The organism is Pseudoalteromonas sp. JB197 (assembly GCF_002332205.1).
Classification (GTDB): domain Bacteria; phylum Pseudomonadota; class Gammaproteobacteria; order Enterobacterales; family Alteromonadaceae; genus Pseudoalteromonas; species Pseudoalteromonas nigrifaciens.
Map to the genome: position 1 here is coordinate 346,029 of NZ_NRGZ01000002.1, position 115,343 is coordinate 461,371.

Annotated in this window: 92 protein-coding genes and 3 pseudogenes (2 of these 95 cut by a window edge); 56 read left to right on the forward strand and 39 right to left on the reverse strand. The window is 37.9% G+C overall.

The features are described 5' to 3' along the window. Positions 1 to 498, reverse strand: partial view of a heavy metal response regulator transcription factor gene (locus CIK86_RS16710; RefSeq protein WP_086998455.1) — the 5' portion only. Its footprint begins 189 nt before the window's first position; the window shows 498 of its 687 coding nt (coding positions 1-498); its start codon is at positions 496 to 498; its stop codon lies off the left edge, out of view. A 174-nt stretch (positions 499 to 672) separates the two neighbouring features. Here CIK86_RS16710 and CIK86_RS16715 point away from each other — a divergent pair, with 174 nt between their 5' ends. Genes CIK86_RS16715 through CIK86_RS16740 form a run of 6 tightly spaced genes read left to right on the forward strand, consistent with a single transcriptional unit; the run spans position 673 to position 5,773 of the window. After that, entirely contained in the window at positions 673 to 2,511 is a 1,839-nt protein-coding gene (locus CIK86_RS16715) for a copper resistance system multicopper oxidase (protein WP_086998452.1), read from the forward strand. Continuing rightward, complete coding sequence (locus CIK86_RS16720) at positions 2,508 to 3,383, forward strand: copper resistance protein B (protein WP_086998449.1); 876 nt, start codon at positions 2,508 to 2,510, stop codon at positions 3,381 to 3,383. The genes CIK86_RS16715 and CIK86_RS16720 overlap by 4 nt, the downstream gene beginning before the upstream one ends. 22 nt (positions 3,384 to 3,405) lie before the next feature. After that, complete coding sequence (locus CIK86_RS16725) at positions 3,406 to 3,810, forward strand: copper resistance CopC family protein (protein ID WP_011329652.1); 405 nt, start codon at positions 3,406 to 3,408, stop codon at positions 3,808 to 3,810. Between the two features lie 11 nt (positions 3,811 to 3,821). Then, entirely contained in the window at positions 3,822 to 4,724 is a 903-nt protein-coding gene (locus CIK86_RS16730; RefSeq protein ID WP_086998447.1) for a CopD family protein, read from the forward strand. A gap of 22 nt (positions 4,725 to 4,746) precedes the next feature. Then, entirely contained in the window at positions 4,747 to 5,235 is a 489-nt protein-coding gene (locus CIK86_RS16735; RefSeq protein ID WP_086998444.1) for a nuclear transport factor 2 family protein, read from the forward strand. Between the two features lie 10 nt (positions 5,236 to 5,245). Next, positions 5,246 to 5,773, forward strand: coding sequence for a DUF411 domain-containing protein (locus tag CIK86_RS16740; RefSeq protein ID WP_086998441.1), 528 nt, complete (start codon positions 5,246 to 5,248; stop codon positions 5,771 to 5,773). 126 nt (positions 5,774 to 5,899) lie between these two features. Here CIK86_RS16740 and CIK86_RS16745 read toward each other — a convergent pair whose 3' ends face one another. The 5 genes from CIK86_RS16745 to CIK86_RS16765 all read right to left on the reverse strand — a co-directional run bounded on the left by CIK86_RS16745 (position 5,900) and on the right by CIK86_RS16765 (position 16,331). After that, positions 5,900 to 8,233, reverse strand: coding sequence for a S9 family peptidase (locus CIK86_RS16745; protein WP_086998438.1), 2,334 nt, complete (start codon positions 8,231 to 8,233; stop codon positions 5,900 to 5,902). A gap of 199 nt (positions 8,234 to 8,432) precedes the next feature. Beyond that, positions 8,433 to 9,899 (reverse strand): DNA recombination protein RmuC, encoded by a 1,467-nt coding sequence (rmuC, locus tag CIK86_RS16750; protein WP_086998435.1) that lies wholly within the window; start codon positions 9,897 to 9,899, stop codon positions 8,433 to 8,435. A gap of 643 nt (positions 9,900 to 10,542) precedes the next feature. Continuing rightward, positions 10,543 to 13,689: a DEAD/DEAH box helicase gene (locus tag CIK86_RS16755; protein WP_086998460.1), complete on the reverse strand. Its 3,147-nt coding sequence runs from the start codon at positions 13,687 to 13,689 to the stop codon at positions 10,543 to 10,545. Positions 13,690 to 14,114: 425 nt separating this feature from the next. Then, a complete protein-coding gene (locus tag CIK86_RS16760; RefSeq protein WP_086998432.1) occupies positions 14,115 to 15,077 on the reverse strand; it encodes a transcriptional regulator in 963 nt (320 codons plus the stop codon). 15 nt (positions 15,078 to 15,092) lie between these two features. Then, a complete protein-coding gene (locus CIK86_RS16765; protein ID WP_011329644.1) occupies positions 15,093 to 16,331 on the reverse strand; it encodes an AAA family ATPase in 1,239 nt (412 codons plus the stop codon). A gap of 772 nt (positions 16,332 to 17,103) precedes the next feature. Here CIK86_RS16765 and CIK86_RS16770 point away from each other — a divergent pair. Next, positions 17,104 to 18,318, forward strand: coding sequence for a hypothetical protein (locus CIK86_RS16770; RefSeq protein WP_011330184.1), 1,215 nt, complete (start codon positions 17,104 to 17,106; stop codon positions 18,316 to 18,318). Between the two features lie 59 nt (positions 18,319 to 18,377). Here CIK86_RS16770 and CIK86_RS16775 read toward each other — a convergent pair whose 3' ends face one another. Beyond that, a complete protein-coding gene (locus CIK86_RS16775) occupies positions 18,378 to 19,253 on the reverse strand; it encodes a DNA replication terminus site-binding protein (RefSeq protein WP_086998430.1) in 876 nt (291 codons plus the stop codon). Positions 19,254 to 20,361: 1,108 nt separating this feature from the next. Here CIK86_RS16775 and CIK86_RS16780 point away from each other — a divergent pair. Beyond that, a complete protein-coding gene (locus CIK86_RS16780) occupies positions 20,362 to 21,711 on the forward strand; it encodes a 3-deoxy-7-phosphoheptulonate synthase class II (RefSeq protein ID WP_172459254.1) in 1,350 nt (449 codons plus the stop codon). 83 nt (positions 21,712 to 21,794) lie between these two features. Here CIK86_RS16780 and CIK86_RS16785 read toward each other — a convergent pair whose 3' ends face one another. Next, the gene (locus CIK86_RS16785) at positions 21,795 to 22,604 is read right to left on the reverse strand and encodes a pyruvate, water dikinase regulatory protein (RefSeq protein ID WP_011330181.1); all 810 of its coding nucleotides are present in this window, start codon (positions 22,602 to 22,604) and stop codon (positions 21,795 to 21,797) included. Between the two features lie 313 nt (positions 22,605 to 22,917). Here CIK86_RS16785 and ppsA point away from each other — a divergent pair, with 313 nt between their 5' ends. Then, the gene (gene ppsA, locus CIK86_RS16790) at positions 22,918 to 25,293 is read left to right on the forward strand and encodes a phosphoenolpyruvate synthase (RefSeq protein WP_041454953.1); all 2,376 of its coding nucleotides are present in this window, start codon (positions 22,918 to 22,920) and stop codon (positions 25,291 to 25,293) included. 66 nt (positions 25,294 to 25,359) lie between these two features. On the opposite strand, the pseudogene CIK86_RS16795 reads toward ppsA, so the two are convergent. Beyond that, positions 25,360 to 25,568, reverse strand: a pseudogene (locus tag CIK86_RS16795) (PGPGW domain-containing protein). A 147-nt stretch (positions 25,569 to 25,715) separates the two neighbouring features. Between CIK86_RS16795 and CIK86_RS16800 the strand changes: the two are divergent. After that, the gene (locus CIK86_RS16800; protein ID WP_086998426.1) at positions 25,716 to 28,766 is read left to right on the forward strand and encodes an FAD-binding and (Fe-S)-binding domain-containing protein; all 3,051 of its coding nucleotides are present in this window, start codon (positions 25,716 to 25,718) and stop codon (positions 28,764 to 28,766) included. Between the two features lie 54 nt (positions 28,767 to 28,820). Here CIK86_RS16800 and CIK86_RS16805 read toward each other — a convergent pair whose 3' ends face one another. Both CIK86_RS16805 and CIK86_RS16810 read right to left on the reverse strand, forming a co-directional pair. Continuing rightward, complete coding sequence (locus CIK86_RS16805; RefSeq protein WP_086998423.1) at positions 28,821 to 30,014, reverse strand: cation:proton antiporter; 1,194 nt, start codon at positions 30,012 to 30,014, stop codon at positions 28,821 to 28,823. Beyond that, positions 30,014 to 31,225 (reverse strand): tyrosine-type recombinase/integrase, encoded by a 1,212-nt coding sequence (locus CIK86_RS16810; RefSeq protein ID WP_011330177.1) that lies wholly within the window; start codon positions 31,223 to 31,225, stop codon positions 30,014 to 30,016. Before CIK86_RS16810 ends, CIK86_RS16805 begins: the two co-directional genes overlap by 1 nt. A 174-nt stretch (positions 31,226 to 31,399) precedes the next feature. Between CIK86_RS16810 and gmtY the strand changes: the two genes are divergently transcribed. Genes gmtY through gmtX form a run of 3 tightly spaced genes read left to right on the forward strand, consistent with a single transcriptional unit; the run spans position 31,400 to position 36,097 of the window. Continuing rightward, entirely contained in the window at positions 31,400 to 32,842 is a 1,443-nt protein-coding gene (gmtY, locus tag CIK86_RS16815) for a gamma-mobile-trio recombinase GmtY (protein WP_086998420.1), read from the forward strand. A 1-nt stretch (position 32,843) separates the two neighbouring features. Continuing rightward, positions 32,844 to 35,438, forward strand: a complete 2,595-nt coding sequence (locus CIK86_RS16820; protein ID WP_086998417.1) for a VPA1269 family protein — start codon at positions 32,844 to 32,846, stop codon at positions 35,436 to 35,438. An 8-nt stretch (positions 35,439 to 35,446) separates the two neighbouring features. Next, positions 35,447 to 36,097 (forward strand): gamma-mobile-trio protein GmtX, encoded by a 651-nt coding sequence (gmtX, locus tag CIK86_RS16825; protein ID WP_086998414.1) that lies wholly within the window; start codon positions 35,447 to 35,449, stop codon positions 36,095 to 36,097. A 306-nt stretch (positions 36,098 to 36,403) separates the two neighbouring features. Here the strand turns inward: gmtX and CIK86_RS16830 are convergent, their stop codons facing one another. The 4 genes from CIK86_RS16830 to CIK86_RS16845 form a co-directional block, all read right to left on the reverse strand. Continuing rightward, positions 36,404 to 39,604: a CusA/CzcA family heavy metal efflux RND transporter gene (locus tag CIK86_RS16830; protein WP_086998411.1), complete on the reverse strand. Its 3,201-nt coding sequence runs from the start codon at positions 39,602 to 39,604 to the stop codon at positions 36,404 to 36,406. Positions 39,605 to 39,615: 11 nt separating this feature from the next. Then, positions 39,616 to 40,872, reverse strand: a complete 1,257-nt coding sequence (locus CIK86_RS16835; protein WP_076920337.1) for an efflux RND transporter periplasmic adaptor subunit — start codon at positions 40,870 to 40,872, stop codon at positions 39,616 to 39,618. A gap of 64 nt (positions 40,873 to 40,936) precedes the next feature. Beyond that, a complete protein-coding gene (locus tag CIK86_RS16840; RefSeq protein WP_024032672.1) occupies positions 40,937 to 42,154 on the reverse strand; it encodes a TolC family protein in 1,218 nt (405 codons plus the stop codon). Positions 42,155 to 42,235: 81 nt separating this feature from the next. Then, entirely contained in the window at positions 42,236 to 42,586 is a 351-nt protein-coding gene (locus CIK86_RS16845) for a hypothetical protein (protein WP_010557528.1), read from the reverse strand. 166 nt (positions 42,587 to 42,752) lie between these two features. Here CIK86_RS16845 and CIK86_RS16850 point away from each other — a divergent pair, with 166 nt between their 5' ends. The 5 genes from CIK86_RS16850 (at position 42,753) to CIK86_RS16870 (ending at position 49,504) form a co-directional block, all read left to right on the forward strand. Continuing rightward, positions 42,753 to 43,652 (forward strand): cation diffusion facilitator family transporter, encoded by a 900-nt coding sequence (locus CIK86_RS16850; protein WP_086998407.1) that lies wholly within the window; start codon positions 42,753 to 42,755, stop codon positions 43,650 to 43,652. 59 nt (positions 43,653 to 43,711) lie between these two features. Beyond that, positions 43,712 to 44,032, forward strand: a complete 321-nt coding sequence (locus tag CIK86_RS16855; protein ID WP_036972911.1) for a hypothetical protein — start codon at positions 43,712 to 43,714, stop codon at positions 44,030 to 44,032. Between the two features lie 73 nt (positions 44,033 to 44,105). Beyond that, positions 44,106 to 45,398 (forward strand): TolC family protein, encoded by a 1,293-nt coding sequence (locus tag CIK86_RS16860; protein WP_002962255.1) that lies wholly within the window; start codon positions 44,106 to 44,108, stop codon positions 45,396 to 45,398. A 70-nt stretch (positions 45,399 to 45,468) separates the two neighbouring features. Next, complete coding sequence (locus CIK86_RS16865; protein ID WP_036972173.1) at positions 45,469 to 46,365, forward strand: efflux RND transporter periplasmic adaptor subunit; 897 nt, start codon at positions 45,469 to 45,471, stop codon at positions 46,363 to 46,365. A 10-nt stretch (positions 46,366 to 46,375) separates the two neighbouring features. Further along, positions 46,376 to 49,504 (forward strand): CusA/CzcA family heavy metal efflux RND transporter, encoded by a 3,129-nt coding sequence (locus CIK86_RS16870; protein WP_010557527.1) that lies wholly within the window; start codon positions 46,376 to 46,378, stop codon positions 49,502 to 49,504. Positions 49,505 to 49,587: 83 nt separating this feature from the next. Here the strand turns inward: CIK86_RS16870 and CIK86_RS16875 are convergent, their stop codons facing one another. Both CIK86_RS16875 and CIK86_RS16880 read right to left on the reverse strand, forming a co-directional pair. After that, complete coding sequence (locus CIK86_RS16875; RefSeq protein WP_086998403.1) at positions 49,588 to 50,475, reverse strand: cation diffusion facilitator family transporter; 888 nt, start codon at positions 50,473 to 50,475, stop codon at positions 49,588 to 49,590. Further along, positions 50,462 to 51,193 carry a transglutaminase family protein gene (locus CIK86_RS16880; RefSeq protein ID WP_076920342.1) on the reverse strand — a complete coding sequence of 244 codons (732 nt, stop codon included), beginning with the start codon at positions 51,191 to 51,193 and terminating at the stop codon, positions 50,462 to 50,464. Before CIK86_RS16880 ends, CIK86_RS16875 begins: the two co-directional genes overlap by 14 nt. Before the next feature lie 78 nt (positions 51,194 to 51,271). On the opposite strand from CIK86_RS16880, the gene cadR reads away from it, so the two are divergent. From cadR to CIK86_RS19420, 3 genes are all read left to right on the forward strand, one after another. Further along, positions 51,272 to 51,661 carry a Cd(II)/Pb(II)-responsive transcriptional regulator gene (gene cadR / locus CIK86_RS16885; RefSeq protein ID WP_002962247.1) on the forward strand — a complete coding sequence of 130 codons (390 nt, stop codon included), beginning with the start codon at positions 51,272 to 51,274 and terminating at the stop codon, positions 51,659 to 51,661. Positions 51,662 to 51,703: 42 nt separating this feature from the next. After that, complete coding sequence (locus CIK86_RS16890; RefSeq protein ID WP_055018870.1) at positions 51,704 to 52,081, forward strand: MerR family transcriptional regulator; 378 nt, start codon at positions 51,704 to 51,706, stop codon at positions 52,079 to 52,081. 102 nt (positions 52,082 to 52,183) lie between these two features. Beyond that, a complete protein-coding gene (locus CIK86_RS19420; RefSeq protein ID WP_254910762.1) occupies positions 52,184 to 52,510 on the forward strand; it encodes a MerC family mercury resistance protein in 327 nt (108 codons plus the stop codon). Here CIK86_RS19420 and CIK86_RS16900 read toward each other — a convergent pair. Next, a complete protein-coding gene (locus tag CIK86_RS16900; RefSeq protein WP_008110837.1) occupies positions 52,494 to 53,117 on the reverse strand; it encodes a recombinase family protein in 624 nt (207 codons plus the stop codon). The genes CIK86_RS19420 and CIK86_RS16900 overlap by 17 nt on opposite strands. Before the next feature lie 269 nt (positions 53,118 to 53,386). Here CIK86_RS16900 and merR point away from each other — a divergent pair, with 269 nt between their 5' ends. The 6 genes from merR (at position 53,387) to CIK86_RS16930 (ending at position 57,138) form a co-directional block, all read left to right on the forward strand. Beyond that, positions 53,387 to 53,839 (forward strand): Hg(II)-responsive transcriptional regulator, encoded by a 453-nt coding sequence (gene merR, locus CIK86_RS16905; protein ID WP_008110844.1) that lies wholly within the window; start codon positions 53,387 to 53,389, stop codon positions 53,837 to 53,839. 190 nt (positions 53,840 to 54,029) lie between these two features. Continuing rightward, positions 54,030 to 54,377, forward strand: a complete 348-nt coding sequence (locus CIK86_RS16910) for a mercuric transporter MerT family protein (RefSeq protein ID WP_008467333.1) — start codon at positions 54,030 to 54,032, stop codon at positions 54,375 to 54,377. A 46-nt stretch (positions 54,378 to 54,423) separates the two neighbouring features. Then, positions 54,424 to 54,708, forward strand: a complete 285-nt coding sequence (merP, locus tag CIK86_RS16915) for a mercury resistance system periplasmic binding protein MerP (protein ID WP_008110847.1) — start codon at positions 54,424 to 54,426, stop codon at positions 54,706 to 54,708. Then, positions 54,708 to 55,127 carry an organomercurial transporter MerC gene (gene merC, locus CIK86_RS16920; RefSeq protein WP_008467331.1) on the forward strand — a complete coding sequence of 140 codons (420 nt, stop codon included), beginning with the start codon at positions 54,708 to 54,710 and terminating at the stop codon, positions 55,125 to 55,127. Before merP ends, merC begins: the two co-directional genes overlap by 1 nt. 20 nt (positions 55,128 to 55,147) lie before the next feature. Then, positions 55,148 to 56,587: a mercury(II) reductase gene (gene merA / locus CIK86_RS16925; RefSeq protein WP_086998400.1), complete on the forward strand. Its 1,440-nt coding sequence runs from the start codon at positions 55,148 to 55,150 to the stop codon at positions 56,585 to 56,587. A gap of 113 nt (positions 56,588 to 56,700) precedes the next feature. Next, on the forward strand, positions 56,701 to 57,138 hold the full coding sequence (locus CIK86_RS16930) for a MerR family transcriptional regulator (RefSeq protein ID WP_008110853.1): 438 nt from the start codon (positions 56,701 to 56,703) through the stop codon (positions 57,136 to 57,138). A 169-nt stretch (positions 57,139 to 57,307) separates the two neighbouring features. Here CIK86_RS16930 and CIK86_RS16935 read toward each other — a convergent pair whose 3' ends face one another. The 4 genes from CIK86_RS16935 to CIK86_RS16950 form a co-directional block, all read right to left on the reverse strand. Continuing rightward, entirely contained in the window at positions 57,308 to 60,307 is a 3,000-nt protein-coding gene (locus tag CIK86_RS16935; RefSeq protein ID WP_076915769.1) for a Tn3 family transposase, read from the reverse strand. Between the two features lie 949 nt (positions 60,308 to 61,256). Next, complete coding sequence (locus CIK86_RS16940) at positions 61,257 to 64,889, reverse strand: hypothetical protein (RefSeq protein ID WP_086998396.1); 3,633 nt, start codon at positions 64,887 to 64,889, stop codon at positions 61,257 to 61,259. Between the two features lie 439 nt (positions 64,890 to 65,328). Further along, positions 65,329 to 65,538: a hypothetical protein gene (locus CIK86_RS16945; protein WP_086998392.1), complete on the reverse strand. Its 210-nt coding sequence runs from the start codon at positions 65,536 to 65,538 to the stop codon at positions 65,329 to 65,331. A gap of 81 nt (positions 65,539 to 65,619) precedes the next feature. Continuing rightward, entirely contained in the window at positions 65,620 to 66,978 is a 1,359-nt protein-coding gene (locus CIK86_RS16950) for a hypothetical protein (RefSeq protein ID WP_140391200.1), read from the reverse strand. Between the two features lie 49 nt (positions 66,979 to 67,027). On the opposite strand from CIK86_RS16950, the gene istA reads away from it, so the two are divergent. Further along, positions 67,028 to 68,062 (forward strand): IS21 family transposase, encoded by a 1,035-nt coding sequence (istA, locus tag CIK86_RS16955; protein ID WP_096317110.1) that lies wholly within the window; start codon positions 67,028 to 67,030, stop codon positions 68,060 to 68,062. Next, positions 68,059 to 68,832, forward strand: a complete 774-nt coding sequence (gene istB, locus CIK86_RS16960; protein WP_089367648.1) for an IS21-like element helper ATPase IstB — start codon at positions 68,059 to 68,061, stop codon at positions 68,830 to 68,832. Before istA ends, istB begins: the two co-directional genes overlap by 4 nt. A gap of 11 nt (positions 68,833 to 68,843) precedes the next feature. Here the strand turns inward: istB and CIK86_RS16965 are convergent, their stop codons facing one another. Continuing rightward, the gene (locus CIK86_RS16965) at positions 68,844 to 69,248 is read right to left on the reverse strand and encodes a P-loop NTPase fold protein (protein WP_096317111.1); all 405 of its coding nucleotides are present in this window, start codon (positions 69,246 to 69,248) and stop codon (positions 68,844 to 68,846) included. A 491-nt stretch (positions 69,249 to 69,739) separates the two neighbouring features. Continuing rightward, complete coding sequence (locus tag CIK86_RS16970) at positions 69,740 to 70,414, reverse strand: hypothetical protein (RefSeq protein ID WP_013463096.1); 675 nt, start codon at positions 70,412 to 70,414, stop codon at positions 69,740 to 69,742. 69 nt (positions 70,415 to 70,483) lie between these two features. Between CIK86_RS16970 and CIK86_RS16975 the strand changes: the two genes are divergently transcribed. Further along, on the forward strand, positions 70,484 to 70,648 hold the full coding sequence (locus tag CIK86_RS16975; RefSeq protein WP_086993882.1) for a DUF4879 domain-containing protein: 165 nt from the start codon (positions 70,484 to 70,486) through the stop codon (positions 70,646 to 70,648). A 34-nt stretch (positions 70,649 to 70,682) separates the two neighbouring features. Here CIK86_RS16975 and CIK86_RS16980 read toward each other — a convergent pair whose 3' ends face one another. Next, positions 70,683 to 71,084 (reverse strand): hypothetical protein, encoded by a 402-nt coding sequence (locus CIK86_RS16980; RefSeq protein WP_086993870.1) that lies wholly within the window; start codon positions 71,082 to 71,084, stop codon positions 70,683 to 70,685. Positions 71,085 to 71,533: 449 nt separating this feature from the next. Between CIK86_RS16980 and CIK86_RS16985 the strand changes: the two genes are divergently transcribed. The 3 genes from CIK86_RS16985 to CIK86_RS16995 all read left to right on the forward strand — a co-directional run bounded on the left by CIK86_RS16985 (position 71,534) and on the right by CIK86_RS16995 (position 72,648). Continuing rightward, positions 71,534 to 71,731, forward strand: coding sequence for a hypothetical protein (locus CIK86_RS16985; protein ID WP_086993873.1), 198 nt, complete (start codon positions 71,534 to 71,536; stop codon positions 71,729 to 71,731). Positions 71,732 to 71,815: 84 nt separating this feature from the next. Then, positions 71,816 to 72,184 (forward strand): hypothetical protein, encoded by a 369-nt coding sequence (locus tag CIK86_RS16990; protein ID WP_086993876.1) that lies wholly within the window; start codon positions 71,816 to 71,818, stop codon positions 72,182 to 72,184. Between the two features lie 11 nt (positions 72,185 to 72,195). Further along, positions 72,196 to 72,648 carry a hypothetical protein gene (locus CIK86_RS16995; protein ID WP_086993879.1) on the forward strand — a complete coding sequence of 151 codons (453 nt, stop codon included), beginning with the start codon at positions 72,196 to 72,198 and terminating at the stop codon, positions 72,646 to 72,648. A gap of 9 nt (positions 72,649 to 72,657) precedes the next feature. Here CIK86_RS16995 and CIK86_RS17000 read toward each other — a convergent pair whose 3' ends face one another. The 4 genes from CIK86_RS17000 to CIK86_RS17015 form a co-directional block, all read right to left on the reverse strand. After that, the gene (locus tag CIK86_RS17000) at positions 72,658 to 73,113 is read right to left on the reverse strand and encodes a replication initiation protein (RefSeq protein ID WP_096317112.1); all 456 of its coding nucleotides are present in this window, start codon (positions 73,111 to 73,113) and stop codon (positions 72,658 to 72,660) included. A 32-nt stretch (positions 73,114 to 73,145) separates the two neighbouring features. Then, positions 73,146 to 74,627 (reverse strand): IS66 family transposase, encoded by a 1,482-nt coding sequence (locus tag CIK86_RS17005; protein WP_008467384.1) that lies wholly within the window; start codon positions 74,625 to 74,627, stop codon positions 73,146 to 73,148. Positions 74,628 to 74,707: 80 nt separating this feature from the next. Beyond that, on the reverse strand, positions 74,708 to 75,058 hold the full coding sequence (gene tnpB, locus CIK86_RS17010) for an IS66 family insertion sequence element accessory protein TnpB (RefSeq protein ID WP_086996409.1): 351 nt from the start codon (positions 75,056 to 75,058) through the stop codon (positions 74,708 to 74,710). Further along, positions 75,055 to 75,396 (reverse strand): hypothetical protein, encoded by a 342-nt coding sequence (locus CIK86_RS17015; protein WP_024591408.1) that lies wholly within the window; start codon positions 75,394 to 75,396, stop codon positions 75,055 to 75,057. The genes tnpB (CIK86_RS17010) and CIK86_RS17015 overlap by 4 nt, the downstream gene beginning before the upstream one ends. A gap of 193 nt (positions 75,397 to 75,589) precedes the next feature. On the opposite strand from CIK86_RS17015, the gene CIK86_RS17025 reads away from it, so the two are divergent. The 5 genes from CIK86_RS17025 (at position 75,590) to CIK86_RS17040 (ending at position 78,760) form a co-directional block, all read left to right on the forward strand. After that, positions 75,590 to 75,955, forward strand: a complete 366-nt coding sequence (locus CIK86_RS17025; protein ID WP_257010474.1) for a hypothetical protein — start codon at positions 75,590 to 75,592, stop codon at positions 75,953 to 75,955. 472 nt (positions 75,956 to 76,427) lie between these two features. Then, the gene (locus tag CIK86_RS17030) at positions 76,428 to 77,261 is read left to right on the forward strand and encodes a tyrosine-type recombinase/integrase (RefSeq protein WP_063528612.1); all 834 of its coding nucleotides are present in this window, start codon (positions 76,428 to 76,430) and stop codon (positions 77,259 to 77,261) included. After that, on the forward strand, positions 77,258 to 77,473 hold the full coding sequence (locus CIK86_RS19425) for a transposase zinc-binding domain-containing protein (protein ID WP_254910717.1): 216 nt from the start codon (positions 77,258 to 77,260) through the stop codon (positions 77,471 to 77,473). Before CIK86_RS17030 ends, CIK86_RS19425 begins: the two co-directional genes overlap by 4 nt. Positions 77,474 to 77,493: 20 nt before the next feature. After that, on the forward strand, positions 77,494 to 77,943 hold the full coding sequence (locus CIK86_RS17035) for a transposase (RefSeq protein WP_254910716.1): 450 nt from the start codon (positions 77,494 to 77,496) through the stop codon (positions 77,941 to 77,943). Between the two features lie 406 nt (positions 77,944 to 78,349). Beyond that, positions 78,350 to 78,760, forward strand: coding sequence for a hypothetical protein (locus tag CIK86_RS17040; RefSeq protein ID WP_086994520.1), 411 nt, complete (start codon positions 78,350 to 78,352; stop codon positions 78,758 to 78,760). 82 nt (positions 78,761 to 78,842) lie between these two features. Here the strand turns inward: CIK86_RS17040 and ltrA are convergent. The 3 genes and pseudogenes from ltrA to CIK86_RS17055 form a co-directional block, all read right to left on the reverse strand. After that, a pseudogene (ltrA, locus tag CIK86_RS17045) lies at positions 78,843 to 79,907 on the reverse strand (group II intron reverse transcriptase/maturase); the annotation flags it as partial. A gap of 292 nt (positions 79,908 to 80,199) precedes the next feature. Continuing rightward, positions 80,200 to 81,588, reverse strand: coding sequence for a DEAD/DEAH box helicase family protein (locus tag CIK86_RS17050; RefSeq protein ID WP_086996283.1), 1,389 nt, complete (start codon positions 81,586 to 81,588; stop codon positions 80,200 to 80,202). Continuing rightward, positions 81,582 to 82,166 (reverse strand): hypothetical protein, encoded by a 585-nt coding sequence (locus CIK86_RS17055; protein WP_086996280.1) that lies wholly within the window; start codon positions 82,164 to 82,166, stop codon positions 81,582 to 81,584. The genes CIK86_RS17050 and CIK86_RS17055 overlap by 7 nt, the downstream gene beginning before the upstream one ends. A 105-nt stretch (positions 82,167 to 82,271) precedes the next feature. Here CIK86_RS17055 and CIK86_RS17060 point away from each other — a divergent pair, with 105 nt between their 5' ends. The 6 genes and pseudogenes from CIK86_RS17060 (at position 82,272) to CIK86_RS17085 (ending at position 89,097) form a co-directional block, all read left to right on the forward strand. After that, entirely contained in the window at positions 82,272 to 82,583 is a 312-nt protein-coding gene (locus tag CIK86_RS17060) for a helix-turn-helix transcriptional regulator (protein ID WP_254910737.1), read from the forward strand. A gap of 77 nt (positions 82,584 to 82,660) precedes the next feature. After that, the gene (locus CIK86_RS17065) at positions 82,661 to 84,172 is read left to right on the forward strand and encodes a hypothetical protein (RefSeq protein ID WP_086996274.1); all 1,512 of its coding nucleotides are present in this window, start codon (positions 82,661 to 82,663) and stop codon (positions 84,170 to 84,172) included. Positions 84,173 to 84,441: 269 nt separating this feature from the next. After that, a pseudogene (locus tag CIK86_RS17070) lies at positions 84,442 to 85,335 on the forward strand (DUF3387 domain-containing protein); the annotation flags it as partial. Positions 85,336 to 85,381: 46 nt separating this feature from the next. Further along, a complete protein-coding gene (locus CIK86_RS17075) occupies positions 85,382 to 87,337 on the forward strand; it encodes an AAA family ATPase (protein WP_086998553.1) in 1,956 nt (651 codons plus the stop codon). Further along, complete coding sequence (locus CIK86_RS17080; protein ID WP_086998550.1) at positions 87,324 to 88,166, forward strand: hypothetical protein; 843 nt, start codon at positions 87,324 to 87,326, stop codon at positions 88,164 to 88,166. The genes CIK86_RS17075 and CIK86_RS17080 overlap by 14 nt, the downstream gene beginning before the upstream one ends. 367 nt (positions 88,167 to 88,533) lie before the next feature. Then, positions 88,534 to 89,097 (forward strand): YSC84-related protein, encoded by a 564-nt coding sequence (locus CIK86_RS17085; protein ID WP_011330176.1) that lies wholly within the window; start codon positions 88,534 to 88,536, stop codon positions 89,095 to 89,097. A 293-nt stretch (positions 89,098 to 89,390) separates the two neighbouring features. Here the strand turns inward: CIK86_RS17085 and CIK86_RS17090 are convergent, their stop codons facing one another. From CIK86_RS17090 to CIK86_RS17100, 3 genes are all read right to left on the reverse strand, one after another. Further along, the gene (locus CIK86_RS17090) at positions 89,391 to 89,939 is read right to left on the reverse strand and encodes a hypothetical protein (RefSeq protein WP_086998547.1); all 549 of its coding nucleotides are present in this window, start codon (positions 89,937 to 89,939) and stop codon (positions 89,391 to 89,393) included. Between the two features lie 211 nt (positions 89,940 to 90,150). Beyond that, the gene (locus CIK86_RS17095; protein WP_086998544.1) at positions 90,151 to 91,194 is read right to left on the reverse strand and encodes a patatin-like phospholipase family protein; all 1,044 of its coding nucleotides are present in this window, start codon (positions 91,192 to 91,194) and stop codon (positions 90,151 to 90,153) included. Positions 91,195 to 91,377: 183 nt separating this feature from the next. After that, the gene (locus CIK86_RS17100) at positions 91,378 to 92,784 is read right to left on the reverse strand and encodes an alanine/glycine:cation symporter family protein (protein WP_086998541.1); all 1,407 of its coding nucleotides are present in this window, start codon (positions 92,782 to 92,784) and stop codon (positions 91,378 to 91,380) included. 210 nt (positions 92,785 to 92,994) lie between these two features. Here CIK86_RS17100 and CIK86_RS17105 point away from each other — a divergent pair, with 210 nt between their 5' ends. Next, complete coding sequence (locus CIK86_RS17105; protein ID WP_086998538.1) at positions 92,995 to 93,855, forward strand: EamA family transporter; 861 nt, start codon at positions 92,995 to 92,997, stop codon at positions 93,853 to 93,855. Positions 93,856 to 93,874: 19 nt separating this feature from the next. Here the strand turns inward: CIK86_RS17105 and CIK86_RS17110 are convergent, their stop codons facing one another. The 3 genes from CIK86_RS17110 to CIK86_RS17120 all read right to left on the reverse strand — a co-directional run bounded on the left by CIK86_RS17110 (position 93,875) and on the right by CIK86_RS17120 (position 97,113). Next, on the reverse strand, positions 93,875 to 94,858 hold the full coding sequence (locus CIK86_RS17110) for a patatin family protein (RefSeq protein WP_086998536.1): 984 nt from the start codon (positions 94,856 to 94,858) through the stop codon (positions 93,875 to 93,877). Between the two features lie 277 nt (positions 94,859 to 95,135). Continuing rightward, on the reverse strand, positions 95,136 to 96,128 hold the full coding sequence (locus CIK86_RS17115; protein ID WP_086998534.1) for an LLM class flavin-dependent oxidoreductase: 993 nt from the start codon (positions 96,126 to 96,128) through the stop codon (positions 95,136 to 95,138). 226 nt (positions 96,129 to 96,354) lie between these two features. Next, complete coding sequence (locus CIK86_RS17120) at positions 96,355 to 97,113, reverse strand: rhamnogalacturonan acetylesterase (protein WP_086998531.1); 759 nt, start codon at positions 97,111 to 97,113, stop codon at positions 96,355 to 96,357. Positions 97,114 to 97,789: 676 nt separating this feature from the next. Between CIK86_RS17120 and CIK86_RS17125 the strand changes: the two genes are divergently transcribed. Continuing rightward, positions 97,790 to 100,504 (forward strand): TonB-dependent receptor, encoded by a 2,715-nt coding sequence (locus CIK86_RS17125; RefSeq protein WP_086998528.1) that lies wholly within the window; start codon positions 97,790 to 97,792, stop codon positions 100,502 to 100,504. A gap of 101 nt (positions 100,505 to 100,605) precedes the next feature. Here the strand turns inward: CIK86_RS17125 and CIK86_RS17130 are convergent, their stop codons facing one another. Continuing rightward, the gene (locus tag CIK86_RS17130) at positions 100,606 to 102,045 is read right to left on the reverse strand and encodes an IS66 family transposase (RefSeq protein WP_086993120.1); all 1,440 of its coding nucleotides are present in this window, start codon (positions 102,043 to 102,045) and stop codon (positions 100,606 to 100,608) included. A gap of 456 nt (positions 102,046 to 102,501) precedes the next feature. Between CIK86_RS17130 and CIK86_RS17135 the strand changes: the two genes are divergently transcribed. From CIK86_RS17135 to CIK86_RS17180, 10 genes are all read left to right on the forward strand, one after another. Further along, positions 102,502 to 105,528, forward strand: coding sequence for a TonB-dependent receptor (locus CIK86_RS17135; protein WP_086995252.1), 3,027 nt, complete (start codon positions 102,502 to 102,504; stop codon positions 105,526 to 105,528). Between the two features lie 194 nt (positions 105,529 to 105,722). Continuing rightward, a complete protein-coding gene (locus CIK86_RS17140; protein ID WP_086995255.1) occupies positions 105,723 to 107,195 on the forward strand; it encodes a glycoside hydrolase family 28 protein in 1,473 nt (490 codons plus the stop codon). Positions 107,196 to 107,208: 13 nt separating this feature from the next. After that, positions 107,209 to 107,832, forward strand: a complete 624-nt coding sequence (gene eda, locus CIK86_RS17145) for a bifunctional 4-hydroxy-2-oxoglutarate aldolase/2-dehydro-3-deoxy-phosphogluconate aldolase (RefSeq protein ID WP_086995258.1) — start codon at positions 107,209 to 107,211, stop codon at positions 107,830 to 107,832. 91 nt (positions 107,833 to 107,923) lie between these two features. Beyond that, positions 107,924 to 109,372, forward strand: a complete 1,449-nt coding sequence (gene uxaC / locus CIK86_RS17150; RefSeq protein ID WP_086995261.1) for a glucuronate isomerase — start codon at positions 107,924 to 107,926, stop codon at positions 109,370 to 109,372. A 49-nt stretch (positions 109,373 to 109,421) separates the two neighbouring features. Continuing rightward, a complete protein-coding gene (locus CIK86_RS17155) occupies positions 109,422 to 111,971 on the forward strand; it encodes a glycoside hydrolase family 88 protein (protein ID WP_086995264.1) in 2,550 nt (849 codons plus the stop codon). Between the two features lie 106 nt (positions 111,972 to 112,077). Continuing rightward, the gene (locus tag CIK86_RS17160) at positions 112,078 to 113,292 is read left to right on the forward strand and encodes a glycoside hydrolase family 88 protein (RefSeq protein ID WP_254910723.1); all 1,215 of its coding nucleotides are present in this window, start codon (positions 112,078 to 112,080) and stop codon (positions 113,290 to 113,292) included. 3 nt (positions 113,293 to 113,295) lie between these two features. After that, the gene (locus CIK86_RS17165; protein ID WP_254910724.1) at positions 113,296 to 114,060 is read left to right on the forward strand and encodes a family 43 glycosylhydrolase; all 765 of its coding nucleotides are present in this window, start codon (positions 113,296 to 113,298) and stop codon (positions 114,058 to 114,060) included. A 29-nt stretch (positions 114,061 to 114,089) separates the two neighbouring features. Then, on the forward strand, positions 114,090 to 114,395 hold the full coding sequence (locus CIK86_RS17170; protein ID WP_013465796.1) for a hypothetical protein: 306 nt from the start codon (positions 114,090 to 114,092) through the stop codon (positions 114,393 to 114,395). Then, positions 114,392 to 114,745: an IS66 family insertion sequence element accessory protein TnpB gene (gene tnpB / locus CIK86_RS17175; protein WP_254910727.1), complete on the forward strand. Its 354-nt coding sequence runs from the start codon at positions 114,392 to 114,394 to the stop codon at positions 114,743 to 114,745. Before CIK86_RS17170 ends, tnpB (CIK86_RS17175) begins: the two co-directional genes overlap by 4 nt. A gap of 39 nt (positions 114,746 to 114,784) precedes the next feature. Next, positions 114,785 to 115,343: the start of an IS66 family transposase gene (locus tag CIK86_RS17180; protein WP_086960352.1), read on the forward strand. Its footprint extends 986 nt past the window's final position; the window shows 559 of its 1,545 coding nt (coding positions 1-559); its start codon is at positions 114,785 to 114,787; its stop codon lies off the right edge, out of view.

Below are 115,343 nucleotides of genomic sequence, written 5' to 3' on the forward strand. Positions count from 1 at the left end.
TTCTCGGCGCAGTAGTAGCTCTAATAAGCTAAACTCTTTATTACTGAGCAAAATACGCTTGCCTGCTCGCTGTATTTTACGCTTTGGTATATCCATTTCTAAGTCTGCAATCGTGAGTATGTCGGCCACTTTTTGCACGCCACCACGGCGAATAAGCGTACGTACGCGGGCAAGTACTTCTGAAAAAGCAAACGGTTTTATTAAGTAATCATCTGCGCCAAGTTCAAGCCCTTTTACTCTGTCATCAACACTATCGCGAGCCGATAAAAATAATACTGGCGTGTCGTTTTTGGCTTCTCGTACCGACTCTAAAATTCGCCAGCCAGATACATCGGGCAACATTATATCTAATATAATCACATCAAATAATTCGGTCATTGCTAAATGGTGACCGTCAAGGCCATTGCGCGCCAAACAAACCTGAAAGCCGGCTTCGGTTAAGCCCTGTTTTAAGTAATCACCGGTTTTAATCTCGTCTTCAACGATTAGTAAGCGCATATAATTCCTTTGTTACTTTTATTATAATTTTAGTTATCACTTAAACAGCACTATGCCATATGCGCTACAACAGCAACATGACATTAAGATTACAACTTTGTAATGTTCGCGTCATGTCGATGTCAGGTTTAAATATTATACTCAATGCATATTTTGCTATTCAGGTGTAATAAAATGGGTTTTAAAGAGTCATTACAGCACATTTCAAAGCCACGTAGGCGTTTTGTTCAAGGATTAATTGCAGGCGGTGTGCTGGCAGCTTTTCCAACTGTTTTACATGCAGCATCATCTTTAGCGGCTTCAACATTAACAGGTACTGTGCCTGAGTTGAGCGGTAAAGTTATTGACCTGGTTATTGATGAGTCCCCAGTAAACTTTACCGGTGTAGTGCGTATGGCAACCACCATTAATGGCTCTATTCCCGCGCCAACATTACGCCTTAAAGAAGGTGACGATGTGACCATTCGCGTTACCAACAATTTAGCGGTACCTAGCTCTATTCACTGGCACGGAATTATTTTACCGTATCAAATGGATGGTGTACCGGGCATTAGCTTTAAAGGCATTATGCCTGGCGAAACGTTTGTTTATAAATTTAAGTTACAACAAAGCGGTACTTATTGGTATCACTCACACAGTGGCTTTCAAGAAATGACCGGTATGTATGGGGCGTTAATTATTGAGCCTCGTGAGCAAGATGTTATCAGCGCAGATAATGAACATATTATTCAACTCTCTGATTGGACTGATGATGATCCCATGGAGTTATTCCGTAAATTAAAAATTCAGGGGGATGTGTTTAACTTTAATCAGCCCACTGTACCTGAGTTTTTTGATGACATAGCAACAAGCGGCGTTGCTAATGCACTTCAACGACGTGAAATGTGGAACCAGATGCGAATGAGTCCAACCGATTTAGCTGATTTATCGGCTTCGGCAATGACCTATTTAATGAATGGTACTGCGCCAATGGCTAATTGGCGTGGGCTGTTTAAAGCGGGCGAAAAAGTACGTTTAAGATTTATTAATGGCTCAAGTAACACCTTTTTTGATGTACGTATCCCAGAGTTAAAATTAACTGTGGTACAAGCAGATGGACAAAATGTTGAACCCGTTACCGTAGATGAGTTTCGCTTTGGTCCAGGTGAAACCTACGATGTGGTTGTTGAACCTAAGAATGACGCATACACAATTTTTGCACAAAGCATGGACCGCTCAGGTTATGCCAAAGGGACTTTGTCTGTCGCTGCTAATATTGATGCGCCAGTGCCTGCACTTGACCCCGTTGAGTGGTTAGCAATGCGAGATATGATGGGCAATATGGATCACTCTGCTATGCCTGGAATGGATCACAGCGCTATGGGCCACGCTAGCATGGACAAAACCAGTATGGATCAGGGGGCAATGGATCATAGCACAATGGACCACGGTGCAATGGCAATGGACCATAGTAAGCATAATATGGGTAAAAACCCACTGGCTGTTCCAAGTCAGAAAGTTCGCCACGCTGAAACAGAATATGGCGCCTCAGTTGATATGCGCGTTGATACGCCACGCACAAACTTAGACGATCCTGGTATTGGGCTGCGCAATAACGGCCGTCGTGTTTTAACACTTGCAGATTTACGCTCTCTTGATGGCATAGTTGACCACCAAGCACCCGAAGCCGAAATTGAGCTGCATTTAACCGGCAACATGGAACGCTACAGCTGGTCTTTTGATGGCTTAGAGTTTGGTAAAAGTACCCCTGTGCATATGAAGCATAATCAGCGGGTACGAGTTATTTTACAAAACGATACCATGATGACACACCCTATGCATTTACATGGTATGTGGAGCGACTTGGAGAACGATCAAGGTGATGTGTTAGTTCGCCGCCATACCATAATGGTACAGCCCGCCCAAAGAATTAGCTTTTTAACTACGCCACATGATGTTGGTCGTTGGGCTTGGCATTGTCATTTACTGTTTCATATGGATGCAGGTATGTTTAGAGAGGTGGTTGTATCATGAGAAATTTAACCTTATCAACAGTACTTACTAGTGCACTATTAATTAGCGCACCGTTATTGAGCCTGCATGTGTTTGCTCAAACTGAAATGGGCGACATGTCTGGCGATATGGCGGGCGATAAAATGCAGCCGCAAGGCGGCGATGCCCCTAAAAATGCTCGCGATCCACACGCTTATGCTAATGGCACAACCTTAACGCAAGGGCCATATGCTTTAGCAGATGGCGAGCGCTTAACCCTTGCGGATGAGCATAAGTTTTACGCTATTTTAGGTGATCGCCTTGAGTATAACGAACAAGCCGATGCTGCTGTTTTCGATTTACAAGCTTGGTACGGCACCACCTTTAATCGATTAGTGATAAAAACCGAGGGTGATGTTAGTGATGGCAAGCTTGAAGAAAATCAAACTGATATTTTATGGGGTCATGCAATTTCGGCTTACTGGGATACGCAAGTCGGTATTCGCTACGATTATTATAAAGAAGGCAAAAACCGTCAATGGTTAGCGTTTGGTATTCAAGGCTTAGCACCTTATTGGTTTGAGCTTGATATGACAGCGTATGTAGGTGAGAGCGGCAACACAGCATTTACAGCAGAAGCTGAATATGAGCTGCTTTTAACACAAAGGCTCATTATACAGCCTCGTGCTGAAATAACATTTTATGGTAAAGACGATGAACAAAATGAGCTAGGCAGTGGGCTATCTAGTACTGCTATTGGCGTTAGGGTTCGTTATGAATTTACTCGCCAATTTGCACCTTATGTAGGTGTAGAGTGGACTAATAAATTTGGTAGCACAGCAGATTACGCCAAGCTAAACGAGCAGAGCAGCAACGATACTGAGTTTGTTGCCGGTATAAGATTTTGGTTTTAATATTTAAAAATAAGAGGTAATTATGAAATTTATAACTATTGCGGCAATTTTAGGCTTAGCTTTAAGCTTTTCGGCATCAGCTCATATTTCGCTAAAGCAATCAACACCACAAAATAGTGCGATGCTAATGCAAAGTCCAGAGCAACTTACGTTAACGTTTAGCGGCGAAGTACAACTTGCCAAAGTACTCTTAAGTGATGCTGCAAACAAGCAAGTAGATTTTAACTTTAAACCCAGTGCAAAAGCTAATAGCAACTTTAGCTGGCCGTTACCCAAGCTTGAACAAGGTAATTACACAGTTAAATGGATAGCGCTTGGTGGCGATGGCCATAAAATGTCAGGCAATTTTGACTTTATGCTGCACGCCAGCGACACACATTCTAAAATGAAAAACATGGCGGCTAGCCATAAACAACATAATCATTAGGTAGTCATATAATGCAATTAAGTGATTGGTCAGTGCTGTTACTATTATTAAAAATAGTAAGCTATTTAGCTATTGCAGCCCTTGCGGGCTGCTTGCTAATGCGCTTACTTAATAATGAGAGTACAACGCCAGATACACAATTAAGCTGTTTTAATCGGTATTTAAAGCGCTGGCAAATCACCCTTGTTATGGTGGGCTTTATTGGTGCAATATTACAAATACCAATTGAAGCGGGGGCCATGGCTGAATCTGGTTTTGCTGGCATGATAGACCCCTTCATGCTGGATATAATTTGGCAATCAGTAATTGGTGAGCAGGTAAGTATTAGAGTGCCTGCATTTATAATTGCCTTGTTTGCGGTGTGCACTTGGCGCACCCATTCAAACTCAGCTAACGTGGCTAATTTTGTTATTACACTATTAGCACTTATTATCCTTACCTATAGCTTTACCTTAACCGGCCACAGCGCCGAAAAAGGCCTATTAATTAAAAGTATATTAACACTGCATTTAATTGCCATTGCTAGTTGGATTGGCTCACTATGGCCTCTTTATAAAAGTTGCCAACTGCTATCGTTAAATACGATAAAGCATTTAATGGAACGCTTTGGACAGCTAGCAATTATTATCATAGCGGTACTGCTCATATCTGGTATAACCTTATTATGGCAATACTTAAATTCATTTTCTGTATTATTTACTTCAAATTATGGCCAGCTAATAATGTTAAAACTGTTGTTAGTGAGTGCTATGTTACTACTGGGTGCTTGGCATAAACTACGTTTAGTTCCGCAAATTACACAGCAACATCATGTTGTTACTTTAAAGCGTTCTATTTCTGTTGAAATGGTTATTGCCGTGTGTGTATTGCTAACCACCAGTGTATTTACCACGCTCGTTGGGCCGCCCGTATAATTTATCTTATAAAGAGAAAAACATGTTAATAAAACACCCTAAATTTGGATTGATCTCAGCGCTGTTACTTACTGCAACAAGCTCTTTTACTGTAAACGCGCATGGTGATGAAGAGCACGCAAAAAAATCAGCTTTATTTGTTAATGTAAGCAGTGCTGCAGCAAAAGTTGTTAGCTCGTTTCATACTGCGCTTAAGCAAGGCGATAAAGTAACTGCTCGACAATTACTAGCCGATGATGTAATTATTTTTGAAGGTGGCGGCGTTGAGCGCTCAGCCGATGAATACGCTAACCACCACATGTTAGCTGACATGAAATACCTAAGTGCAATTAACAGCGACCTAATAGAGCACCAAGTGTTTATTAATGGTGATATGGCTTACTCGGTATCAAGAAGCAAAAACCATGGCAACTATAAAGGTAAAGAAATAAGCGCCACAGGTATGGAGTCAATCACCTTAAAAAATACCGATTCAGGCTGGAAAATAACTCATATTCATTGGTCAAATTAAGGCGTTAATTATGCGTATAATTAAAATCAACTCAAGCGTGCTTTTAGCACTAGCACTGCCTCTTATGGGGGCGTGCTCTGAGCAATCACCGCAAGTACATAAAGCAACTAGCTCAGCCGATAGTCCCAAAAAACAGGAGTTAAAGCTTACTGTTTATAAAGATAAAAACTGTGGCTGTTGCAAAGGCTGGATTGAGCATATACATCAAAGCGACATTAATACAAAAGCCATTGATGCAGACGATATGGGATTAATAAAATCGCAATATCAAATAAAGCCTAACCAGCGCTCATGCCATACAGCTGTGTCGGCCAACGGTTTTGTGTTTGAAGGCCACGTACCGGCTAAGTTTATTAAACAATTTTTATCGGAAAAACACCCAGCGCATATTATCGGTTTAACCGTACCCGCAATGCCACTAGGCACACCAGGTATGGAAATGGGCGATGCATTTCATAAATACAACATTGAATTTATTACCACAAACACCACCACAGGTGTGTACAAGCACATTAGTCAATACGACGAGCAGTTTTAACTATTGTGGCATAGTTTGTGAGACTGTTTAGTACCTATAAAGAACTGTAACCCCCCATTACAGTTTGCACAAAAAAGCCACAATTAAAAATTGTGGCTTTTTTAGTTTTTAATAATTAATTAGACATTATTTTAGTAAGTTTTTCTCAAAAAATTCGGCCATCATAGTGTGGTAATGCAAAGCCGTTCCTTTGCCTTCTTTTAGGCTGTGTGAACGATTAGGATAAGCAAAAAACTCAAATTGTTTATTATGCTTAACAAGCTCGTCAATTAAACGCTCAGACCCCTGATAGTGTACGTTATCGTCGCCAGTACCGTGGATCAGTAATAATTTACCGCTAAGGTTTTTAGCAAAACTAATTGGCGAGGTATTATCATAGCTTTGTGGGTCGGTGTTTGGGTTACCCGAATAACGCTCTTGATAAATAGTGTCATATAAACGTATATCGGGCACAGGTGCTGAAGCAATACCTACTTTAAATTTATCTCCGTGACGAAATAATAAATTAAGTGTAGAGCTGCCGCCGCCAGAGTGTCCCCATACGCCAACCCGCTCTGTGTCTATTACATCCCAGCGTTTAGCCATCGCGTCGAGCGCGTCAACTTGGTCTTGCACTGTAATTGAGCCTATTTTTTTATAAATAGATTTGCGCCAATCTCGGCCTTTTGGTGCGCGTGTACCGCGGTTATCAACTGATGCAACAATAAAGCCTTTTTGAGTTAATAACGATTTGTATAAATAGCTATTACCTTCAAAGCGATCTTGTACGGTTGATCCCCAAGGTTCGCCATAAACATAAAATACGATTGGGTACTTTTTATTTAGATCCATATCCGCAGGAAACATAATATAACCATCAAGCTCGGTGCCATCACGCGCGGCTACTTTAAAAAACTCATGGTTTGGTAAACTTTGCTCTGCTAATTTTTGTTTCAGCTCGCTGTTTTCGACCAAGGTTTTTACATTACTGTGATCGCTCACCTTAATAATTTGCTTAACGGCCGGCTGATTAAATTTAGAATAGGTGTGCATGGCCCAAGAAGCATCCTTTGACACGTAGTAACTGTTGGAGCCGTTAAACTGTTCAGGTGTTACTCGTACTGGTTTACTGCTGCCATCTATTGCTGTGCGATACAAATAGCGCTGAGCTGCATCATCTGGCGATGCACTAAAATACAATACGTTTTTGTCTTCGTTGATTGCAAGCATATCAACAATGTCGTAATCGCCAGGGGTTAGGTCGATAATTTTTTTGCCATCGCGCGATATGCGATATAAATGACGCCAGCCGTCGCGTTCGCTGTGCCAAATAAAAAACTCACCACTTTTTGACCAATTAGCACTATAAAACCATTCAATAAACGCATCGTCTTTTTCTGCCAGTATTTTAGTTAGCTGCTGCTTTTGCCAATTAAATAACCATAAATTATTATGGTTTTGTGGGCGGTTTAAGTCTTGGATAAGTAACGACTCACCATCGCCTGCCCAGCTAATGCGTGGTATGTAACGATCGCGGTTATCGCCCTCAAGTTTAGCCCACCGGGTTTGCTTGTCACTCAGGCTCACTACGCCTACGCGTACAGCTGAGTTAGTTTCGCCCGCTTTAGGGTATGGAAATTCAGTAAGGCTAGGGTAGAGCGCTTTGGTGTTGTTGATCATGGTAAAGTATTTAACGCCGCTAGTATCGAGCTGCCAATACGCGATTGATTTATTATCTGGGCTCCAACTAAAGCCATCACGAATAGAAAACTCTTCTTCGTATACCCAATCGAAATTACCATTAACTGTGGTAGCGCTGCCATCGGTTGTTAATGCGCTAACGGTATTGCTGCCAACTGCTTGCATATAAATATTATTATCGCGCACATACGCTACTTTTGAGCTGTCGGGGGAGAACTTAGCAAACATAAGCTTTTTGGGCTCAGGGTTTTCGCCGCCCAACTGCGAGAGTTTATTCGTATTTAAGTTAAGTAACCAAAAATCCCCTCGGCTGCGCGAACGCCATACTTGCTCACTGTTGGTAAATACCATGAGCCACTGGCCATCTTTAGAAAATTGATAACTCTCAATTGCAAACGCTTCATCTGCGCCCTCTGGCAGTAACTTTTCAAAAGCAACCAGTACTTTTCGCCCTGTGCCATCGGCGTTGTAAAATACAATGTCGTTGCCTTTTACACCGTGCTCTTTTTCGTCGTCAGCTTTAACGCCTACTTTTTTATCGGCTTCACGTTGCTCAAGTACTGTGTAGCCAGTGCCATCGTCTAACCATTTAAAGTAAGTACTACGCTGTGCTTTAAAGTATTTATCTTTATAAATTTGCTCAAGAGTAAGCGGGTTACTAATAGGTGTAACTGCATTACCTGTTGTTAATGGTGATGTATTTGATGTCATAGAACACCCTTGTATGGTTATACCCGCCAGAATGGCAACTAACAGTGCTGAGGTTTTAATTATTTTCATCGTGTTTCCTAGGGGGGGTTATTAAATAAATACTGACCCCGCTACTTTAGCAAATAAGCAAAATAGGATCTGAGCGTTTATCGCATTATTAAGGGATTAAGCTTAAAAACGGAATTAATACGCCATGTTAATTAAAAGTAGGCATTAGCTGTGTAATGAAGGTTACCGTTTTTAAATACCTAACCCTTTTGCTACGCAGTTAATCTAATTCTAAATTTGCACGTTCAACACTCTCTGCTGGCAGCTCTTTTTGTACCGATACGCCCAGCTCTTTAAACTCGCTTGCCTGTTTAATTAGGTTACCTTTACCTCGGTAAAGCTGCGAAAACGCTTTGTCGTAGCTTTCTTTAGCACGATCGAGCTGTTTGCCAACCCCTTCCATGCTGGTTAAAAAGCCGTTGAGCTTGTTATAAAAACGCTCGGCTCGAGCTGCCAATTCTTTTGAGTATTTAGTTTGCTCTTCAAAGCGCCATAGCTGTTTAACTATATTTAAACTAGTGAGTAAGGTAGTGGGGGTTGCCACTAGAATATTTTTTTCGATTGCTTGCTGGTAAATATCACTTTGGTATTTAAGCGCTTCAACAAAGGCTGACTCTATTGGTACAAACATCACCACTACTTCAGGCGAGTTAAGCCCAGGTAGACGGTCGTACGATTTACTCGCAAGCTCGTTTATACGCGCTTTAACAGCCTCAACGTGCTCTTTAATAGCTTGCTGTGCTTCTAGCTCGTTATCGGCGTTAACATAGCGTGTGTAGGCGTTTAACGAAGTTTTAGCGTCAATAACTAAATGGCGACCTTGGGGTAAATACACAACTACATCGGGGCGTAAGCGGCCGTCTTCGGTGTTAAACGACACCTCGCGTTTATAGTCTACGCCTGCGCGTAAGCCTGCGCTGTCGAGCACGTTTTCTAGCATTAACTCGCCCCAATTGCCTTGGGTTTTCTTTTGCCCTTGTAGAGCGTTACTGAGCCTGTCGGCTTGCTCGGTTATGGCTTGGCTTTTTGCTTGTAAATGTAATAACTCGGTTTTAAGCGCGGCGCGTTGTTTTAAGTCTTCAACATGGATTGACTCCATTTTGTCGCGAAAGCCTTTTAGCTCGCCTTGCACTGGTTTTAATAGTTGCTCAATGCTTTCTTGATTGAGCACTTTAAACGTTTGAGACTTTTCTTCTAAAATTTGATTCGCTAAGTTTTCGAACTCTTTTTTAAGCATCTCTTTGCTTTGCTCTATTTGCGCAAGTTGTTCGCTAAAGTGTTGTTGTTTTTGCTCAAGCGTAGTGCGTATATTATTTAGCTCTACATCGCGTTGGCTATATTGTTTGCGCAGTGCACTTAGCTCGGCTTCGGCTTTTTGCCAAAACTGATTATATTGCTGGCTTTGTTTTTCTTGTTCGGTAAAGCGGGTTTTAAAGTGCTGCGCTTGGTCGCGTTGCTCTTGATGGGTATGCTCTAAAAGTTCGTGGTCATCCGCTAACTGGGTGTATTGCAGGGTTTTGCTCTCAAACTGACTTTGCAATAACGACAACTGCTGTTGCTGCTCACTAAGTTGTTGTTTTAATTTTTTACTAAGCGATGCAGATACTAGGCTACAAATTACGCCACCTGCGGTAACGCCTACGCCTACACTTAGCCAATCAATGCTAGTTAATAACTGAGAAAACATAAAATAAACTTATTAAATTTAGAGACATGCCATCATAACGAATAACTATCGATAGCAGTAGGGGCGGGATATAAATTAAAGGCATAAAAAAAGCCAACCTATAAAAGGTTGGCCTAACATTACTAAAACTAGTAACCAAATAGGGAAATCAGCATGAAACTTGCGTTAACAACAATTCATCACAAGCATAATAGTAGACGGCAAATTGAATATTTAGTTCAACAATAATTTAAATTTATTTATATGTTGTTTAAGAAGGCTACTAAGTAAATTTTTTGCAAAAAAAAGCCAACTCAAACGAGCTGGCTCAATCATTACTAAACTTAGTAACTAAATAGGGGAATCAACATGAAACTTGGTTGAACTGCAATTCAACCGCTAGCAAAATAGTAGACGCTGCATATTTAATTAAGTTCAAAAAAAGTATAAAAAAATTAAACTTAAGTTTTGTGTAAAGCAGCCGTGTAAAAAAGGCATAAAAAAAGCCAGCCCTAAAGTGGGCTGGCTAAATCATTACTTATTTAAGTAACTAAATGGGAAATCAACATAATGCTTGGTTAAACTGCAATTTAACCGCTAGCATAATAGTAGACGCTGCATATTTAATTAAGTTCAAAAAAGATCTGAATATTTACAAACATTTTTAATCTTTAATTAAAGAGAGCATTTGTTGCTCGTCAAACTGGGTAAAACTCATTGATTTTTCGGTAAATAATGCATCTACAAGAGCTTGTTTATCTTGTTGCATTTTAAATACTTTTTCTTCAATTGAATTTGCCATAATAAGTTTATACACAAACACAGGATTAGTTTGGCCAATACGATAAGCACGATCTGTCGCTTGTTTTTCTACTGCTGGGTTCCACCAAGGATCGTAATGAATTACTGTGTCGGCTTGCGTTAAATTAAGCCCCGTACCACCGGCTTTTAAACTAATTAAAAACACCGATGTTGCACCACTGGTAAACTCATCAATCACTTTATCGCGCTGGCGCGTTTGTCCGGTAAGTAAACTAAAGTTTATATTTATTTCTTTTAGGCGTTCAGCAATAAGATCGAGCGCAGAAGTAAACTGACTAAATATAATTACTTTTCTACCTAGGCTTAGCATTAGCGGTAAGCGATTACTTAGCCATTCTAGTTTTGCACTGCCAGCCTGAGTTGTTGGCTCTATTAATTTAGGGTGACAACAAATTTGCCTTAATTTTAACAGCGCTTCTAAAAAGGCGAGTTTACTTTTTTGCATACCTTGTTCAGAAAACAGATCAGTTAGTTTTTCTTCTAATGCCTGAGTAATACTGTGGTACATTTCTTTTTGTTTTGGCTCAAATTCAAACTCTTTAATTAACTCTGTTTTTAGCGGTAACTCTTGTGCAACTTGCGCTTTAGTACGGCGTAATATAAACGGCATAATTAAGTCTTTAAGTTGCTGTGCTCGCTCTGCATTGCTCTCACGCTCAATTGGCGTTTGGAAGTGAGTTTTAAAATGCGTTTGCGAGCCAAGTAATGACGGCATAGCAAAATCAAGTAATGATTTAAGCTCGAATAAGTTGTTCTCTATTGGCGTACCACTTAAGCAAAGCTTAAAGTCGGCATTAAGGCGCTTCACTAAACGCGATACCTGCGCGGTATCGTTTTTAATATATTGCGCTTCGTCGAGTATAATATTTTCAAAATAAAGTGGTGAATAATACGCAATATCGCGTTTAAGTAGCGGATAAGTAGTTAATATACATTGTGCTTGCGCTACATTTTGTAATAACTCATTACGCTGGGCACCAAAAATAGTGGTTACTTTTAAGTTTTTAGCAAACTTGGTTATTTCTTTTTCCCAATTGCTTACTAGGCTTGTAGGGCACACAATGAGTGTAGGGCCTGCTTGCGCATTATTATAACTACTTGTTAGATAGGCAATAACTTGCAGAGTTTTACCTAATCCCATGTCGTCTGCTAAAATTCCGCCAAGCTGATGGCGTTTTAAAAAGTTTAACCACGCAACGCCTTGCTGTTGATACTCGCGCAATACAACTGAGTCATTTAACCCTTGTATAAGCGTAGTGGGGCGCGACTGGTCATTGCTATTTAGCTCTTCTAAATAACGTGACAATGACTCGTCGTGTAGTTCAACATTTATAGCAGTATGACTTACCAGTTCAGGCAAGTATGAAAGCGGAATATTAAATTCATCTCTGGTTTTTATAAATTCAAATCGTTGTTTAAACTCATTTAACAAATGCAACGCTGCTTTATTTATAGCGCCAAACTCACGACCTATTGGGTAGTAATAAAACAACTCACTTTGACGATTTAACGATTCATAATGAGCATCTGTTTGATTAAATAATAATGTAGCTTTAGCATCGTTTAATATAATTTTGCACTGCATTTGATGCCCCGCAGTACGGTGTACATACAAAGCTACTTGGCTTTGTGGGTTAACAGCATTTACTTTACTAACCGATACTTTCCAGCCTCGTTGAACAAAGCTAGGAAACACCTCATACACTAACCAGTGTAAGTGAATTGGCGATTGTTTATTAAAAATAAACTCACTTTGTAAACCCCCTTTACAAAAATCGAAACCTAAGTTTATTAGCTCGTTTTTTACGGTGTTTTCAAAAGCACTATTTACTAGGGTTTCTGGCGCTGTGCCTGCCAAATAATTTTTATTTTTATATTTAAACAATAACGAAAGCGTTAATCCTTCCGCCGACATTGTTACTTTTAAAACCGCATTACTAGAGAGTTTTGAGGTATTGTTTTTTTCATTAGTGGGATGCGGAATAACACCCGAGCCAAAGTTATCGGCGAGTTGTTTATAAATACGGTCAAAATTAGTGTCGTGTAATGCTGGAATTGTTTGTAAATGAGCAATTTCGTCTGCACTTAAAGGGGTGCGAATGCGTCCTACTTTATAAGTATCAAGATCTAAATAAGTAGGTGGCGTAGTTTTAATTAGTGTCCAATTTTTGCTGTTTTCTAAATTAACTTTTAATTGAGTAAGATCTTTTACTTGCTGCCAACTAAAGCTTAACGCTTGCCCTGTTTGCGCTTTAATTGATACGCGTGATCGTTGTAAAAACAACCTATCGGTTGCTATAAGCTGTTGCAGTGCGTTAAAACCCCATTGCCCTTTAAGCTCAATATTACCTACTGCATTTTGTGAACGTATCCAGCTAAATAATCTAAAGTCACTTTCTAATAAATCGCTAGGAGTTACAAAGCTGTTTAGCTGTTGCTCGGTAAGGTTACGGCCTAAGGCATAACTTTGATTTTCATCGTAATTAGCTATTTTAGGCGTTAAAAACACTTTATTGTTTTCTACATCTAATACAAATAAAAGCACTTGTGAAGGCGGTTGTTCGATACTGTTTTTAAGTGCTCCGAGTTCAGTAAACCAATCATTAATAAAGTAGTCTTCGCCGTACTCACCCGAGTGTTCTATTTTAAGTTTGAGCAAAATAGCAGCTAAGTGGCGGCATTTCGTTTTAACGTTACAGGTACAGTGAGTATCTACCGAATAACCAGTAGGTACTTTACTGATCTCAATACGTTGATTAAACGAAATACCTTTGTCGCCACGTACTGTTGAATCCACAACTGAAAAATCGCTATTATGCTCTAACCAGCTAATTTGGCCGTTTTTATAATACGCTTTACCTTTAGCCAATACGGCGGGCTTGAACAATTTTTTAATGAAGCGTTCAGAAAGAGGAAACTGGGTAGCCTGCTCATTTTTAATTTCTTCAAAAATAGCCATTAGATCAGTTTTAGATAAGTTAGCAGACATGTCACTCAAAGTATTAAATTTTAAAAACAATTTTTTTAGTATATGCCTTATATGCTCTGAGCTAAAGCAATATTAACGCTAAATAAACTGGTTGGAGCTGAGCGCTTAGTAAAAAATTGCTTTATAGCTAAATAATGCGCTAATTATTATTTATTTAAAATAAAACACACAGCTAACTCACAAGTTAAAAACAACTTACTAACACAAGGAGGGGGTTTACAGATCAGCTTTATACTAACAAAGCGCAAAACAGGTAGGATCTAAGATAAAAAGGTAATTTAGTTAGTAAAAAGCTGATCTAAAATAGGTAAGTAACTCTTTTATGCTTAAATTTTGCTATATGGGATCAGTTTTTTACTAACTTAAAGGGTGTGCAGATCAATATTTAACTAAGCTAACACCCTTCTAGATCATTATTTTACTAACTAGTTAAATGCAGATAATAGCTTAGTAAGTTGTTCTAAGCGCTTGTCTGTCATCACTTTATTGTTTATTTTTACTGAAACATCACCATTTTTTAAACTGCGCTGTACTGAAACAAAGTTACTCTCAAGCACAACTTCACGTTTAACGGCTATTTGTGGCTCGGTAGTTAAATACTTAGTAATGGCCATTGCACGCTTGTCATCGCTTGCTGCTGCGTTTATGTCTTCATGGTTAGCAATGTCAGCAACTAGCAAGTTAAAGGCTGCTTGGTCGCGCTCCTTTGCGCTAATCAGCTTTTTAGCCACTTCACGGCCAACATGATTAGCTGTAGGGTAAAGTGCAACAACATCTGCAGGGATTTGCTCGAATGCTTTTATTGCATCGGCAACCGCGGTATGCGATACGCCTTCAATAACTGCAATTTCACGGTAAGAGCCTTTTTTACCTTGCTCAATTAATTCATTTTTAGTGTTTTGATAAGCTTGTCCAAGTTCCCACAAGCTTGGTGCTATGTATTGATCAGACGAAACAGCTAAAATTTTTGCATCTTGATCTGTAAAGTCGCTAGAGCTCAACACTAAATAATCAGCATTACCCAAAATGCAGGCTTTACGGCGGCGTGATCCCGCAAGTACTAAGCTTGTATCGCCTTGATCCCAAAGAAGTGCCGGGTGTTGATTACGGCCATCTTCTTTTATTGCCGGTAGAATATCGGATACCGACTTTTCATTTAACAGCGACTGTACACGGCGGTTTTTGCCATATACCTGGGTTGTTGACTCAATGTCACTATGGGAAATTACTTTACAAACTAGGGTAATTTCTCTGCTAGGATCACTTGGCGCTGGCATACGAATTACATCGCCTGCATTTGCTTGCTCTAATAAAGCATCAAGACTACTACTACCAACCGCTGTTGCAAAAGGGTCTAAGCGGGTGTCATTTTTACGTTTTTTAGCCATTTTTGTTTAACATCCTTACTTAGGGGTATTTAGTTTTGATTGTGTAGATTGCCAATTAGAGCGGATCAGCATTTCGAGCTCATCAACTACATCTTTTATATTTTCTTGGGCACGCATTAACGATTCGCGACTCGCTAAACTATCTGATGCTTTTTGATCAAAAATAGTGTTAAACGAAGACGAACTCGCTGTAATTGCTGAGCTATGATTAATTGGGTAACTCATTACTTGGCGACCAAAGGCACTACGAACATCTTTAACGATATCGCGTTGCGAGTGGTTACCTTTTACATAGTTAGTTACTAAAAACTGCATAAAGTCCCATCCTTCATGGCCTAGGGCTGCAACTGTATGATAAATCTCACCTAAACGTTTTAAATATTTATTATTTGCATCAAAGTCCACTGCTTCTGGATGAACTGGTATTAGCATTGCTGTAGATGCCATTAACGCATTATAAAACATAAAGTTAAGTGTTGGAGCTGTGTCGATTAATAACACATCAAACTCGTCTTTTACTGGGTCAATTACTTTTTCAAGTAACTTATGATAATGACGGGTTTGTTCATAATTTGAGGTGTCTTTGAGTAAAGTAGCTGTTTCATGTTCAAAATAAAAATCATCCATACCAGATGGTAAAACACGAATATTTGGAATATGCGTAGGTAAAAATGAGTTTGATACAAATTCAGGCCAGGTTTCCCCTTCGTCTAAATCAATACAATCACGCATTAAATCGCCAACGGTAATTGGATCGGGCTCTGCCGATGGAAAAAAGCTAGATGATGAACCTTGAGGATCTAAATCAATAATACCAATACGATAGCGTTTAATATTTGTAGTTGCCAATGCTGCTGCAATATTAACCATACTAGTTGTTTTACCACAACCGCCTTTTAGGGAGTTAATTACAATAACTTGCAGTTTGTCATCACCAGTACGGTGATCTGGCTGAATATCCATAATATCGGCCATAGCAAAAATATTTACCAAAGTGTAAGCGTAATGACCATTTGCACCACGTTTGATATTTAAATTATCAAAATCACCATTGTCGTGGCGTCTTTTTAAGGTACGATTGTTACAACCAAGCAGATCGGCAGCTGCTTTTTGCGTATAAGTTCTTAATTCTTTTTCTTCAGATTTAAGATGAGCGCGATAATGTTGTATACGTCCTTCTAGTGACTTTTCGGCAACTTCAGCTGTTGCTTTCAAAAGCCGGTAGGTACTTAGCGCATTATTATTGATAGACATACTTAATTCCTCAAAGTTAGGCTGTTAGTATAATGTCCATTCAATTTGCTGTAAACAACTATTTATAGTGACATGTGTTTTATAAACAAGACATCTAATAATATTTTTACATGCTTAATATCTCTTAGTATAAATAGAGAGGTTAAGTATGGTTAAGTATATAAGGTATTAAAGGATAGAGGCTTAAATAAAGGTCATAAACACATGATTTATATGAATAATAATAAAATAAGCAGATCAGCTTTATACTTGGTTAAGATCAGATCTTTATCTACTAGCAGATCAGCTTTTTACTAAGCTGAAAATTAAAACAATAGTTACGCACAGGTTAATCATTAAGTTGTGCACAAAAAAGGTCTGATAGATCAGTTTTATACTAAGTAAATTATAAAGTTATACACCGACTCTGTAGTAAAAGAAGGCTTTTAATTAGTATAGATCTGATCTGTAGTAGGTACAGATCAGATCTATGCTAACTCAATATGTGCTTATCCACAGGGCTTTTAGTTTTTTAGTTGATTTGTCGTGTTAAATATTAAAAATTTAGCTTTGTAATGGACAAAAATCTCACTGAGTTAGTAAAAATGAGATTTGTAACTGCCTAGTTAGTAAAATAATGATCTGAAATTGAGTTAATTAGCATCCGCTTAGTATAATAGTGATCCGAAGGTTTTATTTTAGCTCAGATCACTTTTATACTAACTTAAACATTTAACTTTTTTGTCTTTATGTGTTGTTATTAGCTGTCGCAATAAAAATGGAAATAACAACAATGAGCCGAAAGGTCAACATCTCGGTAGATAACTTGCCCGATACACTAAGGGGCCAAATTCACGGGGTGGAAAGTGCAATTGATAATGAAAGCTTAGCACTGTTTACAGATAATAAAGATGTGCGGATTTCGATAGAAAATGCAGCTCATGGATTACGTGCTTATTCGAATACTTTTAACCATTATGATTTATGGGGACGCTTTGTCCGTTCAGGGCATAAAAAATTACCATTAGAAGAAGCACCTAAAAAAACAATAATTACACGCAAAATATCTGAAAAAATAGATGGTATTTTGTACGATGGTGAATTAAAAATAACGCCGGCGGTTGTTAGCACACGCAAAGATGGTGAAGACGTAGAATATTTGGTTTGGCCATCAGATCGAGAAGAAAAAGTAGAACGTGCGCTGATCCGTTTAGCTTCTAAAGGTAAAATAGTAAAAATAAATTTTAAGTCCGGTATTCAATATGCTGTTGTTTTTTCAATGAACGAATTAGCACAAGAGCTGAAAACCGTTGGCCAATCTATGCCATATCCACAAATTAAAGAATCACTTGAAGCATTACAAGGCTCGAAACTTTCGTTTAAATATTCAGCAACAGATACAAAAAATACAAATATTGATGATTCATTTTACGAATCGAACATGAACTTTTTATCGTCACTGCATTTTAGTGGAAAAAAAGGGCAAGGCGGTAATGTTAAATGTGTTGCGTGTTTAAATGCATTTGTGCATAACATGATTGATAACCTTGAATACAAAGGATATTACTTTAACAGCGCCCAAGAATTAAAACGCGGATTGTCGCGTTGGATGATGCTGCGCTTGTATCATCTTTGGCGTTATGCAGCGCCGGGTAAAACATACCATTTTAGATTACTGTCTATTATGGAAAAGTACGGCTCAATTTATTCAACGGATAATATTACCGAAAATAAATTAAAAGCGCTGCGTCGTGATATGACCACAACAATGAAAGATTTGATCGAGAAAGGAGCTATCTCTGAGTACAGTATTACCAATGTTAAAGACGATAAAACCGGTAATATTATTGACTACACTTACGAAATGCATCCATCAGACCAATTTTGTGATGAGATACTTACTCTGAATAAACACAATAAACGTATTGAAATACAAGGCGGTAAGCGTATTGTAGAAAATGCTGTGCTTATTGATGAAGACAAACTTGTTGAAATAGTAGATAAGTAATTTTTATTACAGAGTCCAAATAATAACAAAGGTCACCTAGCGTGACCTTTTTAACATAATCACTTTTCTACTTGTTCTAAATAAAGTCGATCTACTAAAAAATCATGGTCACGTTTTCGTGGATGACTTAATGGTTTTTCGTAATTTGGTAATATCCCAAGCTTTACGTCTGGTTCTGGGTTTATTAAAATAAAAGGTAGCGCCGCACTGACGTGATAACGGTTTTGCGCGGTATAACGCACATTTACCTGAGGGCTAACTCGAGTAGGGCGCCTAATTCTAAGTTTTTCTTTTTCACCTAAACTTGCTACCCGTAATTGCTCTTGTGCTACTAGCGCCTGCCATTTTTGCTGGTCGATCATTCTGGGGTTTCTATAACTAGCTGACTTTTGTAACATTTCGAGGGCCATTTTTTTGGTCAGTGTTTTAGTTGCATGTTTGTGCATCCAGGTAAATCGTACTGAAAAAGGCGATTCATGTTCACTATGAATTTTTCGATAAGCAGCCAAAGTAATTAAGTTGGGTACTGCATTATGCACCGCTTCAAAACGAGCATCGTTGTTATCAATAGCTAAAATGCACTCTTTAAACGCTGCTTTTGCCTTATTTACTTGAGCAATTCGATTAATTAGTGCTTGTTTGTCAGCATTTTTTATAACTAATAGGCCAGGATGACGCTTTAAAACTCGGCTACTTAGCCCTTGTTTTTTATAAATGTCAGTAAAGGAATTTAATATAGCTTTATGTGCTAGTTCGCCTGATATTTTAGTAACTTTAATCGATTCGGCCACTTTATCTTCATCAACAGTGCTTATATCAGGAAGTTGATAATATTCGGCTTTTGTATATTCACATAGATTAAGCTCTTCTATTAGCCTTAATGTTAGTTCGCTCATTAAATCAAACTGACTTCTTATTTGTACTTTAGTTACCATGCAACCTCCAAAGAACACATCTTACTAAACTAATTATCGCACATAACCTTATCTTTGTTTAATTAATCATTTATTTTTACTCAGAGCTAAGTTTGAATCTATATTTGAATTAAGTATGATGTGTTCTTCTGGTTGGTTAAACTTAATAACTTGTGTTTATGCATTTGAGTAAGTTAGGTATTATTAGTTACCAAATACTCACATTTGTATACCGTTGTAAGTAATAGCAATAAATGGCCTACAAGTTTCTGAGTGCAATTTAACTTTAGCTATAATTTGTAGCAAGGCTTTAAAATAAGATTAATATAATTAACCTGCTCATACTTTAAGATACTTAAAGCGTTTAGCTCGTGAGAACTAAATATACATTTATTAGGGTTTGAGTTGCCAGTAGCTTAACTAATTAAGAAGCAAGTGGTGTTAATTAGCGCCGCTCTCAACATTCATACAAAGAGCAATTTAATACATTGCTGATATAAGCTTTACGACTTGTATTATGTATGGGGGGAAATGCAATACGTTGTCATGTCTATTTATACTGCCGCATAAGATCTGCAAAGCGTAAAGATTATACATATTACAATAAGTTTTAACCTAAGTAGTAACTACCACTATCCACATTTTTATAAAAACTTAGTACAGAACCAAAAGAAGTCTTTGTACTTTAACCTTAGCCTAATAAACCTACTGTTTATAGATCTCTAGTATGTGTTGCAGTGGCAAATAAAATGCGTCATAGCATGTATTTTTAAAAGCGCATAGTTATTGCTCAACTTTTATTAAAGTAACTGTAAAGCTAAGAATACACATGATGCAATTTAAGTATGATGTGTTCCTAGTTTGACCTGTTATAATAATTAACTCGGATTGAATGTAAGTCAACAACTCAAAAGTAACCATATAGAAGCTTAACTATATGTTTTAAATAGGTTATATGTTTTCTATTTGTCATTTTGTATTTGCGCTAAGGGCCCAACATATACGGCTAAATATATTAATTACCTAACCCATAACTAAATAATTAGTAAATAGTGAATTTAGTCCTTGAACAAACAGCCCTGCATACGTTAATTTCGTTGTATCAGGTAAATAGGAATGAGGAATGAATATGCAAACGTGGAACCCAAATAGCTGGAGAGAACTGCCAATATTGCAGCAGCCAAACTACCCAGATCAAGAATCACTTAAATCAGTAGAAGCGCAATTAAAGAGTGCTCCGCCTTTAGTATTCGCTGAAGAGACCAGAAGTTTATTTAAGCAGCTAGAAGATGTATGCGAAGGGCGCGCTTTTTTATTACAAGGTGGTGATTGTGCTGAGTCGTTTAGTGACTTTAATGCCGCTAACATTCGCGATACTTTTAAAACAATTTTACAAATGGCCGTGGTATTAACTTACGGCGGTAAATGCCCAGTAGTTAAAATAGCGCGTATGGCAGGGCAGTATGCAAAACCACGTTCAGCAGATTTAGAAACGATTGATGGCGTATCACTACCTTCATACCGTGGCGACATTGTTAACAATTTTGAGTTTACCGAACAAGCGCGTATTCCAGATCCACAACGCCTAATGACAGCGTATCATCACAGTGCCGCTACGTTAAACTTACTGCGTGCATTTGCACAAGGTGGCCTTGCTGACTTACACCAAGTAAACCGTTGGAATATGGGCTTTGTTGCGGCCAATCCACAAAAAGAAAAGTATCAACAGCTAGCTGATAAAATTCAAGATGCGCTTGAGTTTATGGAAGTGTGTGGTATTAATTCTACTATTGCACCAAGCTTAAAAGAAACCGATTTATACACCTCTCACGAGGCGCTATTACTAGGCTACGAAGAAGCACTAACTCGCCGTGACCATTTATCTGGCGATTGGTACGATTGTTCTGCGCACTTTGTGTGGATTGGCGAGCGTACGCGTCAGCTAGACCACGCGCATATTGAATTTTTTAAAGGAATTAAAAATCCAATCGGGGTTAAAGTTGGCCCAGGCATGGACCCAGATGATTTAATACGCTTAATTGATGCATTAAACCCAGATAACATTCCAGGTCGATTAACATTAATTACCCGTATGGGCGCAGATATACTCCCTGAAAAACTACCGGCACTGGTACGCAAAGTACAACAAGAAGGCCGTAAAGTAATTTGGAGTTCTGATCCAATGCACGGTAACACCGAAAAGGCGAGTTCAGGATACAAAACACGTAGCTTTGATAACATCATGCGTGAGATCAGCCAGTTTTTTGCAGTGCATAAAGCCGAGGGCAGCTATGCAGGCGGCGTGCATTTAGAAATGACAGGTCAACACGTTACTGAGTGTACTGGCGGTGCGTACGGACTGTCTGACGACGATTTAGCACAGCGCTATAAAACCCAGTGCGACCCACGTTTAAATGCCGATCAAGTATTAGAACTAGGCTTTTTAGTTGCCGATTTATTAAAAGACGCACGCAAATAAGTAAAATGAATCCCCTAAATACAAACGCCGCTAATTAAGCGGCGTTTTTTTATACTTTCTAGTTAAGCTAACCACACTGTAAGTTAGTACTTACGGCGCTCTAAATCAGTATCAGATATAATCTTCGCCGATATTTCTTCAACTGAGTGATGAGTAGAGTTTAAAAATGGAATTCTATTACGCTTATACAGCATTTCTACTTCGCGCACTTCTATACGACATTGACGAATAGAAGCGTATTTAGAATTAGCCATACGCCTGTCTCTAATGGCAGCAAGGCGCTCAGGATCAATAGTTAAGCCAAAGAGTTTATGTTTAAAAGGTATTAAGCATTTAGGCAAGCCTTCAGTTTCAAGGTCGTCTTCGGTAATCGGGTAGTTAGCGGCTTTAATACCATATTGTAGTGCTAAATATAAACTCGTTGGGGTTTTACCACTGCGGCTCACACCGATTAAAATAATATCGGCCTCTCCATAGTTTTTAATATTACCGCCATCATCATTCATCAGCGCGTAGTTAACCGCATCAATTCTAAAATCATAGCTTTTTTCATGAATAGAGTGAGTTCGATGAATTTTTGGTACTGGCGCCACATTTAGTTCTTTTTCTATTTTTTCGCTATAGGTTGTCAAAAAGTCATAACACACTGCATTAGCAGAGCTAATAATTTCAGTTAAGTTGTAATTTACAAAGGTAAAAAATATTAAAGGCTTTTCACCGTCTCTTTTAGCCGTTGCATTAATTAACTCTTTAATTTGATGCGCTTTCTCTTCTGTTTCTACAAAGGGAATGGTTTTATGATTAAATTCAACAGGGAACAGTGACAAAGTAGCATGGCCAAAAACCTCAGAAGTAATTGCTGTGCCATCTGAAATATAAAAAGCAGTTCTCATAAATCCTCTTTTTTATTACTTTTAATTTTAAAATTAAGTTTCTCACGGTTTACGTGAGGACTGTTGCCAGTGTAGAATGGGTGTGACCTTTATAAAAGGTTTTCTTTCTTAACTCTCACAGTTATATCGATTGTATTAAGTAAATAGTCAATTATAGCGATAGGAAGCGCTTTATTAGCAACATAAAAATTAACAGGTAGTTGTTCTACATGAAAATTTTTAACTTGTTAATACAATGTCTAACTCGCTAAAATGATTAAATGTTAATTAGTTGGTATTTAGTACTACAATTTGTTTTTTTGGAGAAAGATCCGTGCAAGAATACGTTCTCTGGTATCAAGAGCTTGGTATGCAAGATGTTCCTCGTGTTGGCGGTAAAAACGCTTCACTTGGCGAAATGATTTCAAACCTAGCAAACGCAGGTGTACAAGTGCCGGGTGGTTTTGCAACTACCGCTGATGCTTTTAATGAGTTTTTAGATCAATCAGGACTCACCGCAAAAATTCACGATATTCTAGATACACTTGATGTTGAAGATGTGAATACACTCGCTAAAGTCGGTGCCGATATCCGCCAATGGATAATCGATACACCATTCCAACCTAATCTAGATAAAGCCATTCGCGAAGCATACAGCCAACTCCACGGCGACACAGCAGCCGATGTTTCATTTGCAGTACGTTCATCAGCTACTGCTGAAGACATGCCAGACGCATCATTCGCAGGCCAGCAAGAAACTTTCCTAAACGTTGTTGGTATCGACTCAGTAATGGTCGCTATTAAACACGTATTTGCTTCATTATTTAACGACCGCGCTATCTCTTACCGTGTTCATCAAGGGTACGATCACCGTGGTGTTGCACTGTCTGCTGGTATACAACGTATGGTTCGTTCAGATAAGTCAGCATCTGGCGTTATGTTTAGTATTGATACCGAGTCTGGTTTTGAAGATGTTGTATTTATCACATCAAGCTACGGGCTAGGAGAAATGGTTGTACAGGGCGCAGTAAACCCTGATGAATTTTATGTTCATAAACCAACATTACTTAAAAACAAACCTTCAGTAGTACGTCGTAACATTGGCTCTAAAGCCATTCAAATGATTTACTCAGAAGACAAAGCACATGGGAAGCAAGTAGACATCGTTGATGTTGCCCCTGAGCTTTCAAATAAATTTTCGATTACAGATGAAGAAGTGCAAGAACTTGCCAAGCAAGCTGTAATCATCGAAAAACATTACGGTCGTCCAATGGACATCGAATGGGCAAAAGACGGTAACGACGGCAAACTATATATAGTTCAAGCTCGTCCAGAAACGGTTCGCTCAAACGAAGATGCCAACGTAATGGAACGTTTTCAATTAAATGGCACCAGCAAGGTTGTTGTTGAAGGCCGTGCAATTGGTCATAAAATTGGTAGCGGTGTTGTTCGTGTTCTTAACTCAATCAAAGAGATGGATCAGGTTCAAGTAGGCGACATTTTAGTTACCGACATGACCGACCCAGATTGGGAACCAATCATGAAACGTGCAGCAGCGATTGTTACAAATCGTGGTGGCCGTACTTGTCATGCTGCAATTATTGCACGTGAACTTGGTATTCCAGCCGTTGTTGGTTGTGGTAACGCAACTGATTTAATTACAGCTGGTCAAGAAGTTACCGTATCATGTGCCGAAGGCGATACAGGTTTCATCTACGAAGGTATTTTAGACTTTGAAGTACTTACTTCACGTGTTGACGAAATGCCTGAGCTACCAATTAAAGTAATGATGAACGTAGGTAATCCAGATCGTGCATTCGATTTTGCTCGTTTACCACATTCAGGTGTTGGCCTAGCCCGTGTTGAATTTATTATCAACCGTATGATTGGCGTTCACCCTAAAGCACTACTTAATTTTGATGCACAAACTGATGCATTAAAAGCAGAGATAACCGACATGATGGCCGGTTATGAATCTCCAGTAGAGTTTTATATCTCTAAATTGGTTGAAGGTATTTCTACTCTGGCGTGTGCATTTGCACCAGAGCGTGTAATTGTTCGCATGTCTGATTTTAAATCAAACGAGTACGCAAACTTAGTTGGCGGCCAACAATACGAACCGGAAGAAGAAAACCCTATGATAGGTTTTCGTGGCGCCGCTCGTTATGTGTCAGAAGCTTTCCGCGACTGTTTTGCTCTAGAGTGTGAAGCAATTAAACGCGTAAGAAACGGCATGGACATGACCAATATCGAAATCATGATCCCATTCGTACGTACCGTTGAAGAAGGTAAACGTGTTATTGAACTACTTGAAGAGCATGGCCTTAAACGTGGCGATAATGGTCTGAAAGTAATTATGATGTGTGAACTGCCTTCAAACGCACTATTAGCTGAAGAGTTTTTAGAGCATTTTGATGGTTTTTCTATCGGTTCAAACGACTTAACTCAGCTAACGCTTGGTTTAGATCGTGACTCTGGTTTAATCGCACATCTATTTGATGAACGCGACCCTGCAATCAAAAAGCTACTTTCTATGGCAATTAAAACAGCTAAAGAAAAAGGCAAGTATGTAGGTATTTGTGGTCAAGGTCCTTCTGATCATGAAGACTTTGCAGCATGGTTAGTAGAGCAGGGTATCGACTCTGTTTCATTAAATCCAGATACAGTACTAGAAACATGGTTATACTTAGCTGAAAAACTAGCTAAATAATTACTTTGTTTAATAAAAATGCCAGCTTTTGCTGGCATTTTTGTTTGTGTAATTTAAAACAAAGTTTTAACGAGCTAATTTTTTATCTAAATATCTCACGATTTAGTTAACGCTTTTTGACAAAGCCCCAAATAATGCCTTGCTTTTGGGTAGTCAAAAGAAAAACACAATAACCCTGCCATAAAAAATATTAACGATGGTCCAGGTACAATCGCAAAAAATAAACCCAGTAACATGCACAATACACCGGCTAAAAGTAATAGTATTTTTTTCATAGTTAAAGCCCCCTAGTAACTGTTAACTTGAGTATAATTGCAGTGCGAATAAAATCGATTAAAAGAGTGTTACAAACTGTAAAATCTTCAATTTCTATTACCCCGCAGCATGATATAATTAATCAAATGCCTTAAAATATCGCCGTCATGATAGCAACTATTACACAGCAAGATGCCGCGACAGAAGTTGTCGCAAATTACTTAAGTACCATTAAAAATCAAGGGTTTACTGGAGACACTGATGCAAGTTATGCAACCCGCATAACAGCTTCAACCGATAACAGTATTTACCAAGAGCTACCGCAAGGTGTTATCTTTCCTAAAACCGAAAAAGATATTCAACTTGCGTTGCAAACAGCATCTCGCGACCCCTTTTTATCGTTAACATTTGGTCCGCGCGGCGGCGGCACTGGGACTAACGGGCAATCATTAACCCCTGGTATTATTGTCGATTTATCACGATACATGCGTGAAATACTCGAAATAAACACACAAGAAGGCTGGGTGCGTGTACAAACTGGGGTAATAAAAGATCAGCTTAATGACTTTTTAAAACCTTATGGGTTTTTCTTTTCACCCGACTTATCTACCAGTAATAGAGCAACCATTGGCGGTATGATCAGCACTGATGCATCGGGCCAAGGCTCGCTAGTTTACGGTAAAACGAGTGACCATGTTTTAGGGCTAACAACTTATTTGGTCGATGGTACACCTATGTGTACTGCAGCTATTGATACAGAAAAAGCAAAGGTAATCGCAGAGCAAGACACATTAGTTGGTCATTTATACAAAACCGTTTTAGCTATCGCACTAAATGAGCGCGAAGCTGTATTAGCTAAATTCCCTAGATTAAACCGCTTTTTAACCGGATACGACCTAGAGCATGTGCTAAGTGATGACTTACAAACTTTTGATATGAGCCGCTTAATTACCGGCTCTGAAGGATCATTAGGTATAGTTACCGAGGCTAAATTAAAGCTAACCCCCATTGCTGAATTTAAAACTTTAATTAATATTAAGTATGATAGTTTTGATTCGGCACTACGTCATTCACCATTTTTGGTAGCTGCGAGAGCAACCTCAGTTGAAACTGTCGATAGCAAAGTTTTAAACTTAGCCCGCCAAGATATTATTTGGCATTCAGTATCGGACTTAATAACCAACATTCCTAATAAAGATATGCAAGGGCTCAACATGGTTGAGTTTAATGCAGTATCGCCAGAGGATATAAAAGACAAAGTAGACACTTTGTGCAAACTATTAGATCAGTGCGTGGCACAGCAAACTAATGGTGTTATTGGTTATCAGCTAACCAGTAATAAAAGTGATATTTTAAAAATTTATGCCATGCGTAAAAAGTCAGTTGGGCTTTTAGGTAATGTAAAAGGCAGCCAAAAACCACTCGCCTTTGCAGAAGACACTGCGGTACCACCAGAAAACTTAGCTGATTATATAGTAGAGTTTAGAGCATTACTCGACAGCCATAATTTACAATATGGAATGTTTGGCCATGTTGACGCTGGAGTTTTACATGTTAGACCCGCGCTCGATATGTGTGACCCAGAACAAGAAAAACTGTTGCGTGTTATTTCAGATGAAGTGGTAAAACTCACCGCTAAATACGGTGGTTTAATGTGGGGCGAACACGGTAAAGGGTATCGTAGCGAATATGGCCCAGCGTTTTTTGGCGACCATTTATTTACTCAGTTACGTAAAATAAAAACTGCATTTGATCCAAACAACCGAATAAACCCAGGTAAAATATGCACACCTATCGATAGTGAAGATTCACTAGTAAGTGTTGATGGACAAAAACGTTCATGGTTCGATAAACAAATATCTATTGATGTAAAAACAAGTTTTAATAATGCCATGACTTGTAACGGTAACGGAATATGCTTTAACTACGATGAAAACTCACCAATGTGTCCGTCGTATAAAGTAACCGGCGATCGCCGACATTCACCTAAAGGCCGCGCAAGTTTAATGCGCGAATGGTTGCGCCTGCAAGAAGCAAAAAATATAGATTTACTTGAGGTCGAAAAGCAACTTAATAAAGGCGAAGTAATTACCTGGTGGGAACGTTTTGTTCACAGCCGTGAAAATAACAAAGGCATTTACGACTTTTCTCACGAAGTTAAAGCTTCGATGGACGAGTGCTTAGCCTGTAAAGCATGTACTACTGCTTGCCCAATTAAAGTAGATGTACCTACTTTTCGTTCGCGTTTTTTAAATTATTATCATAGTTACTACGCACGTCCACTCAAAGATTACCTAGTGGGTAATATAGAAGTTAGTGCGCCATTAATGGCTAAATTTGCACGTATTATTAATCCTATAGTAAGTACAGACCTAGTTAGTAACATAATTAAAAAAACCGTGGGTTATGTAAATACACCACAATTAAGTATTCCCGCACTAACTAGTCGAGTAAACAAAGCTCATACTTTTAATTTTGAATTACTAAATAAATTAAGTGCTGAGCAACAAAACGAATATGTATTAATAGTACAAGACCCATTCACTAGTTTTTATGAAGCAGAATTAGTAGAGAGTTTTATTACGCTTATTACTCAGCTCGGCAAAAAGCCAATGTTATTACCTTTTAAACCCAATGGAAAACCACAACATGTAAAAGGGTTTTTGCATGAGTTTAAAGTAACAGCAAAAAACGCCGCGGAGTTTTTAAATAAACTTAACGATATTAATGCGCCACTGGTTGGTTTAGATGCTTCATTAGTTATGTGTTACCGCGATGAGTACAATACAATTTTAGAAAATAATCGTGGTGATTTCCATGTGCAACTTGCTCACGAGTGGTTACAAACTCAATCGTTTACACAATTAAAAGCAAAACAAAATACTAATACTGAATTTACTTTATTAAGCCACTGTACCGAAACTACCGCCTTACCAAAAGCTGCGAGTGTTTGGCAAAATATTTTTAGCGATATTGGCTTAACATTAAAAACAACCAGTACTGGTTGTTGCGGCATGGCGGGTACTTATGGTCATGAAGCACAAAACCAAAACAACTCGCGCGCACTATACGAAATGAGTTGGAAACCTATTGTAGATAAAAATAAACCCGAGCAACTGTTATCAACAGGATTTTCTTGTCGTAGCCAAGTTAAACGATATGAAAAATTTAAACCTAAACATCCAATTGAGTTACTTGCACACCTACTTAGCAATTAAACTTTATTAGGCTGATTAAAAAATGCGTAACTTTATAAATAAAATTACGCATTTTTACTTTTTAGCAAAGCTATCTGCAATTGGCTTAGTAGTTATACCATGAATAAATACACTAAATAAAATAGTGGTCATAGCAATAGTTGCAATCTGATATTTATTTTCTATTTGAGTATCAATTACCATTAACGTAAATACTATCGATGCGAGTCCTCTTGGTCCAAACCAAGCAAAAGTAAATCGCTCTTTTATATTCAGTGCAGTAAATTGCAGTGACAACATAACCGGAATTATTCTGATCAAAGTTGCACTAAGTAAAGCATAAATTATTATTTCAAAACTGAGTTTTGGTAAAACCAAATAGGCACTTACAAAACCAAATAAACACCAAATTAATAATGCTGCAAAATCGGCTATGTGCTCTGAGTCTTCAACAATTTCACAACGTATCGACTCTGGAGAATATCGGTCAAATAATAAACCTGCTACAAACACTGCAATAAAACCACTACTATGAAAATACTGTGTAATAGAAAATATCGCCATTGCAAAACCTACCAGCAAAAAAGGACTGGTTTTTTGTGCAAAATAATGGCGTTGCATAGCAAAGTTTAAAGTTGGAATAAATATCGCAACACTCGCAATCGCAATCAATAGCGCTATACCAAGTTCCCGAGTAAAAATAATCATAGTTTGTGAAGCGGTGATCCCAAGCTCTGGGTTATTAGCTAATAACAAAAAAATTAAAAATACAGGTACACATAAACCATCATTTAAACCACTTTCAGTATTTATTCCTTCACGGATATTTTCGGGCACTTGTGTACTTTCTAATAGTCCTTTACTGAGTGCTGCATCGGTTGGTGTTAAAATAATTGCTAATAATGCAGCTTGAATAAGTGTTAACTCTGCAAATAAAAATAATGCAGTGCCAATACCTAACAACAAGGTAAGGGGTAGGGCAACAAATAATAATAAACTTGGATACTGATAACTGTGTTTTAAAACGCTTAGTTTTGTTTTTGTAGCGTCGGTAAATAAAAACAAACTTAAAGTTAATTCAATTAAAGGTAATATATAAGCTCCACCATTTTTTAATTGTTCAACTTCCTCAGGTATAAACCAAGCCAGTGCTATTCCTCCAATCACAAAAAACATTGGGCCAGTGATTTCGGTTCTTTCTAATTGCCGGATTGTTAATGAATAAATCAAAAACAAACTGCCAATAAAAGTAATGACTAAATATTCCATTATATTTTCCTTTTTAAACCAGATTTTGCACGTTCTTTTATATTTGTTTGAATATAAATTTGATCTGTAGTTGCTATTTTTGCGTGTCCTAAATCTTCAGATAAATGTTTGAGTGGTCGTGTTTGTGCATCGTGTGTTGCACCTGTATGTCTAAGCCAATGTGCGGTTGCAGCTTCAAGTTGTTCAGAGTCATCTTTAAAACCATCATCAAGTAAAGATTGCTGAGCTAAATCAAAACTTTGTTGTACCAAACGTCGTATTTGCCTAACTGTCATGCCACCTTGGCCACGAATTTTATGCACCAAAGGTTCAGATTCATCAACGCGTGGTAGGGCAGGTAAACCACGATAAAGTCGGTAGCGTTTTAAATATTCAACAAAATCATCGCTTAGAGTTACATCTCGTAATTTATTACCTTTACCCATAATACGTAAAAACCAAAAGCCATCGTTGTCTTGCCAAAAATGCGACATAACGGGCGACCATTGTGGCCGCTCTGACAATTCGGATATTCGTAAATATAATCCTTTTAAACATGCCAGAGTGAATAAATTTCTTTCTAGATCAGGTTGTTGCTCACATAAGTCGCGCGTTACCCCAAACACATATTCCCATTGTATATCGCTTAGCGTATCGGGGATCTGTATTTGCGATTGAACCACTAAATAGGGACTATTCTTTTTTACTACAGGCACAAAATTGGCAAAGGTTTTTTCTTCTAAAATAGCAAATTTATAAAATACGTTAAGTGCAGTAAACATTGCCGATAATGTTTGTTGGCTAGCAATTGATTCTTTTTGGATGAAAGGGCGCCAATTTGTATTTAAACGACGAATACCTTGCTCGTCTTTATAACGCCATTGTACTGATGTTGTAGCCCAAGCTTTATCTGGTTCAACAACAAAATCTACATAACCTTCAATATCTTCGCGCTTTAAATCAAATACTGATTTTTCAGCCACTAACCATGCCCATAAATAAAAACGTTCAAGCTCACTTCTAAACCGACTATAGGTTGCTTCCGATTTGCGACCATAAACATATAAAAACTGGTATAAGAAGGTAAGATCTTGTTTTGATTCAGTTACAGTCAAGCCAACTTGCTGTATAAAGGTAGCCAGTTCTGGATATTCTGAATTTAAAGTATTATCTTCAAGATGAGCAATTTGATATCTCAATTGTTTTAACGTATCAACCAAAGCAACTAGCATAGTAATAAAATATTCAATAAAATAATAGACTTATAGATTAACCATAAAGTCCGATACTGTCTATTGTATATAGTGATATTTATGTGTACTTTTCTTTTCAGTTAATAAACATTACCTTTATATTTACTACAAAATAGATTAACTTGTTGATATCAAGAATAATTAAAACTTAAGATGTCAACAGTTACCGTCATTGCAAAAATCATTACAGATAACACAGGCTCGTGGGTACATGTTCCTGTAATTCTTACCGTTAAAGGTGACATACCATTAATTACAGACTATTTCCTAATATTAACCGCACAAGGGAAAAGTCGCTCCACTCTTTTATCTTATGCAAGAGCTTTAAAACTATTTCTTGATTACATGGAAGCTAATAAAAATATATTTAGTGACCCAGAATTATTGCTTACTTCATTCATTTTAAGGTTGAGATCCGGTACTTTAGATGAACAGGGATTCGATCCTTCAGGCCTTTATTGGGAACCAAAGTCTTTTTTTAATACTAAAAACATTACTCGTTATTTGGTATCATTTCTAAATTGGTTAGAGCCAAATTGCGCAAAAATTCAGAAGCTTATCCCTAATGATTTTCACAGTGTATTACTATATTCAGCATGGTATAGAAAAAATATAAATGACTTTCTTGGGCATATAAAAAAATTCAGAAACAAACAGTTAAGCTTCAGAGAAGTAAATTACACCTCAACGAAACCACATTTATTAGTCGAAGGTGATGCAGTGGCTTTTCCTGAAGATAAATTTAAAGTTTTTTTCGTCGATGGTTTTTCAATTCAACGTGATTTAAGAATTTCAATAAGAGACAAACTAATTTTACTACTTATGCATGGAGGAGGGTTAAGAGAAAGTGAAGCTATGGCTTTGTGGGTTTCAGATGTTGAATTAGCCCCCCTAAATAATAACTCTGCGCTTGTTAAGATATATAATGAAGAACAAGGTATTGCACCGTATGGCTGGAAATCAAACAGAGGTGGAAATACTAGAAAATTATACCTAAAAGAAAAATATGGTAGAATACCTCGTGTTTCTATGTTCAATACTGAACATTTAGGCTGGAAAGGTGGGACTATAGACCACAGAGATGGTTATATAATTGTTAATTGGTTCCCATCATACTATGGCGAAATTTTTCTTAGTCTCTGGAAAGTTTATCAAAAATATCGAGCTTCGATATTATGCAATCATCCCTATGCCTTTATTTCATTTCATCAAAAATATTTCGGCTCTCCTTACACATTAAATGCATTTCATCAAAATTATAAAAATGCATTAAAGAGAATTAATTTACTTCCCTCAAAGCATGAAGGTTATGACCCACATGGTCATAGACATAGCTATGGTAGGCGTTTACGAAGAGCCAACGTAAACCCATTAATAATCAGAAGATGTATGCATCACAAATCTCTTGATTCTCAAACTCCATATACAGAGCCAAATTTCAACGAAATATCAAATACTTTAACTACTGCTACAGAAGCATTAGTTAAAGGTGAAACACCATTAGATTTAAGTTGGGAAAACCTTACGAAATATGGTTTCAATGACATAGATCCTCATCAATACTTTTCGGGCAAAAATAAAAAATTTAAGGAATAAAATGATAAAACCAATTAAAAAAAATGACAATCGGAGTGTTGATTTAACATTTAGCTGGTTATCTAAAGCTATTGGCACTAAATGGCTTTCGTGGGAGAAGTTGGCTGCCGAATGGATGAAGATGCAAACAACTTCTATTGACGTCAAAAGAGTAGCTCTTACTTTTTTATTAGAAAAATATTTTTTAATACATGCTCCCTATGCATCTAATATCGATACTTTTTTTAGTGGTTCAAATGGTCATATAAGTAATTCAGATGAATTTATTGAAGTAATGAAAATATCAGGTGTCAACGACCTTAACGAGCAGGCAAGGAGACCAAATTATATAGTTGATTTCATTGACTTTGTCATCGAGAAGCATTTTACAGTTCGTGATCAAAATAATGTCTCCATAAAAACGGTTGTTAACCCATTTACAAAGGTTAAATTTAAAAGTGTTCCTCTTGAGACTGTTCGCCAACCACTCCCTTATAAATATATACTCTCGCTAAGAGATATAATTTCACCGAGTAACGATAAAACAACTAAGCATGATAATACATCCCACTGTCCATCATTCAAAGATTGGCTTTGGGCACAAGCTCAAACAGGGGTACGTTCAGGAACAAGGGGTGGTGATTGGTTCGAGGTACCTGAAAGTTTAATTAACAAAGATGATCCTGACTGCGTTTGGCGCCAAAGAAAAATCAAATCAAAAGGCGCTACTGATAGAGTAATTATTCAAATGTGGTCCCCAGTCAGGGCATTGGCACTCCTGATAAAACTGCATTTACCACTGAGAACCTATCAAATAAGAATGTTAGACTCCGGAGAGGATGATACTTGGAAATATGACAATAAATCTTGGATACAAAATGAAAGTAAATTAACAAAAACCTCAAGTCCTAAATTGGTTGAAAAAGGTGTTTTTAGGAGAATATATGATCAATATACTTCAACTTATACAACAGGACTATTCATAAACACTAATAAAACCTCTGATGCTGAAGTTGACGCTGGGTATGTAATACCGTGGAACCACCAAGAAGTTTTATATTGGCTTGAAAAACTTAGAAACTGGCAGAAAAAATATAACCCGATACAAAGACCTATACATTGTAAAGAACTTTCAAAAAGGCATTTAGGCACTACTAAATCTAAACTTCAACTCAATGCAATGGGAAATATGTGTTTTTTATTTCGAGACCCAACAGCTCAAGGAGATGATAAGTTTAAACCTATTGATGCTGATTCCTTAAAGCGTTTTTGGCACTCTTTATTATTAGAGCTCGAAAATAATCTATTTAGTGCGGGTGATACTCTTGATAATGGAGAAAAACTCAGCCTAGTTGTAAATTATGAAAATGAAAAATTAAAAGGGTCAACAACACATTTCCCTCCACATAGCTTGAGAGTAAGCTTAATTACAGCTTATTCAATGGATTCTAACGTACCGATTCCAGTAATTTCTAAACTTCTTGCCGGTCACGCGAGACTTATTTCAACAATATATTATAACAAAATATCACCATCTGTTATGGCAGATAAAATGCGATATGCAGAGGGAGAGTTGCTCGAAAATTCGGATAGCTCACTTCGCTCATTTTTAAAAGATGCATCAATTAATCAAATTAAATGTAACGTTGTTTATAACAGTGAAGATAGTATCGTTGCATCGCTAGCAAATAGAAACCCTATAGGATGGGAAGAAAGAGCTTATGGTATGTGCTTAGTAGGTGGAAATAATGTTCGCTCCGATGAAATGAGTACACTTGGTGGATGCTGGAATGGTGGTGAACTTCTAGTTAATAAAGCTAGAGCAATAGACCGAGTATATGGAAAAGTACCAAATGGTCCAGAGAATTGCATTAGGTGTAGGTGGTTCATCACCGAAGCTGTTTATTTACCAAAACTAAATGCTTTATTTAATCAGTTAAGCTACAAAGCTCATGAAGCGTCAAGCTTAGCATTAGATTTAGAAAAAAAGTTAGATAAACTCAAAGACACAAAGTTTATCGCAGAGCAGAACAGCAAACCATTTTTAAAATTTGAAGAGCTTCGATCACTACAACGTAGGTATGAAAAACAAAAAGTTGAATCTGATGAATACACTAAAGACTGGATATCATGTTTTGGCCTGATATCTAAAATTATACAGCTAGAAGAAAACCGAGAAACTGACAATAATAAAAATAAATTAATTGCCTTAGGAAATACAACTGATGTAAATATGGCTTTGAAGTTCGTTGAAACTAAATCTGAACTATTACATCTATCATGCTTATGTGAGGATGCGGAAATATACCCAGATTTTATGGATACATTACAAAAAACTCCAGCATTAAAGCAACGTACAATTCAATTAAGTCGGATCTTACTCAAGCAAGGTAAGAAACCTATTTTCTTAGAAATGGGTGATAAAGAACAATTAATTGCTGGAAATGCAATGATAAGACAAATGGCTAAAATTGCCGCCCCGAATGATAAGTTTGAAGGATTTAGAGTTGTTGCTGATTATCTTGAAGCCGAAACATACCTCACTGACTCAAAATTACTAGATGCCGGGTACACTGAGACACATAACAATTATATCAACTTACCTTCTCATAAATGAGGCACCCAATGCAATCAAACTTAGAAAAAAAGCACCAAGATGAGAAGCTAGAAGCTCTAAAAGAAGGGAAAACACAAAAGACTAAAGATACACTTGATAAATTGAACTTAATTTTATCTAATTATTTTGAGCAAGGAAATGTTGATTTTTCAATAACAAATATCGGAATGATAAGTTATAAAAATAGCGGTCCCAGTTACGAAACGCTTCGTGCAACAAAAAATGTGCACTATAGAAAGCTAATTAGTTATTGGGCTGAATTAATCAAAAGTCAATCGGTTGACAATAAAGTGGTATTACCAGCTACGGATAATGAGCTTTTAAATACGATACCCGATATTGCGGCTCGCGCATACTTTGCAAGAATTTTAGCTGAAAGAAAGAAATTTAAAACCGAGCTGAATATCTTAAAAAGTCAATCGGAAATAGTAATCGATAAGCGTAATCAATATACCCAAACTACAGACTTTATTCCTAACTTAAAACTAACTAATAATGAGTTATCAGCGCTTACTTATGCTGTATCGGATGAGTGTATTAAGCTCAATGGTTGGCTAAAAACTGAATTAGGCCAAATAAAAGGAAGTGAATATCAAAATGAAATATTCCCAAGAGGCTTTATACAAGCTTTGAATAAAGTAATTAAGTCTAATGAGTAATATAAACACAATGTACTACCTATGAGGTTTGTTATTAAAATTAGATGTATATTGGTCTGTCAAGTGGGTTTAATTTATGAATCTGACAGGCTGTTATGTGCCATAAGCCGACCTTGAGACACATAGAGATTAAGACTGCAAAGATACGAAAGCGGAAGTTAGCTTTGGCCTGTTTAACGACAAATATTCCGACAAAGCAGTCATGACTATTAGTTTATTGTTAAATCTAATCTTTCTTTTCGTTCATCTACTCAATAACCCCACGCTAAACGTGACTTTAGCGTGGGGTTAGAGTTCACAGTAATTTTATCTGGATAGCTCTTTTATTTTTTTCTCTGAAAACCAGCGATATAAAACAGGTAAAACAAATAATGTTAACAGTGTTGCAGTTACCAAGCCGCCAACAATAACACTCGCTAATGGGCGCTGTATTTCTGCACCAACACCATTAGACATTAACATCGGTATCAAACCTAAAGCTGATGTTATAGCAGTCATAAGTACAGGTCTTAATCTTGAAGTAGCGCCTTCAAAAACGGCTTTAGATGCTTCTAGACCGTCTTTAATACGTTGGTTGATACTTTCTACCATAACGACCCCATTCAATACCGCTACACCAAATAAGGTAATAAAGCCAACGGAGCTTGGTACAGACAAGTATTGTCCAGATAAATATAAGGAGAAAACTCCGCCAATTACAGCAAGCGGCACGTTGACCAATATCAGCATAGCTTGACCAACAGAACCAAAGGCAAAGTAAAGTAGTAGTGCGATTAGTGCTAACGATAAAGGTACAACTATAGCTAACCTATTTTGAGCACGTTTTTGACTTTCGAACTGGCCGCCAATCGAAACAGAATAACCTGAAGGTAAGTCAACCTTTTCAGCAATTACCGTTCTGATATCGGCAACCACGCTTCCCATATCTCGATTTTGTACATTTGCTTGGATAACGACTCTTCGTTGTACATCATCGCGTCTAACTTGTGGTGGGCCTGACTCAAATGAGACTGAGGCTACGTCACCCAGTCGCACCCAAGCACCAGTAGGTGATTGAAGCCGAATATCAGCAATAGCTTCTTTGTTACTTCGGTACTCTTCCTCTATGCGAACGTAAATATCATAACGTTCATTACCATTGATTATTTGTCCGGCTGCAACACCACCAATACCATCACGCACAACCTCCATTATGTCACTCACAGACAATCCAAAGCGTGATAGTTCTTGCCTGTTAGGACTTATCACCAATTGCGCTTCACCAGCAATTTGCTCCAATGCAACATCCCTTGCACCTTCAATGTTTTTAATTGCTGTTTCTATTTCTTGACCTTTAGCCGCCAGTACCTCAAGTTCAGGCCCAAACAACTTTATCGCCAACTGAGCATTAACACCAGATAGTAGCTCATCGACACGAGTCGCAATAGGTTGAGAAAAGTTGAGTAGCAACCCAGGGAATTCTTCTAGAGATCTCTCCATTTTTCCTTGAAGTTCATATCGATTAGATGCACTGGTCCACTCAGAAACAGGCTTCAACCCTATGTAAATTTCGATGTTATTCACTGGCTCTGGGTCTCCACCTATTTCTGCTCGACCAATTCGGCTTAATGCATAGGTTACTTCAGGAAAAGCCATTAGTTTTTCTTCTAGAATTGGTGCCACAGTGAGCGCGGTATCTAAACTGGAAGAAGGTGCAAGCGTTGCTCTTAAGTTTATCGTCCCTTCTTCTAACTCAGGTACAAATTCAGTACCAATTAATGGAACTAATGCAAAGGCAGAGAAAACTAATATAAGTGCGGCTGAAATGACTAATTTGGTGCGTTTTAGTGCGAATGTAAGCCCTTTTCTGTAGAGTTTGTCTAATGGCCTAAGAACAAAGCTTTCCCTCTCTTTTACACCTGACTTAAATAAATAAGTAGCTAAAGCGGGTACAAAAAACAACGCAACCACAATAGCAGATATAACAGCTAAAATGATGCTTATTGCCATAGGTTGAAATAACTTTGCCTCAACACCTTCAAAGCTAAATAAAGGCGTAAATACAACTAAAATAATAGAAGCTGCAAAAAATACGGGACGAGCCACTTCTTTACCCGCATTTTGAAGACGTAACTTAATACCATGCTCATCTTGTTCTACATCATGTGGATCAGTATCAGCACTAGGCACTCTTTCTTTTACAGTTTTTAAATGGGTAGAGTCTGGTCTATTTAAATGCTTAAACATGTTTTCAACCATCACGACTGAACCATCAACTAGCATACCAATGGCTACGGCAATGCCACCCAATGACATAAGGTTTGCAGAAATGCCCCACCAAGCCATGATCATTAACGCGATACCAATTGAAATTGGAATAGATATTAGGACAAGGAAGGTTGCACGTATATTCATTAAAAATAGTGCTAATACAATACAGATGAAAATAAATGCTAGTAATAGTGCATCAACTACTGTATCAACGGCTTTTTCAATCAAATCAGCCTGATCATAAAATGGTTCAAAGCGAACACCTTTAGGCAATGCTTGATTAATCAATGGGATTCTTGCATTGATACCATCAATGGTGGCTTTAGTATTAGACCCCATGCGTTTTAAGACAATGCCAGAGACAACTTCACCTAAATTTTCGACTTTACCGTCTTCGGTTTTGCGCGTCATTGTGACAGCACCTTGACGAATTTCACTGCCCATTTCAACTTTAGCAATATCCGAAACCGTCACAACTGTCCCATCAACTGTTTTGACGGGAACTTGTTTGATATTACTAATACCAGCGTCACCACTTTCAAACCAACCTGCACCTCTAATAACAAGCTGCTCTTGCCCACGGTTCATATACCATCCGCCAACATTGGCATTGTTGTTATCTAGGGCACCAACAACGTCTTCTTGCGTTAGGTTATAAGAAAGAAGCTTAGATGGATCTACATTTACTTGGTACTGCCTAACAATACCTCCAAAGGAGAGTACATCAGTAACACCATCGACAGGCATAACGAGTAATTTTACTACCCAATCATTGAGACTCCTGAGTGCCATAGCATCATAGCCTGCATCTTTATCTGAAATAAGAAGGTACTGAAATACTTGGCCTAGCCCTGAGGTGTTTGGCCCCATTTCGGGTGTGCCGACACCTTCTGGTATCAGTTCTTTTGCGGCTTGAAGACGCTCAAATACGAGTTGTCTTGCAAAGTAAATGTCGGTGCCTTCTTTGAAAACAACCGTGACGCCAGACAAGCCTGTTTTAGAAATTGAGCGCACTTGTTCTACATCAGGTAAGGCATACATGACCGCTTCAATGGGGTACGTAATGAGTTGTTCAACTTCTTCAGCAGCTAGTCCTGGCGCTTCAGTATTTACAGCAACTTGAACATTAGTAACATCAGGAAAGGCATCTAAATTTAGTTTTGGTATAACCATAATTGCGCCGACAATTATGGCAAACAGCGCAATCAAAATCAGGAGTCTATTATTAACAGACCAATCTATTATTTTATTAAACATAGTCTTACTCCTTAGTGGTTATGCGGATCAAATCCGCCTTTAGCGATTTCAGAAGCAACAAAAAATGCGCCTTTGGTTACAATTCGCGTCCCACTATCAAGGCCAATGATTTCCCTAAAATCACCTAAGGCTCGGCCTAGTTCTACTTCTACAGCTTTAAATTCTCCAGGGTGGTCTTCGACAAATACGGTCCAATCACCATCTGCGCTGCGGATCAATGCTTCTTCTGGCACAGCCATCACTTTCTGCTTTGTGGCAAACTGAAAGTAAACTTTTACAAACATACCTGAATGAAGGTTATCATCAGCATTCTGTACCCCCAATCTAATAATTCTTGTACGAGTTACGGGATCAATTGTATGGGCTTCTTGGATAACTTTGGCATTGTAACTCTGGCCTTCTAATTTAAGTACCGCAGGAGAATCAATTGATAAATTTAGCTTTTTATTTGGAGAAACTTTTGCTTCAACCCATAGTTGTTTTTCATCAGCTAACAACATGACTGAATCCCCAGCATCAACACGTTGCCCTTGGATAAAGTCGTCTTGAAGCACGACACCTTCACGGTGCGCCGTTAATGCATATTGTCCAAATGCTTTAATGTCTTTGTTAGAAATACCATTTATTGCTTTTTCAGTTAACCCTAAAGCAATGAGCTTGCCATAGCTCGCATTGTATGTTGTTTCAGCTTGTAATAATCGACTTTCACTCACCGTCTTATTACCCAGCTTTTTTACACGTTGCCATTCGGTTGAAGCGATTAAATAGTCAGCTTGTGCTTGTGCCATTGCTTCACTAAATAATGTAACTAACTTCTGACCTATTTCTACATACTCGCCAAGCGCTGCATGGCGACTGATAATGACTGACTCTGTACGTGGTGATACCACATAACTTTTATAGCCATTAGCTTTTATTTCGCCAGGTGCATATACGGAGCTAAATTGATATTCAGGCTTAACACTTTCCACTTTAATGTTAGCAAGCGACATCTTCTTTGGATCAATAGTGATACCTTCTTCATGTTCTTCTTCTCCCTCTCTATTACCACCTTCATGGCCGTGCTCGTCATGGTCACCTTTATCTTCTTCATGTCCCTTTTCGTGTTCATGCTCATCTTGATGTTCTTTTTCTTCTTGTTTCGAAACGTTTTTGACAGAACCAGTTCCATCTGACGACTGTGCAAAAGCATCATGATTTGTAGTAAACCCAACTAACAGGCTGCTAATTACTACGGCTAAAAATTTTTTACTAATTACTGTATTCATTTTTGTAACCTATATTTTTAATAAATTTAAGATTTCGTTTTTCGCTACTGAAAAAACAAAGCGCTCAAATCTCAAATTTGGATAACTGACCCATACTTAAAATGAAGGATATTTCTGCAAGCTTGAATTGATTTTCCAAACGTATTCCTGCATGAAGCCCTTCCGCACGTTGATTTAATGCGAGTAAATAATCAGAAGTGTTTATGTCACCAGCTTGCCAGCGCTTATTTAATAAATTTGCGCTGCTAGCCAACCTACCTTGGGTGAGCTTTTGCCATTGCTCGTAGTATTTTCTACTGACATTAAGCGATTCATAATTAGCTTTTGCTTCAAAAGACTGCTTTCGATATACCGACTGAAAATTCGCCTCGGCTGCAATGGCTTCTGAATAAGCGGCTTTAACATTATCTGTATAGTTATTTCTGATGTTTAAAGGCATTGAAAAAGTCACACCAACCAAGTCTTCATCTCCACTTTTCCCTGCGCTAACGCCAATGGTTGGATTAGCTTTAGATTCCATAGTGGTTAGTTGAGCTTTAGATTGTTGTCCCTTCCATTTCGCTCTAGCAAGTTTAACTTTTGGATGTTCCTCAACCCACTGGGAGTTAAATGAGTAGCTTGTTGCTCCAAAAGTAAATGAAAACAAATTGGTAGTATTAGGCGTCCAATCAGGCAATAACTCCTGAACCTTTACCTCTGCATTTTTCAAAGCAATTTGAGACTCAGATATTTCACTAAAAATTTGCGACAAGTTTAAATAGACTAGCTCAGCGTCAAGTGGCTCTAAAAGTCCAGCTTTTCGTTTGTCTTCAACAATTCCAACGAGCGTTTGCAATTGCTCTTCTCTTTCTGAAAGTAACTGAGCAGCTTTTTTTGCTGCTTGCCAATTAACTAATGCAGTTAAGGCATTAGCCTTTTTAGAATCGAGTAGAGATAACAATTGTTGCTGGTTTGCATAAACATCAATTTCACCAATGGTTTTATTTGTTGATTGCTTATCCCAAAAATCTATCGTTTGACTGATACCAATAGAGTAATTATCAAAATCACCTTCTTTTTCATAGCTTGCTTCAAGCTCTGGGTTATATACGGCTTGAGTTAAGCTTTTGGCTCTATGATTACTTGCATTAAGTAACTCTTTAGCCGCAACAACTTCGGGATCTTTATTTATTTGACTATCTAGCCATGAAATACTTTTCTGTTTGCCATAAGTGGCAACTGAAAAACTCACAGCCATGCATAAAGACAGGGTTAAACCTGCATTTTTTAAAAATATATACATAAAACTTCTTAATTTTTTAATTTATAAACACGAACCCTTTATCCTTCTCATGGACAAATAGGTCATTAAAAATCAATCTAATTAAGAAATGGGTGGGCGAAGTATCGCTTCAAGGTAAGTATTTGTTTGATCAATTTGATAAGGCGTTTTATTGATAATGTTTAGTTTGCCCGTGGTATTTGAATTACTGACTAAAATCCAAGATAAGTGGCTGCCACTGCAATGACCGCAGTGATGACAATCTTTTTCATTATGCTGCTCATCACCTACATTATCATTTGAGACATTTCGATCATCTGCATGATCATGTTGAGTTTGAAGGTGCTCTATATCTATTTGGTGATTCTCAGATGTTGAGGATGCTACAGCAGTTAACGATTGTAAAACAATCGAAATAACCAAGAGCATTTTTAGTACAACATTAAGGTTCAAAGTTATCACCAGTTAAATATAGTATTTAAAATACTAGCAGAAACTATTTTCTTAAACTAGCTTTTCAATTCAGTTTCCACGCTTTTACATTAAATAATTTTTTTATTTGACTCTATAGCCACTATAGATTTTATACTTATTTTAATATTATTACGGAATGTTAAATATGTCAGAAAAATGTAGTGGTCAGTGTCAATCATCTTCTACCAATGAAGATGTAAAAATTGATACACAATTAGATAACTATAGTGGCGCGTTTGTCAGTACATTTAAAGTACCTCAAATGGACTGTCCTTCAGAAGAGAGATTGATTAGGTTAGCACTTGACTCAATTGAGCCTTCAGTTGGGTTGCAATTTGATATTCCTAGCAGTTTAGTCAAGGTTTTTCATGATGAAAATTTAGATGAGATAACAAAAAAATTACAACAACTCAATCTCGGTGCAGAGTTGGCATCAACTAAAGAAAGTTGCAGCACCGAAGCTGCAAAAGCAAAAGATCTAGCCCAAAAAAATGAGATGAAAGAAGCATCAACGCTAAAATGGTTGTTAGCCATTAATGGAGTCATGTTTTTTATAGAAGTAATTGCTGGGATTATTGCGCAATCTGCTGGCCTTATTGCCGACTCATTAGATATGTTTGCTGATGCTGCTGTTTATGGTTTAGCTATATATGCTGTCGGTAAAAGCATAAGCATGAAACTTAGAGCGGCACATATATCTGGTGTACTTCAAATTATTCTAGCGCTAGGTGCTTTGAGTGAAGTCGTAAGACGCTTTATTTACGGTAGTGAACCTATCTCTTCTTTAATGATGATATTTGGTGGAATAGCACTAATCGCTAACATTGCTTGTCTGTTTTTAATATTTGGTAACAAAGAAGACGGCGCTCATATGAAAGCGAGTTGGATTTTTTCCGCAAATGACGTAATCGCAAACGTAGGTGTAATCTTAGCTGGCTTATTAGTTACAGTAACTAGCAGCCGTTATCCAGATTTAGTGATTGGTTTGATAATTGCTCTTGTCGTTTTAAACGGTACTCGCCGCATCTTACAGCTAAAGTATTAAGCAGAGAAATGAAAATAATGCACTCATCGTATATCAAATCAAATATATCATACGTGATAATGATTTTAATCGCGGTGCAGTCTGTGTTTTTTTCGCTAGAAGAGCTTGAAATAAACTTAAGTGAAAGTTCTTTTAGTTCATCACTAACTAAGTCTATTACCCCGCTAAAAGCTCCAGAAGACTCCAATATGCTTGAGGTGAATAATAGCAACTCTTCAATTGATAATTGTAATTTTTGTTGCTGTTGTCACTTATTTTTAAATGCTGATTCTTCCTGTAACATTTTCCAAGCAACAGATCACTTCCTTACCTACGCCTTAGTTTCTCCTGAGCTAAAAGGCTATATCTCGGTGCCACTCCGCCCACCTAAATACGCCTAAATTTTATAGAAAATTAAGAAAGGTCAAATGTTAATGACCTAAATATCACATATAAATTTATAGGAAAGTATACATGGCACTTAATACCTGTGTGCATCGCAAGATAGCAATTTTAAGGTGTGTAACACCTCGGCTTAAATATATCGCGTTTCTCGCTTTGTCACTTTTTACATTTAATGTTTATGCCTTTGAGAAGCAGTTAAACCTTCAAGAGGCAATTCAGTGGACGCTTAAACAAAATCCAGAACTTAAAATATTTGATTTCAAGCAAACGGCATTAATTGGACGAGAACAAATCGCAAGTTTAAATCCTGCTTATGAACTAGAGCTTGAAGCTGAGAACTTTGCAGGCTCAGGTGAATTTAATACATTCGACAGTGCTGAATTAACAGTCGCTCTATCTTCGGTTATCGAAATGGGAGATAAACGCTCAGCGCGGATTGGAATTGTTTCAAAATCAAGAACACTACTCACTGCTGAAAAAGAAGTCTCTGCGCTTAATTTAATGGCTCAAGTCACTGAGAAGTACGTGGAAGTACTTGCAGCCCAACAAAGAGTTATATTGGCAGAAAATGCTTTGAGCTTAGCACAAGAAACCTTAGAGATTGTATCTCAGCGTAACCGCGCAGGTGCTACTCCTGAGGCTGAAGTGAAACGCTCAAAAGCAGTTATTGCTCAGGCTAACCTCACCCTTCAATCTGAACAAAAGCGCTTGGAATATCTAAAGCTTTCTTTATCAGCTTACTGGGGAGAAACATCAGTGTCATTCTCTAGAGTAACTGGAGATCTGTTTCAGTTTGGCAATGATAGTGATTTTAGTAGTCTCTTTGCGAAATTAGAGAAAAACCCTGCTATTCAAGTTTATGCAAGTGAGCAGCGACTAAAAGAGGCCGAGTTACAGTTGGCTAAAACAGAGTCAACGGCCAATATCAAATGGTCTGTTGGTGTTAGGCGCTCTCAAGAAGCCAATGATACGGCACTGGTCGCTGGCTTTAGCTTACCTTTGTTTGCTGAAAAGCGAAATTCTGGCGCAATCGCTAGTGCGCTAGCAGAGCGTGACCAAGTTGCCATAGAGAAAGAGGCGACTAAGTTAAGATTTAGAAATCACTTACTACGAGCATACTCCAATAGAAAACAAGCCATATTAACAGCTAATTCATTAAAGCAGTCGGTTATCCCAATGCTTGAAGATGCACTGGAAGATACTCAAGACGCCTATCAAAAAGGTCGATATGGATATCTTGATTATGTATCGGCTAGACAAGAGCTGTTAAATGCTCGGCGAACCCTTATTGACGCGGCATCTGCTGCCCTAATTTATGGCGCAGAGATAGAAAAACTAACAAACGAAGCGCTGTCACTCTAAATAAACATCACTTTAAGTTTAATAACAATTTATTGATTCAGTGATTAACTGAATCGTTTAGGAATTCAAAATGAAAAACTATTTACTCGCACTATTGATTTTTATTGGGTATCTATCACCCATTCAAAGTGTTTTCGCTAGTGAAGATGAACATGAAGGCGAAGAAGGCATAAGCAAAATCGACAATAACATGGCAAAAAAGGTTGGTGTTGAAACAGCCTATTTAGCTTCAAAAACGTTGAACCAAACTATCCCTGTATACGGCTCTACGACGATAGGCGCTGAACAATTATTTCAAGTTGGCGCTAGATATAACGGCGTTATAAAGACAATAAACTTCACTGTTGGTGATACGGTAAAAAAAGGCGATCTATTAGCCGTTATTGAATCTAATGAGAGCTTAAATACTTATAAAATAACATCGCCTGTTTCTGGGACTGTTTTACAGCGAAATGGAAATATTGGCGGTATCACGCAAAACACTAGCTTGTTTGAAATCGTCAAATTTGACACCTTGTGGGCTGAATTTAAGGTGTTTACCAGCCAATATAATCAAATCAAAGTCGGTCAGCATGTTGATATTGAGCAAGGTGAACACGCATTCAGTTCAGTCATCACTAATATTATTCCAGCTAAAGATCAGCCTTATGTTTTAGCACGGGTACGATTAAACAACACTGAGTTAAAGCTAACGTCAGGTCAATTATTAAAAGGCAACGTAAAGATAAACCAATTTGAGGTGGATTTAGCGGTCGAGAAAGTTGCCATACAAGAGCTAGGTGGACAATTAGGTGTCTTTGTAAAAGAAGATGAAGAGTACGAGTTTGCACCACTTGTCCTTGGTCGTTCAGACAAAAACTATATCGAGGTCATTGATGGCCTCAGTAAAGACGCTGAATATGTAAACAAAAACAGTTATCTGATTAAAGCAGATATCTTGAAATCTGAAGTAGAAGACGACGATTAGGAGACGCAATATGATTGAATCAATTTTGCGTCTTGCAATAAATAGGCGCTATTTAGTATTAAGCTTGCTGATGGTAATCATCGGCGTTGGTATGTGGAGTTATCAAAAACTTCCCATTGATGCTGTTCCAGATATAACAAACGTACAGGTACAAATAAATACCTCTGCCCCCGGTTATTCACCTTTAGAAGCGGAGCAAAGGGTAACTTTTCCAGTAGAAAACGCATTAGCTGGACTACCAAAGCTGTCTCACACCCGCTCTCTTTCAAGATATGGTTTATCCCAGGTGACCGTTATCTTTGAAGAGGGAACCGATATTTATTTCGCACGCAACTTAATCAATGCAAGATTAGCTGCGATAAAAGGCGTTATTCCCTCTGGCTTAGAGCCAGAGATGGGTCCTATTTCCACAGGGCTTGGTGAAATATTTATGTATACCGTACAAGCTTCTCCTGACGCTAAAATGCCTAATGGAGAGCCTTATACCGCTATTGCCTTAAGAGAAATACAAGACTGGATCATTAAACCGCAATTGGCTCAAGTTAAAGGCGTCATTGAGGTCAACAGCATCGGCGGCTATAACAAGCAGTATCATATAACGCCGAAACCCGAAAAATTACTTTTTCATCAGGTAAGCTTTGAAGACGTTTCTGATGCATTACGTAAAAATAATGATAACCGTGGCGCGGGTTATATTGAGCAAAACGGACAACAAGTGTTAGTGCGCTCCATTGGGCAACTTGCGACAATGGATGAAATCCTCAATGTCATCATCAAAAAGAACGATGGTATTCCTGTAAAAATAAGTGATGTTGCCAATGTTGCTATAGGCAAAGAACTTAGAACAGGGGCTGCTACTCGTAATGGCATTGAGACAGTGCTTGGTACAACCATGATGCTGATTGGTGAGAATTCTCGCACCGTTGCTTTAGAAGTGGAACATAAGCTCAGCGAAATACAAAAATCTCTGCCAAAGGGCATTACCGCAGAGCCTGTTTACGACAGAACAACGTTAGTAGATAAAGCGATTGCAACCGTTACCAAAAACCTCGTTGAAGGTGCGCTTTTAGTTATTGTTGTGTTATTTATTCTACTTGGAAATTTACGTGCAGCTCTCATTACCGCTGCTGTTATCCCTATTTCCATGTTAATGACAATCACAGGTATGGTGCAAGCAGGAGTATCTGCCAATTTAATGAGTCTCGGCGCATTGGACTTTGGCTTGATAGTGGACGGGGCTGTAATCATCGTTGAAAACTCTGTCCGTAGGTTAGCACAGGCCCAACACAACGGTCATAGGCAAGACTTAAGAGAACGCCTAAATACCGTTTTTGAAGCCACTTCAGAAGTGATACGTCCAAGCTTGTTTGGTGTGGCAATTATCACTGTTGTTTACATCCCCATTTTCACGCTAACTGGCGTTGAAGGGAAAATGTTCCACCCTATGGCGGCAACTGTCGTTATGGCGTTAATTTCCGCAATGATCCTTTCAGTTACACTGGTTCCTGCTGCTGTAGCTGTGTTTATGAAAGGTAAAATCAGCGAAAAAGAAAGTGTAGTTATTCGTTCAACCAAGTCTATTTATGAACCATTGTTAAAAATGGCGATGAAATTTCGTTGGATTATTGTTTCATTCTCAACGCTGTTAATGGGGTATAGCCTTTGGTTAGCAACTACGCTTGGGACAGAATTTGTTCCTCAATTAAATGAAGGTGATATTGCACTACAGGCATTAAGAATTCCATCGACTGGCCTAGAGCAATCAGTAGAAATGCAAGAAGTACTTGAGCAACGTATTAAAGCGTTTCCTGAAGTTGATAAAGTATTCTCGCGCATTGGCACACCAGAAGTAGCAACCGACCCAATGCCACCGAGTATTGCTGATATCTTTGTTATTTTAAAACCACGTAAAGAATGGGCCGAACCTTCAAAACCAAAAAGTGAATTAGTTGAAGAAATGGAAAAAGTACTGAAAAACATTCCAGGCAACAACTATGAATTCACTCAGCCTATTCAAATGCGTTTCAATGAATTGATTTCTGGCGTTAGAGCTGATGTCGGCATCAAAATATTTGGTGATGATTTGGATCGGTTATTACTTACCGCAAAAGATATTCTAAATATTGTGAAAACCGTGGATGGTGCCGCTGATGCTCGAATGGAACAGGTCACAGGTGTTCCATCTTTATCAGTAATTCCTAAACGAGAAGCGCTTGGTAGGTATGGATTGAACGTTACCGAATTGCAAGACTGGGTTGCCACTGCGATTGGCGGTGAATCTGCGGGGATCATTTATGAAGGTGACAGACGGTTTGAGTTAGTTGTTCGCCTACCAGAGCAAATAAGAACGGATATCGATAGCTTGAAGCATCTGCCGCTTCCACTTGAGAATGGTAACTATGTGCCAATTGAAGAAGTTGCAGAGCTTAAATCAGAGTCTTTACCCGCGCAGATTAGCCGAGAGAACGGAAAAAGAAGAGTTGTGGTTACCGTCAATGTTCGTGGTAGAGATTTAGGCGGTTTTGTAAAAGAAGTTAAAGCTAAAATTAATCAGGAAGGAGAAATTCCAGCAGGATACTGGCTTGATTATGGTGGAACGTTTGAACAACTAGAATCAGCAAGTAAGCGATTAAGCCTAGTTGTACCGATAACATTGGTTGTTATCCTAGGTATTTTGATTATAGCATTTGGTTCATTAAAAGATGCATTAATCATTTTCAGTGGCGTGCCTTTAGCATTAACAGGGGGCGTATTTTCACTTTATTTAAGAGACATGCCCTTATCAATTTCGGCAGGTGTCGGCTTCATTGCATTGTCAGGTGTCGCAGTATTAAATGGCTTGGTTATGTTGGCTTTTATTCGAGATCTTTGGCATGAAAAAGGCGACCTATACGTAGCGATCATTGAAGGTGCCATCATTCGTTTAAGACCTATTTTAATGACGGCACTGGTCGCAAGTTTAGGTTTTATTCCAATGGCGTTAAACACTGGAATTGGTGCAGAAGTACAACGACCACTAGCAACAGTTGTTATCGGCGGTATTGTATCTTCTACCATTTTAACTTTGTTTGTATTGCCTATTTTATATCAATGGGCGCATGGCGCTGAGAGTAACAAACAGCAATCCGACGAAATCTAAAAGCAAAAAAGCAGCTTAATTACTAAGTTATGCCTAATTAAGCTGCTTTTTATATTGTATGCCCAACATTTTATTGATAAAGCTTACTGCGCTTCATCCCGACAATTTTCATTTAAAAACTCAAACTCTATCGTTGTATGCGATAAATGATAGGAAGATAATTTAGCTGCAACTTCTTGTTTAAGCCTAATTAATTCTTTAACGTCAAAGTTGTCACTCAGCTCAAGGTGCGCTGTTAAAACGTGACTTTCACCATCTAGTGACCAAAAGTGCATGTGGTGGATACCATTAACTTCAGGAAATTCCATTAGTGATAGTTTAATACGCTTTTGAGTCTCTTTATCGGGTGCAGCTTGAAGAAATAAAACGAGTGTTGATTTCAGGTTTTTGAAAACATTAAACAAGATGAACAGCGTGAACCCTATTGATAAAAGGGGATCTAATATCGGCAGTTCAGCGAACAACAGTACGATAGAGACTATAAGAACGGTAACCCATCCAAGTACATCTTCAAGAAGGTGCCATGTCAGCACTTTCTCATTTAATGTTTCACCCGCTTTTAATTTTAATACAGCATATCCGTTAACGGCAACGCCGAGTATCGCTAGCCCTAACATCCCCTCGACTACAGGCATTTCAGGATTGGACAGCCTTGGAATTGCTTCAAATAAAATCCAAATTGAGCCAATGATTAAAACAATACTGTTTATCAATGCGCCAAAGAGAGTAAGTCTACGATAACCATAACTAAACTTATCTGATGCTTCTTTATCTGAAAAACGACTTAAAATCCACGCAAAACCTATTGAAAGACTATCACCAAGATCGTGAACTGCATCTGCCATTATCGCCGTACTGTTAGTGAGCCAACCACCTATAAATTCGATAATAGTGAATGTCACATTAAGGAAAAATGCCCAACCAATACGGTCATCTTTACCATGTTGATGACTATGATTATGGTTGTGCATTTTGTACCTCTAGTACTTTTCTATTTCTTAGTTTTGATACATTCATATTAATCAAGTGACGTATCAAGCGTTGATATATCCAGCGTTTGAACCCCGACAAGTTAGTCCCTTTTTCGAGATAGAACTCATCAGGGGAATCATAAAGCCCAAAGTCATCATGAATACCTTCTTTTTGAATATAGGTATTTTCTCCACGCCAATCTGTATCTGGTGATGAAAAGCACTTTGTTGCAACACCATAACCACAAAAATCATCTTTTACTTGGTCAAATTTCTCCTGTAGAGAGCTTAAGTATTGCTCATCCAATATAAAGCCCTCTAAGTTTATCCAACGCCCTTCAAAGTAAACTTCTACCCAACTATGAATGATGTATTTAGGTGCTAACCAAAATACATAGCTTGGGATAGCACCTTTTTGTAGTTGCTGGTCTATGGTAAACCCATGAAATCGGCATTGAATGCCTAGTCCACGCAATAGTGCCATTAACAGATTACCCTTAGTATTACATTGTCCATAACCATCTGCTAGCACATCGCTTGCTGAAATATCATCACTCTTGTTATAGCCAAACATTATTTCATCTTTTACAAACTGATAAGCGGCACCAATTTTGTTGAAATTATCCAAATTTTTCCACCCTCGTTGATCGATCAGGGATTGGATATCTTTGTGTTCAAAATTAACGATATTCGTATTGTTTAAATATTTCTCAGTCATTTTTATATATCCCTTTCGTTGCATACCTATACTATAGATCCTATAGTAACTATAGAGTCAAATGTCTGGGGGAAATTGATGAAAATAGGCGAATTGTCAAAAAAATCGGGCTGTTCAATACAAACGATTAGATATTATGAAAGAGAAGGATTACTGTTAAATCCAAACCGTTCAGAAGGTAATTTCAGGCTGTATGATAGTAAAGCACTTAAACAATTGGAATTCGTAAAGCATTGTCGCAGCCTAGATATATCACTCAATGATATTAAACGTCTTATCGAATTAAAAAATAAGCCAGAAGAAAGCTGCTCTAGCGTTAATGCATTAATTGATCAGCAACTTGCACTAGTGAATAAACGTATGAAAGAATTAAGGGCGCTTAAAGCTGAATTACAACAGATGGCAAGTGCTTGTGGTTCAGACAATACAATTGAAGCGTGCGGCATCATCAAATCATTGGATAGCTAAACTAAATATAACTTTAGATTAGTAGTATTCACAAAGGCAATAATGAAAACCATTGGCAAATTAGCACAATCATTAAATTTAAATGTAGAAACCATTCGTTTTTATGAACGAGAAGGGCTGATTACACAACCTGAAAAACCAATATCTGGTTATAGACAATATGACGAAACAATAGCAGGACAACTTAGGTTTATCACAAAAGCCAAAGCGCTCGGCTTTACGTTAAGAGAAATAAAATCGCTAATGTCTATGGACAGCAACTGCACTCAAGTTGAGCTATTAAGCCGACAAAAGTTAGCAATCATTCGAGACAAAATTAATGACCTTCAACGTTTAGAGAAAGTAATTGTGGATATGACAAATACCTGTATGCAAAACGAAGATCCAACACATTGCCCCATAATTGATTCATTAAAATGATTGACTCCGTACTTATATACGGAGTTTAGAATGATGGTAATATCAACCAATAGACTTTAAAATGATAAATAAAATATTAGACAGAGTAGGCTCTAGTGGCGTTTGGCTAGCGGCACGGCCTGCTTCCCTGCATTAAGGTCACTTGCATCGGCATTAGGACTAGGCTTCTTCTCTCACTTCGAAGGAATAGCTGTAAATACGCTTTTACCTATTTTTGCATCTTTGGAACTATTGGTAAACTTATACAACTCGCACAAAAATAAAAACCATACCAGAGCTGTCTTCAGCATTCTAGGGCCTGTAGCAGTGCTATTAACGCTTTATCCTCTTTGGCTATATGATTGGAGCACATACCTATTTTACTTTGGTATTTGCTTAATGGGGTTTTGCGCCCATCCCCTCGAAATTAACCTTAGTCTAAATTTTTAAGCTTTTTTCTAACTCTAATTACCGTACTTCGACTAACTCCAACTGCTTCAGCCGTTTTATTAATACTAAATCCAGCTTCAGTAAACGAGGCAATCCTATCATGAGCCTCTAAATCAGGCTGACGACCGTGATAAAGTCCCTTTTGCTGTGCTTTTACAATACCTTCTTTTTGCTTACGTTCACGTTCTCGATATTCTTTATATGCACTGGCCGCTAATATTTCTAACAGCATATTATTAATAGCACTAAGTATTGATCTCATAAAATCATCACTTGGAAAACTGCCAAATGTTAAATGACTGGTTGGTAGATCTAAACTAACAACACTAATTCCTTTTTCATTTATTGAGGCTACAAGAGTTTTCCAATCATCAGGGCTTAGCCTTGTTAAACGATCGATTGATTCAACTAACAAAACATCACCGGACTCTGATTCATCCAATAAACGAATTAGCTCTGGTCTATCTAAAGAATTACCAGATTTATTTTCTATATAAAAAGAAGCAATTCGTTTGCTGAAGCAAGAAACGAATTTTTTTAATGAGCTTTTTGCTCTATTTGCATCTTGCTCAGAAGTTGATGCTCGTAAATATGCTCTTATGAACATTTTTGCCTAATTAGGTCTATTTAGATGGTGTCATATCATATAGGTTTATTTAAGTGGTGTCATTACGTAATTGCCTGTGATATATTAACAGTATCTTTAGGGTGTACTCATGTAGAACTGCATGTAATAACACTAATTTGGACTTTGATAATGAAAAAGGATAAACCATACATTGTTGTGGTTTAATATTGTTGTAACAACGGTAACTTTACTTATTTAATAGAAGAAAAAACAAAATCAATTAGCGATGTTTAAACTGGTATTCATTGATGGTCACTTTAATTAGATATAAAGTAAGTAAACAAAAAGTCAGTAAGGTAATTGATAACGTGTCTAAACGAACCATAAGTATGTTGGCTAAAGAACTGAGTGTAAATGTCGAAACAATTCGCTTTTATGAACGCAAAGGCTTAATTAAACAACCACCAAAGCCTATGCAGGGCTATAGACATTACCCGAAAGAAACGGTAAATAGAATACATTTTATCAAGCGTTCTCAAGAATTAGGTTTTACGCTAAATGAGATTGAAGGGTTACTTGCGTTAAACGATAGTCCATGTAGTAAAGTACAAGAATTAGCTAATAAAAAACTGATCGCAGTACAAAAAAAGATGGCTGACTTGTTGTTGTTAGAACACGCTTTGGAAGAACATTTAGGACAATGCCAAAATAATGATGACGATAGCCACTGCCCAATAATTGATTCGTTGCAACCGAAGTAAATGATTCACTTAACTACCATTTCCCACTAAAACAGCATATCCAATTTTACTTCTGCGCCTTAATTCAAGTTAGCTTATTCCCCGTATCTGTCGTAGCAGATTATCAAAGATAAATTTTTTATAAATCACCCTTGACTCCGTACTTAGGTACATGCAATACACTTGCATTATCACTTAATGAGGTATCTATATGAATCAAAAAGAATCAAACCTTCCAATGATAGGAGGCATCATAGCAGCATTAGGCGCAGGCGTATGCTGTGTAGGTCCTTTGCTCCTGTTATTACTTGGGGTAAGTGGCTCATGGATTGGTAATTTAACTGCATTTGAACCCTATAGGCCATTATTTATCGCATTTGTAGTGTTGTTGTTTGGTTACTCAGGTTGGAAAATTTACCGTCCTGTAGAAGAGTGTGAGCCGGGAACGGCCTGTGCAATTCCTAAGAAACAGCAACAACGAAAAGTAATTTTCTGGCTGAGCGTTATAGTTGCGACAATTTTAGTGACCAGTAATTATTGGATACTTTTGTTTGCTTAATATACAGATCAAGAAATTTATAACATTTTAAAATTTGGAGCTAATTATGAAAAAATTATTATTAACCGCACTGCTTTCACTTTCTAGTTTTGGTGCTTTTGCTGAAGTAAAAACAGTTACACTGGAAGTGCCAACGATGAACTGTGCGACATGTCCAATCACAGTTAAAAAGTCATTAGAAAATGTTGATGGCGTTGAAAATGCGAAAGTTACCTACAAGCCTAAGCTAGCTGTTGTTTCTTTTGATGACACTAAAACCAACATCAATGCATTAATTGCAGCGACTACCAACGCTGGCTACCCTTCAAATTTAAAAAGTGAAAATAAGTAATGTTTAGCCCCTTAGAACTAGTTACGCGTATCGGAGATAAAGCAGGCTCTATAGGTGCACTTGTTTCGGCAATGGGATGCGCCATGTGTTTTCCCGCGATAGCTAGTCTTGGTGCGGCAATTGGGATGGGATTTCTTAGTCAGTGGGAAGGGGTATTTATCAATACGTTGTTACCACTGTTTGCAGTATTAGCGCTGGCAATGAATATCTTAGGCTGGTTTAGCCATCGTCAATGGCACCGTAGTTTTATCGGTTCAATTGGCCCCATTTTGGTTTTACTCTCTTTATACCCTTGGTTCCAGTACGGGTGGAGTTCATACGTTACTTATACGGGGCTAGGACTAATGGTTGCTGTATCAATTTGGGACATGGTTTCTCCTGCGAATAAACGCTGTGATGATGAAACTTGTACCGCTTAACTTTTTAAGAGGAATAAAATATGTCAACGAATAGTTGTTGCTCGTCAAATGACATCCAGCCAGAACAATTACATGTAGCCATTATTGGTAGTGGTTCAGGGGCCTTTGCCAGTGCGATTAAAGCAGCAGAAGGCGGAGCAAGAGTTACTATCATTGAAGGAGCCGATGTAATCGGAGGTTGCTGTGTAAATGTCGGCTGTGTTCCTTCAAAAATATTGATCCGTGCTGCGCAATTAGCGCATCAGCAACGTACTAACCCGTTTGATGGTTTAGAAAATATTCAGCCACAACTTAGCCGCTCCTTATTAGCACATCAGCAAAACGCTCGCGTCGAAGAACTACGCGATGCTAAATATCAACGTATTTTAGAGAGTAATCCCGCGCTATCTTTACTTAAAGGTTATGCACGTTTTAAAAATCAAAATACCTTGCTAGTTCACAAGTCTGATGGTAGTGAAGAAGAGCTGGTTGCAGATCGCATTTTAATTGCAACAGGCTCTACACCAAGCATTCCGCCAATTAAGGGTTTAGTTGATACACCTTATTGGACATCAACAGAAGCCTTATTTGCAGAAGAGTTACCGAGTAGTCTAGTTGTCATCGGCTCCTCCGTTGTTGCTCTGGAAATTGCGCAAGCTTATGCCCGTTTAGGTAGCCGTGTGACAATTCTAGCCAGACATACCCTTTTATATGCTGAAGATCCGTTATTAGGTGAAAAACTGGCAGAGTGCTTTGAAAAAGAAGGTATTAGGGTACTTAATAATACGCAAGCAAGTCATGTTTCTTATGATAGCAATGGTTTTTCATTGGAAACTAACGAAGGAACATTAATCGCTGAAAAATTGCTTATCTCTACGGGTCGCCATGCAAATACTGGAAAGCTTGGTTTAGAAAATGTTGGTGTTGAAACAGATAAAAGTGGTGCCATTGTTGTTAATAGTATGATGGAAACATCAACAGCTAACATTTATGCCGCTGGAGATTGCTCCAATATGCCACAATTTGTTTATGTTGCTGCTGCTGCCGGAAGTAGGGCTGGAATTAATATGACAGGTGGAAATGCGCAACTCGACTTATCTACCATGCCTGCTGTTATATTCACCGACCCACAAGTTGCTACGGTAGGTCTAACCGAAGTACAAGCTTCAGCGGTAGGAATAAATACGATAAGTCGTGTACTTGATATGGAAAACGTACCAAGAGCTTTAGCAAATTTTGAAACGGATGGTTTTATCAAGTTGGTAGCTGAAGAATCCACGGGAAAACTGATAGGCGCACAAATTTTAGCCCATGAAGGCGGAGAACTGATTCAAAGTGCGGCTCTTGCTATTCATAATAAAATGACAGTCGAAGAATTGGTAGGTCAACTATTTCCGTATTTGACGATGGTTGAAGGATTGAAGTTATGCGCTCAAACCTTTAGCAAAGACGTTAAAGAGCTATCTTGCTGCGCAGGGTAATCATTTAACGGTAATGTACTTACAGAAATGTTAATGGAGTGCCAATTGATTGAATGTAATCAAGATATCTTAAGGCATTCCATTAACAACACAAATTGGAAGCATGCTAAATCATGATTAAATCTAAGGTTGAAAACATTCCTGTTGGTGAAGTCAGTTTTTTGACAGAGATACCTGACATCAATAAGTTCATTAGTAGTGATGATGATGCGTTGGATTTTCCTTTGAGTATTTCTCAACTGGCACTAGCTGCACAAACATCTGTCCATACGGTAAGAAATTATGTTCTTGAGAACTTAGTACACTGCGAAGAAAAAACTAAGTCAGGCCATTCACTTTACGGCTTATGTGCATTAAAGAGATTAAAGTTCATTCGAGCAGCAAGGGCGGCAGGTCTTCTTGTAGTTGATATCAAGCCATTACTAATGGCAATAGATGCAGGAGAAAGAAAAGTTCCTGAAGACATCCAAAAGCTGCTACTTACTAAAATCGAGCATAGAAAAGTATTTTTAAATCTAGTAACAAACCAAATTGAAGAGTTTTGCAATTAGAACAATTATAGAACAGTTCATGGCTCGACTAAAAACTTGTTAGCTTATCTGTTTTCTATCAATGTTAGCTTGTATATATCAAGCATATAGAATATCAACACCTCCAATTTTTAATGGCACTTTGATGCGCAGTACCTTTTGAATTAGAAATACAAACAGATGGCATTCTTTAACTTATTGATTCTACATCACTAAGTAAACCAGCTAAGTCGATTTCTTTGCGGTCTTTATTAAAGGCATATTCCCCATTTAGATTAATGTGTTGCCAAGCAACAGGTGAAAGCCGAGAAATAACATCAACCACATCTTGCCTACCGTTCCTCTCTTGGATTTGTAAAAATGCCGATAGTAACGCGGAATTATAATAAATAATGCAATTTGAAATGAGTCGAGCACAATCGTTCCATTGTGATACTTGGTAATCATTCCCCCCACGAAATTTATTGCCATTAACTGAAGTAATAGCACGTTTTAACTGATGGTATGCTTCACCTCTGTTCAAGGCTTGCTGGACGTAATGACGCAACGTTGAATTATCAACATACTCCAAAACATAAATAGATTTAATTAAACGGTCGTACTCATGCAATGCTGACAATCTTCGGCTCTTGCCGTTACTCAACTTTCTAATGATTGTGCTTTGAGTGGTGGTTTTACGACTCAATGAACAAACAATATGCTGAATATTGTCCCATTCTTCAGCAATTAGCTTATGATTAATATCTTTCTTTAATTGAATACGGCCTCCGTTCTCTTCAGTCACTTCAAATAGCTCAAAAAACACCTTTTTCATTTTCGCGTATCGAGGGGCGAATGTGTAACCAAAGAAATCTAATATAGCGAAGTTAACATTATTAGTACCATGCGTATCGGTCGATAAGGTATTAGGCTGTATATCTGAAGAGTTGTTATAGAGTAAGTCAAAAGCAAAGTGACCTTCATATTCGTTAGCGCCAATGACTTGCGTACTCACCGGAACATGATTAGAAACCAATGTTAATGCTGAAACACCTTTACCTTTGGAGAAGTACTTAGACGAATACCGAGCCTTAAACGTATTTATGCGACACTCAAATTTTTGACCATCAATGCTTGAAAACAACTGATTATCGTCCACATGGTAATAGGCAAATATTGGCAACGTGGCTATAGCATTAGAAACCTGATCATTAGACGTTTTGAGTGTTTCATATCTGACATAACTATCATCTACACTGCGTAATTTACCCATTGAACGGTCAGAGATATTCGCCATTTTATATAGGCCGTAATTGGTGCCGTTTGCCAATATACAGGCGATCAGATCTTCTTTATTTACTGGTGATTTTTCTTTAGTTGCTGATATGTGTGTAAATGAATTTAAGTAACCTGTCTTTTGATCAACAAACAACATGAGTTCAACGATACCCATGTGTTGAATTTGATTGTAGAGCGGGTTTTCAATTGTTTGTTGCCAACGGCTGTTAGGAATTGACCACTTGAGTTCGGCTTTGCCAGGAATAAACTCAACATACTTATTATCACCACTAAAGATATGCTCGCTTGCTTCCTTCAGCTTAACTTCTAATTGTTGGCTCTTATCTGCGAGTGTTTGGTTAATCGGTGTTGCCAGCTTATCAAGGCCAGTGTTTTCAATGATTGTCTCTTTTTGCTGCCATTCTTTAGGTTGTATAAGATCTGACGTTAAACTACGGTTATTAACGCTTTCTTTCACCGTTAAGCTATTACTGTGAAATAATTGTTCGGCTTTACGATAAAGGAAATACTCAAATCGATTAGCAATTAATTTGGTATTTTCTCCCTCTAAATACTCTCGGTCATGTTTAGGTACCACATCGATGTTAATGGTTTGGATAGCCTTTAATTCACTAAGTTCAGAATGTGCCATAACATACTGCTCATGGAGTTCATCCTTTAAATGAATGAACTCAATATCGATAGACATAAATAATGAGCGGATAAGTTTTTTAATTTTACTGGATTGTTTATCAATAAATTGCCATTCGTACTGACGGCCATCAAAGTCGTTATTATCTAAGTGATCACTTAACAGTTTAATACTGTCAGCAGGGATCAATTCAAAGGCTTTTTTACGTACATCACCAAAGCTTAAATCATCGTCCATATCGGTATCGATGAAGTACTTTAATAAACTACCAGCGGATTTTAATTTGGTTCTTACAATGGTTACATCTTCAACAATACGCTGCTTTGCATAGCCTTTAGCTGATTCGGTTAACTTCCTTACCAAGTAAATAAATGCAGCAACAAGATTGTCGTTAGTCTCTCGGTACCTGAAGAACAAGTAACAAACGAGATATAAAATAGTTTGGCTATCTGCGTGTTTTCTAAGCTTATAAACGGACTTGTGCTTTACCAGTGAAGCATAGTATTCAAGATTTTTAGGTGATAGCTCCAGTTCAGCAATCAGTGACTTAATTTCTGGATAAAGCGAGCGTATAATTTTATGCGTCTTCAGCTCTTGGGTGATTTGGCTCGTTGAAAAGTCCTTAGCCATTTTCTTTAACTTGGCTAAGTCAGTAAAGGTATTATTTGACTCAAGTAATTTAAGTAATGTTTTTCTGGTACCTGAAGACAAACTATCAAGCAGCACCATTTCAATTCGGTTACGCTCATTTGATAATACCGTAGAAATAGTGTCTTGCAGCGTTGTATAACCAGCTAGCGCTATTCTGTTTTGACCAAAATAAGCAATACATTCATCAAAAACATACCTTGGTTCAAGGTTGATTTTTACAACATCGTTAAGCCTTTTTAATAGCGGCTCTTTATCTAACTTGCTTTGGTATGCTGTAAACCCTGTATATTTTAATAACTTATTAATCAGCTTAGTTTTTGTTGTTGGTGATAAATCCTCAAGAGACATATCTTTATCGCTGAAATACTTGGATCTTACATAATCTAAATCATTACTGACTTGAGTAAATGAGAAATTAAATACTATTGGCCGTGACCTAAAGTAACCAAGCAGTAAGATAAAATACACTCTGGTTTCAATACGTCTTAATTCGTTGACGAGCCTTTGAGTTTCACTATCTAACGAAAAATAATCATCACGATCTTTACGGTTAAAATTGGGTAAGGCATAGAGTTCGTTGATTTCTGATTCGCTGAGAATTTGTATACGCTTGGTGTTTGATGAAGAAATAGTGGTAAGCCTTTCTTGTTATTTTTAATCAGCATACCTTAATCAATGAGGTTAATGTTTACCAGTCAACTGCTTAACATTACCATAAAGCCGATTTAAGCGACTAAAGTGGTAAACTTTTCATAAGATAGTTTACCACTGTGTATTATTACTTAAGAATACTAATGCCGATTTCGAGGGGATGGGCTAAATAATACAAACTGTGTTATTCAAGGGGTGAAGTCCAATGGTACGAAAAGTTACTCTAAGCGTGAAAATTCAAGCTAAGGTTAATTTCGAGGGGATGGGCGCAAAACCCCTTAATGGTCGTTATGTCGGTTTTGGATATCGTAAAACCAGTAAGGGAGCAAACATGCAACGTATGGCTAATTGCCGTCGTTGAAACGATTAACGGTCAATGTCTGCTTTTCGCTCAAAGCTGACCTTTAGAGCAACTGCTTTAACTCATTAAGGGGCAAAGGCGAGTTAAATACATAACCCGCCTCTGGACAAAAGCTTCTTAGAGTTATTGTACTAGTCGATAGTGATACTCATTAGAGTTTGTAGGGGTAGTGAAGGAATCTCAAAGATGCCCTCACTCCGTAGGCATCACATGCGTAACCCACTGCTGTTTCAATCTATTAGTTCGTGGCAAAATTAACTATTTCACTACACCACGCCACAGACTATTGCGATATACATCATGCCGCACAAAGGTTTATAAGTAACTGATATTAAAGTGTACTTTTAAATTTAAAACTAGAAATACTCTCGCTTTATTTACGTTAAAAAGATATAAGGTATGAGCAAAAATATTAGGGTGTGCGCATAAATTTGTAATTTCTACTTACACTCATAAAGGCTAGCTCGCTTTCGACCCTATTGCAGGTTAGAAGAAAAAGGCAAACAGCCCTCATTTGGTTACTATGCCTCTAATAATGTTTACTGGAAAAGCAACTCCAACATTCATTTAAGATCGTCTAGTATATATTGCAATTTTATTGTCCTTGATTTTTTTACTAGAGATATATCCACAGTCCTCTAATGCTATTGCTAAACCTTTATGAAGGCGATTATTTACCAAGCTAGGGTTATTTTTAAAAGAAGCTATTTGAGAATATGGTTCCCCCATTGATTCAAGTAAATCTGTTATCTCTTCTTTATTAAAAGTATTAATAAGTTTAAGAAATAGAGTGATAGCTTGATTTTTTTCAGTTGAATGTTTAATTGCAATATATAACAAACTTTCTTCAAACTGCTTTAGATCAGCAACTTTAGACAATATATGTAAAATATTATTAGCTAAGTTATGATTATCTTCCAAATTACCCTCACTCAATAGTTTTACTAAGGCAACTTGGTCTGCCAACGAAGTGATAGCATTTAACAAAAATAATGATGTATCAGGTGAAAGTTCATATTCATCGGACTTATTCCAATAGTCAGAAAGATTGTTAAGTATAAACAGGCCTACTAATTCAGGATGGTGCTCAGTAAGGCTGCTATAGTTAGTCTCAGATAAAGATAATAGGTTTTCTGTTAGTAAAGCTTCCATTTTTTCTTTGGGAATATCGTAACGATTTAACGTTTCATATTTGTAAGGAAGCCCTTTAATAAGCAATGCAAAAGCCGCGTTATTTATTAAGTCATTCCTTAATATCATTTGGGTTATTTCAGTAATACTTTCTTTAAACTTTGAATTTTCGTTTATCTTGCAAATGGAGAGACACTTAGGTTTTCGATTAAGCACCTCTAATAATTGGTTTTTATCATCAGGAAACTCATTATTAAATTCAGCCAAATTGTCCCAAGTTGTTTCTAATTTTGATTCAACCAGTAACAGTTCCCAAAAAACACTTGGTATATTTGAGAGTGACTCAAACACATGGTTTTGCTTCTGGATTATGTTTTCTTTGGTTTCACTACTTACGGATGAATTATTAAGTAACTTAATAATGGTTTCTGTACTTTCTTCCGTGTTATCAGGCAGAGCTAAAAATACTTTTTTAATATAGACTTCAATATTTTCTTCAATGTAATCAATGAAGTTTTTAAAATTGGTATTATAGATAACGGTCAGGTTACTTTTCTCTATCTCATCTTGTTTTATGCTTAATTTTTTCAGTAGCAAACATATATTTTCAGAAGTGATTTCGTAAAGGGAGTTCTCAAAAATATAACTGAATAATTTGTCATCACCAGCGCACTCTTCAAGTTCCTTAAATTTAATATTTAAATCAGTGAGTTTGTAATACACCTGCATTTGCTCTGCTGGTTGGAGATCTAAAATACTTTCAGGGTTAATCGCTAAGTAGTTAGAGAAGGTTTCTTCGCTATTCATATCTTTATAAATAAATTTTGATTCAACATGTAGCAGTATTAATTTCAATAGGTAGTTTTTTTGTGAGGTATTAATTTCACTTGATTCAGTAATGGCCGATACATAATTAGGCCATTGCTGCGATAACAGTTGTATAAACCGATCAACAGAGCGTGTAGTTTCAGTGAAAGTGAGTAAAAAGTCCCACAAGCTTTCAATGTTATTGCTAATATTTTCAAATAGGAGCGTCAATTTTTGCTTGTGAGCTTTCTCATGTTCTACCAAATAGTCTAGTAATGAAATATTGAAAATATACTTTTCTTTGAAGTCATTCTCTCTTAATCTATTCTTAATTATCTCTTCAATATAAGTAAGCTGGAGAGTTAAACTTGAAGATCTGAAGTCCCTTACAGCTTTAATGAAATTCATATCATTATGAGATAAGCGCCCATTATAAAAGTGTGATATATGGTCTTGGTAATACTCATCTATATGTCCATTACGCAGCAAATATCGGAGCAAATTATAGGAGCTATCATTAGCATACTCATCTTTTGAAAACACTGAAAAATCACTTCCCTTTTGCAATAATTTATATTGCGACAATTTAACTAGTTCTGATTTTTGCTTGATTAATTTAGCTTTTTCTTCTTCTAACTTTTCCTGTTGAGCGGTTTTATTACCAAGTATCAAATCTTTACGATCAAGGTAACTAAACTCAGAGTTAACTTTATTCTCAATATCTTTAAAAGACATATTTAAAGATCGTGTAATCCACCTTTGTTGCTTAATAAATCTAACTGTTATATTTTCAATAGTCTGTAATGAGTTGAAATTTTCTTCCTCTTTTAGTTTTGAAAGCTCAACAAAACTATTGTTAATCTCAATAAAGTACTGTTCTCCATATGCTTGCTCTAAGATTGCATGTATGTAAATACTCTTTAAATCTGATACAGATATAGATTGCTGTAACTTTATTTGATTGTATATTAACTGTAATTCATCATTAATAGCTTTAATATTGCTGAGTAAGGTTGTAGTGTGAAACTCAATTAATTTATTTCTGTTATTACAGCACTCATAAACCAGACCTCTATTTTCATGTAATTTAGAAAAATCTTCAGGATAAACATTTTTATATATAATGAGAGCCAGTAATTTGCTGGGCTTAATGTGGTCACTAAACAAGACGCTATAATACAAGTTCATTTCATTGACTATATTGTTAAGCAAACGCATATCATCAATATAGATAGAAACTTCTTTCAAGAAGTCTTGGTCCAACCTCCCAATATTCATATCTGAATATTGGGCATCTGGTAGTCTTTCTTGTAATTTCTCGTAGGAGTTAGAGCAATTGATTATGGGGATAACGGGAATAATGAAATCAAAGAACTTAGCTCTTTCTTTGTGAGCAAACATTTCATCTTTGATCGCATATAAAAATACAACACGTCGATTAATATCTTCCGACTTATTTATTAATGTATTTATCTCTCTTAATTTTACAAATATTTCAGATGAGCCAAATCGATCTAAGTCCTCAAAAACGACAACATCAAAAGTATTACATTGGAAAAAGTATAAAATTTCATCTAAATAGCGATTTAAAATGGAGTTTTCGCTTTGTTCTCCAAGCTCAATTTCACCGCTTTTTACATTGACTTTCTTAAAGGGTTTGCGATTAATATGTCGGTAAGCATCGATAGAGTAAAGTATAAGACCAGATAAACTAAAAGTTGTGATACCCCAGCCAGCCAGAGAAGCGATTGCTATAAATTTTGAAAAGAGACTAATAGATAGCGTGCTCACGAATATTATCGTAGTCAATAACCAAGTAATGAAAAAATAACTTTTACAGTCTTCGAGTTTATCCTTTGTTATTGTTTTGAAACGAGATAAAGGTATTTTTTGGCTTGATATTCCATATATCATTTGTTGTAAAATACTTCTTTCAATAAGATTGTCTGAAGTATCTTCTTTCTTCTCTGAAAATGACGCCAATGAAATGTTCATGAAATTATATACGCTTTTTTTATCCCCCTTGTTATTGAAAGAACTGAATCTAAGGAATGTTTTTAATTTCTCTTTGAAGCTTGGTAGAGGAAGTGAGAATCTTTTTTCAAAGGAATTAATAATACTGCTTTTTCCCGAACCATACGATCCTGTCAATGCAATATTTGTCACATTATTATTGTCAAATGCTATTTTTATTGCTTCAGCATAATGCCCCTCACTATCAGCGGTATTTACAGGAGTTAAATCAACGTATTTTTTACTCATTGCCTTTCCCTAAGCGCTTATCAAAAATGTGTACCTGTGTCCTATATTCTTTAAATGTCAGAATATTATAGAATCCATCATACTCAACTTTATGAAAAAAAACATCTTATCGAGAGATTTTCGGAAGTGCTGGTTTACTTCTAAAAACACCACTGGGAACGCGTATTACCTTTTGTAGTGGATTAACAAAATTGGCCACACGGTTAGATAAGAAAAAGTATGTCAAATTGCTAGGTTTGAAATCAGCTTCAATGCCAAAGTAGCTTACTTTGGGGCAATGACGAGTCAGCAGATAACTTGCCAATGGACAAAAATGAGTTAGAGCCGAAGGACGGCTCTGTGCCATTTCCGGACGTTCGTAACGCTTACAATAACGGGAAAACCTGAGCGACAGCGAAGCTTTTCCCAATGAGCGAAGCGAATGTTGTTGATTGTTTTGTTATATGCCATCTATCACCAAAATCAAACTCTTAACTACTGCAACAAATATAGCTAAACCAGTTATGTATCTAGGCAGCTTAGGATATTTTTCATTCATATATTTTAGCGTTGGAGATTTATTTACACTCCCAAGTTTTCCACTAAAATGCAAGGCGGCTAAGATGCAAATAATTATCACCAATAAGGTATTGTAAGGCTCAGCTAACATCAAAGAATCCTTGGCATATAACGTCGCGCTCTGCGGCAAATTTGGAGCGCAGCGGAAAATTTGTCCGGCAGCAGCGCCTTGTTATGCATCTTCAAGACTTACACCGAACTTCTTAACTCGTCTTTTGTTAATTTCGCTCTCAGAGGCAATTCTTCTTAGCGCTTCTGTAGCCCTACTAGCAATCTCCTTTTGTTGATCACTAGCATTCCCGAACTGACCAAATTTCAAACAGGTTGTCACAAAGGACGATAAGTGGCGACCAGTTTCTGTTTTGAATAGATTGTAATAATCATCAACCGATGTGTTCGCTAGCACCACTTCGTCGCTTTGGTTCCATCCATTTTTACCAGCAATTCGGTCTAATACTTGTTTCGCTGTCTCATTAATAACGGACTGATTATATGTATCGTTAAATTTATCTATTACTTCCTGATCTCTAATGTCACCAAAGACATTATTCTCTTTCATGTTAAAAAGTTCGGTTTCGTCTTTTCTATTTTTTATGTAGATGTCAATGATTTCGGATGCTTTTTCTTCCTCACCTAACTCTCTAAATAGAGAAACAGTGCCATTTAGATTCGTAGGCGTTATATATTTACAATTTTTCTTGAAACTATCATACAATCCATTTATAACTTCATCGTCGTTATCATTAAATGTGTCGTGATAAAGTCGCCATGCGTTCGAGAACGAACCCTCAGATTTAGAAGCTACTACTTGCTGGTTTTTAGCGGCTGCTTTTTCTTTGAACTCATCTTCAACGAAATAGCCGGTTTTGACCGCTTCAGCCAACAATATGTCTAACTCATAGGTGAGCTGATAGTTGTATGCTTGCAGTGTAGTTTGCCACTTCTTCTGTTGCTCGGTGACCTTTTCATCCCCGATGCCGAGCAAGGTATAACCTTTGCTAGTGACAAATTCTATAGGTGGTATTTCCTCATTTGCGTTTGAGCAAAAATAGCTCCATGCATACAGCACTAGCGAATGTAAAACTTGATCTGATATTTCCGGTTCGAACCCTTCAGCCAAAGGAAGGGCTATAGTAGCTAATCTCTCAATTTTTTTCAGTATACGAATATTTCTAATTCCAAGACTTGCTGTTAACTCTCTCAACCTAGAATGATTAGGCGTTTGTTCAGAATATGCAATCGTCGCACACTCTTCTGGGTCTGGAGCAAACGCAAGCTCAATATCAATTACCTTTTCGCGGTATTTTTCATAGTCATCTAGGCCTTCCTCACCATCATTAAGAAGCAATACTACCTTACATCCCTTTTGCTCTTTTAGTAGTGAGACTAGACCCAAAACATCTTTTATCTCTAGACCTTTTCCTTTTCTTTCTAAATCATCGATGCAAATCAGTGTTTTGTTCAGTGACAAGAACGAAATAGTCTCGATTGCAGGTGTTACCAGCAATGCAAAAATGATCCACTTCAACAATTGAAATCTGATCCAGTTAACTTAACACTGGTGCTTTTCGGTAAGCACCATGATTTCAAAAGAAGAGTTCATGAAAATAAAAGTCTTAGCCATGCAAGGCATGTCTCAACGAGCCATTGCTAAACAGTTAGGCATATCGCGTAACACCGTTAAAAAATACCTTCAAGGTGATTTTGACGAGCCGCATTATGCTACTCGTAAAACGGGTATTTCAAAATTAGAGGCCTTTAAACCGTATTTGCATTCTCGGTTAGCTAAAGCTGCTCCAATACACTTATCAGCCGTTGTTTTGCTGAGAGAAATTAAAGAGCAAGGCTATACCGGAGAAATATCGTTACTACGTCAATACCTGCATCAATATCGAGGTAGCGTTGAACCCCAACCCATTATTCGCTTTGAAACAGAAGCAGGTAAACAAATGCAAGTTGATTGGGGTCAAATGCGCGGAGGAAAGTCACCTCTGCATGCCTTTGTCGCTGTTTTAGGCTATAGCCGTGCATTGTTTGTCGCGATTACTGACAACATGCGCTATGAAACGCTCGAAGCATGTCATCGCCAAGCCTTTGAGTATTTTCAAGGCATTCCACAGCAAATATGGTATGACAATATGAAAACCGTTGTAATAGAGCGTGATGCTTACGGTGAGGGTAAGCACCGCTTTAATCAGCACTTTTACCAATTTAGTAAAGAAATGGGGTTCATTCCAAAGCTATGTAAACCCTACCGCCCGCAAACAAAAGGTAAAGTAGAGCGAATGGTACGCTATGTGCGCGATAACTTTTATCAGCCATTGGCCACTAAATTATCTGCCCTTGAACTTACTTTGGACGTTGAAACTGCCAATGTTGAAGTCATTAACTGGTTAAATACGGTTGCTAACCAGCGCATTCACGACACAATAAAAGTAAAACCCGCAGATAGATTAAAAGAAGAGCAAACATACCTGCAATCTTTACCCCCGCTCCAACCTGTTGCACCACCACAGCCGGCAGAAGTGAGCATGCCTTTATTTGATATGTCCTTTGAAACTCAACCGTTACATCATGATTTAAACATTTACGCGCAGTTTTCGGAGGCTTTATGAACTTACAATTAGCACGTTTGCATGAGCTAACAGAGGAGCTTCAACTCGCTGGTGTTGAAACGAACGCGACAGCGCTAGCACAGCAAGCAGCAAAAGAAGAATGGGATTATTTACAGTTTCTAGAGCGCATACTGCAAAGCGAGCAGAAGCACCGGCATCAACGTAAACAGGTTATGTTTACACGTATGGCTGGGTTTCCGTCATTAAAATCGCTCGAGGAGTTTGACTTTACGTTTGCCACTGGTGTGCCCAAAAAACAGGTTAACGAGCTTGCCACACTCTCGTTTATTGAACGAAAAGAAAACATTGTTCTGCTCGGGCCATCTGGTGTAGGCAAAACACATATTGCTAGTGCGCTAGGTTACAAGGCAGTGCAAGCAGGCTTGAAAACCCGCTTTATTAGCGCATCTGATTTAATATTGCAATTAACCACCGCCCAACGACAAGATAAGTATAAACAAGTGATGCAGCGGTCAGTGCTGGCACCCAGGCTACTAATCATTGATGAAATAGGTTATTTACCGTTTAGTGCTCAAGAATCCAAGTTATTGTTTGACGTCATTGCAAAGCGTTATGAAAAAGGAGCGATAATACTCACAAGTAATCTCCCATTTGGACAATGGGGAAGCATTTTTGCGAATGATACAGCGTTAACATCAGCTATGTTAGATAGAATTTTACACCACTCACACATTGTTCAAATTAAGGGGGAAAGTTATAGAATTAAAGAAAAGAAACAAGCAGGGTTAATGGAAAACCTTAATAAATAGTGGATCAATATTCAAATGGTGGAGTGGATCACTTTTCGGTTGTTGTTGACAGCAGGACTAAACGACTTAACTATAGGGGCCCCTTTAAAGAGGTTGAGAGATTGCCTTCCGAATGATTCGATTAGACTCGTAGTATTGTTCTTGAAAGTCTCAAGGCTAGCTTCGGTGCCGATAATTTCTTTCTTTATCACATTCTCAAAAATTGAATATTTAAAGGCTTCCAATGAGTTAATACCAAAAAGAGAAACATAAGAGTAGCGCTCGAGGTTTACTTTATTTTTTGAGCAGGCCTCTTTAAGAAATTTCTTCCAGGTAAAGGTCTTTCCAACGCCCCATTCACCTTTGATAGCCATAACTTCAGGCTGTTCTGAAGCCAAAAACTGAAAGATTTGGTCTTTGATTACTTCGACGGACATTGTTGTTCCTTCAAAAATGCATAACAATTTAATAGTGCGCTCACCGCTCATTTTCATGAATATATGCGCAAAGAGCAGTTTAACCAATCTATTAACGACGATGTTTAGCCAGTCTCAATGACCGGTTATCGCTCAAAGCTGGCTTCAGCAAAGTGCCATAAGCCGACTATCAGCCGTAACTCGTTTCTGCCCCAAAACGATTTACAAACTGGAATGTTGACGGGCCGCTTCGAGCGATAACCGGACACTGAAAAAGTTAAATTAATAACTACTTCTTTGAGTAGGAGCCTAATTTTGTCCGATAACATTATTAAACGCCGTTTTGGGGCAAAATAACATGCTTAATTCCTAGCTGTTTTAATTACTTGTTTACAAAGGTAATTATTGGTGAAATTATCAGGGTATGTAATATACGCCGTTTCGGTGTGTTATAAACCACCAAAATGGTGTTCAATAAGCTGTTAGCTGTTTTGCTATGTTCTAGGCTTTTTTCAAATAAAAACATCGACTTTCTTTTTGTCGGTTAACAATAAAGCAGCCTTTTCTTGATATAAATCAAAAGTATCGTCTGATATAAATTTATCAAACGTATTAATTATTTCTTTCATGTAAGAGGCTCTTACTTGATAAGTCTGACGTTCAGGATATTCTTTAGCAAGTCCATCTAATTTCTCTGAACTATTAGAAAAATACTCCATAACATTAATTTTTTTATCAGGATCTACATCCCCTCCACCATAAGAAAGGATCCTAAGTTTAGACTCTAAACTATTCATATCTTCTCTTTTTTTGGATATTATGGGGTTTCCTGACTTACCTAATCTAACTGGTTCATCACTATCGTATTTTTGTGTGTATTCTCGTTCCATTTCATTCACATTTTTAACAATACTATGAAGTTCTTTTATACTCATATTAGAAAAGTTGAGCTCTTCTTTTTTAAATACTTTTTCATATGCACTTCCCTCAATTAATGATGAATCAAAAGCATTATTGTCTTTTTTTTCTTTAACTTTAGGATCAAGGTGAGTTGTGTTTATATTAATTTTTAAGCCACTTTCGCTTGTTTTAGTAGAAAAGCTTTTTATTTTTTCATCATCACTGTTTGTAAAAATAGATATTTTACTTTCAAATAGAGTAGGTAGTAGATTGGTGCTGATTTTCATAAAAATCCTTTTTCATATGTCGTTTTCTTTTATCGACATAATTTTATAAAACTTAAGCTTTTATTTTAGATTGTTTTAAATGTTGATGTTCATACCTGCTCACCCGGAGAGACAGTAACTGGATTTCTTTATTATTTCGATTTTTATGGTCCTCAAAATGGTCAATTTACAGTGTCTTCAAGTTCAACAGCTTCTCCTTTCGGTTATTGGAGTGATTCTATAATGATTATATAAAAAGAATAGATGTAGATGTGAGGCCATACTTGAATTACGCTCTCACATCTATTTTAGGTGGTAATATATATCCTTGGTAGCTTTTAAGTGCCGATAGAATTTCTTCATAGTTTGTCGTAGGTTCACCAATACTATTTTTATACTCAATTCTTCTTTCTAAAAACCCTAAGTAATCTTTGTTTTCCACACCTTTTAAAGTACTACCATCAAATTCGAATTTTTCAAAAGGTATAAATTGCCAAACACGATCATCACCTGTCGCTTTAGCTAAATCCCTAATTTCTCCACTTGATATGTTTCTCATATCGAGGCCTTTGGGCTCTTCTTTCGTTACTTTTGCACTCGATGGCAATTCACTGCCGTCTTTTGGAGGCATTTTAGGTTGCTGAACTTCTTGATATTGACTGTAAATAGCTGTTTGATTACCGATTATCATGGTGAACATCCTTTTATTAGTTTTGAGTATATAAATCAAGCAATAAGGGTGCCGCTTTTAAGTGGATTCATTTCTAAAATATACTTTGTAGTGGTTTTCAAAGTTATCTGATATATCAAAGCGTTTTAACTTAGTGGAATGAAGTTAAATAAAGATTCTAAATAATTAATATTAAAATGGAATATTGGAATATTGGAATAGAGAGCAATGATAGGCACGCCGTCGACTGTCGACAAATTACTTCGTAATTTTTCACAATCGCGTGCAAAGGGGGTTCCCCTTTAACCCCTTTTAAACATCCATTTTCAATTGGGCGCTCTTTTTAAATTCAAAAGAGAGGGCTGCAACAGAGCGGCCCTTTTTGATAGTTTCAAATTTAATTACGAGGTCGCTACGCTAAAATTGTGGTTCGTGCACCCCCTAAATCGGGTGCAAAAAGGAGCGAAAAAATGACGCCGAAAAAAGATGATATTACGCAATTATGCGATGCAATTAATGCAGATTTAGAAAGTGAAAAAACACGTCAGATTTATGCTAATTTGGAAGGGGAAGAGCACGCTCCTGCAGACAAAAAAGAGGCACTCGAAAAGTGGCTCGCTGAAGGGAATAATTTAGAATTACCAGTGTGGGTGTCGAAGAAAAAATAGTCGTAAAGTGCAACGTTATTTCACACTGTCAAATGCTCACTATTTGTTCTAAACTTTAGTCTATATACACAAGGAGAAAGCGCTATGCAGGTATCTAATAATTTTATGGATGTATTTTTTGGTTATAACGGTAGAGTTGGCGATGTTAAGGGAGCAAAAGAAGGTATTGCAGAGTTTGAGCAACGAGCTAAAAATGCTGAATCTCCAGAAGAAAGAGAACGATATGCTCAAGCAGCTGAGCAATTAAAAACAGAAATTCTTCCTAAAATGCAACAAGAAATGGAGCAGTTAGGAAAGCAATTAGGATTAAATTCAGGTCGGATAGGGCAGGTAATAGAAATAGATAAAGAGAATAATTCTGTACCTAATTTAGCTGTTAAAAAGAATGATAGTGGTGTACTGTCCTTTATGACTTCTTATGAATCAGGAAGTTATTATCACAACAAAATATAAAGGATTAGTTTATGTTAAAAAAAATATTGTTTACATCAGCTTTAGTTATAAGCTCTTCTGCAGTAGCAAATATAAAAGTTAATGTTGAGAATGACTCTAAAGATTATGATGTCTCATTAACGAGTAAAGACGTTCAAACATCCACGTATTCACCAGAGCCATTAGAGACTCTTAGTGCTAATTCAGCTGACCGATTTTATGTATTTAGTAATTACCCTGATGTAGTTCGCTTAGTAGATTTTGAATATAAATTTAGTGATAGTTCAGTAGCTCCTCGTTGTCACTTTCGCTTTGTTATCATGAAAGATTATCGAAGTGGTAAAATGTTACCTCAAAAAGTAATTGCTGAGAATGAGGGTGGATCGTATAGAGATAAGGCTATTTGCTCAGGTAAATTAGATTCTTTTAACCTTAACACTGGAGAAGCTGAAGTTACTTTTTCTATAAATCGTAGAAAATATTAATTTTAGATTTTACAAGTCCATTTTTAATTGAGCACTTTTTTTAAATTCAAATGAGAGGGCTGCGACCGAGCGGCCTTTTTTTATTGTTTCATAACTGATTATTAAATCACTTCTCTGGTTTAACTCATCAACAGATGCCTTGATGACTCGTCTATTTAACTCTTTAAACGTTGGATACTTATCAGAAATTCCCAGCGCAGATTTGAAATCATCAAGATAGATAACACGTTCACCAGTGCTGCTAAACTTCATGAGTAGCTCATACAAGCGTATTGAGTGAGATGATTGTAACTCAGCGATATGTCTCAGCTTGTATGTGGTAAACCTATTTTGTAAACTACTGATATACTTAAGAACTTCATCTGTCCATGTAATAACAACAGCGCCTTCACCTTTTAATTTTTTTACGCCTTTTTGAATCCACCTGAGTTTCACTTCTTCATGCTCATCTTTCAGTATGATCACTGCGTCAAATGTGAGCGTCTAGCGAACTACACCTATGTTTTAAAATTCCAGGGTAACAAGCTGTCGATATCGGGCTCAGGCTGGCACAGTTCATCAAGGCAAGCACAGATGTAATTAAATGGGATTAGACCATTTATCTTGGCGGTTTCCACAATGCTGTAAAGGGTGGCACTAGCATGGGCACCGTTAGCCGTTTGGCTAAATAACCAATTCTTTCGGCCTATCACAAACGGTTTTACCGCGCGTTCTGCTCTATTATTATCGATGCTAAGTCGGCCATCATCAACATAGCGTATGAGCTTGTGCCATTGATTTGCCAGGTAATTAGCTGCCTCTATCAGTTTGCTGTTCCCCACTAAATTTGGCTGATCCTGCTCAAGCCATATTTTTAGCTTGCTAAGAATAGGCAGGCTAACCTCTTGTCTTGCCGTATATTTGTCATCCACACTTTTATCTTTGATGCGTGACTCAACGCCGTACAGTTTTTGGATAAGGCTCAATACCACATCCACTTTGCCGGTTTTGTTTTTACCTTGTAGCTTTTTCGCGTCGATAAATTTACGACGAGCATGCGCCCAGCAGCCGATTAAGGTTGCCTCTGTTCTGGCATAGGCTTGATAGCCATCCACGTGCAAGTACCCTTGATATCCATCAAGATAATTGACCACGCAGGCGGCCGCGCGACTATTGTGGAAGTCGTAAAGTACGATATTAGGGATAGGATTATTCGGGTCTGGTGAATCTCGACCCGAGCAATACACCCACATGTAACTGTTTACTTTGTCCGATTTCACCACCTTTAATGGCGTTTCATCGGCAAACAGCGTGGGTTGCCTTAACAGCTCGGCTTTAAGCCGTTCAACTAATGGCGCGAAGAGTGTGGCTGATTTGTCTATCCAGCTGCTCATGGTCTGTCGACTGAGTTCAATACCGTATTGCTTAAACATCGCTTCCTGGCGATACAGCGGTAACCCGTATTGGTATTTACTGGTGATAAGCTGACTGAGCAAACTGCTGGTTGCAATGCCTTTGTTGATGGGCATGGCAGGCATTGAGGCTTGTTTAATCTGTGTCTGAGTTGAGGATTTATCACAGTGACGGCAGGCGTATTTAGGCCTAATATGCTCAATCACTTTGATTTTAGCGGGTATGAACTCAAGCTTTTCTGACTTATCTTCACCCATTCTATGTAGCTCACCGCCACAGCAATCACAGGTTTTGTCGATGATGTCGTGAATAACCTGCTCACGAGGTAAGTCTTTTGGCAGTGGCTTACGCACCGGCTTTTTACGGGTATAGCTAATGGATTGTTGCTCTGCCTCAACTTCCTCAACAATTTCTTCCACTTCATTGAATAACTCGCCTTGCCCGGCAAAGCCTTCAGCACTTTTGCCGAATTGTTTTTGTTGGGCCAAGCTCCAGCGCTCTTCCAATGCCGCAATCTGGGCATCCTTCTGCGCTAACAGTTTTTCAAGTTCAGCAATGCGCTGTTTAAGGGCGAGTTCATTTTTCATGACGCCTATTTTAAGGCATCCTCAAAGGCTTTGCAGTGCTAACTGAACTCACTTTGATGATCATCAATCGATCGCAAATATTAAAGCATTTTCTTACCTGCGACATCAATTTTACTGTGTCCAATCACATCATAACCCGATAATAACCAGTGTAATTGCTGCTCGCTTAAGGTCATGGTGGGTGACATGAGTTTGGGCCATTTGAACTTATGCTTATCTAATCGCTTATACCACAGTGCAAAACCGGTGTTATCCCAGTAAAGCAGTTTGAGTTTGTCACGGCCTTTATTACAAAACACAAATAGCGCACCACTGAGCACGGGTAGTTCAAGCTCTGCTTCCACCAACGCCGCCAGACCATTAATTGATTTTCGAAAATCAACGGCATCGACACATAAATAGACGGTGGGTACATCAACGAACATCCTCATACCGTTAGCCCTTTAATAATGGCAACGATATCGGCCGTCGCTAAATCGATAGGAAACGTGAGTTGGCCGGTTAGCGTATCAAACTGCAGCGTATTTTGACGAGTTTGCGCGCAGACTTCAGTAGTTTGTTTTACCTGGACAAAACGTGATGATGTAAGGCACTGCGTGTGCACTGGCAAGGTGGAATTAGGCTGGTCTTTTGCCAGTAAAGCACGTTGTTTATAATAAGTCGTAATAGCGACATTATGGTGTTGGCAGAATTCAATATTAGTACCACTAAACGTACTGCGTTGCAGCAAAAGCTGCTGCCACTGTGCGCTTGTTCTGTAAGTTTTCATCACCTGCTCCGAATTTATCATTGAGCAGGTATTTTTAGATAATCAGAACATCGATGCTAGGTGTGGTTCGCTAGACGCTTACCGTCAAATAAGCTGTCAGCAGCTTTGTAGAGGTCTCTTCGCGCATTGGGTATGCCCATTAAGTCAGAATATTCAAGTGCCGTTAGCGTCATTTCCTTGGGTATTGCTGAGCGTGAATCAACTTTTCCCAGACATGCCAGTAGGGGTTTTGTGCCCATCCCCTAAAACGATAATTCAGTTGACTAAAAGCGAGTTAACCGGGTTGTGCGGCGTGTTATTTGGCTTGAAAAGCGAAGTAAAAGCTTCATTTCATGGCGAGAATAAAAACAAAGGGATGGCAGTTTATAATAATGGTGCACAGGGGGCTGCTGTCACTATTTCAGTCGCTGGCCGACACTTACATCACTTTTTATCACCCGATGATAGACTTGAATTAGGGGTTTTTACTTTACGCAGATTGTCGGACGCATGGAAAGTTACACCGTCTGATACCTTAGCAATATTACGTCAAAATGAGTTGATAAGAAGAAGCCAGTAATGAAAGACATTCCTTATGTGGGTAACTATCATATCGGAGGACAATAAAGTTCGAAACTTTTCGATGCTATTTGTCGCAGTCTGCCTTTTGTTCTAACAAGCTTTTGCCCCAAACGTGTTAAAGTAATTACTTTATAGGACGGCTTTGAGCGATAACCGGTCATTGAGACTGGCTAAACATCGTCGTTAATAGATTGGTTAAACTGCTCTTTGCGCATATATTCATGAAAATGAGCGCTGAGCGCATATTGTTCTATTTAACTTTACCTAAAAACTTTAGAAAACATAGTTATAGTAATACCTTAGGTTATTTGTTAAAACTATATAAAATAGAAAAGTGAGCACAGCGCTGGTATAAATATGCGCGGTGAGCGCACTATAAAATTGTTGAACTAAGCCGCTACGCGGAGATCCTATTCTTATCATTTGAGCCACACTTACCTTGGGGTTATCCCATAACTTGGAGGTAAGTCATGAATACACTCATTGAACAAGTCAAAACTGAAATAGCCTATCGTGGTTATTCGCAAAGTACATGTAAAAGCTACTGTGAACATTTACTAAAACTCAGTCATTATTTTAATAAACCGCTCGATTCGATTACTGATGAGGAACTTAACGCCTTTTTTAACGATCCTGCGATTCGTAAACTTTCTAGAGCAAGCCAAAAAATACAGATAAACAGTATTTGGTTCTTGTTTAAGAATATTTTACATCGGCCACTTAACTTAGATATTGTACTGCCAAAAGTAAAACTTCGCGCACCCACGTATTTATCGCGCGATGACATGCGACGGCTTATAGAAAGTTGCACCGATATGCGCTTAAAAACATTGATTATGGTGTGCTATGGGTGTGGCTTACGTATTAATGAACTGCTACGCATTAAAGTGCAAGATATCGATGGACAGCGTAAAACTATTTTAATTGAACAAGGTAAAGGGGATAAATCACGATATGTGGTTGTATCAGATAGCGTGCTGGCTCAATTACGTTGTTATTGGAAAATGTATCACCCAACAGGTTGGATGTTCTATTCACGGTTATTAATGGATAAACCTATGTCAGCATCAACCTTCAGGAAGCCATTGAGAAAACATGCACAAGCGTGTGGCTTAAAGCACTGTAATCCACATACTTTACGCCATGCTTATGCAACACACCAACTTGAATCAGGTATGCCACTTCATCAACTGCAACATCAGCTTGGCCACAGTGATATTAAAACCACACAAAGTTACTTACATTGGTTACCAGAGTTAGGTCATGGCGGCATTGATTTGCTTGCGAGCTGGAGTAAACAATGAACGCCTTACACCTCGCTGATATTTTAAACTCAAGCCTTGAGAGTTATCGCCAACATCATACGGTGAGTTATCAACAACTGCGCGTGTGTCAGCACCTTCAATCATGCAGAACGGGTCAGCTCGGTTATCAAGCATGGCAATGTGATAGCTGTGGGGAGTCGCAAAAGATTGGACGGCGCTCAATGAATGCGATAGTTCATTCGCGAAGGTAAGCACGCCAACCAAATGGTGCGTGTATAGCAAAGCCTGTTTAACGTACAGTGAAAAGCTAGTTAGTTACCTTGCTCGTTATACCCTAAAAGGCGTGATGTCAGAATCGCGATTAGTGTCAGCGACTGAAGAAACAGTGAGCTTTAAATACCGTGATTATGCAGATAACAACCGCGATAAAGTCATGACTCTGAGTTGTGATGAATTTTTACGGCGCTACTTACAACATGTATTGCCCAAAGGGTTTATGCGCATTCGCCACTATGGCTTTTTAGCTAATGCGTGTCGCAAGCGAAAGTTAGCATTAATAAGCTCACAAGAATCACACAGAGGTAAAGTGGAGAAGCTAAAGACAGAAAACGTAACACTGATACCGCATTGGCCTTGCCAGCATTGTAAGGCAGGTATCTTGCGGTTAATTGGCGTATTCCAGTTATATGAAACAAGGACCAAAGTAGAGCGAACGAGTTAGCAGCTAGGTAGCTGCTTAAAATCAATTAGTTAACCTGCTTAACTGCTCAGGCTAGCGGCCTCTGTACGTGTAAAAAATATAATTGCTTATTAAGGCAAATTTAGGTGTAATGAATACATAATAAGCGCTGAGCAATGCAGGGAAAGCTTACATAACACTAGCTAAGCTGATTAAATCAGCTAGAAAAGTGAGAGCCTCCAAAAAGCAAATTCCCATAGCATAAACAACACCAACTCTGACACACCGAGCAGGTAGCGGCTCAGTCCAACAAGCGATTATGCAACACAAACAGCGTGTCGCATAAATACTAAAATGTTATATGCCTAAAATAGTCATTAGTATAATATCTAACATGGTGCACCTTTTGCATTAATATCAAATATCTATTAATACATGAGGAATTAATATGAATATTTTAAATGTAGGGCAAAACTATTCCATTACGACAGCAGCTAGCGGCAATAAAATGCCGACTGAATCTATTGCTGTAGAAAAAAACATAAACCAAAATAATTCACAAACTACAAAGATTGATATGAGAAACATATCAATTGATGAAATTAATACATTAATTAAATCAGGGGAAAGTGCTTTACTTGATGTAGTGCCATTTATACCATTAAATGTACTTGAACAATATAATAATGATCCCGAAAAAATAGGTAAAATCAAAGTAGACTTAATTGGGCAAGTTGAAAAATCTATAGATTTTAAAAAAAGCATTGGTGAGAATACTGACTTTTTATCAGGTGTTTTAAGTAAATTTAAAGATCTTGACGGTAAACAGTTAAATGGGAAGGTTGATATCTTAGCATAAATACGGCATATAATCGGGTAGACCGGAGGTCTCTAACCTCCAGCCCCCACACCACCCATCATGCGGGTCCGCAATGGGCGGTTCATCTCCCGTAATGAATATTGATCCAAATATCTTTCAATGACACTAAACCTTGTGATGCTAAATAGTCATTACCTAGCGCAATGTTAATTCCTTTTGTTTTTGAGCTTCTACAAGGGCCTTTACTGGTGATACCACAGGCTATGGCGAGTCGCTCGCTAACACCCAATTTCATTAAACTGCGTACTTTAGTGCGTGGTTTACGCCATTGTCGCCAGTAGCACATTCTTATCCTGCGACGGATCCAGTGATCTAAATCCACCGTTAATTGATAAGCATTGGCTATTAGGTAATAGTATCCCCATCCGCGTAAGTATTGCGTCAGTTTATGAATTTGTAGGGTCATTGAGATCCCCCAGTTGCGGTTAGTGAGTTCTCTTACATTTGCTTTAAATTTCTTTAGCGCCTGTTCGTGGATCTGCACTTGAGCGTAACGGAAGGTAAACCCGAGAAATTTCGAGCCTGATACGGGACCGACTCGACTTTTCGATTCATTCACTTTGAGTTTTAATCGCTGAGTGATAAACGCAGTAATTTCCCGTTGGATTATGAGTCCTTCGCTTTTCGTTTTTACTAAAATGATTATGTCATCAGCGTAACGTGCAAACTTAAGGTGTTTGTAGGTTAGCTTCTTATCTAATTCATCGAGTAAAATATTGGAAAGTAAAGGGGATAATGGCCCACCTTGAGGGACTCCTTTGGTTGACTCAAACCACAGACCCGTTTCGCGCTCTGCGATCCCCGCTCGGAGGTATTTACCAAGTAGGCGCATGAGTGCTTTGTCTTTGACTTTACGACCAACACGATTCATCAGCATGTCATGGTTTACTTCATCAAAGAACTTAGACAAGTCAATATCAACTGCTGTTTTATAACCTTGTTTAACACAAGATTGAACATGATTTACTGCTTGGCTGGCTCTTTTATGAGGGCGATAACCATAACTATGTGGTGAAAATAGAGGCTCAAAGTAAGGGCTAATCACTTGAGCAATAGCTTGTTGGATCACTCTGTCGATAACAGAAGGGATCCCAAGCATTCGCTCACCGCCATCGGGTTTGGGTAGAGTATGTGTGTAGCTAAGTTAGATTTATAACCAGCGTATTAAGAGTAGACGGTGAACAGATGGCTGCTTTTTTTCACTAATTTTAGTCAACTGCTTCTTTAGTCAACTGCTTCCGCTGCTTACACAGGCGTTACCACTGTCTGCAAATGGCACAGAGCCGTCCTTCGGCTCTAACTCATTTTTGTCCAAAAACGAGTTTACTCGACCGTCTGCTGCTCGCTCATAGCGGCCTGCCAGATGAAACCTAAGCCTAATAATTAAAACTCTCTGAACTGATGTGAATTACTTCAAATTAACTTACTAAAAACGTCTCTATCACCCGCTCTCTAAACCCGCCAAAGGCCTGTAAAAAGCTTGCCTCCTGAGGATCTGTTTGCAGCTGATTTGCTCCATTTTTGCCCCATGAAAATAATAAATCATCAACCTCAGTATTAACCTGATTATCTGGCTGAGGGTAGTTTGCTTTTTTATGAGTCTCTGTTCTAAAATATTCATTCGCTATGGCGTTATTTCTTATTAGTACACAAGTGTCGGGTAGCTCTTGGTCAATTCTATTTGCAAAAGTGCTTAGTGTTTCTTCGGCTAGGGTGAATAACCAAGCTTCTTGGTTGGGCGAGCTATTTACTCTTAATATACGGCCAAGCACCTGCCTAAAATAAAGCTCGGTTTTAACTCTACTCAAATGGCAGCATACCTGTAGCCTTGGTATGTCAGTACCTTCCGACACCATGCCAACGCTTACAATCCATTGCGTGTTGCTAAAGCGAAAATGACTGATTCTATCGGCGGCATCGCTTTCTTTGTAAGTAACTATGGTTGCTGATTGATGAAAAAGGTCGGTTAGTACAGTCACTATTTGCTCTGCATGCTCAACAGAAGAGGCAACAATTAACCCTGCGGCATTGCTATTCTGCTGCCTAATAGTGGCAAGTTTACTTACCCCTTGAGCAACAATGTAATTGATTACAGCTTCGTGCTTAATTAGATCTTGGTAGGAAATCGATGGATCTTTTAGCAAAGACTTTAATGAATTATAGGTTTTAGTTTCCTGTTTTGCTGTTGTTACCGAAATTTCTTCATTATCAATTAAAACAATTTTAGGATTGCGACAAACGCCATCATTTACGGCCTGTTGCAGCGAGTAAGTGTAATTGCACTGAATTTTATTATCAGGGTCGCTATAAGTTGCCAGCGCGATAGGGAGAAGGTCAGAGCGCCAAGGTGTGCCTGTTAAAGCTAACGTGAAAGCAGCCTGCTGTTGAATATTTTTAACAATATCTTGCCCCCATACATTGGCATCCTCAATGCTTGAACCTGCGCAATGGTGTATTTCATCAAACACCACTAACACGCGGTTGTTCTTTAATAGTTTCCAGTAGTCGTCATTAAAAAAGCGCATGTTTTGATAAGTATACGAGCAACCAACTGAGCCAATAATACCGTCAAAATTACAATTTAAACGTTTAGCAAACGTCTTTCTAATGCCATTTGCAACCTCACTAGAGGGTGAAAAACAAATCACAAAGTCTATTTGCTTTGTATCAAATAAATAAGCAGCAACTTCTGCCGCCAATACGCTTTTACCAGCCCCTGGTGTAGCTAAACAAAAAAAGTGTTTATGGTTTTGAGAGTAATGTTTTTTAACTACCGATAAGCAGGCAGTTTGCCAAGCCCTTAACATGGCTGTTTTTCTGTTATTTTATTACCCAGTAAAGTCTGCAAAGCATTTATTTTGCCAAGTAATTTAATCGATCTTTCCTTAGCCTGAGTGTGATGCAGTTGCAATTGTTCATGTAGTTTAGGGTAACGCGTAGTAAGGCGTTTGTACTCTTTAGCTTCTTCAAGCACGGTATTTAAATCAATTTCATATGTTAGTAAGTCTTTTTTAAGCTCTTCTTGGTACTCAGTAATTTCAAGATTTTCAGCTGTGGCGTTGGTAGAGTTATTGTTAGGAATATAAATTTTTTTTGCTCTACTTCCTCTAGAATTAGGCACAATTGCTAAATTTAAAAATAACTCCGTTTTTGAGTAAATAACTTCTTTAACTCCATTGTTTAATTTATTGGTTCGCTTTAATAGTCCTTTTTCAACATTACGAGTTAATTGACGGTATATAAACTTTCGGGTTTCCACCGCATCAGTAAACGCTGATTGTTCATGTAATAAAGCGTCTTTCGCTTGCGTTACAGTGAAGTTATCCATCTGTTTGATTACCAAAAGAAAATGTAAAAATACATTCATATTCGCTTTTTTACTCATTGCTAAACTTTACCACTCACCATAAACTTAGGATTCCTAAGTATACATGCTCATGTAAAAACTAGACAATCATTTAAATGTAAGAGTTACCAAGATGAAGCAACGGTGCAGGTTAAATCCTTTTTTACAGAGCGTCTTAAAGAGGCTCGAAAGCGAATGAAAATAAGCCAAAAAGAGTTAGGTATTAAAATGGGGATGGACCCAAGCTCTGCCAGTGGCAGAATGAACCATTACGAAACAGGTCGCCATATGCCCGACTTAACTACTTTAAAAAAGCTAGCGTCCGAGCTAAACGTTCCCGTAAATTACTTTTTTTGTGAATCAGAAGAAAGCGCAACTCTGGCATGTTTAATCGAAAAGCTTGATGACGAAGGTAAGCGTAAGCTCATTGAGTTGTTGGAAGAAAAAAATTGCTAATTTATTAAACTAATAAATTATTAGGTACCTACCAAAACTAAAGTGATTTAGTTACCAAAATAAAGGACTATAAAATAATGAAAAAAATTCTTACCTCACTATTTTTTCTGCTTGTGTTAACTGCATGCACAGATTCACCAGAAGAAAGAGCCAAGACAGTCTATTCAAAAACAATTTTGATGCTCAATCAGTTTAACGACGGCACTCTGGACTCAAAAAACCAAACAATACTTGGCGATAAAATAAAGTCTAATATTGATACATTAAATAACGATTATGTTGAGACAAATATTGTATTTGAAATGCTTAATTCTGGTTTCATAGGCCAGCACAACTTAAAGCAATTTAGAGCGAGACTAAAAGAATTAGAATTTGTCGAATCTGTTAAAGTTAATCCATACCTTCTTTTAGAAGCAAAGCTTAACGACATTAATCAAGCCGAGCCAAAGTTACATCTAAAAACACTTGGGGGACTTTTAAACGCGTATGCAGAAAGAAATGATCGAAAAAGTTTTAATCGTATTGCAAGCAAAGTTATTGGTGTTAATAAGGCAAAAGAATATATCTTACACCTACAGCTGAGCAATTTTAAAGACCAAGACGCTGTGCGCTTACTAAAAGAAAACAGCGACTACAAAACGTATAATGAAAAATTATCACTAGCAATAGCAGAGGGTTACCTTGTTAATGAGCTAACCATTCCAAATGAGTTGAGGCAACTTTTTGAAAATAAATTTTACGGAAAATACGGAACAAAAAAATTTACTAAATTATTTGCTAAATATAACCCAGCATTTAAAGCTGATTTATGTTCAGCAACGTTAGATGCCATAATAGAAGAAAAAGAAGATGCAACAACAACTAACGATAAGCCTTATCATTATGATGAAGCACTAGATTGTTATCTAACACACTTTGACGCAAATGATAAATTTCAAAAAGCTTATTTAACAATTATAGATAATATAAAAAACGAGCTTTCTCTTTACCATAAAACCGAACACGCAGCCGGCAGAGTTCATTCTAATCTAGAGCACATTAATGAGCTAGCATATAAACACCCAATAATCTTAGACATTTTTGATTTGAAAAAATTGAATCAAAGTGCGGCCTATGAGTTAATTAAAAGCAAAAATAAAAACATAAGCTACCACGAAGCTAATGAATTAATTGGCAAAATTTATTACTTAGCAGCTTTAGCCAAAAAAGAAGATAAAAATAATAAAAAATTAAACTCGAAGATATATGATTTACTCTATTTTGTACTACCAGAGCGTAAACATATCACTAATTTTGGTAAGCAGAAGATTGCAGCCGCGCTTTATAAAGTTAATCAAACGTCATTAGCGATGAAGCTTGAGAAAGAATCTGGTTTTAATTCTAATCCTAGTTATATGGCAATGAATGATATGCATCACGAGGCATTAATAGAGTTGCTTAATACCAATGAAATAAAATCGTTCAGGAACTGGCTTAGACTCACTGAGAGCTATTTAGAAAAAGTTGACGAAGCTGATGAAATATATGTATCAAACTCTGTTAAGTTACTTGATAAAATAGTAAGTAATTTAACAGCCAATAACAGTTAATAATCAATTACGTACAACCGCTTAAAATAAATCATGCTCAACAACTAATTAAGTATGATTTATTTACTAAGCATGCAGCGATACCTAGTATTTTAAATTGACGCATATCTAAATACTTAAATACCAATTTATTATTAATTAACACTCAAAAAATCACGACCTTTGCGGTATGATAAGCTAATAATTTATATTGATATTCTTGCAAAGAGAGACCACATGGACGCTGCATCAAAAAAGCCTGCAACTAAAAAAGCCGCAAAAAAAACACAAGTCGGAATTGTTTAAACCACGCAGCAGAGTTTGCGCTAATTACCGAAAAACGCCAAAAGCGCTTTATGGATTTAGTTAAACGCTTAAAAGCCGCTTACGATGTATGTTGCGGTAGTGAAAAAATAAACGAAAACGAGCGTAACCATATTCACTTTTACCTTGCCATTCGCTCGATTATTTACAAGCTAACTAAAGGCGAAGCGCCCGATACTGCGCAAATGAACGCCAAAGTTCGTGAAATGATAAGCGAAGCCCTGCAAAGCGACGGTGTAGAAGAGGTATTTAAACTCGGCAATGAAGACGGCGGCGAAATCGACATTTTTAATGACGACTACATCGCCAAAATAGAAAAAATAAAACTCCCCAATACCAAAATAAAAATACTGCAACAAATGCTAGCCAAAGCCATAGGCGAGCTTAAAAAAGTAAACCAAACCCAAGGTATCGACTTTACTAAACGCTTTGAATCGCTGGTACAGCGCTACAACGAGCGAAAAGAAGATGACGTACTGGTAAGTAGCGTACTTGATGAATTTTCAGAAAGCATGGTTGATATGATTTACAGCGTACGCGACGAAATGAACGCCGGCGACGAGCTAGGCATTGATATTGAAGAAAAAGGCTTTTACGACGCATTAAAAGCACTCGCAGTAAAATACGACTTTGACTACCCAGAAGATAAGCTAATTGAGCTGGCCCAAGCGGTAAAAGTAATTGTAGACGACAAGGTAAAATTTGTAGATTGGAATAACCGCGACGATATTAAATCATCGCTCAAGGTAGAGCTGATTTTAATACTCGCTAAATTTAAGTACCCGCCAATTAGCCGCGATGAAGTTTATAAAGAAATATTTGAGCAAGCGCAGAGTTTTAAAGTAAACCAAGGAATATAACTTTTTATGGTTATATGTATCTAAAGTTAGAGGGAACAGCTAGGTAATGAATTTATCAATTAGAAAAATAATACTAGATTTAATTATTGCTAAAGAAGGGTCTTTTGATTTTGCTAATAACAGGGATGAAGGGTTTATTCCATTCTTAAATGAGATATGGGAGCTAAAGTCTATGCCGTCTGAGGACAGCAGATTTAAAAATGCTGAGGGTGACATAATTCAGCATACAATCAATAATGATGATTGGGATTATCATGAATTATTTGAGCAACGTTTAAAGCTTGTTGATGACGAAACTAAGTTTATAAAATTCTTAGAAATTTTTTTACTGCCAAAGTATCAAACCTCTCCCGAGCAGACTTACTATTTTATTGAGAAAATTAACGGTATTTTAGAAAGTGAAGATCTAACCCTTGCTACTATAAGTTATGAAGGTGATTACCCTGTTTTCGAGTTAATGGATAAAGATACTCTAGACAGACCAAGTGATGTCCCAGTAAATAAGATTCCTTTTTATGTGGTTTCATATCCAAGCATGCCCATAAGTCGTTATGTTAATAATTTAGAAGTAGATAATGAAAAGCCAAGTAAATATTTTCTTCTAATAGCAGATAATTGGAATGACTATTCACATGAAACTTCGTTTGGATTAGTTCTTTTTAATAACAACGAAAAAGTAAATTTGGGGTTTGTTAAAATAGCTAGTAATAAAAATAACTATACAATACAAGCTCTACCGTCTGAGTTCCTTTCTTTAGATGAAGAATTCGTTTCACTTGGACAAGATGAAGATTATTATAAGAACTTAAATAAAATTTTTGGGAAAGCAATTTCATCAGTGCTTTACTCATTAAGGGATGCGGCTTTTTTTACTGAAATTTCAGAGGAGTTTGAAAACACAAATGTGTTTAAACAGTCTTTAACTAGAGATGATGAGGCTGAAAGGATACATAGAATAGCAAAGCCAATGATTTATGGTGCTGATTTAAATAACTTATATTCCTTTACATATAAATTTTGCCCTAAATATGCCGATTCATTTATTGATGTTCCTTTTCACTTTTCGACAGACAGCGTCTTGCCTAAAAGAATGATTGCCTTGATAGGCAAAAATGGTGCTGGGAAAACACAATTACTTACCACTTTACCTTTAGAAATAGCAAAGGAAAAAAGCAAGCTTTTAAGCCCCCACAAGCCAATTTATAGTAAAATCATAGCTGTCTCTTATAGCACATTTGATAATTTTGAATTACCAAAAAAGACATCAAATTTTAATTATATTTATTGTGGTTTAAGGGATGAAAAAGGCGATCTCAGAAGTAAGAAAGGTCAGTTGCAAAAATTCCATAATACGTGGAAAAAAATATCTACGCTTGGCCGATTAGAAAAGTGGAAAAAAGTTATATCTAATTTTTTAGAAGCCGAGTTGATAGATCTATTTATTAAACTTGATCCTGTAGGTAGTGACAAACTTTACTTTGATGCGCATGGATTTAGTAAAGCGAGAGAGTCACTAAGTTCAGGTCAATCTATTGTTCTTTTTGTAGTTTCTGAAATCGTAGCGAATATTAGACTTGATAGTTTACTGTTATTTGATGAGCCTGAAACTCACCTTCACCCAAATGCTATTAGTCAACTTATGAACGGTATAGCAGAGCTTATTAATGAATTTGAATCTTATTGCGTTATTGCTACGCACTCTCCAATAATTATCCAAGAGATGTTTTCTCGAGACGTTTTAGTTATCTCGCGGGAAGAAAGTGTCCCCTCGGTGAATAAAATTGGCGTTGAATCGTTTGGGGAAAACCTCTCAGTAATTACGGAGGAAGTTTTTGGTAATAGATCAATCCCTAAATTTTATGAAACAACGATGAAAAAGCTAGTAAGGCGTTATAAAACATACGATAAAGTTCTGGGAATATTAAAAGAAGATAATTTACCGCTAAGTTTAAACGTACGATTGTACCTTCAGGTTTTGGTTGAAGATAATGCTAAAAATTAGAGCTTATGAAGAAGACTCTTTTTCTTTCTACAAAGATATTGTTAAGTCTAAAAGGAATACAGAGGCAAATCCAGATTTTAAAGAAGAGCTTGCTGTAATTTCTGATACTCAATCACATTACTTTGAAGATTACGATGATGCATTTGATATGGACTCGCTAGCTTTAATGCAGAGCATGCCATACAGTGAGAATGATAAAGCTAATTTAAAATCTTTATATAATTATAGAAATAAAAAAATTAAGGCCTTAAAAAATACGCTTACTAAACACCCTCATCATAGGGAACATATTTTTAATACTTGTCAAAATTGCACTATAAATGATGTTGACTCAATGGATCATGTACTAGGTCAGACAGAATTTCCAGAGTATTCTGTCCACCCTAAAAACTTATTTCCATGTTGCACTGATTGTAATAGAAAAAAATCAGACAAATTTGTTGATGATAATGGCTCACATTTATTTTTAAACTTGTTTATAGATGACTTACCCAAATCACATTATCTTAAAGTAAGATTTGAAGCCAATTGGATGCCAAGGTTCTATTTAGAGCAGCCTGACGATGTGACTGATGATGTGTTTAATCTAATTAAAAATCATTATGAGCATCTAGATCTATTGGAAAGATTTAGAGGTAAAGGCGGTGAAATTATTAATAACTTAAAAGCTATTATTAAGGGGTATAAAGGACTTGAAGTTAATATAGAGGATAAAATTAATGAACAATGTACGGAACTGGAAACCTACTTAGGATACAACCATCGGCAGGTAGTTATATACCGTGCACTAGGTGCTTCAGAAAATTTCATTCAATATTGTATAACTTAACCGGAATGGGACAGCATATACATTTCAAATAGGGGAGAGCATTCTGCTTTTAACTTAATATTTTTCGCAAATTCTATTATTTTATAGATTTTTCGTATATCCCTATTATTACGTATTAACGATTATTAAAAAATTAGAATCCATTTGGTTATCGTTCATTATAGTTGTTGTAAAATAAGTACATAGATTAGGAAAATTGAGATACACAATGTGTATCTCAATTTAAAGTATAACTCATTGTTACAATTCAAAAAAATAATTAGTACACAGTAATCACTATATATAACGGCTAGTATTGGACATAAATAGATTCTATTATTTTGTAATTATATACTTGCTAGTTATAAATGTTATTTAAGGAAAATTCATGAAAAGATTTATTTTGCTAAGTATGGTCGTATTTACACTCGCGCTCACAGGTTGTGCAACAACAGGCAGCGCCTCACCAAGCGAAAAACGTGCATTAGTGCATAGCATGGAATCAAATACATTAAGTAAACTTTACGCGATAAAACCAGATGTTAAAAAGCAAATTGCTAACTCTGCAGGTTATGCTGTTTTTGATAATGCCAACGTCAATGTTGTTTTAGCTAGTTTTGGTGGTGGTTATGGTGTTATTAAAAATAACCTAACGGGTAAATCTACATACATGAATATGGGCGAAGCCGGTTTAGGCCTAGGTTTAGGTGTTAAAGACTTTAACGTTGTTATGGTTTTTCATAACCAAGCGGCACTAAACAGATTTATTGAACACGGTTGGGCATTTGGCGGAAACGCAGATGCAGCAGCTAAATATAAAGAAAAAGGCGGTGCATTAGTTGCCGAAGCAATAGCAGACCAAGTTACTGTGTATTCTTTGACCGAAAGCGGCCTTGCACTACAAGCAGTATTAAAAGGTACTAAGTTTTGGGTCGACTCCGAGCTTAATTAACCCCTAAATTACTCTCCTAAAAGCGAGCTGATTTGAATAAATCACCCTCGCTTTCTTTTAAATAAGGCAATTTAACATAACACAACTTATGGGCTGTTATTGCTATAATGTAATTAATAACGCAAATGCGCCCTCAATCTGTTCGTGGACTCCAGTATCGCTATCTCTCAGCTAAGGAAAATTAATCATGTAAAAAAGCTATTAATTTATACGATTACCCAGAGAGGAATAACTATGACACAACCTTATTATATTTATCGCTTTAATGTTAAAAGCTTTTCGCCCTTTTAACATTAAACTGTGATTGCTTTTTTTAATTGCTTTTTAAAATCATTACATGCATCTTCAAATTCATCTAAATTTCTTTTAAATGATTCGTATATTTTTTTACTCTGATTTTTTTCGTGAAAATATTTACCAACGTCATCTCTTTTACTTAGTACACTTTTAAATTTTTTTGAGCATTCCTCACATAAGTATAGATCCATCAACATCTCTACCGTTTCCAATGCTTTCCCAGCATATTGAGAATTTGGCTCTTTTTTCATAGCTATCATTTCTTCATAAGAAATATGTCTGTGATAATAGGAAACCATATCAAAAGTACGTATATCATATGCTTTTTTCCATATATTAAAATTCTCATATGCTTTTTCAGTTTTTTCATATTTCCTTTTTTTTTCTTCTTGGGAAGCCATTCCTTTTATTGAAGCTTTCATATTCATATGATTCCACCACCCAGAAATAACACCCACAGTAATTGCTACAATTGCTGTTAATGTTCCAGTATAGATTGGCATCATTTCTTTAATTCTGGTTGATTCTTCTACTAGATTTTCCATATTTTCATACAACTATATTTTTCTCTTAATTTTGACACGTAAACTTACACATGCAACTATTAGTTATGTTTGAGGTGTATTTAATATTCAGCTTTTGTAGATCCCTCCTAAACTGCCACAGCTGTCCTCAGATTAAAATTTATAATAAAAAAGTGCTTTCAGCCGTTTAATTATTTCGCTTATAATTTATGGATTATTAGCTATTAAATTACTAGTATGACTTTGAATCGAAACTTTCATTATTTAATTTTTCATCAAATGCTTCAGCCAACTTTTCAGTTTCACTAAAAACAGTATTCCAATATTTAATGCGTGTGTCTGCATCTAGATCGGTAAAATCATTTCTATCTGGAATTTTTCCGTAGGGTAAGCCTGCTATAAATTCTTTTGATGGCGTGATCATTACCACGTTATCGTAATTAAGTGGCGATACTTTACGTTTTAAATTTTTATCAAACCACCCTGCTTTTGGCTCTGAATTAAAGTGCGGATATAAAATGAGTCCTGGGTTGTTAATTTTTAAATCAAAGTGGTAATCAATAATTCCGCCATCGCGATACATGCCAGCGGATGTTCCTGCAATATTTTTAATTCCTTGCATAACTAACGGTATTGAACCCGATGCAAGTAAGGCATCTTTTAAATTATTTTGGGTAAGCGCTATTTTTTGTGTTTTAAAATTATAGCTGTCGGTAATTGATAAGTCGCTTGTTGCTGGGCCAAATATAAAACGCTGATATTGTGAACCTAAGTATTTTCGGTTTACCCGATTAAGCATATAACTTTTTGATAACCCCATAAGCTGTAATAATTTATTTTCACTGCCTATAAATCCATTCGATTTTGCCACTATAAAATGTGCTTTAAATACGGGGTTATTTATAATTTCAGCCACGCCGTTATTGCCAAAAACATCTTCAAGCAATGCGCGTGCTTTTATAGTTATTTCACTTGGTGTTGGTTTGTTACTAGAATAGCGAGTTTGCGAATACGATTTTGCTAAACGTTCAATTGCTGCAACCGGATCGTTTTGGGCAAAACACGCTGAGCGAAATGCACCGGCCGATGAGCCAATTAAGTTAAGCGGTTGGCTATGGTTTTTAAAAAACTCACCAAATATATATTTGTCTAAACCAAACAAGGTAAACCATTTTGGCCCGCCGCTGGCACCTAAAAATGAGCTGAATAATTCGGGTTTAAACCCCTGTTCGTTTATTATTTTTGCAGCAGTTTTACCTGCGTAAATGTTGATCATCTAAAAATTTAGCCTATAAAATCTGTGTTTAATTGCGCTGCTTATTTCTATTTAATCGTATATATTTGTTACTTACTTTGTATATAACCAGGCTAAAAATAGAATAATTATGCAAAAGTAAAAACGGTTTTATGCTGCCATAAAACCGTTTATTAATGCTAAAAGTGACTTAAAATACGTAAACTAGTCCCAAATGCCGGTTTCGCATTTACCCTGTACTTTTACATCATTTACTTTAAATTCGGGCTCTAAGCCTTTTTCGCGTTGCGTATGATAATCGCGAGTAACCGCTAATATTGTTGGGGTTAGCAATATAATAGCGATAACGTTAACCACTGTCATTAGACCTAAAGCAATATCGGCTAAATCCCATACTTGCTTTAATGTGGCCGACGCGCCCCACAACATCATTGATAAATAAAGCAAAGTATAAATACCACGGCCTACTTTGTTATCGAGTTTAAATAAGTGCAAGTTACTTTCTGCGTAAGCATAGTTGGCTACTACAGACGTAAAGGCAAACAAGGTAAGAGCGGCTGCTACAAAGTACACACCCCCTTGCGCTAAATGAGCGGTCATGGCGCTTTGCGTTAAACGTATACCTTCCATTTCGCCGCTTATGTCTATATCGGCAAGTAAAATAATAACCGCAGTACAACTACACAATACTATGGTGTCGAAAAACACCCCTAACATTTGAATGTAGCCCTGTGTTACCGGATGATTAGGCAGTGGGCTTGCACTGGCTGAAGCATGTGGCACACTGCCCGCGCCCGCTTCGTTTGAATAAAGGCCACGTTGAATACCATTTTTTATTGCTGCACCCATCGCGCCTGCACCTGCTTCTTGCAGCCCAAATGCTGATAAAAATATATCTTTAAGCATAGCAGGCACTTGGGTGAAGTTTATTAAAGTAATAATAACTGCAACAAGCACAAACACTATGCCCATTACCGGTACTACGCGCTCAGCAAAGCGGGCGATTGCTTTAAAACCACCCACAATAATAGAGCCGGCTAACACAGTGATCACTAATCCAGAGTAAAAGGTTGGAATTTCGAAGGCAAAATTAAGTGCATCGGTAATGGTGTTGGTTTGCATGGCGCTAAAGGTAAAGCCGTAACCTAAAAATAAGCACAGTGCAAAAGTAATAGCGAAGGCTCGATTGCCTAATCCTTGTTGAATATAATACGCAGGGCCGCCTCTAAACTCGCCTTGGCTGTCGCGCACTTTATATACTTGACCAAGTACGCTTTCAGCAAACCCTGTGGCCATGCCTAATATGGCAATCCCCCACATCCAAAATATCGCGCCGCTGCCACCTAATGATATTGCCACAGCAACGCCAGCTAAATTCCCCGTGCCAACCCGAGCACTTAATCCGGTGCAAAGTGCTTGAAACGAACTAATGTCGTTTTTATCGCATTTGCTACTGCCTTTTAGTAAACTAAACATATGTTTAAATTTAAAAATTTGAATCAGTTTTAAACGTACTGAAAACCAAATACCGGTGAATAGTAAAATGTAGATCAGTATTTGCCCTTCGCCCCAAAGCAGATTATTTATCCTGCCTACGATCAAATCAAACATGTTTGCCCTTTTATTGTTGTTAAATATAGAGAGAATACTAATTCTTAAATTTAGAATACTTATTTAGTCGCTACTTTATCTAGCTGATATAAATTAGCAAGGGTTGGCTGTATTAAATCTCTATTTAAGTTTCAAAAATGCTATTTATCACAAATTAACAGGCAATAGCTTGATATACTAATTCCCTGCTCTTTAACTGATATATGCGTGATGGCAACAACTTTTGGTGTATTAGCTATTTTTTTATGGGGTGCATTAGCACTACTGGGGAATTTAACAAAGTCGATACCTGCTTTTCAGCTACTGTTTATGTGCTTTGCTGTGTCGTTTTTATTGTTATTTATAAAGAGGGTACTCACTAAGCAGCCTCTTTTTACCCCTCCCTCACTGAGTAAAACACAAACAATCATAGGTATTATTGGTCTATTTGGTTTTCACTTTTGCTATTTTATGGCGTTAAAATATGCTTCACTTATTGAAGTTAGCCTAATTGTGTATTTATGGCCGTTGCTACTAGGTGTGTTTATTGCTAACTCATGCTCTAGAATAAATGCAATCATCGGAGGGTTCGTCGGTTTTATTGGCATTGTATTGTTGATAACCGATGGCAGCGGGATCAACATTAGTAGCCAAAACTCATTAGGCTATTTATTCGCGGCTAGTTGCGCACTATTGTGGTCAAGCTATTCATTTTTGATGACACGCTTTGATAATCATGTGGACGATATAGGCTGGCTTTCACTTTATGTAGCACTCTTGGCGTTGTTAGCACACTTGTATTTTGAGCCAACTCAGTTGAATTTTTCAAGTGCTGAAAGTATCGGCGTTATACTACTAGGAATGGGCCCTGTAGGCGGCGCATTTTACTTATGGGATAGTGCATTAAAACGAGGTAATAAATCACTACTTGCGTCATTAAGCTTTTTAACGCCGTTACTCTCTACAGTCATGTTGGTTTTTGCTGAACAAATTAGTTTTTCGTGGTCTGTTGTTGTTGCTCTGGTATTTGTTTTAGCAGGTGCTGCAATTAGTAATTATCGGCGCGCTGAAATCGTAGAAAGCGCCCGTTAACCATTGTGTTACGGCTTTATTATCCGTAACACGGTTGAGTTGTTTGATGAGACGAATATTGCTGGGTTAAATAGCTATTACCTGCCGCCAAGCCTAATTTATAATCATGGCGTAAGTCACTGTCTGTGCTGCCTAATAATTTGCTATGTAGTTTGCTGCCCGCAAATATTTGGATTAGTTCAAGATCCTCTGGTGGGTTTGCCATAAAGTTTAATTCATCTAAATATGCTTGCTCATGCTGTAGTAAATAGTCAATAGTTTTAGGGCAATAACCTGATGCACACACAAACGCTTTTAGCTTATTAACCCAAGCAGATTGAATGGGTAGGCAGGCATCAACCGTACGAATAACGACAATTTTCCGCGCACCACGATTATAAGCCTCAATGACAGGCAGAGGTGCAGCAAGGCCACCATCTAAAAAGAAATCATCTGTTACAGCTGTACTTTGTAGGCTTGCAAACTCTTCATTGGCAGCAACTTTATCAAGCCAAGGCGTTAAGCTAACACCTTGCTTATATAAAAACGGTAATGCACTTGAGGCTTTTAATAATGCTCGCCATTGTTTATCTTCACCAGTTGGCGTTAAAAAGTAAGGTTTTCTATCTTTTGCATTAGTCGCTGTGATCAATAACTCTCTTGCACCTAAACTTGTTTTAGCCGTTTTGAAATCAATAGCACGATTAAACTCGGTGGTTTTATCAAAGTACCAATCAAGATCAACAATACTTTTTCCAAGTAGACCTCTGCCTAATTGAAAAAATCGTTTATGCCTTGATAAGCCTCTTATAAGGCGTTTTGCATAACCTTTTTGTCGTGCTAAAAAACTGGTTAAATTTTGCGAGCCGGCTGAGGTGCCAATAAATAAATCGAATGGATCATAATTGTGTTCAAGCCATGCATCCAGTACACCCGCTGTAAATATTCCTCGTTGCCCCCCACCCTCTGCAATCAATGCCGTTTTATTGAAAGATTGCGTGGTTGTTGAGTCTTGAGGTTTCATTGCCGGCCTTCCTTTTGATGAGTAACTGGGTTTATGCCTTTATTTTAATGAATTTGATTCAAACGTTAAAATTGATTGTATAAATCACAGTGATTAATAAAACCGAACAAAAACGACGAATTAACTTAATTAATTAAGTTGTCTATTTCTATAGGGTCTTTAAAAATATAGCACCCAACTAGAGCGTTTGCTCTAGTTGGTAAAGGTAGGATAGCAATAGCAATATGAGCCGTTGCTTAATTTTAGTTAACACGAGTCACTTTTTTGAATGAAATATTTATTTTATCGCCATTAAGATTTCAAGGGCACGATGTCTATCTTCACTTTCATATAAGTCATTGGTAAATATAAATTCATCCACATTCAATTCTTTAGCAATCATACTAAGTTTATGGGCAACTGTGATTGAGCTACCGACTACCGACAGTCCTAAAAAGTTTTCCACCTGTGCTTGCTCTTGCGCACTCCACAAGCCATCCATTGTTTGCACTGGTGGTTTTAACCATAAGGGATCACCACGTAATAAGGCTAAAATACGTTGTTTTGAGGTGGTTGCTAAAAATTGTGCGTGTTCATCAGTATCTGCTGTTACAACAGGGAGTCCTAACATGACATGTGGCTTAGCTAACACTTTAGATGGTTTAAATTCACGACGATACAATGCAATAGCATCATAAACAAAACGCGGCGCAAAATGTCCAGCAAAGGCATAAGGTAAGCCTCTTTCTGCCGCAAGCTTTGCACTGTATAAGCTTGAACCTAATAACCATATTGGTACATTGGTGTTTTCACCTGGGATCGCCCGAACCGGGTAGCTACCATCATAAGGGCCAAGTAACGTTTGTAGCTCTGTCACTTCATCAGCAAAGTTTTCAGCGCGACGTTCATCCCGCCTTAGTGCACGACTGGTAATATGATCACTACCCGGTGCACGACCCAGCCCTAAATCAATGCGCCCAGGGTAAAGGCTTTCTAATGTACCAAATTGTTCAGCAACGACCAATGGCGGATGATTGGGTAACATGACTCCACCAGCACCAACGCGAATATTATTTGTTTTCCCAGCTATATGGCCGATTAATACTGACGTAGCGGCGCAAACAATACCTAGCATATTATGGTGCTCTGCCATCCAAAAACGCTTGAAACCTAACTCATCTGCTTTTTGAGCATATGCTACGCTGTTAGCGAGTGTTTGTGACACGCTTTGGTGTTCTTTCATTGGGCTTAGCTCAAGTAAAGAAAAAGGAATTGCAGATAACTCAGCCATACATACTCCTATCAGAGTCTGATAAATTTATTTAAATTATGACTTGGTTATGGGACTCCACGAGGCACAATTCAATGCTAGATTCAGCTAATAGAAGAATATGTTATACGAAATTGATTGGCTATAAATAGAGATTGTTAATAAAGGCTATAAATAAGTCGCAAAGAAACAAAAATGCCACCAGTTCACTAAGCGTAAATGGTGGCTAAAGTTTAAGGGAAGTTTGTTATCTTAAATGTTTAGGATCTGGAGTACGTAACATATTTACTAATGGGTGATTGAGCTTACGTAGTTCAGCTAAAACCAGTTGCGCAACTTCACGCGCACCAAGCTCATTAAAATGGGTATTATCATTTACACCTTTTGGATAATTAGGGTGTGCATTTTCCTCAAGTTGCATAAAACGTAAGCGGGAGTTGAGCTCACCAAGGTTTTGAAAGTACTGCTGGGTTACCCGATCCATATCAATAAAATCAACGCCACTTTGCGCTGCTACTTCACGAACTAAATCAGAGTAAATTGGGTGAGTTTCTTTAATATTGCCAGCATCGTCAAAATAACGTCTTGTTACTGGCGTCATTAAGATCGCTTTGGCTTTTTTAGCGCGTACATCAGTAATAAAATTCAGCAAATTTTGTTTATATTGCTGTGGAGGCGTATAGCGATCGCCTTTTTCTTTTGACTGGTCATTATGGCCAAACTGGATAATAACGTAATCACCCGCTTTTAGGTCTGTTGTGATCTGTTGCCATAGCCCTTCTTTAATAAAAGTCCCTGTGCTACGGCCATTTTTAGCTAAATTAATCACACTTACTGATTCATTGAAAAAGATGCTAAACGGCATTCCCCAGCCAGTTTCTGGGTAATCTTTAATTTCTTTAATTGACATGGTTGAATCCCCTGCCATAAAAACCTGTGTTTTATCTGTAGCCGACATACACGAAAAACTCACCATGATAAGTATTGTTATTAATAATTTAGCCATATCTATCGCTCTATTGTGTTTGAATAATTAACGGTTAGCTAGTCATCGGTTATATTTTTTATTGGAAATAAATATCGGTAGAGCTAGCCATTTTTTAAACATAACACCAACCGCCACCGGTGGCAACGACGTTATATAAATCAACGTTAATTAAATTTTAAGCTTTAAGGTCGTCTCTTTTTTCACCAATGAATATGTAAAAAATACATTAAATATGTAACTTTTAATGTTTGACATTGTAATTTAGAACAGCTAACTTGAAATTTATGCCACCGGTAGCAAAGCAATGTAATAAAATAAACAGGATGTTGTAATTTAACTTTTAATGATTAAATTCAGATGGTTAATGTTATTTTTATTTCATTACTTTAGATTAACGATACGTTGCTGTATCAGCAGAATTTTTATGAAATGGAGAATAAAGAAATTAATCGCGTATTTATTAAAACGCAATTTTGGCTTTAGCAATCATCAAGCTAGTTAAATAAAACGAACTATAAAAGCGAGCAACCAGCGTCATTGTTTAAAGGAATACTTTTGGCCTCTATGGTGCAGCTATACAGCAGGAGCTAGCAATAATTTGATGAATACAAGCAAACAAAAAATTAGCGTTAAAAATAAAAACAGCACTGACATTAACAGAACAACATGACTGTAATATCGAGGAACACACACAATGAAGACAACAAATAAATTCGCTTTAAAGCCCCTCAATTGCTTGATCAGCGCACTACTGTTGGGCACTACCTCTTATGCAATGGCGGCTGATGAACAAGAAAATGCAACAACTAAAGCCGAAAGTGACATTGAGTTAATTCAAGTAACCGGTTTTAGATCATCGCTAAACAAGTCTCTCGCTACTAAGCGTTTTGAAGTAAATACCACAGAGTCTATTGCTGCCGAAGATATTGGTAAGTTTCCTGATCTGAATATTGCTGAATCATTACAGCGTATTCCTGGTGTTGCTATTTCCCGCGAAGGTGGCGAAGGACGCCAAATTACCTTACGTGGTTTAGGTCCTGCATTTACACGTACTACTTTAAACGGTATGGAAGTGCCCGCAAGTACTGATGGCACAGATTCTGGCGGTGGTGTAAATGGGGGTCGTGCTTTTGACTTTAATATATTTGCTTCTGAATTATTTAATCGTGTTGATATTCAAAAAACGCCAACCGCGGCTACCGAAGAAGGCGGCATTGCCGGTACTGTTGATATGTATTCTGCACGGCCTTTTGATTCAACCGGTTTTCATGTTGCAGCATCCGCGCAAGCAGGTTACAACGACCTAACAGAACAAGTAGACCCACGCATGGTGTTTATGATCAGTAACACATTTGCTGATGATACTATTGGCGCTTTATTTTCTGTTGCCAAATCTGAACGAACCGTACGTCAAGAAGGTTTTGGTACTGTGCGCTGGACTACGCCAGTACTTGATGGCGGCGGTATATACGCAGATACTGCTAATACTGAAGTAATTGGCACACCCAACACCGGTAATTGTGAATTTGAAGGGCAAAGCGTAGATCCAGTAAACTGTTTATATACCCCTCGCCTGCCTCGTCCTGATTTTTTTGGGAATGAACAAGACCGCTTAGGTTTTACCGGATCTTTACAATATGCCCCAAATGATGATCTCGTTCTTACCTTAGATACATTACATTCGACACTCGATAATGACCGTACCATGTACAACTTTTTCGAGATGTTTAGAAATACATTCAGCGAAATTACCCCTGAATCAATTACAGTTGCTGATAACGGTAAACAAATCCAAGCAGCGACATTTAATGGTGTAAAATCTCGCGTAGAAAGCCGTCAACAGATTTCAAAAACAAAGTTCCAACAATATGTCCTCTCAGGCAAGTATCATTTATCTGACTACCTAACCTTAGATGCCATGGTCGGCACAGCTGAATCTGATGCCCGCTCTGAGCAATATCGTTATAACATGACTAACAACACGCCACATAGAGTGTCGATGGATTTTGGTACCGCAAATAATACTGCCGTTATGGATTATGATTACGACACCTTAGATGCAAATTCGTTTGATTTAGCGGATGGCCGCTTACGTGCCACCGATGTATTAAGAGAAAACGATACAGCGAAGGTTGATTTGTCATATCAAATGGACATGATGAATATAAAAGGCGGTATTGCTTATAATGATAGAACTGTTAGCTATAATGAGTCCCAAATAAATGGCTTTCCTGATCAAGATTCCGCAGCTGGATTTTCTCAACTTATGCCAAATGATGATTTTGGCACAGGTTACGATGGTACATTATCGCCGTTTCTAGTCGCTGATTTTGATGCCATAAACTCACAATTGTTAGTAAAAGAATGGATACCGCGCAGCGCACAAAGCTGGAAAGTTGAAGAAGAAACCATGGCAGCGTATATCGAGACAAATTTTGAATATGAAATTTCTGATATGTTGTTACGCACCAATGCCGGTGTGCGTTATGTTAAAACTGAAACAACATCAACAGGTTTTATTCAAACAGATCCAGTAACAATCGAAAATAGCTACGATAATGTTCTACCAGTACTGAATTTAGCCCTTGATGCAACAGACGATGTGATTGTAAGGCTCGGTTTGTCTAAAACCATGACACGGCCAAGTTTAAGTTCGCTCAATCCCGGCAATCCTTCGTTTTCTTATTTAAATGGTACTGTGAGTGCAGGTAACCCATTTTTAGACCCATTTACCTCTACCAATACAGACTTTGGTGTTGAATGGTATTTTGAGGAAGAGTCATTACTTGCAGCAACCGTGTTTTATAAAGACATTGGCTCGTTTATAACCAGTGACACAGAAGAAAAGTTAGTCGATCCAGCCTACTTACCCTTTATAGATAATGATCCGCAGTATGACCCATCAAGTGCATTAGATCCACGCACTACCCCATACACTCATTATGTACCGGTTAATGGTGATGGTACCGTTATTAAAGGGCTTGAGCTTATTTACCAACAGCCTTTTTCGTTCTTACCTGGGTTCTTGAAAAATACCGGCCTTGTATCTAACTATACCTATGTTTCTGCAGGAGAAATTACAGGGTTGTCTGAAAATTCATATAACTTCACCTTGTATTATGAAGTAGAAGACTATGGCATACGTGCCTCAATGAATACTCGTGATAACTATATTACTGATTACACAGGTAACAATGGTAACGCAGAAGAAGCAACAACAGGACCAACGCACTTCGATCTATCGGCTTTTTATAACATCAATGAGAATGTCACTATGACATTTGAAGCAATAAATCTCACAGATGAATATGAACGCCTTTATACCACAGGCGATGGTACGTTAGATTTACCGCGTGAATATAACCATACCGGCCGCCAGTTCTTCTTGGGTATCCGCTATAACCTATAAAACTCTTTTCAATGCTAATTCCCCCTAAGGTTAACAGCTTAATCACTTTATTTGATTAAGCTGTTTTTTTTATTTGCTAAAAAAACAAAAAATATTTGTAACTATTCAGCCTCATCTGAAATGAATATATCAGGCAGCTGATTTTTGAATAATAACTCAAGGGCTAGGCTTGCAGATACATATTGTTTTCTGCAAGTCGATAAATAGCTTCTCAGCAAGCAGAACATTTCAGCTCCTTGCTTACTTCTAAAACACCCCGATATTTTTTGATGAACCTTGGTCATCCTAATATCATTCTCGCCTTGGTTGTTGGTAAATGGCACGCCAGTGCTCATCATGAAACGTAAAACATCATCTTGATAATCTCTTAGTCGTTCCAATAATGCGCGGGATTTGGTTCGCTTTAATCGGCCTCGCTGACCTTTCACTCGGCTACTTTTATCTGGTGGTGGACATTTAGCGTCACCTTGAAGCAATATTTTTTGATATTGCTCACGATATTTCTGTTTAGCCCCTTTATCTAGGTCGGGATTATCTATTTGAGCTTTATTCATTTCTTTAAGTAAGGTTTGCATATCCTTCGCCCATTGCATGCCGTCTTGCTCCCAAGCCCTTTCTAATTCTCGGATGTGGTGAGCATTACATAATGCATGTTGGCATTGGGTATATTGATAATATGGCTTCCAATGGTCATGACATAGCACACCGGTAAAGTGCGGTAAAATACCGGCCTCATCCATCGCTATTTTTCCTCTTTTTTCATGAGGATAAAAATAAGTCCACCAAGTCGTTGATGCACCATGAAGCCATCGCCGTTTACCGCCGATATTAATGCCAGTCTCATCAACATGCAAAGTTTGATACGGGCTTTGTAATGCCGCTTTGATGATACCTTCTGCGCCCGATGACTTTACCAGTGCCGCTGCTTGTTCATTAAAGTTAAATAAACTGCCGGCACTGATCGGAATACCTAGTTGGTCACTAAAGTATTCTTCAATGCGGTTATAAGGGAGTAATTGATATTGTGATAAGTAAACCGCATGGGCTTTCACACCAACACCATATTGAATAGGACCGTTAACACCTTGGGGGAATTCACCAACAAACCGCTTCCCTTGCTCATTCTCAAGGATTTGAGCCTGGTATTCGGTCACCACTTTACTGATATCTATATCGACGACTTGTCGCTTTTGAAAACCCACCTCACGATAGTGACCTTTAGGTAAAAAATCTCGGTCAACTAAAATGACTTGTACCTCATCAGGTGTTTCTGTTTGAGTCAGCGTTTTACCTACTCGGCCTTTTTGTCCGCCAGCTGATTTTTCTGACTTCTCTCTCGTTGGCTTTGTACGGTTGATATCTTTTGATGGAGGAATGCTACTATTTTGACTATTAAGTCCTAATTTACTAGCTAGCATAACAACGACAACAAGAATGAGTTCAATAGACATCTTCAACGCTGGCGAGAGTGTTTTATCTTCTTGTAACTGAGTTTTAGTTTGCTCAACTATTTCAGTGATATTTATGCTGTTTAAATTCATTAAAGCTAGAGCGATAGGGTAATAGCTCTAGCTTGGCATACTGGCAGGATCAGTCAATAGCTAAAAAAGATCCTTAGAAAATAATTTGTCTTGGTGAATAGTTACAAATATTTTTCTTTTAAATCCTATTTGCCACCGGTGGCAAATAACCTTTTAAATCAATACACTTATCTATCAAGTTGCACCAAACAATGCTTTTGGCTTAGCTGTAAATGTAAAATAAAGGTGATTAATGTTATTTTTTTAGTTTGACATTGACCTAGGAACACTATATTTTTTCATTCGTGCCACCGGTAGCAAAATAATTCGTCACTATTTTTCTACTGCTTCACTCGTTGTTTTTCCCATTATGGATTATGAGCTTAGGTACAATTAGAATCGAGAAACAAGTGCATGACAAAAACAAGATTTTCAGTCATGTTAACTGCATAACAATAAGTAGAATGTGGAACCACTATGACAACCAGCACACACAATTTTAAACTCAACAAATTAATGTCCTATTTAATTCTAGGTGGTGCATTTAGCAGTGCTATCGCATACGCAGCGCCACAACAAGAAACAAATTCAGACGACCAACTTGAAGTAATCGAAGTTAAAGGTTACCGAGGCAGTATCAATGCTGCGTTGATGTCTAAGCGTGAAGCCGTAGGCACCCGTGAAACCATCATTGCAGAAGACATTGGTAAATTCCCTGATTTAAATGTAGCTGACTCTCTTGCTCGTGTACCTGGCATCTCAATTGAAGAAGATGCCGGTGAAGGCCGACAGATCACAGTACGAGGTTTAGGTGCCCGCTATGTTAAAACCACAATTAACGGTATGGAATCAGCTTCAGCAGGCGCAGCAACAGATGGTGCTGGTGGCTCTAATACCTCACGTGCTTTTGATTACAATGTGTTCGCATCTGAATTATTCACACAAATAGATATTAATAAAACAGCAGCAGCTGAACTGGAAGATGGTGGTATCGCAGGTAATGTAAATTTACAAACAGCACGACCTTTTCAATATGACGGTTTTAAAGGCGCTTATAGTGTAAATGGGCGTTACAACGAGATTTCTGAAGATTTAGCGCCACGCGCGTCTTTTATGGTAAGCCAAAATTGGGATAATACTTTCGGTGCATTATTCTCTGTTGCATATTCAGGAGGGACTGTACAAAGCGAAGGTCCTACAACTGTGCGTTGGACAGTAAATAATCCGAAATATTCGGCTGATGGACTACCCGTTAATCAACCCGGCGGAACTAATTATTTAACTGCTAGCCCAAAAACTATCCTCATGGAAAATGGTAACTATACTGACGATAATCTGGATGGCTTATACTTACCGCGTATCCCACGTTACTCTGTATTTTCTAAAGATCAAAAGCGTTTAGGCGCAACGGCGGCATTTCAATATGCACCAACTGATAATTTATCGTTTAATTTAGATGTTCTTCATGCCGATTTAGATACTACTATGGAAGAGTATCAGTACTCTGTTTTATTACGAGATCAAAAAAACATTGTGCCTGAAAACATTTATACAGATGAAAATAATACCATTGTTGCAGGTTCATTTTCTAATGCAGTGATCCGTTCAGAAGCCAGGGAAGATAAATCTGAATCTCAATTTGATCAAATTACGTTAACTGGCGATTGGTTTATTAACGACGAGTTGACCCTTACTTTCTTAGCAGGTAAAGGAAAATCAACCCTAGACATTCCTTACACACGTACTTTTGCTTTAGATAGTGAGGGCTCAACAGTTGCTTACAGCTATGATGCTAATATTGATCCTTTATCACTTATAAACAATACCGGTGGCGTTGCCATTGGTAATGGCAGTATAACTTCAAATATGCCGTCATTTGCTTTCGCAGCTGGCCAATCACCTGGTGGTACATACAGCAAAGAGCAAATTCAACAACAAATGATGGATGCAAATAATTACTCTATGGGGTTAACACGTAATCGTGCGCAAACTATTGACAGTGAAAATAGTTCTTTTAAAGTCGACTTGGCGTACCAATTTAGTTCTGAGATGACACTTAAATTTGGTGTTGGTAAACGCTCATTCATTACAGAGCAACATGATTTTAGAAATGCATGGAAAACTTTAGATAAAGAAACAAATAAAACCAGTGGTAAAAGTGCTGAAACACAAGTTGTAGATTTAGATCCGGCTCTTACAAATGGTAGCTTATTTGCTACTGATTTAGACCAGCTGGGAGTCGCATTTGGAAATAATGTTGACGTACCAGGTAGCTCAACTTTAGGCACGAATACATGGCTAACCCCAGATTATAATGCTGCGATGAGTGCATTTGGTAACGCTTCATTTTTTGAAGCAAAAGAAGAATATAAACGTGCATATTATATTAAAGAAGAAGTAACATCTGCATATTTACAACTTGATTTTATAAATGAAATTTTTGCCCGAGAATTACGCGGTAATATCGGTGTACGCTATATAGATAATAAAAACACCAGCAAAATTGTTAATTTAGATCATATTTATAAAGATGGTTACACTGCAGGGTTTGGTGATGGCGCTAACTATGACAATGGTTATGGCTGGCGGACAACTGTCAGTAAAGGCGATGATTTCTTACCATCTTTAAATTTAGCTTATGACTTAACTGAAGATTTAATTGCACGTTTTAGTTACTCTCATGCAATTACGCGACCTAAACTGTCAGATTTAAGTTCAGCAATTAGTGTTAACGTACCGGATGCTGAAGACCCAAGTGCGGAAATAAAAATGGGCGCAGGACCAACATTAGAACCTTATAAATCAAAACAATATGATGTTGGTTTAGAATGGTATTTTGATGAAGAGTCATTACTTGGAGCCTCATTTTTCTTTAAAGATATTTCTGGCTTAACAAAAGAGTCTTCAGATCAAGTGCTAACACAAGCACAACTTGATGAGTTAGGCATAGATATTGGTGAACAAGATCCAAGCACTATCACTTGGCAAGTAACACAGCTTACCAATACTCCACCTGAAAACATGTGGGGGGCTGAATTTATCTACCAACAACCATTTAGCTTTTTGCCTGAACCGTTTGATAATTTAGGCCTGCAAGCTAATTATACTTACATTGATTATACTCGTGATATAGAAGATCCCTTCTATGGCACACAACTTAACCTTGTTGAAGAAGAAACATCTAAAAATACCTATAATTTGACACTGTACTACGAGGTCGATAAATGGTCTGCCCGCTTCTCATATAATTGCAGAGGCGAGTATAATAAACAGTACCTCAGTGAATATGCTGATGAATCAACTTTTGTTCGAGGTTACGACGCTAAAGCTAAGCTGAACTTCTCAAGCAGATATAACATAAGTGAAAATTTAAGCATCAACTTTGAAGCTGTAAATTTAACAGACGCATCACAGGACCAATGGAATGATATTTACACTAAACGCCCTTATGAAAACTTATCAACTGGCCGTCAGTTTATATTTGGATTAAGAGGCTCGTTCTAGTAACTCTTTTTGTTTTTCAATACTCCCCTCCCTGTATAATCGGTGGTTTTTACCACCGATTATTTTCGATAATGTGCATCTATCACTTAAATAAAATATCGATTAAAAAATTCAAAACCCCATTGCCACCGGTGGCAAAAGCTGCTAATGTTAGCTTATTATAATAATTCCAATTTACAGCAGCAGGATACAAGATGAATAATCAACGACGCTATTTTCTCAAAGCCTTAGCTTCTAGCACTTTGGTAACAGCAACTTTAATGGGCTGTCAGTCAGCACCTTTACTCAATGTATTTGAAGCGCCAATTAGCGCAGATGATTGGCAAATGGCTGAACAAATAAAAGCCAAAATTGTGGTCCCGACCTTCCCTGCTAAGCAATTTAATATTAAAGACTTTGGCGCTAAAGAAAATGGACAATATGATTGTACGCAAGCAATTAAAGGCGCCATTGAAGCCTGCCACGCACAAGGAGGTGGTCAGGTCTATATTCCAAATGGTACCTACTTGACCGGTGCCATTCATTTACTTTCTAACGTAAATTTACACTTGGCTGATAATGCAATATTAAGTTTCAGTACTGATCCTACTCATTACTTACCCGAAGTATTTACTCGCTGGGAAGGCTTAGAAATGATGGGATACTCACCACTGATTTATGCTTATGAGCAAGAAAACATTGCCATCACAGGTAAAGGAACACTACAAGGTAATGGCGATAACCAAACATGGTGGCCTTGGAAAGGTCCACACAAAGAAGGCCATTGGGATTTAATTAAAGATAGCCAAGGTAAAGTATTGCACCAGCGTGAAGCACGTAATAAGTTGATGGTTGATGCCGAAGCTGGTGTGCCGGTAAGCGAACGTATATACAGTACCGGCGCCTATTTACGCCCCCCTTTTATTCAACCGTATAAATGTAAAAATATTTTAATCCAAGGTGTAACAATTAAAAACTCGCCATTTTGGTTAGTGAATCCGGTTTTATGCCAAAGTGTTACGGTTGATAAGGTTAATTTTTCAAGCCACGGGCCAAACTCTGATGGTTGTGACCCTGAGAGCTGCGATCATGTACATATTAAAAACTGTGTATTTGATACCGGTGATGACTGTATCGCAATTAAATCAGGGCGAAATGCAGACGGAAGACGTGTCGGTATCCCCTCACAAAACATTGTTATTGAAAACTGCCATATGAAAGAAGGCCACGGTGGAGTGGTTATTGGTAGCGAAATATCAGGTGGTGTAAACAATGTCTTTGTGCAAAATTGCACTATGGACAGCCCGCATCTAGAGCGCGCTATTCGTATCAAAACTAACTCAGTACGTGGCGGTTTGATCGAGCATATCCGCATTCGTAATGTTGACGTTGGTACCGTTAAAAACGCTGTTGTGATCAACTTCTATTATGAAGAAGGCGATGCGGGACAATTCGATCCGACAGTTCGTGATATTCAAATTGAAAATTTACATTGTAAAAATGTGCTTAGTAAAGCGTTTTATCTTAATGGCTTTGAACGCGCACCAATTAACGATATTCATTTTAAAAACTGCCATTTTGACCAAGTAGGCAGTCAGTCAATCGTAGCTCATGTAAATAATATGAGTTTAGATAATGTCACTTTAAACAAGCAGCCACTGACAATGGCGCAATTACAGCAATCATGATAGGAACCGATGTATGAACGCGTTTTCAACATTATTAGGCACGCAACCAATACTGCCTATAATACAAGCAAATAGTAGTGAAGAAGGTGTCGCTATTGCGACCGCGATGCATAAGGCGGGTATCCAATTAGTGGAAGTTGTGCTGCGCACGCCAGCGTCACTTGACGCATTAATCGCGATTAAAAAAGCACTACCCGATTTATGCGTTGGTGCCGGCACGATTACTGATCAAGCGTTACTTGCAAAAAGTCTTGCCGCAGGCAGTGATTTTATTGTTACGCCTGCTATATCACCACGGTTACTCGATGCTCTTTGTCAATCCTCTGTGCCTGTTGTGCCGGGTGTTTCAAACACCGCAGATATTTTACTTGCTAAAGAATATGGCTTTACTGAGCAAAAATTGTTTCCTGCTTCTTTGTGTGGTGGTGAGCAGTTTTTAAAAGCAGTAAGCAGCGTATTTGCTGATATTCGCTTTTGCCCAACAGGCGGGATTAATGAGCAAAATTTCAAAGACTATTTAGCGCTTAATAATGTGATGGCGGTGGGTGGAACTTGGGTTGCACAACCACAATGGGTGCAAAATAAAGACTATGAAAAAATAACCCAAGCCTGTCTTCAGGTTCTTAATAGCAACTAATACATATATTGACTGCCACGCGATGTCAGTGTAATTCACCTTTAAATGCCACCGGTGGCTAACAGTAAAAAGAACAGTTAAGGAACCTTCCATGTCTAGCAATATTGAACCTTTAGAATTGCACCCAGATCGTTTGTTTTCAAGCGATCCTAGCGTCGTTGCAATCGCTAGAAAGTTATACGAATCAATTAAAGACTTACCGATTATTAGTCCGCACGGTCACACTGATCCTCGTTGGTTTAATGAAAATGAAAACTTCGGCAATGCCACCGAGCTATTTATAAAACCCGATCACTATGTGTTTAGAATGCTCTACAGTCAAGGTATCCCAATGACTGATTTAGGCGTGCCAGAGCATGGTCTGCAAGGCGATATGGCTCGCTCTAAAGCAGCTAAGCCTGAAAAAGTATGGCAAATTTTTGCTGATAACTATCATCTCTATGCTGGCACGCCAAGCGGCTATTGGCTTGATGCGGTATTTAGTGATGTATTTGGTTTTACTGAAAAACTATGCGCTGAAAATGCACAACACTACTATCAAAAAATTACTGCCGCATTAGCAACACCCGAGTTTACGCCGCATGCATTGATGGACCGCTTTAATATTGAACTAATAGCCACAACTGAAGGTGCGCTAGATCAGTTACCACATCACCGCGCAATTGCAGGCTCTGCAATGGCAAAACGTGTGATCACCACCTTTAGACCTGATGATGTTGTTGATGCTAGCCGCGAAGATTTTATCGACAACGTAATTAAACTTGGTGAGATAACCGGCCAAGATACATCAACTTGGCAAGGTTATTTAGCAGCAATTCAAATACGTCGTGATTACTTCCGTGTTGAAGGGCGTGCAACGGCAACCGATCATGGCCACCCTACTGCATTAACTGCTGACTTATCTACAGCTGAGTGTGAAGCATTATTTGAAAAATGCCGAACAGGCAATTCATCTGAGCAAGAGCAAGAGTTATTCCGAGGCCAAATGCTTACTGAGCTTGCAGGTATGAGCATTAAAGACGGCTTAGTGATGCAAATTCACCCTGGTGCCCATCGTAATCATAACCAAGCGGTATTTGATCAATTTGGCCGTGATAAAGGCTGTGATATTCCAAGCCAAACTGAATACGTTAATGCGTTAAAACCACTATTAAGTAAATACGGGAATCACCCGGATCTTAAAATCATCTTATTTACGTTAGATGAAACTACCTATAGTCGTGAACTTGCGCCACTAGCAGGTCACTACCCTAGCCTTAAATTAGGCCCAGCTTGGTGGTTCCATGACAGCCCAGCAGGTATGCTACGTTTTAGACAACAAACAACGGAAACAGCAGGTTTTTACAATACAGTTGGTTTTAATGACGATACCCGTGCATTTTTATCTATCCCCGCTCGCCATGATGTTGCACGCCGCGTTGACTGCCGTTACTTGGCTGAATTGGTAGCTAATCATCAAATTAGTGAAAGTACTGCGCAGACACTGGCTTATCAACTAACCTATGGGCTAGTGAAAAAAGCATATAATCTCGATAAATAACAATAATAGAGCCACTTAATTTAAGTGGCTCAACCATTGAGGACACACCATGACTTTAAAAACATCACTGTTATCAAAGCGCATTATGATGGGAACAGCTCTAGGCTCTAGCCTTTTACTGGCTGCCTGCCAAGAACAAGCTGACCTTAAAACACCATTGCAAGCAAGTGAGACAAATTCACTCAGTAGCGCACTAGTTGCTAAAGTAGACATTGTTAATCCATCTTCATTTAAGCGCCCTGATGAGCCAATCTATCTTAGCTATTACGATTTAGGCCTTAGCCAAACCGCGGCTTTAACTGTAAAAACAGCGCAGCAAGTGTTACCTAGCCAAGCAGTAGATATTAACTCAGACGGTAAACTTGATGGTGTGTATTTTATTGTCGATTTAAATGATACACCGATTGAAGTCACCATAACACAGCAAAGTAAACCAGTAATCACAGCACAAACAAAACGTGTTCAAGCTGATCTTGCCCATAAACAAGGTGGTCAATGGCAGCCTCATTCTCGTCCGCCAAAACACCAAGTTGGCACAGGTAAAAAAGAGTATGTAGGCGGTGAATTTAAAAATGTTGATGAGTTAACGCCACCAGATTATTACACCGATCATTCAAATTGGATCCGTTACGAAGGCCCAGGTATTGAGTCAGATAAAGTGGGTTATCGTTTTTACCTTGATTGGCGCAATGGCTTTGACATTTTTGGTAAATTAACCGCAGCCCCTGTTTTACATACTGTTGGCCTTGATGGTTATGACTCTTATCATGACAAACAAGATTGGGGAATGGACATTCTCAAAGTGGGCAAGTCTTTAGGTGCAGGCGGATTTGGTTTGCTAGGTAGTAATGATGAGCTGGAACATGTCGCTGATGTGACCCAGCGCACAGCACGGATTATTGAAAATGGTGATTTACGCGCCAGTATTCAAATTGAGTATCAAGGCTGGCAAAACAGTTACCAACAGCAAGATTTAACCGCAAACATTAGTATGCATGGCGGCTCACGTTTAGCACATGTAGAACTGAGCACTGATAAAGACTTGTCTAATTTAGTGGCCGGTGTGGTCAAACACCCTGAGACTGAGTTTATTCAAGGTGATCTCGATGCAATGAGTAATTATGGCTACAGTTATATTGCCAGTTGGGGCAATCAAAGTTTAGATAAATCAGCTTTAGGTATGGCGGTTTTCTTTAAAAAAGGCGATGTTATTGACGTACGCCAAGATAAAAATAACTACCTTGCAGTACTAAAACCAAAAGGGCAAAGTATACAACATGCAGATTACTATTTTGCCTCAGTGTGGCAGCCGGAAAGTGGTATCAACGATAAAGAAAGCTTTATTGAGTACCTTGATCAACAAGCTGAAAGGTTGACAATTAAACCACGCATTACTTTGCACACCACAGTTACAGCAAAAAAAACGACGCAACCGCTTAATGATAAATTAGCCCTTGAATGGGCCCGCGCCCTTGCCGATTCAGAGCTGAAAAGAAAAACACTAGGCTACCATGCCAATGGCTGGGATGCTAACCGTAAGCGCAGCCCAAAGTTTGAATACGACATTATTGGTTTACAACCTTATGCCTATTATCAATTGGGGCTGGCAACTGATGAGCAAGCTTATAAGGATGTAATTGCCCAAGTTACTGGCAGCTTTATTGATCAGCAAGGGAAAATCAGCGCCTATAAACAAAGCAATTTTAATATTGATAATATTCCACCCGGTCGCAACCTTATTCAGCTATACCAAGATACCCAGCAGCAACAATACTTATTGGCTGCAAAAGCTTTGCGCGCACAATTACAGTTACAGCCACGTACATCACAAGGCGCATTTTGGCACAAAAACAAATATCAACATCAAGTGTGGCTAGATGGAGTTTATATGGGTATGCCTTTTTTAGCCCAATATGCCAGCTTATTTGAAACAGGCCACCAGCAACAAGAAACCTTCGCTGAGGTGGTAAACGAATTTAAGCTCACTCGGGAAGCACTACGCGATCCAAAAACAGGGTTGTACTATCACGGTTGGGATGAATCTAAACAGCAAACATGGGCGAATAAACAAACCGGTGTTTCCGCAGAGTTTTGGGGCCGTGGTATGGGTTGGCTCGCTATGGCGGTGGTTGATGTACTCGATTACATCCCAGCAAAAAACACAGAGCAACGCGATACCTTACTCGCCATGGTAAAAGAGTTGGCCACTGATATTGCCAAAGTTCAAGATACTGATACCGGCACATGGTGGCAAGTTTTAGACAAACCAACGTCTTTAGGTAACTACCAAGAGTCAACTGCAACAGCAATGTTCGCTTACTTTTATGCAAAAGCACTTAATAATGGCTATATCGATGCTGATTATCAAGACACCGCGCTTGCAGCGTATCAAGGTTTACTTAACCAATTTACATTAGTACATAGTGATGGCACGGTAAGTATGACTAACCAATGCTATGTTGCAGGCCTTGGTTTTGGCCGTGATGGTAGTTATCACTATTATATGAGCGAGCCGGTCAGCAAAAATGATCCAAAAGGAAATGGTCCCTTCATTCTAGCAAGCCTTGAAGTAGCTAAGCTTCTAGCTGGTAACAACTAACCAGTCATAGAACAGCCTGCCGGTAAGCAAAATCCAGCGCATTTTTGCTTACCGGCTAACACTCACTTCCCTTCAACAACATCAGCACACTAGCTCATAAGGATTTATGATGCGTATACTTAACACCAATAAAAACAGCGCAAATAAAAATATTTTTTCATTTTTTATCTGCTGCTTACTCTGCTCAATAATGAATGTGTCTGCACAAAATAATAACAACTCACCGAGCTATGCCGTGCAAATGGCTAACTCTGAGATGACTCGTAATCCACAGGCGTACACCATTGATTGGCGCACTGAAGCGCGCTGGGACTACACCCATGGCTTAGTGTTACTGTCATTTGCCAAGCTCTATCAGCATCAACCAAAGCAACGCTATTTCAATTACATTAAAGAATATGTAGACGCTTTAGTAATGGAAGATGGCAGTATTAAAACCTACGTAATGAGTAAATATAATCTCGACATGCTCAATGCCGGCAAGTTACTGTTTTTTATGTTTGATGAAACAAAAGACCGTAAATATCGCCTTGCTCTCGATACTTTATATGCACAGTTCAAATTACAACCTCGCACAATTGATGGTGGCTTTTGGCATAAAAAACGCTATACCTCGCAAATGTGGCTTGATGGTTTATATATGGCAGCCCCCTTTTATGCCGAATATATCCGCCGCTTTGGGACAGTAGATCAGTATGATGATGTTATAAAACAGTTTGAATTAATTGAACAACATACTTATCGCAGTGACACCTCTCTACCTGTACATGGCTGGGATGAATCTAAACAACAGCGTTGGGCTGATAAAAAAACCGGACAATCACCTAATCATTGGTCGCGCTCTATCGGTTGGTACGCCATGGCAATGGTTGATGTATTAGATCAACTACCGAATGATCAGCCTAAAAAAGCGTGGCTATCACAGCGCTTTAATACATTGATAGATAACATGTTAAAGCTGCGTTCTGACTCCGGTGTATGGTATCAAGTTACAGATAAAGGTGAATTACGCGGCAATTATTTAGAGTCGTCAGGCAGTGCTATGCTCAGCTATGCGATTGCAAGAGCTGTTAATCAAGGTTACTTGTCTGATAGCTACCAAGTGATTGCAAAAAATACCTTTAATGCTGTAGTTAGCAACTTTATTAAACGTGAAAAAGATAATACCTTATCAATCCAACAAGTATGTGAAGTAGCAGGACTTGGCGCAAATCCATATCGAGATGGCAGCTTTGCTTATTACATCAGTGAAAATGTACGCGCGAACGATCCTAAAGCAGTCGGCCCTTTTATTCTTGCTAGTTTAGAAATGGAGAAATAACCTATGCTAAGCAACAAATACTATTTCTATTTAGCACTTTTTCTCGCTTGCTTAAGTAGCAGCCTAGGTTATGCAAAAGAGTCGAAATTACTATCGTCAACACACACTCAAAGCTCGTGGCAAGCAGATCTTGGTAATGGCGAATATAAAAACCCAATCTTGCATGCCGATTATTCCGACCCGGATGTAGTCACTGTTAATGGCGATTATTACATGACAGCATCTAGCTTCAACTCTGCACCTGGCTTGCCTATTTTACACTCTACCGATTTAGTCAATTGGCAGTTAATAAATTATGCGCTGCCAATACAGCTGCCACAAGAGCACTTTGCAAAAGTACAACATGGCAACGGCGTATGGGCACCAACAATCCGTTTTCATGATAATAAATTTTGGATTTTTTACCCTGATCCTGATTTTGGTATTTATGTAACCACAACAGATGATCCTGCTGGAACTTGGTCAACCCCACAGCTTATTTTAGCGGGTAAAGGATTGATCGACCCGGCACCTTTATGGGATGACAACGGCAAAGCGTACTTAGCACATGCATGGGCAAAAAGCCGTGCTGGCTTTAATAATGTACTAACGCTGCGTGAAATGAAAGATGACGCAAGTTGGGTCAGTGATAAATTTACACACATTGTCGATGGTAAAAATCACCCTGGATATCGAACCATTGAAGGTCCTAAATTTTATAAACGTAACGGTTACTACGTAAGCGCGCAATTAAACCCACATACCAATATTAATGCTACCTATGCATAATTTACTCAGCATATTAACCTGAGGTAATTATGAATAAACAGCAAAAAATAAAACACTGGCAAGGCATTTTTGAGCAGCAAAAATCGAGTGGTTTAGCCATCATTCAATTTTGTCGTGATAACAACATTAACGCATCGACTTTCTATGTTTGGCGTAAACGCCTTTCTGACGAAACGATAAGGGTTAAAAAGCAACAGGTGATCCCGTTTGTTATTCATGAGCAAGCCTTTACACACCCTTCAATCATTAAACTCACCACACCAAACGGCTATCAAATAGACTTCGAGTCGACATTAGCTAACCAAACGCTAGCCAAATTATTGAGCGTACTGTGACACCTTGCACCCACCAAGTTTACTTGGTCACGGGATTCACCGACATGCGAAAATCAATCAATGGGTTAAGTATTATTGTCAGCGATACCCTATCTCTCGATCCTTTAAGCCAAGCGTGGTTCGTTTTTTGTAATAAACAACGCGATAAATTAAAAATTTTGTTTTGGGATACCAATGGTTTTTGGCTTTATTATCGTCGCTTAGAGCAAGGACGATTTCAATGGCCAAATCATGCTCAAGCACACGTAGCCATGGGGATTGAACAACGGCAGTTACAATGGTTATTATCTGGCTTACCGGTAAATAATAAAACCCGCCACTCAACTTTATCAGGGTTATCAGTGATATAAATTAACCAGATCGTTTTTTTTACTTGAACGATCTTTCCCATGTGTCATGCTATTAAAATGCCAGACACTATTCTCATCACCGAACTACAAAATCAGCTTGCACTTATGCAGGCTAAGCTTGATGGCTTAGAAAAAGATAAAATTTCACTGCAAGAAGATAAGGTTGAAATGCAATCGCGGATTGACCACTTGCTTGCTGAGCTTAAGTTAAGTAAATCCCAAAAATACGGTAAAAAAAGTGAAAAAGCCCCACGGGGCACCTTCAATGAAGCGGAGCAGCATAAAACGACTGAGCCGCCTAAACACCATAAGAAAGGTAAACAAATACTGGCTGAGCACTTTGAACGAGAAGAGGTTGAGCACACCTTAACCGAGTTAACGTGTCAGTGTTGCGGTGAACAACTACATCAATGTGGTAGTGAAGACAGCGAGCAAGTGAAGATTATTCCGGCGAAAGTCAGTGTCATTAAGCACAAACAATTTAAATATGCTTGCAGACATTGCGAGCATGAACAATTGGCCAGTAAAATAATCACCGCGCCTAAACCCAAGCAGCCTATTCCTGGCAGCATTGCGAGTCCAGAAGCGTTATCGGCGG

Bases quoted from the DNA above. Each gene is read 5' to 3' on its own strand.
- CIK86_RS16740 (WP_086998441.1), top strand. From the start codon at position 5,246: ATGCGTATAATTAAAATCAACTCAAGCGTGCTTTTAGCACTAGCACTG.
- CIK86_RS17120 (WP_086998531.1), bottom strand. From the start codon at position 97,113: ATGGCTAAATTATTAATAACAATACTTATCATGGTGAGTTTTTCGTGT.
- CIK86_RS17080 (WP_086998550.1), top strand. From the start codon at position 87,324: ATGCTAAAAATTAGAGCTTATGAAGAAGACTCTTTTTCTTTCTACAAA.
- CIK86_RS16780 (WP_172459254.1), top strand. From the start codon at position 20,362: ATGCAAACGTGGAACCCAAATAGCTGGAGAGAACTGCCAATATTGCAG.
- CIK86_RS17140 (WP_086995255.1), top strand. From the start codon at position 105,723: ATGAATAATCAACGACGCTATTTTCTCAAAGCCTTAGCTTCTAGCACT.
- CIK86_RS16940 (WP_086998396.1), bottom strand. From the start codon at position 64,889: ATGAGTAAAAAATACGTTGATTTAACTCCTGTAAATACCGCTGATAGT.
- CIK86_RS17100 (WP_086998541.1), bottom strand. From the start codon at position 92,784: ATGTTTGATTTGATCGTAGGCAGGATAAATAATCTGCTTTGGGGCGAA.
- CIK86_RS16990 (WP_086993876.1), top strand. From the start codon at position 71,816: ATGCAGGTATCTAATAATTTTATGGATGTATTTTTTGGTTATAACGGT.
- eda (WP_086995258.1), top strand. From the start codon at position 107,209: ATGAACGCGTTTTCAACATTATTAGGCACGCAACCAATACTGCCTATA.
- rmuC (WP_086998435.1), bottom strand. From the start codon at position 9,899: ATGTTTTCTCAGTTATTAACTAGCATTGATTGGCTAAGTGTAGGCGTA.
- CIK86_RS17170 (WP_013465796.1), top strand. From the start codon at position 114,090: ATGAATAAACAGCAAAAAATAAAACACTGGCAAGGCATTTTTGAGCAG.
- merC (WP_008467331.1), top strand. From the start codon at position 54,708: ATGTTTAGCCCCTTAGAACTAGTTACGCGTATCGGAGATAAAGCAGGC.
- CIK86_RS16805 (WP_086998423.1), bottom strand. From the start codon at position 30,014: ATGGAATATTTAGTCATTACTTTTATTGGCAGTTTGTTTTTGATTTAT.
- CIK86_RS16980 (WP_086993870.1), bottom strand. From the start codon at position 71,084: ATGATAATCGGTAATCAAACAGCTATTTACAGTCAATATCAAGAAGTT.
- merR (WP_008110844.1), top strand. From the start codon at position 53,387: ATGGTCACTTTAATTAGATATAAAGTAAGTAAACAAAAAGTCAGTAAG.
- CIK86_RS16995 (WP_086993879.1), top strand. From the start codon at position 72,196: ATGTTAAAAAAAATATTGTTTACATCAGCTTTAGTTATAAGCTCTTCT.
- CIK86_RS17135 (WP_086995252.1), top strand. From the start codon at position 102,502: ATGACAACCAGCACACACAATTTTAAACTCAACAAATTAATGTCCTAT.
- CIK86_RS17090 (WP_086998547.1), bottom strand. From the start codon at position 89,939: ATGGAAAATCTAGTAGAAGAATCAACCAGAATTAAAGAAATGATGCCA.
- CIK86_RS17050 (WP_086996283.1), bottom strand. From the start codon at position 81,588: ATGTTAAGGGCTTGGCAAACTGCCTGCTTATCGGTAGTTAAAAAACAT.
- CIK86_RS16775 (WP_086998430.1), bottom strand. From the start codon at position 19,253: ATGGTAACTAAAGTACAAATAAGAAGTCAGTTTGATTTAATGAGCGAA.
- cadR (WP_002962247.1), top strand. From the start codon at position 51,272: ATGAAAATAGGCGAATTGTCAAAAAAATCGGGCTGTTCAATACAAACG.
- CIK86_RS16965 (WP_096317111.1), bottom strand. From the start codon at position 69,248: ATGTCCGTCGAAGTAATCAAAGACCAAATCTTTCAGTTTTTGGCTTCA.
- CIK86_RS16855 (WP_036972911.1), top strand. From the start codon at position 43,712: ATGATTTTAATCGCGGTGCAGTCTGTGTTTTTTTCGCTAGAAGAGCTT.
- gmtX (WP_086998414.1), top strand. From the start codon at position 35,447: ATGCAATCAAACTTAGAAAAAAAGCACCAAGATGAGAAGCTAGAAGCT.
- CIK86_RS16745 (WP_086998438.1), bottom strand. From the start codon at position 8,233: ATGAAAATAATTAAAACCTCAGCACTGTTAGTTGCCATTCTGGCGGGT.
- CIK86_RS17130 (WP_086993120.1), bottom strand. From the start codon at position 102,045: ATGAATTTAAACAGCATAAATATCACTGAAATAGTTGAGCAAACTAAA.
- CIK86_RS17055 (WP_086996280.1), bottom strand. From the start codon at position 82,166: ATGAGTAAAAAAGCGAATATGAATGTATTTTTACATTTTCTTTTGGTA.
- tnpB (WP_086996409.1), bottom strand. From the start codon at position 75,058: ATGAGGATGTTCGTTGATGTACCCACCGTCTATTTATGTGTCGATGCC.
- uxaC (WP_086995261.1), top strand. From the start codon at position 107,924: ATGTCTAGCAATATTGAACCTTTAGAATTGCACCCAGATCGTTTGTTT.
- CIK86_RS16930 (WP_008110853.1), top strand. From the start codon at position 56,701: ATGATTAAATCTAAGGTTGAAAACATTCCTGTTGGTGAAGTCAGTTTT.
- CIK86_RS16760 (WP_086998432.1), bottom strand. From the start codon at position 15,077: ATGGCTAAAAAACGTAAAAATGACACCCGCTTAGACCCTTTTGCAACA.
- CIK86_RS19425 (WP_254910717.1), top strand. From the start codon at position 77,258: ATGAACGCCTTACACCTCGCTGATATTTTAAACTCAAGCCTTGAGAGT.
- merP (WP_008110847.1), top strand. From the start codon at position 54,424: ATGAAAAAATTATTATTAACCGCACTGCTTTCACTTTCTAGTTTTGGT.
- CIK86_RS17155 (WP_086995264.1), top strand. From the start codon at position 109,422: ATGACTTTAAAAACATCACTGTTATCAAAGCGCATTATGATGGGAACA.
- CIK86_RS16890 (WP_055018870.1), top strand. From the start codon at position 51,704: ATGAAAACCATTGGCAAATTAGCACAATCATTAAATTTAAATGTAGAA.
- CIK86_RS16785 (WP_011330181.1), bottom strand. From the start codon at position 22,604: ATGAGAACTGCTTTTTATATTTCAGATGGCACAGCAATTACTTCTGAG.
- CIK86_RS16820 (WP_086998417.1), top strand. From the start codon at position 32,844: ATGATAAAACCAATTAAAAAAAATGACAATCGGAGTGTTGATTTAACA.
- CIK86_RS16800 (WP_086998426.1), top strand. From the start codon at position 25,716: ATGATAGCAACTATTACACAGCAAGATGCCGCGACAGAAGTTGTCGCA.
- CIK86_RS17115 (WP_086998534.1), bottom strand. From the start codon at position 96,128: ATGGCTGAGTTATCTGCAATTCCTTTTTCTTTACTTGAGCTAAGCCCA.
- CIK86_RS17005 (WP_008467384.1), bottom strand. From the start codon at position 74,627: ATGAAAAATGAACTCGCCCTTAAACAGCGCATTGCTGAACTTGAAAAA.
- CIK86_RS17065 (WP_086996274.1), top strand. From the start codon at position 82,661: ATGAAAAAAATTCTTACCTCACTATTTTTTCTGCTTGTGTTAACTGCA.
- CIK86_RS16970 (WP_013463096.1), bottom strand. From the start codon at position 70,414: ATGAAAATCAGCACCAATCTACTACCTACTCTATTTGAAAGTAAAATA.
- CIK86_RS16765 (WP_011329644.1), bottom strand. From the start codon at position 16,331: ATGTCTATCAATAATAATGCGCTAAGTACCTACCGGCTTTTGAAAGCA.
- CIK86_RS16830 (WP_086998411.1), bottom strand. From the start codon at position 39,604: ATGTTTAATAAAATAATAGATTGGTCTGTTAATAATAGACTCCTGATT.
- istA (WP_096317110.1), top strand. From the start codon at position 67,028: ATGATTTCAAAAGAAGAGTTCATGAAAATAAAAGTCTTAGCCATGCAA.
- CIK86_RS16715 (WP_086998452.1), top strand. From the start codon at position 673: ATGGGTTTTAAAGAGTCATTACAGCACATTTCAAAGCCACGTAGGCGT.
- CIK86_RS16770 (WP_011330184.1), top strand. From the start codon at position 17,104: ATGAGCCGAAAGGTCAACATCTCGGTAGATAACTTGCCCGATACACTA.
- CIK86_RS17125 (WP_086998528.1), top strand. From the start codon at position 97,790: ATGAAGACAACAAATAAATTCGCTTTAAAGCCCCTCAATTGCTTGATC.
- CIK86_RS17085 (WP_011330176.1), top strand. From the start codon at position 88,534: ATGAAAAGATTTATTTTGCTAAGTATGGTCGTATTTACACTCGCGCTC.
- istB (WP_089367648.1), top strand. From the start codon at position 68,059: ATGAACTTACAATTAGCACGTTTGCATGAGCTAACAGAGGAGCTTCAA.
- CIK86_RS16730 (WP_086998447.1), top strand. From the start codon at position 3,822: ATGCAATTAAGTGATTGGTCAGTGCTGTTACTATTATTAAAAATAGTA.
- merA (WP_086998400.1), top strand. From the start codon at position 55,148: ATGTCAACGAATAGTTGTTGCTCGTCAAATGACATCCAGCCAGAACAA.
- CIK86_RS16860 (WP_002962255.1), top strand. From the start codon at position 44,106: ATGGCACTTAATACCTGTGTGCATCGCAAGATAGCAATTTTAAGGTGT.
- CIK86_RS17105 (WP_086998538.1), top strand. From the start codon at position 92,995: ATGGCAACAACTTTTGGTGTATTAGCTATTTTTTTATGGGGTGCATTA.
- CIK86_RS16865 (WP_036972173.1), top strand. From the start codon at position 45,469: ATGAAAAACTATTTACTCGCACTATTGATTTTTATTGGGTATCTATCA.
- CIK86_RS17095 (WP_086998544.1), bottom strand. From the start codon at position 91,194: ATGATCAACATTTACGCAGGTAAAACTGCTGCAAAAATAATAAACGAA.
- CIK86_RS16875 (WP_086998403.1), bottom strand. From the start codon at position 50,475: ATGCACAACCATAATCATAGTCATCAACATGGTAAAGATGACCGTATT.
- CIK86_RS16880 (WP_076920342.1), bottom strand. From the start codon at position 51,193: ATGACTGAGAAATATTTAAACAATACGAATATCGTTAATTTTGAACAC.
- CIK86_RS16945 (WP_086998392.1), bottom strand. From the start codon at position 65,538: ATGTTAGCTGAGCCTTACAATACCTTATTGGTGATAATTATTTGCATC.
- CIK86_RS16985 (WP_086993873.1), top strand. From the start codon at position 71,534: ATGACGCCGAAAAAAGATGATATTACGCAATTATGCGATGCAATTAAT.
- CIK86_RS16810 (WP_011330177.1), bottom strand. From the start codon at position 31,225: ATGCTAGTTGCTTTGGTTGATACGTTAAAACAATTGAGATATCAAATT.
- CIK86_RS17015 (WP_024591408.1), bottom strand. From the start codon at position 75,396: ATGAAAACTTACAGAACAAGCGCACAGTGGCAGCAGCTTTTGCTGCAA.
- CIK86_RS16900 (WP_008110837.1), bottom strand. From the start codon at position 53,117: ATGTTCATAAGAGCATATTTACGAGCATCAACTTCTGAGCAAGATGCA.
- CIK86_RS17165 (WP_254910724.1), top strand. From the start codon at position 113,296: ATGCTAAGCAACAAATACTATTTCTATTTAGCACTTTTTCTCGCTTGC.
- CIK86_RS17110 (WP_086998536.1), bottom strand. From the start codon at position 94,858: ATGAAACCTCAAGACTCAACAACCACGCAATCTTTCAATAAAACGGCA.
- CIK86_RS17030 (WP_063528612.1), top strand. From the start codon at position 76,428: ATGAATACACTCATTGAACAAGTCAAAACTGAAATAGCCTATCGTGGT.
- CIK86_RS16910 (WP_008467333.1), top strand. From the start codon at position 54,030: ATGAATCAAAAAGAATCAAACCTTCCAATGATAGGAGGCATCATAGCA.
- gmtY (WP_086998420.1), top strand. From the start codon at position 31,400: ATGTCAACAGTTACCGTCATTGCAAAAATCATTACAGATAACACAGGC.
- CIK86_RS17160 (WP_254910723.1), top strand. From the start codon at position 112,078: ATGATGCGTATACTTAACACCAATAAAAACAGCGCAAATAAAAATATT.
- CIK86_RS16850 (WP_086998407.1), top strand. From the start codon at position 42,753: ATGTCAGAAAAATGTAGTGGTCAGTGTCAATCATCTTCTACCAATGAA.
- CIK86_RS16755 (WP_086998460.1), bottom strand. From the start codon at position 13,689: ATGTCTGCTAACTTATCTAAAACTGATCTAATGGCTATTTTTGAAGAA.
- CIK86_RS17040 (WP_086994520.1), top strand. From the start codon at position 78,350: ATGAATATTTTAAATGTAGGGCAAAACTATTCCATTACGACAGCAGCT.
- CIK86_RS16735 (WP_086998444.1), top strand. From the start codon at position 4,747: ATGTTAATAAAACACCCTAAATTTGGATTGATCTCAGCGCTGTTACTT.
- CIK86_RS16840 (WP_024032672.1), bottom strand. From the start codon at position 42,154: ATGTATATATTTTTAAAAAATGCAGGTTTAACCCTGTCTTTATGCATG.
- CIK86_RS16725 (WP_011329652.1), top strand. From the start codon at position 3,406: ATGAAATTTATAACTATTGCGGCAATTTTAGGCTTAGCTTTAAGCTTT.
- CIK86_RS16720 (WP_086998449.1), top strand. From the start codon at position 2,508: ATGAGAAATTTAACCTTATCAACAGTACTTACTAGTGCACTATTAATT.
- CIK86_RS16870 (WP_010557527.1), top strand. From the start codon at position 46,376: ATGATTGAATCAATTTTGCGTCTTGCAATAAATAGGCGCTATTTAGTA.
- CIK86_RS16835 (WP_076920337.1), bottom strand. From the start codon at position 40,872: ATGAATACAGTAATTAGTAAAAAATTTTTAGCCGTAGTAATTAGCAGC.
- CIK86_RS17075 (WP_086998553.1), top strand. From the start codon at position 85,382: ATGAATTTATCAATTAGAAAAATAATACTAGATTTAATTATTGCTAAA.